The following is a 114,227-nucleotide window of genomic DNA, read 5'->3' on the forward strand; positions in this document are numbered from 1 at the left end:
GCTACTTCGTCAGCGCTTCGACGACGGAGTCGATGTACTGGTTCAGCGACGCGGGGCCGCCGAACATCCAGACACCGTCGGGCAGTCGGTGCACATTGCCCTTCTTCACGAAGGGCAGCGACGTCCAGACCTTGTCCTTCGCCAGTGCGCCGGTGAACGGCGCGCTGCTCTTGTCGCCGTCATTGCCGATGTAGGCGAACTGCACGTCGTCGCGCAGCGCGGTCAGCCCCTCGACGTCGGTGGCGCCGAGGCCGTAGCTCTTGTCGCCCTTGACCTTCCAGGCGTTCTTCAGGCCGAGCTTCTCGTTGACCGCCCCGACGAGCGAGCCGCTGGTGAAGGGCCTGATCGAGACCTGGTTGGAGGTGACGTAGCCGTCGGCGAAGGCGTACTGCGCGCCGGCGAGGCCCGCGCCGGCGAGCTTCTTCCTCCCTTCGGCGAGCTTCGCCTCGAAGCCCTTCTTGAGCTTCGCGGACCGCTGCGTGGTGCCGGTGGCCTCGGCTATGAGGTCGAGGTTCTCGGTCATCCGCCCGATCGGGTCGGCGGCGTCCGCGGGGCGGAGCTCCAGAACCGGGGCGACCCTGCGCAGCTGCTTCACGGCGGCCGGCGGCAGGTCGCTGGTGGCGACGATGAGGTCAGGGGACAGCCCGGCAATGGCGTCCATGCTCGGTTCGCCGCGCGTGCCGATGTCCTTGGGGGCGTTCTTGAGCGGGGCCGCGGTGTCCCAGGTCTTGTACCCCTTGACGTCGGCGACGCCGACCGGGTCGACGCCCAGGGACACCAGGCTCTCGACGACGTTCCACTCGGTTCCGACGACCTTCTTGGCGGGGCCGTCGAGTCGGACCTTCTTGCCGGAGGCGTCGGTGAGGGTGATGGGCTTGCCGGTCGTCTTCTTCGCGTCGTCGGCGGCGGGCTCGGTCGTCCCGCAGGCGGTCAGGGTGAGGGCCGCCACGGCGGCGGCCGTGGCGGTGAGGAGGAGGCGTCTCATGAGGTGGCGCTGAGCCTTTCGGTTCGCGTGTGGTGGCGGCCGATCGCACGGGTGCGCAGCCGTCCGGTAAGGGGGTCGGTGTCGACTTCGATGCGGATGCCGTATGTGTCGGTCAGCCGCTGGGCCGTGAAGACGTCTTCGGGGAGGCCGGCGGCGAGGATCCGCCCCTCGTGGAGCAGGACGATCCGGTCGGCGACGGTCGCCGCCTGGTCGAGGTCGTGCAGGACGGCGCCGACGGCGATGCCGTGCTCCTCCGCCAGGTCACGTATGAGGTCGAGGAGTTCGACCTGATACCGCAGGTCGAGGTAGGTCGTCGGCTCGTCGAGGAGCAGCACGCCGGTCTCCTGGGCGAGACAGCCGGCCAGCCACACACGCTGGAGCTGTCCTCCGGAGAGGTGCTCGACACCCCGCTCGGCGAGCTCCTCGACACCCGTCATGACCAGCGCGCGATCCACCGCGGCCCGCCCGTCCGGGTCGGCCTTGCCCCAGCGCCCCCGGTACGGGTAGCGGCCGAACTCGACGACGTCCCGGACGGTCAGTCCGCTGGGGGTGGGGCGCCCCTGGGTCAGCAGGGCGACATGGCGCGAGAACTCACGGGGGCCCAGCGCGAGGCCGTCGGTGTCGGCGTCGAGGACGAGCGTGGCGGTCCTGGGCCGCTGCAGCCGGGCGATCGTACGCAGGAGCGTCGACTTCCCGCTGCCGTTCGGGCCCACCAGGACCGTCACTTCGCCGGGCCGCAGCGTCATCGAGGCGTCGTGGACGACATCGACGCCTTCGTACGCCACGGTGACACCCATGGCTGACAATTCATGACCACGGGGGAGCACGGCCGCGGAGGTCTCTTCACCTACATGCACGCCCAAAGGTTAGCCTAACCTTAGAAAGTCGTGAAGAGGGCCGGAACAATCGCCCACAAGCGCCAAATTCGGCCAAGATCCCTTCCTGGGGCCTCACGCTCGGCGACCAGCACGGCGCCCGCCCTGCTCCCGGCGGAGCGCTCAGTCGTGCAGGCCACAGGCGAACGGCGTCGTCCGCCATTGCTCGACGGCCGGCTTCACCGCCTCCACGAGCATCGGCAACTGCGGCGCGAGCGCGAGGCACGCCACCATCCGGACCATGCCCACGGCGTTGACGAAGCGCAGCACCCGCTCGTCCAGCTGCCGCATGCCCAGGCGTTGCGCCGCGGACCCGTAGGCGGCTTCGCCATCGGGGCCGAGGGCGGCCATGTCCCATTCGACCGGACCGAGCGTCGCCAGCTCGAAGTCGGCGTACAGCGCGCCGGCCGACGAGGCGACGATATTGACCGCCGGGGCATCCCCATGGATCGGCTGCAAGGCGATTCCCGGAAACGCGGCCTCGAAGGCCGCACGCGAGCCGACGACGGGTTCCAGGACCTGCCACTCCCGGCGCGCACGATCGAGATCTGCCGGCGTGACGAGGTCGGGACGCGCTTCGAGGTCCGCCAGCGCTTCCGTGACGAACCTCGGTTCGGCCGCCGACAGGAACGGCAGATCACCCGGGTAGTCACGCAACGCGGCGTGCAGGCCGGCGACCAGGCCGGAGTTGTGCACGAAATCGGGCTCGACGCTCGCGTCCTGCTCGACGAACTGCCAGAACGTCATCGAGAATCCGTCGCGCCGTACGGGTTCCGGTGGCACGAGCGGACTCGGCGGAATCACCGGGACGCCCTGCCCGGCGAGCCAGCGCACCACATCGAGCTCCACCCGCTGTCGTGCCGCCTGGGTGTCGAGGTCGGCGTACGGCGGCAGCACGGTGGGGACCCGGACCACCATGGGCGAGGGAGCGAGGTGCACGACAACGGAGAAGACGTCATGGAGCACCGTCGCGTCGGTCACCGCCAGCCCGAACTCCCGCCCCGCGGCCACGGCCGCGTCGAGAGCGCGTGACGTGCGGGCGGCGAGCTGATCGGGCGTCAAGAATCGGGCCATGCCGCCGACGGTGCCACACCGGACGGAGCGGCGCGACGGAGTATCCGACCGACCGCCTCCACCGAAGCGCCGCGCGGGCCGTAGGTCGGTGACTCGATGTCCGGCCCCAACGACGTGGCTTCGGGTGCAACCGCACGGCCGGCCCGCCGCCGCCATCGTGGCCGACCTCCTGCCTGCCGAGGACGTCGCCACGGCCCTGGCCCTCCTCGAACAGGCCGAGGTCGACGATGCCGCTGCCGGGGGCGTTCTCCCCGTCCCCGGCGCCCGGGAGCTGTTGGCGTCGTTGCCTGCGGACCGCTGGGCCGTCGTCACCTCCGGCACGCGCAGGGTCGCCGACGCGCGCCTGGCCGCCGCGGGTGTGCATGCCGCTCACGTCATCACCGCGGACGACATCACGCGCCCCAAACCCGACCCGGAGCCGTTCCTCGTCGCTGCCGGCCGGCTGGGCGTCGCCCCGGCCCGCTGTATCGCCTTCGAGGGACGCGCCGGCCGGGCTCGGCGCGGCCCGAGCGGCAGGCATGACCACCGTGGCCGTGACCACGGCACACAAGGCCGGTGACCTAGAGGCCGACATGGTGATACCCGACCTCTCCGCTGTCACGGCCCGGGCCACGCACGCGGGCGTGGAGCTGACGATCGCGGGCTGATGCGCCATCGGCGTCTGATGGCGGGCCGGCGCCACCGAGCGGTCGGTCAGGAGTGGGGACGAGGAATGCTCTTCGTCTGCTGGTTCCGCACTCGCCCTAAGGCTCCCGGCCGCTGACCAGAGATCCTCGCTCCGCTTCGCCCCCGGTCAGGGCGGTGCTCAGGGCGGTGCGCCGTCGGATGCCCAACTTGCGGTAGCTGTGCGTCAGATGGGTTTCCACGGTACGGCGGGCCAGATGCAGCAGATCCGCGATCTCCGCATTGGTGCGTCCCCCCGCGGCCAGTTCGGCGATACGGCGCTCGCTGTCGGTGAGCGAGGCGGCGCCGGTCCGCGTCGCCGTACGGCGCGCGCCGCCCGCCCGCAGCGCCTCCTCCGCCAGGTCCCGCAGCCGTATCGCGCCCAGGCGTTCGGCGAGCCCGGCCGCCTCCCGCAGGATGTCGCGGGCGCGGGACGACTCGCCCGTCGCGGTCAACTGACGGCCCAGGGCCAGCAGCGCCGCCACGAGCTCCGGTCCTGCCGGGCCGCCACGCAGCAGCCGCACCGCTTCCTGCGTCAGGTCCAGGCCCCGGCGCCCGCCGGTCGCGGCGCCGAGGACACGCAGCGCCCGGCCCACCGTGCGGGGCGTGTTCCACACCCGGGCCAGGCGCAGCTCCTCCTCGGCCAGGGCGAGCGCCTCCCGTGGGACGCCCAGGGCCAGATGGCACTCGGCGGCGGCGGTGCGCCACGGCGTGACGACCGGGCTGAACACCTCCCGGGCCGACTGGCGCCGCCCGCACTCCAGGAAGTCGTGCAGGGCTCCCGCCAGGTCACCTTTCGCGGCGCGCAGCCCTCCGCGTGCGTACAGGAACCGGTTCAGCTCCCAGGACTCCGGCGCCGTCCGTAAGTCGAAGGCGTCGGCCAGGCGTTCGGCCTCGTCGGCGCGGCCGGTCTCCACGAGTGCGGTCAGCGCGTGGGCATGGGCGTTGGTCGGGGTCGTTGCGGCGGGTAGCGGGTCGGCCAGGAGGCGCGTGTGGTCGGCCCGTGCCGCGAGGATGTCCATCCGGGTGCTGAGCAGCGCCTCCTGCATGGGGTGCAGGACGTCGGGGCGCTGCCCGGTCAGACCGCGCTCCACCAGCCGTTCGGCCTCGTCGAGTTCGTCGGCCCACTGAGCGACCGCGGCGGCCGTCCCCAGCAGGTACGGCTCGGACAGCGGGTCGGCCGGTTCCGCCATGAGACCGCGCAGGCGCAGCATCGCCTCCCTCGCCGAGGTCAGACCTGCCGTGACCGCGTATTTCACCAGGAACGCGTGACCGGCCGCGCTGATCGACTCCGGCGAGCGCTCGGCCGCCTCGGCCAGCCGTTTGTACGCCTCCTCGCGCACCAGCAGTTCCTTGTCGGACAGTTGCAAGAACGCCTGCCGCAGGATGCGTACCAGGTCGGGACGGTCGGCGAACGCGTCGTAGAGCGAGCGCAGCACCTCGACCCCTGCGCGGGTCCTGCCGCGGCCGGTCAGCGCCGTGCCCAGGGCGACCGCGGCGCGCACCCGTTCCTGCGGCGGTCCCGGCAGCCGCAGCGCCTCGGTGAGCCTCAGGATCGCGGCGGAGGAGCCGGGCACCGCGTACTCCAGTGAGCCCAGTTCGGTCAGCAGGCGTTGTCTGCCCTCGTCGGGGAGGGGTTCGTCCAGAGCGCGGCGCAGGAAAGCCACCGCGTCCTCGATGTGCCCGTCACGCAACGCCAGTGAAGCGGCGTCCTGGAGCACCGGCAGCGCCCAGGGCGCGTCCACCACGTCGGTGAGGAGCAGTTGGCGGGCGACGAGCTCGCTGGGGACACCGCGGTGCAGCATCGCCTCGGCGGTCGTCCGGTGTACGACGCGCCGCCGGTCCGCGGCCACGCCGGTGAGCATCTCGTCCCGCAGCAGCGGATGGGCGTAGCGGGGGCGGCCCGTGCCGTCGGCGCGCAGCAGTCCGAGGCCGGTCATCGCGGTGATCCAGCCCGCGACCCGGGCCGGGTCGGCCCCGCAGAGTTCGGCGACGAGTGAGGGGATGTGGAGGGCGGGGAACCCCGCGGTGGGGGCGGGTCCGTGGTCCCAGCCCTCGTCCAGGATCGCCAGCGTCCGCGCCACCTCCGCGGTACCCGGCCCGGCGCAGTCCAGCCACCACTGCACGGCCGCCGAAAAGGCTCCCCGGTACAGCGCGGCCGAGGTGACCGGCACGACCGGGTGACTGCCGTCGGAGAGGTCGTCCAGCAGGGCCCGCAGCAGCAGGGGATTGCCCGCACCGGCCCGTACGCAGTCCTCGATCCAGGAGTCGTCGGCGTCCGGGAAGGCCGAACGGGCCACCGCCACCGCCGAGTTGTCGGACAGCGGGGTCAGGGTGTGGGTGGTGACCAGGGCGGGGGAGAGGCTGTGGGCGAGACCCTGGGCGGGCGGGTCGACGTCGTACTGGCTGCGCTCGGTGGCCGCCAGGACGATCGGCAGCCCGTCCATGAGCCGGGCGGACTCCACCAGCCAGCGACGGGACGCCGGGTCGGCCAGGTGCACATCGTCCACGGTGATCAGCAGCGGCGACTGCTCGGCGTACCAGCGCAGCACCCGTCGCAGCCCGGCGCCGGTCGCCCGCTCGTCGCCGTCCCAGGCGGGATCGGCGAACTCGGCCGCGAGGCCGAAGAGTTGCAGGACCGCGGCGAAGGGGATCGCGGAGTCGCCGACGGAGCAGCGAGCGCGCAGCACCTGCATGCCGTGGGCGGCGGCGTCCTGGGCGGCGGCCTCCAGGACCGTGGTGCGGCCCGTGCCGGTGGCACCGCGCAGCAGGACCAGACGACCGGCGCCCGCATGAGCGCGCTCGGTCGCGGTGGCCAGCAGCCGTGCCGCTTCCCGTAATGCGCATGCCGGTAGGGACATCCCTGCCTCCTTGTGTGGACCTGAGTGTCCTCACCCACGAGGACGGACTGCGCGGGACATCGGTGGCGTGATCCACACCGTGAGAAGGACCACCTTGATCGCGCACCGGTGCGACGGAACCGGAATGTCGCTTTCGCCATCACGTTCCCACTGTCGTGGTTACGGCCGGCCGATCTCGTGGTCCGTGTTGTGGTGCTCCACGATTGCGCTGTTCACGAGCGTCGCATGATGGTGAACAGCCTCCGCCCGCCTCTGGCCCCACAGAAGTGGCGGGGTCGTGGAGGACAGGAGGCAGGGTGCTCAAATCGATCCGGATGACACACGCCGGTACGGCGGACGGCACCGCCGTGAAGCCGGCTCGGGTTCCCGTGACGGCGCACGATCGCGCGGTGAAACGGCGTCAGCCGATGCGCTGGTTACGTATGCCGTACCTCGTGACGGAGCATCAGCTCATCGGCCTGGCGGAAGCCCAGCGGGAGCCGGAAGTCCGGCCACCCACAGTGCGCGATGATCTCCACCCGGTGGCGATGGTCCGTGTGCGGCGACGTGCTCTCCACGGCAAGCCCCTCCCGCCAGGACCAAGCCGTAGATCATCTCGCTCACCGGCCAACGTGACAGCGTCCTTCGACGTCTTCCCGGCCGAAGCCGGACGGTGGACCACCGCCCGCTCGCTCCCGCCACGTGCCGGCACCTGCTTCCAAGTGCCGCATCCGTCACGCCGCTTGCCGTCGCACTCACCGAGAGTTAAACCTCGCACCAAGACTTTGGCGGAGATCGTCATGTTTGTGTCCTTGCTGCCAAATGGCGCGGCGGGCCATGATGATCCGGTGACCCAACGGCGCGTCGTCTTCCTCGTCTATCCGCAGTTTCAGGTGCTGGACCTGACGGGACCGCATGAGGTGTTCGCGCAGACGGCACGGTGGGTGCCCGAGGCCGAGGGCTATGCCGTGGAGATCGTCGCGGGCCGGGCCGGAGCGGTGCGGGCCTGCCACGGGATAGACGTTGAGGCCGGCAGCGGCGTGGCGCAGTGTCAGGGGCCGCTGGACACTCTGGTGGTCGTCGGTGGACCGGGGGAACGTGAGGCGGTGGACGATGAAGAGCTTGTCGGCTGGCTCAGGGCGGCGGCCGGCCGGGCCCGGCGGGTCGCCGCCGTGTGTACGGGTGCGTTTCTGCTCGCGCGGGCCGGGCTGCTCGACGGACGGCGTGCGGTGACGCACTGGGCGGCCTGCGAGCGGCTGGCCCACGGGTATCCGGACGTCACGGTCACCCCGGACCAGATCTTCGTCCACGACGGGGAGGTGTGGACCTCCGCCGGCATCACGGCGGGGATGGACCTGGCGCTCGCCATGGTCGAGGAGGACCACGGGCCCGAGGTCTCCCGGGCCGTCGCGCGGATGCTGGTGATGTTCGTCCAACGTGCGGGCGGACAGGCTCAGTTCAGTACCCAGCTCGCCGCGCAGCGGCCCACGCGTAAGCCGTTGCAGGACGTTCAGGCATGGGTTGCCGACCACCTCGCTGACGACCTGACCGTCCGGGTGCTCGCCGAACGGGCCGGTATGAGCGAGCGCAACTTCACCCGGGTCTTCCGCGCCGAGACCGGACTCACCCCGGCCGCCTACGTGGAGACCGTCCGCGTCGAGGCTGCCCGGACTCTGCTGGAGACGACGGACACCACCATCGACGCGATCGCCCGAGCCTGCGGCTTCGGCTTCGCCGAGACCCTGCACCGCCGCTTCAAGCGGACCCTGGGCGTCACGCCGGGCCAGTATCGCCACCACTTTTCCAGAGCAGGGTGAAGGAGCGTCCGGCCCGGCCGTCGCGTTGAGAACCCCGAGTGCCACCGGCACGTCTCCCTGGGTGCCTTCGGGTACCGCGCGTTGCGGAGCACCGTCAGCCCTTCGCTGATCCGGAAGCCCACCTGGTCGTGGCACTGCGCGTCAACGGCTGGACCTGGCACGCACCACACATGGAGCGCACGTTCAGGGTGAGTGATGCGGTACACCACCGACCTCGGTCGCATCCAGCGGCGCATACCGCACCTTTCTCCCGTCCCCGTCCCCCGTCCCAGTACAGCGCTGATCGGAGCAGTCCCGATGAACGACACCACGTCGGCGGAGTTCTCCCCGCCCAGGAACGCAACGGCGGGTGGGCATCCGTGGGACCGCACGTCGAAGGCGGCTGAACACGCGCCATGCCCGGCCCCGGCAGAGGCGGCACGGCTCCAACTGCCGTGCAGGCTCATGGGCCTCACCGGGCGACGGTCGGCGACAGCCGAGCCCTTGGAGGTGTACGGCGACGCGGCCAACGGCTACGGCTGAGTGGCCAGGTCGGTTCGAGTTCGTCCCACTTTGCAAGCCGGACCACATCGCCTGGCTGATACCCCACAGAAGCAGGTCATGCAATGGCAGTCTCGTCAGGTAACGACGGCAGCGGCGTAGCGGCAGCTCCCTTCCGGGTGCTCGGGCCGCTTGAGGTGAGCGGCGAGCTGGGGGCCGTATCCGTGGCGCCGGGGCGCCAAGAGATCGTCCTCGGGGCGCTGGTGCTCGAATTGAACCGGGTGGTGGAGACGACCCGTCTGGTGGATGTCATCTGGGCTCACGATCCGCCGAAGACGGCACGCGCCCAGGTGCAGATCTGCATCTCCCGGCTCCGCAAGGCCCTTTCGGACGGGGGAGTTGACGCCACCATCGAGACCCGCGCCGGTGGCTACATCCTGAGGGCGGCGGCGGATGCGACCGACGTGGGCACCTTCCGCCGCCTGGTGGCAGAGGCGCATGCGCTGGCCCGTGACGGTCTGAAGATGCCAGCGGTGGACACGCTCCGCTCGGCGATCGGACTGTGGCGGGGGCGGTGCCTGGCCGGTGTGCCCAGCGAAGTTCTGGCCGGTACGGCAGCGCAGTGGGACGAGAGCCGCCTGGAGGCGGTGGAGACCTGCATGCGGCTGTTGCTTGAGCTGGGCCGTCACGAGCACCTGGTCGGCGAGTTGATGCAGCTCGTCGCCGACCATCCGCTGCGCGAACGGCTGCGGGGCCACCTCATGGTGGCGTTGTACCGTTCGGGCCGGCAGGCGGAGGCGCTGGATGTCTACCACCAGGGCCGCGCGATGCTCACCGAAGAACTGGGCCTGGATCCAGGAAGGGAACTACGCGACCTGGCGCAGGCAATCCTGACCGACGACCCCGACCTGGCGCTGGACGAGCCGGCCGAACCACGTTCGGTCGTGGCGACGCCGCTCCCCGAGGTGGTCCACGAGCGTGCCGCCGATCCCGACCCGGTCGTGATACCGCGACAACTTCCCGCCGACACCGGCGACTTCGTGGCCGAAGGCACGATCGTCTCAGCGGTCTGCGACGCCGTCACCGAGGGACAGGAAAAGGGGCAGCTGAACGTGGCCTTGGTGCTCGGCCGACCTGGTGTCGGCAAGAGCACGCTGGCCAGGCACGTGGCGCACCGGCTCGCAGGCGAGTACTTCCCGGACGGGCAGCTCTACTGCGACCTCCAAGGGCCGGGCGGACAACCGGTCGGCCCCGCACAGGCGTTGGGACGGTTCCTCCGAGCGCTGGGCGTACCGGGCCAGGCCATCCCCGATGCGCTCGACGAGCGCGCGGAGATGTACCGCAGTCTGCTGGCCGGTCGCCGGATCCTGGTGCTGCTGGACGACGCGGTGAGCGAGTCGCAGGTGATGCCGCTGCTGCCCGGAAGCGGCAGCAGCGGCGTGCTGGTCACCAGCCGCGGCCGGCTCACGGCGTTGCCGGGCACACGCAGGTTCGACCTGGAGCCGCTGAGCCCGGAACAGGCCATCCAGCTCCTGGGGCGGATCATCGGAGAGCGCCGTGTGGAGAGCGAGCGGGAGGCGGCGCGGGTCGTCACACGCCTGGTAGGCGGACTGCCCCTCGCACTGCGCATCATCGGCGCGCGCCTGGCCGCCCGCCCGCACTGGTCACTGACGTCCATGTGGCACCGGCTGGAGAACGAGCAGCGCCGGTTGGACGAGCTGGCGCACGGCGAGCTGTCGATCCGGGCGAGTCTGTCGCTCAGCTACGACGGCCTGGCGGCGGCCGACCGTCGCCTGTTGTGCCTGCTCAGCCTGGCCGAGGGGACGGAGACCCCGAGCTGGCTGGGTGCCGCCCTCGTCGACGACCGCACGCCGCACCCCGCTGACCTGCTGGAACCGCTCATCGACAGGCGGCTCCTCGACATCACCGCCATGGACCAGGGCGGGGAGTTCCGGTGCGGACTGTCGCAGATCGTGCGGATGTTCGCGCACGAACGGCTGCCCGCGGAGATTCCCGAGGAGGAACGCGCCGGAGCGGTGCGGCGCATGGTCGGTGGCTGGATGGCGCTCGCCGAGAGGGCGCACAAAGAGATCCACGGCGGTGCGTACACCATCGTGGCGGGCCGGGGCGAGCGGTGGTATCCGCCGGAGGACCATGTCCAGCGGTGCCTCCGCGACCCGCTCGGGTGGCTGGAGAGCGAGCAGGCCAACCTGTTGAACGCGGTCGAGTTGGCCGCCCGGAACGGGCTGGACGAGTTGTGCTGGGAGCTGGCCACGACGCTGGTGACGCTCTTCGAGGCCCGTGGCTATCCCGAGCTCTGGGAGCGCACACACCACATAGCGCTGACCGCGGTGCAGGAGGCCGGCAACGAACGGGGCCGGGCGGCGGTACTCGGCTCTTTGGGGACCCTGCACCTCTACCGCGGCGAGCATGAGGCAGCAGGCCCGTACCTCAGCACCGCTCTGGAAATCTTCGAGCGGGTCGGGGAGCTGAGTGGCCAAGCGCTGTGTCTGCGGGACCTGGCGCGCATTCAGCGCCACCAAGGTGACGACGATCGGGCGCTGGCCCTCTACGAGAGCGCCGAGCGCAACTTCGTGCGGGCGCAGGACGTCATCGGCCGGGCCTACGTGCTCGGCGAGATGGCCCACATCACGATGCGGCGCGCGGACTTCGCGCGCACCCGTTCGTACCTCGACGAAGCTCTCGGGATCTGCCGGTCCGCAGGCTTCGACCGGGGCCAGGCCCTCGCACTGCGGCGGCTGGGCCAGATGCTGATGTACCAGCAGCGGTACGAGGAGGCGGAACGGACCCTGCTGGAGGTCCTCGCCATGGTCGGGGCGAGCGGCGACCTGGTCGGAGAGGGGTATGTGCTGCACGACCTCGGCCGGGTCAATGCCCGCCTGTGTCGCGTGGAACAGGCCGTCCGGTACTACTCGCGATCCGCCAGGATCCGGGAACGGATCCTGGACCACAGCGGGGCCGCGGCCGTACGGGCTGACATCGTTGCCATCCTGGGCCGGTCGATGACGTCGGTCGGCTGACACCAGGAGGCACGCCGGTCCGTCACGTCCACGGCGTGTTGCCGCCGGGTGTTTCGTCGGCCGGCGCCACGGCGACCGGGCCCTGCTCCACGCCGTACCGACTCTCCACGGCGACCGACATCAGGACGACGACGCCTCCCAGGGCGGCCGGCATCTTCTTGATGGTCATTCAGTTCCCTTTCTCCGCAGCCCGTTTCGCAATCCGTCCGGGCTTGCTGAAACCAGCGTGCACCAGGTGCCCATCGTGGCCGCATGCTCGCGCTATCACCGCCCTATCCCCGCCCTGTCCCGCCGTGGATGCGTCGTGATGCCGGGCCGATAGGGCGACACCGGAGATTGGGTCCTGGAAACCTCGCCGCCCCTTCAAGGGACGGCCTCAAGGAGTGGTCCGAATGACCGTAGTGACCCGGGAGGCGGTGACGCCCGCCGCGTTCTGCGTCCCGGAAACCGAATTGCAGCGCAGCCCAACCGTGGCTCAGGGAAAGGTGCACGGCCGATGACGATGGACGCGGAGTTCTACTCCCGGGTGGCCGAGCGGTTCGGCGGCTACTTCAGCGATGCGCGGAGCACCGACGTATTCGCCGACGGCCGCCCGGACGACGTCTTCGACGAACTGGCGATCGCGCTGGGAGCGCCGCACGCCCGACTGCTGGATGTCGGCTGCGCCGACGGCCGCAGTCTGCTGCGCATCTCCCGTCCGTACGGCGCCGTGACCGGGATGGATCTGTCGCCGTCGATGCTGGAATGCGCCGCGGGATATCGAGCGGAGGCAGGTCTGTCGCACGTCACGTTCGAGCTGCGCGATGCCGCCCGTACGGGGCTGCCCGACGGGTGGGCCGATGTGGTCACTTCCCGCCGCGGCCCGCTGATCGCCCGTGAATTCGAGCGGGTGCTGCGCCCCGGTGGAGTCGTGATGTACATGGGGATCGGGGAGCAGGACGCGCGTGAGCTGAAGGAAACGTTCGGTCGCGGCCAGGACTTCGAGAGCTGGAACGGCAGGCCCTTGTCGGAGGAGATTTCCCAAGAGCTGTCCGGCGCGGGCTTCGTGGTGACAAACAGCCAGGAGTTCCGGTTCGAGGAGTTCTACCACTCGGCGGGCGATCTGGATACTTTTCTGCACCAAGTGCCGATCGTCGACAACTACGATTCCGCGGCGGACAAGGAGGCATTCGATCGATATGCCGCCGCGGTGACCGTCGATCAGGGCGTCCGATTGAGTCGGCATTGGTTCATCGTGCAGGCGCAGAAGCCGGCGGCCGTCGAGCCGTCCCATTCATAGGAAACGGTGCGCCATGGAGCAGGATCTCGTAGTCAACGAAGTCTTCGGTCCGACCGTCCAGGGCGAGGGGCGGTCACTGGGTCGCAGATGCGCGTTCCTGCGACTCGGCGGGTGCAACCTGTCGTGCTCGTGGTGCGATACGCCATATACCTGGGACTGGACCGGAGCCGGTGAGAGCGGGGTCGCCCACGATCCGCGCAAGGAGCTGCACCGCCGCCCGGTCGAGGATGTCGTCGCGGAATTGCTCGAATTCGAAACCGAGCTGATCGTGATCTCCGGCGGTGAGCCCCTGGGTCAGCAAGAGCGACTGATTCCTCTGGTGGCAGCACTGACCGGACGCGGTAAAGAGATCGAGATCGAGACCAACGGGACGCACGCCGCGCACCCCGAACTCATCGCTGCCGGCGTCAGGTTCAACGTCTCGCCGAAGCTGTCACACTCAGGCGACGCCCTGCACCGCAGGATCGTCCCTGCGGCACTCACCAGTCTTTCGGCACTGCCGGACAGCACGTTCAAGTTCGTCTGCCGGAACACCCGCGATCTCGACGAGGTGGCCCAGCTGGTCACCACCTTCGATCTGCCCTCGGTATGGATCATGCCGATCGGGCGTACCGCCGACGATGTCACCAAACACATGGGCGAGTTGGCCGACGCGGTGGTACAGCGCGGCTGGAACCTGACGACCAGACTGCACACCTTGTTGTGGGACGAGAAACGCGGCGTGTGAGCAACGGCACGCGCAAAGGAGAGGGAACTCGGATCGATGGCATTTCGAATCACGAAGAAATTTGAATTCTCGGCCAGCCATCGGCTTGCCGGCCTTGCTCCTGACCATCAGTGTGCCCGAATGCACGGGCACAACTATGTGATCGAGCTGGAGCTCGGAGCCGATGATGCGGATCTGCTGCCCGTGGGCTTCGTGCGGGACTACGGAGAGCTTTCCGCATTCAAGGTCTGGCTCGACAAGAACCTTGATCATCGGCATCTGAACGATGTGATGGACGGAAATCCGACTGCTGAGAACATGGCAGCTTGGGTCTACAAGACATGGTCGATGGAGTTTCCCGAGTTGACCTGCGTACGTATATCGGAAACTCCCAAGACCTGGGCCGAGTACCGGCCGTCAGGTCAGTAACTCCCCAAGCCCGGACGAAAGGTGACCGCATGTCGGTGACAAAATTGGACCTCGATGGGGACGCGTCGGCGTCGAGGACGGCCGAGGACCCCCTGGTCGATCTCGCCCGCCAACTGTTGGTGGAGATCGGCGAGGACCCGAATCGCGACGGACTGCGCGACACACCTGCGCGGTTCGCCCGCTGGTGGCGAGAGTTCATCAACTACGAACCGGGTTCGCTGGGCACTCTTTTCGAGTCCATCGGCACGAGCCAGCTCGTGGTGGTCTCGGACATTCAGCTCTGGTCGCTGTGCGAGCACCACCTCTTGCCGTTCAACTGCTCCGTGACGATCGCCTACCGCCCGACGGGACAACTCCTCGGCCTGTCGAAGTTCGCCAGGGTCGCCCAACAGTACGCGCACAAGCTCCAGGTCCAAGAGCGCCTCGTGGACCAGATCGCGCTGGAGATCAGCACCCTGAGCGGCACCCCGGACGTCGCGGTCATCGCGAAGGGCGAGCACCTGTGCATGTCGATGCGCGGCATCAAGGCTGCCGCGCAGATGACATCGACCGCGTATCGCGGGGACTTCAGCACGGACCCCGAGCTGCGGCGCGAGCTGTTCGACCTGATCCGGGCGTGACGAGCCGGCCGACCCCGAAAGTGACCTCCTGCTCGCGCCGCCCGAGTACGCGGCGTCCGGCACGGCCCTGGGGATGGGCGTGACGCTGCTCGCGAGCGCGCTCTCCGGACCGCTGCGGGGCCGCATTCGGCTTGCTCGAAGTACCGGCGATCGTGGCAGCCGTCGGCCGGGTCCGGGTCGGAGCACAGCGAACAGAGGCCGTTCTCCTCGACACATGTGCCCATCCGGTCCGGTCGACATGAAAGGACAACGATGAACGAAAACGACTCCTCGACGCCCGCGGAAGCGGTTCGGCTGCTCCCCGTGCTGGACGCCGACCGGCTGCTGGCCGACCTCATGACCGCCCGCGACCACCTGTGGGACGAGCAGAGCTCGTACGTGAACGGCCGAGTGTCCAGGTGGGCCGAGCAGGACTGGCGCTGCCTGTCGGTGCGCAGCCCCGGTGGTGACAAGACACGTACCGACCCAGGGGGCCCCGGCAGCGCGGAGTTCGCCGACACCGAGTGGCTGGACCACATGCCGTACGTGCGGGAGGTCCTGCGCTCGATTCCCGGACCGCACTACGCGGCCCGATTCATGGATCTGGGACCCGGCGTCGTCGGATACCGCCACTGCGATCCCAGGTTCGCCCCGGACTGGGGTATGGCCCGGCTGCACATCCCGGTCATCACCCACGAGGAAGCCTCGCTGGACCTCGACGGAGGGATCTATCGCTGGCAGCCCGGTGAGTTCTGGTTCGGCGACTTCAGCCGTAAGCACCAGATCCAGAACCTCGGCCCCGAGCATCGGGTGCATCTCGTCGTGGACGTGCTCGTCACACCGGAGCTCGCGCAGCTGTTCCCGGCTGACTGGGCCGACTACTTCAACGGCTCGGATGTGCTCTACAACCGTCCGGCCGTGGCGATGACCGACGGAGAGCGGGAAGCCGCGCGGTGTTCCTTCGACGCGCCGGCGCACCTGCTGGAGGTGGAGGTGTTCGAGTCGCTCACCGGCCCGCAGCCGCAGGCCACCTTCAGCATCGTCGACAACGGCACGGGTCTTGCCATCCGGTCTCCCCAGGACCACCTCTTCCCGCTGACAGCCGTCGGCGGACACGAGTACCGCCTGGTCGGGTGGAGCGACGAGCGAACCGTCACCACGAGGCTGGACGGTCCGCGGCCCGAGGTCGAACTGACCTACCGCAAGGGCCGGCGATCGACCCGGCTGCTCGTCCCGGCCACGCCGGCGTCGTGACGGACGCCCGCACCTCCGCCGCTGTCCCGGTGCGCAGCACACCGCTGCCCTGATCGTTACGCACCGACCCTCCCTCCAAATCCCGTGCCGGAAGGCGACGCATGCCGAAAACTGTCGCAATCGTGTCCGGCGGCCTGGACTCGGTCACCATGGCCTACCACCTCCAGGCGCAAGGACACACACTCCATCTGCTGTCCGTGAACTACGGCCAGCGCCATCTCGTCGAGCACGAGTTCGCCGCGAAGGCGGCTCGATCGCTCGGGGTGCCGCACGACGTCGTCGATCTCAGCCCGGTCGGCAAGCTCCTGAGCGGCTCCTCGCTCACCGACCCGACCGTCGACGTGCCCGATCACCGGAGCGGGTCGTCCGGCGAGAGCCCGAACGTCGTACCCAACCGCAATGCCCTGCTGTTGTCCGTGGCCTTCGCGGTCGCCGTCGCCGAGAAGGCGGAAGCGGTGGCCGTCGGGGTGGTCGACGACCTGCAGGCCGCGCCCGACAGCAACGCCGCGTTCATCGATTCCTTCCTCGCCATGGAGCGGATCGCGACCCGCGGATACGCGCACCCCGACCTGACCCTGACAGCGCCGCTGGTCAGGCTGCGCAAGAGCGACGTGGTGTCGCTCGGTGAGGAACTCGGCGTCCCCTGGACCGACACCTGGAGCTGCTTTCGCGGCGACGCGCTGCAGTGCGGACGGTGCGCCGCCTGCAGGGAGCGGCAGGAAGCGTTCCGTGACGCCGGCGTGACCGACCCGACGGCCTACCAGACCAGCGATGCGAAGGAGCTGCCATGACCGACCCCTTTCCCGTACTCGACCTCCGTGACGCCGCCGGTTCGAAAGAAGCCAGGGCGGAGTTCCTGGACCGGTTGCGCAAGGCCGTGCACGAGATCGGCTTCTTCCAGCTCGTCGGCCACGGCATCGAGGACGCCGACGACATGCTGGAACTCACCCGCCGGTTCTTCGCCCTGCCCGAGGCCGATCGGCTCGCGCTGAACATCCTCGACTCGCCGCTGTTCCGCGGCTACTCCGAACTCGGCCGCGAACACACCCGGGGCGTGCCCGACCAGCGCCGGCAGCTGGACATCGGGCCGGAGCAGCCCGCGACGCCGTCCGCGCCCGGCGAGCCCGCCTACCGGTGCCTGATCGGCCCGAACGAGTGGCCCGAGGCGATGCCCGAGCTGCGTCCGGCCATCGAGTCCTGGATCACCCGGCTGACCGCTCTGTCACATCGACTGCTGCGGCTGATGCTCGAATCGCTCGACGCCCCCGCCGGGTTCCTGGACGATGTGGTCGATCCGGATCCGCAGATCCACCTCAAACTCCTGCACTACCCCGGTCCCGCGCAGGCGGACGACAACGCCGGCTCCGACCAGGGGACCGGCCTCCACAACGACCTCGGGCTGCTCACCCTGCTCGTCCAGGACGACAACGGCGGCCTCCAAGTCGCGGTCGAGGACGACCGGTTCGTCGACGTGCCGGTGATCCCGGGTGCGTTCGTGGTCAACCTGGGAGAGCTGCTGGAGGTGGCGACGAGGGGCTACGTGCGTGCCACCCTCCACCGGGTGGTCCGGCCCGCCCCGGGCGTCAACCGCTACTCGATTCCCTTCTTCTACAACCCTCGGCTGGACGCCACGATGCAGCCACTGCCCAGCCCCTATGTCGAGGGCGCCGGCGGAGTCATCGATGTCGCGGGCAACCCGTTGTTCGCCCTCTACGGCGACAACGTCATGAAGGGGCTGATCCGCTCCTTCCCCGACATCGTTGCCCGACACCACCCGAACCTGGCCGCGGGAGCCGGGTCCAGGAGTTCCTGACACCCGGTGGCCGAGCACATCCTCACCGCCCGGCCCGAGTGGCCGGGCCCGGCGGTGGCGTCGCCGGCCGGTCCGACGGGGACGGAACGAACATGAGGCAAGGCGAATTTCATGAGAATCAACCTTCTCGGGCCGCTCCAGGCCTACGGGGACGATCACCGCGTCGACATGGCGCCGGCCGCCCAGAAAGTACGTCAGACACTGGCAATGCTCGTGCTGAACGCGGGCCGGGTGGTGCCCTTCGAGCAACTCATGGACGAGCTGTGGAACGACGACCCGCCGGCCAGCGCGCACACCGCACTGCAGACGTATGTGTACCAGCTCAGGAAGCGGTTCTCCCTCGGCAATCCGCGGAGCGGCGGCGCGGTACGGGTGGCCGGGCCGCTGCTGGGCACGGTCGACGGCGGCTACCAGCTGTCGCTGCCCGCCGACGACGTGGATGTCTTCCGGTGCGAGCCGCTGCTCGCCCGTGCCCGTGCGGAGTTCCGTGACGCGGACTTCGCCCGGGCCCGTGGCACGGCCGCCGCGGCGCTGCAGCTGTGGCGGGACGATGCCCTGGTGGACGTACGCAAGGGTCCCACGCTGCGGGCCGAGGCGGCGCGCCTGAAGGAGTTGCGTACCGGCGCACACCACCTGCGGATCGAATCCGACCTGCACCTCGGCCGGCACCGCGAGGTGCTCGACGAACTCACCTCGATGGCCGGACGGGAACCGACGGACGAGCGGACCCAGGGCAATCTGATGACGGCTCTCTACCGCATGGACCGGCGGGCCGAAGCGCTCCAGGTCTACCGGCGGGCACGCGAGCGGATCGCCACCGAGCTGGGCCTCGACCCTTCGCCTCAGCTCCAGGCCCTGCACACGGCCGTGCTCACGTCGGACGAGGCGCTGCTGCGTCCCGCCGGGCGGCTCACGGCCGTGACCGCCGCCACCCGGGCGCCGTGCCATCTGCCCGCCCCGCGCGAGCCTCTGACCGGACGCGCCGGCCAACTGGCGCGCCTCACCGAGGTGCTGGCCGGCCGGGCGCGGCAGGACCGGCCGCTCGTGATCGTCGGAGGTGCCCCCGGCACGGGAAAGAGCGAGCTGTGCCTGCACGCCGCGCATCAGGTGAGCGGTCACTACCCGGACGGACGGCTCTACGCGAGTCTCCGCGACGGTGCCGGCCGGCGGGTGCGGCCCGCCGAGGTCCTTCGCTCGTTCCTGCGTGGACTCGGTGCGACGGAGGAGCAGTTGCGGCTGGGCACGACCGACCTGAGCCTGCTGTTCCGTACCTGGACCGCCGACCTTCGCGTCCTGGTCGTGCTCGACGACGTGTGCGACGTACGGGACCTGACGCCGCTGCTGCCCTCGGGCGCCGGCTGTGGCGTGGTGCTCGGCAGCCGTCGGCGGCTGTTCGTGTCCTCGTCGGCGGTCCACGTCGAACTGGCCGGACTGCCCTTCGACGACTGTCTGCACCTGCTGGCATCCTCCGTGCCGAGACACCGGATCACCATGGACCAGGAGGGGCTGCGGCGGACGGCCCGGTTGTGCGGAGGGCTGCCGGGCGCGCTCTTCGCGGTCGCTTCGCAGTTGCGCCGCCGCCCGCACTGGACGGCCCGGCAGGCCACTGCCTGGGTCCTCGCGTCCGGGGGCGCCGACAGCGATCCGCTGGGTGTGCGGGCCGGATTCGACCGGACGCTCGCGACGCTGCCCGCCGAGTCGCGGCCCCTGGCGTCCGCGCTGTTGTCTCCGGACGTCCCCGATCGGCTCACGCCGGCGCTTGCCGCGGCGGCCCTGGGGATCAGCGACCAGCAGGCCGAGGACCTGCTGGAGGAGCTGGCGGAGAGCTACCTGCTGCGCGCGCAGCACCCGTGCGTGAACGGCCGGTTCTCCTACGAATGGGAGCCTGGGATACGCCCGTTCGCGGCGCGGCCGAGCAGCGCGCCGGTCATGTGCTCCGCCTGACGGCCACCGCTTCCGTACAGCCTTGCCCGTCGTATCCGCGGCCTGACCAGGGCGCTGGGCCACCCCCTCCCGGTGCAGTCCGAGGAATTCACCTTTACCGTCCCGGCCGGCGCGCCTTGCCCGGACCCGTTCACGCAGTCGATTCTGGAGAACCGTCATGCCGCAGCGCCCGAAACTTGTCCTCGTCGGTCAGTTGTCCGTGTTCCCCTGGGTGTTCGAGGCCGCCGAGCGTGCGGGTATCGACCTGATCCTCGTCCCCAGGGGGGACGACACGGCGGAGTCCGCGGGCCGGGCCAACGCGGTGGTCGAACTGCTGCCACTGGACGTCGACGAGAACCCGGACGGTGCGTTGTCCGCGCTCGCCGACCGCTACCGGCAAGAGCCCTTCGACGGCATCATGTCGGGCAACGAGAGGGTCATTCCGTTCGTGGCGCGCGCGGCTCGGGAGCTGGGCCTCACCGGGCTGACCGAGGAGGCGGCGGCCGTGGTGCGCGACAAGCGCAGCATGCGCCAACGCCTGCTGGAAGCGGGCCTTGGCGTGCCCGGCTTCGTGGTCGTCAAGGATCCGGACAACTGGACCGACGCGCTGACCCTGCGGTTCCCCGTCGTGGTCAAACCGGCGAACGGACACTCCAGTTTCGGTGTGATCCGCGCGGATGACCGGGACAGCCTCGAACAGGCCGTGGCACGCACCTGGCAGCTCGTCGAAACCCACCTGGGCGCCGCCGACGGACCGGACTCGGACACCGGTGTGCTGGTCGAGGAGTACCTGGACGGGCCGGAGCTCTCCGCCGAATCCCTCGTGTACCGCGGGCAGGTACGAGTCTGTGCCGTCAGCTGGAAGGGAGAACTGACGGGGCCGTACTTCGAGGAGTCCACCTTGCGGGCCCCCGCCCAACTGCCGGCCGAGATACTCGCCGCGATCGAGGCGGAGGTGATCGGCGCCCACCGCGCCTTCGGCGTCACGGAAGGCACCACGCACACCGAACTGCGGCTGGTCGGCGGGGTGCGGCCGGTGCTGCTCGAGATGACCGCGCGCCTCGGCGGCGGGGGCAATATGCACCACCTCGCCCACGTCAGCAGCGGGATCGACCTGGCCGCCGAGGCGCTGCGCATCCACCTCGGCCGGGAGCCGCTCTGCTGGCGTGAGGAGCCGGCACCGGCCGGCCACGCGGCGGCCTATCTGGTGCCGATCGGCAGCGGCGGACGGGTCAAGGGGATACGAGGCTTGGACGCGGTGCGTACCGACCCGCGGGTGGACTACGTCGTGCAGACCGCGGGTCCCGGCGCACTGTTGCGCCCCTACCCGGACTGGACCGGCAACCCTGCGGTCGTGCTCTCCCACCACGAGTCGGATGCGGAGGCCGAGGCGTTCCTCGGCCACCTCGCCCGGACGCTGCACGTCGAGTACGAGGAGCGGGAGTGAGCACTCGGCACGACGCTGCCGGTGGTGAGCGCAGCCGGCAGCTGGACGTGCGACGTCACCCCGATTCGGCTGGACATCCGTTACGGGCCGCCGGCCCGCTTTCGTACCGAAGCATCCGGTCCACCGGTGATCTGTCGGTTGGCCGGGCCCGAAACGCCACACTCGGCGACCGTCGCTCCTGGGCGTGACCGGACCACCGGTCGCACCCGAAAAACCGCCACACCGGACATCAACCCCACCAGACATCAACCGCACCCGGCCCGCCGGAAACGCCGGCCCCGCCGGGGCACCCGCGCAGAGGGGAAACACCATGACCGACAGCACCACCAACACGCTGACCACCGGGCAGCAGCTCCGTGACGGCGTGCCCACGTTCTCGGAGCAGGTCCGCCGCACCGGCTTCGTCGTCATGCGCAGGGAGGAGCTCGCCGGGCTGATCAGCGACGCCGACCTCGACGAACTCCGGGGCGCCTGGGAGAACCTGCCGGTCGACACCCAGGTCGACGGTGTCGGCGTCTACCGCGAACGCCGCTACGGCCGGCTGCGCGTCGAGGTCGACGGCGACGACGTCACCTTCGAGGTCCTGCCCAACGCCGTCTTCCGCCAGGACTCCATCCCGCTCTGGGAGGGCAAGGACCGGGTCTTCGAGCCGATAGCCGAGGACGTCCTGCTCAGCGACACCATGCGCGCCCTGGTCAGCTTCAACGCCCGGATGGCGACCGCGGCCGACGGCAACACGTCGTGGCGGACCGGGGTCCACCTGGTCCGCGTCGTCGCCCGCGCCGACGTCGAGGGCCTGCCCACGCCCGAGGGCCGCCACCGCGACGGCCACTCCTACGTCGGCATGCACCTGATACGCCGCGAGGGCGTCACCGGCGGCCTGTCCACCGTCCACCCCAACGACGGCGGCGACATCGTGCGGACCACCCTGGTCGAGCCGCTCGACACCATGTTCGTCGACGACAACATGATCACCCACGAGGTCTCGCCGATCCTTCCCGTGGGCGCCTCGGGAGTGCGCGACATGCTCATCATCGACATGAACCCGATGTCCTGAGCCCATGGGCCGGGCGAACGCGGCGGAGCTGCTGCATGCCGTGGTGCGCATCCCATCGGTGTCGGGCTCCGAGCAGCGCCCTCGGCGACTTCCTGGCCGAATGCATGCGCGCGCTCGGCTTCCGGGCCTCGAATGACGGGGCCGGCAACGTGGGCGGGGAGGTGGGCGGCGAGGTCGAGCGGTCCCACTCTGCGCGGCCGCGGGGTTCGCCCGGCCCACCTGCCGGCCCGCCCCGTCGGGGTCGGCGCCCAAGACACCCGCGACCCGGAGCTGTGTGGGGCTGGTGCTCGTGGTCGCCCACCGGCCTACGGTGCCGCATCAAGCCCCGTAGGCGCGCTCCACGGCACACCGCTTGACCGGAGGAGCGAACCCGGTCTGCGCCGGTTGCGCTCCCACGCCCTCGACCTCGATGCCCACCTTCTCCCCCTGCGCGACGACGGCGTTCTTGCCGCCCTGGTCGCCCAGGGCCCCAGCCCCAGGACGTCAACGGCCAGGCCGCGCTTGCGGCCTGGCACTTTTTGTTGGTTCGTGGCATTCCTACAAGAGCCGGTCACGTCTGCGGCGTTGGTAAGCGCCTATTCCTGCGGGGTGGCAGTTTCCGTGCCTCAGCAGTACGGCTCCCAGAGCTCGTACTTCAGGGCGTCGGAAACCGCGGGCGAGGAGTCGCGCAGGCGGGCGAACAGGGCGCGGTTGTGCTCGCGGATCTCCTCGTCGTACCCGGCCAGCGGGCTGTCCTCGGACAGGTCAAGCAGCCACAGCGGCCGGAGTGCCGCGCCGCGCAGTGCCTTTGCTTCCGCGGTCTCCGTGCCCGCGTGAATCCAGCGCACTCCCGGTAGCCGCGCTGCCATGTAGTAGGTGAGGTTGAAGTACTCCGCGGCAGAGCAGAGTTGAGCGTGGTCGAGGCCGAGCCCCCGCAGGTACACGGTGTCGCCGCAGCGGTAGTACAGGCAGAAGCCGACGGGCGGTTCGCCGGGGCGCGAGCACAGCACCACTTGGGCGCGCGAACCGGCGAGTTCCCCCTGCTTGCGGAAGGACTCGGCCATCGGGGCCACGTCGACGGTCCTGCCGTAGCGCAGTAGCGAACGGGCCAGCAGTCGGGCGACGTCCTGCCAGGACTCGGCGAGCGTCCGGTGCTCCACCTCGTATCCGGCCTTCTCGAACTTCCTTATCTCGCTGCGGATACGGCGGGCCCGGTGCGCCGACAGTGATTCCAGCCAGGCGTGGTAGCCGCCGGGCGGGATCTCGATCCAGGCGTCGGTCTTCAGCGCGACCGGGGCGGTCCGCACCCCGGCCGCGCGCAGCGTCACCACGTCCTCGGTGGTCAAGTACATCGCCACCCGGGCGATCTTCGACTCCTCGTGCAGGGGGGAGCGCAGTGCGCGGACCGCGTCGAGCACCGCGGCGGCGGCCTCGGCCCGATCGGTTCCCTCGCTGCTCAGCAGGTGCGCCAGGTAGCCGCGGCGCTGGCCGATGAGCAGGCCGCCCGGCTCAGGCGCCGGGAGGCCGCGCGCGGCAAGCATGTCGTGCCACCGCAGGTCGGGGGTGGGCTCCTCGGTCACCGCCGCCACGGGGATCGCGGCCCGGCCGCCGCCCGGGATCGCCACGTGCAGTCCGCCGGAGACCGACCCGGGGTCGAGGGCGCACACCCGCAGCCACAGCGCCGACGAGTAGAACCTGCCGTCGGCGAGCCGGTCCCACTCGGTGTCCCCGAGCCCGCCGATGGCGTCGGCGAAAGTGTCCGTCGTGGCGGTCATGGCGCCTCCCATGGTTTCTGCCTGACCGTGCCGGCGAGTTCGCTGCGCGATCGGACGCTGAGTGTGCGGAAGATTTGCTGAGGAGATAACTGGCCGTGTGGGGCGTGCAGTTGATGCCGGTGCCGGTGCCGGTGCCGGTGCGGCTGTTGGTGAGGCCGTCGCTGACCAGGTGGCGATCACCCGGTCGATCTCCCCCCGGGCCGGGCCCGGGCGATCGCGGCGGGGTGCGTTCCACAGGCGTTCGCCACGCTTGCGGCATTGCCGAAACAGACGTTCCCTCACGACCGCAGAACTATTCTTTTTCGGGTGGTCAAGCATTCTAGTCCTCATGCAGTTGCTCAGTGTCCGCAGGGGCCATTATCCGGGAATTGAGCCACAATTGAGTCGCACGGGAAGTCGAGGTGAAACAGTGACCTCTGCGGGCCGAAGGGCCCAGTCACCATCAAGCGGGAGCGGAGACTTCATGTCGGCGGAGCGGGTAACGGCCCAGTACAACGAGGAGTTCCGCACACCGGGCAGCGACTTGCCCGCGGTCGCCCAGCACGTCAAGGACTTCCCGACGCTCGCACCGTGGCACGGCGAGTATTTGGCCCGACCCCTCTTCGTCGCCGAACGGGAGATTCGCGAGTTCTCCGATGACCTGCAGCACCTCGTCGAAACACTCTTTTCCTTGCCGGACCGGATGTTCGGCGGCGACCTGGACGCATTCCGGTCGGCGCTCGGCATCGGCGACGGGCACTGGGAAGCGATACGACGGTTCGGTGACATGCAGCCGCCCTCCTTCGGCCGGGCCGACATGTACCACGACGGCACCTCGTTCAAGCTCCTGGAGACCAATCTGGGGAGCGAGTCCGGCGGCTGGGGCCTCGCGAGTGAGATGTCCCAGGCGACGATGGAGGTCGACGCCTTCGCCGGCTTCGCGCGCCGCAACCGGCTCTGTTACGTGCATCCCATTCACGCCGTGGTGAAGGCGCTGCGCCGCTTCGGTGCCCCGGTGGCACCCGGGCGCGAGCCGGTGGTGGCCATGCTGGAATGGCGTGGCGGTCTGAAGGACTACGGCGAGCTCTGGCGCAACTTCCAGTCCGCACTGCGCTCGGCGGGCTTCGACATCCTGCTGGCCGAGGTCTCCGACGTGCACGAACGCGGCGGGGCGCTCTACCTCGGGGATACGAAGATCGACGTGGTCTACCGCGCCTTCGTCCCGGACCAGATCGCCGATGAACCCGACGGCTGGGACCTGGTCGCACCCCTGCTGCGTGCGCAAGGGGCGGGCGGGACGCTGATGTGGACCCCGCTTTCCACCAACATGTTCGCCAACAAGGCGTGTATGGCGCTGCTTTCGGACCCGGCGCGGCGACGCGACCTCGGCGAGGACGAGTGCCGGCTCATCGACCGGGTGCTGCCCTGGACCCGGCTGATCAACACTGACACGCTCAAGACCGACGCCGACCTCGTCGACGAATGCCGGGAGCGGCGCGAGCAGTTGATTCTGAAGGTCAACGCGCGCGGGGGAGGGGTCGGTGTCGTGGTGGGCTGGGAAACGGACGATGCCACTTGGCGGCGGGCTCTGGAGAGCTATGCCGCGGAAGGATACGTCGTACAGCAGAGAGTGGTCCCCCGGACCGAACTCGTGGTGGACCCGGTATCCGGGGAAACCGAGGAATGGCATGCGGCCTATGGCATGTTCTACACCCCGGATGGTTGTGCGGGAGCGTATGCCAAGGTGGTGCCGGCCGGTTCGGGCGGAATCATCTCCATCGCGGCGCATGCCAGGGCGCGCAGCGCGGCCGTCTTCCATCAGAGCGAGCTGCCCGCCTGGGGTGAAGTCCCTGCCGTGGGCGAATTGCCTGCCGGTGCGGCGAAGTAAAGAGAAGTCATGATGCCGCAGCATTCCCCCGCTCCTTCGGCGTGGCGGCGGGTTCAAACGGCCTGGGGTCTGCCGGACCTCGCGGGAAAAGGCCGATTCGTCACGGCCAATCTGATCGACAGCCTGGGAAATGGGCTGGTGATGGCGTTCACCGTCGTCTTCTTCGTGAAGACGACGTCACTGTCACTGGCCGCCGTCGGCGCCGCGCTGACCGTCGGCCAGCTGCTCGTCCTGCCCTTTCCGCTCTTTATCGGGCGCCTGTTGGACAAATACGGTCCGCGCATCGTGGTCGCTGCGGGCAACTGGATTTCGGTGGCCGGGTTCATCGGCTTCCTGTTCTCGCACGCGGCCTGGCAGATCGTGCTGTGGCAGTTCGTGGTGCAACTGGGTGCCACCGCCTTCTGGATGGGCAACAGCCCCCTCACCGTGCTGGTCGCCCGGGGCGTCGAGCGGGCCCGCTGGTTCGGCTTCGTCCGTGCCCTGCGCAATGTCGGCGTCGGGATCGGCGGCGCCGCGTCCGCGGTGGCCCTGAGCATCGGAACCGTCGCCGGGCTGCGGGCGGTCATGGTGCTCAACGTGGTCACCTTCGCCATCGCGGGCCGGCTCGTGATCACCTTGCGGGGCGCGGACACGAGCGAGGCGGCCGGCGGGTCCGCGGAGCCGAAGCCGGCCGACCCGGAGCCCGCCGACCCGGAGCCCGCCGAGCCGGAGCGGGCGACGGGCGAAACGACCGGACAAGCCTCGGGCGGCTATCGCACCGTGTTGAAGGACACCCGGTATCTGCGGCTGGTCGCGACGAACATCTCCTTCGTCTTCGCCTCCACGGTGATCTCGGTGCTGCTCGCCGTCTACGCCGTGGACAACCTCGATGTCGGCGCCTGGATCGTCGGCGCGGTCGTCGTACTGAACGCGGCCATGGTCGCGCTGCTCCAGACGCTCGCCAGCCGGTGGATCGAGACCCGCAGGCCGGTGACGGTGCTGGTGCTGGCCCTGCTGTTCAACGCCGCGGCGTTCGTCGTCTTCGGCACGCTGCTCGTGCTGCCAGGCTGGGCGGTGATCGCCGGGCTGCTGATCGCGATGGTGCTCTACACCGTGGCCGAGATCCTCAGTTCGCCGCCGACCAGCGAACTGAGCGTGGTGATGGCGCCCGAGCATCTGCGGGGCCGCTATCTGGGCGTCTACCAGCTGTCCTGGTCGATCGGCGGTGCCGTCGCCCCGGCGCTGCTCACCGCGCTGTTGGCGGGCGGCGCGGCGCTGCCCTGGGTGTTCCTCGCCGCGATCAGCGTGCTTGCCATACCGCTCGTGATCGGGCTCGACCGGCGGCCCGCGGCCACGAACTGGGCCGCACCGGCCGGGGACGTCGCCCCCGTGGAGCAGCTCGACGGCGACACCGTCGGCTGAGCCTGTGCGCACCTGTTGAGCGCCCCCCGCGCTCAACGCCGCCCGCCGCCCGGCAGCACACCGGGCGGCGGGCGGCGTTTCCCGTAGTAGCCAGTAGCCAGTAGCCAGTAGCCAGTAGCCAGTAGCCCCTAGCCAGTAGCCATTCGTCAGCTCGCGGCCCTGCGGCCCCGTGTTGTCCCGGCCGGCACGAGCGCTCCGACCGCGATGCCGAGCGCGCCGATCCGTTCGCCGCCGAGCGCGATGCCGACCGCGGCGGCCAACAGCGGCTCCGTGCCGAGTGGATCTCCCTCAGCAGCGGCCGTGCTCACGCGGAGGACGTGAGGGAAGGCCACGCGGATCCGCACCGGGAGACAGAGGCAACAGCCACCCGGCCGAGTCCTTGAGCCACGCCCGGCCGCAGGTGCCCGTGCGACCGCTGCCGTCTCGGGGGTCTCGCCGGACACTCACCCCGTCGTGCGCCGCGCCGGGCATCGGCGCGACCACGACCCGGCCGCCGGCCTCGCGAGGGAAGGTTCATCGCGAGGGAGGCCCATCAGGGATCCGGCGCGCACGACGAGCGGTTGCCGCGCGCTGTGCAGTCCCGCCGTCTTGCCTACTCCCTGCTCTGTACGTGGACGAAGGCGCAGCCGCGGTTCACGAACACCTACGCCGGCGCGTGACTCGACGGACAGACTCGACGGACAGCACAGGCGTCGACCAGGAGCCGACGCCTGTGCGGTCGCTGCTGCTCACCGCTCGGTGTCCGCCTCCAGGGCCTCGGCGAGGCCCGCCACGGTCGGGTTTCTGAAGACCAGGACCGGCGGGACCCGGCGCCCGAGTCGCTCGCCGAGCCGGCCCGCGACGGTGGTGATGGTCAACGAGGTGCCGCCGACGTCGAAGAAGTCGTCCTGCGGCCCGAAGTCCTCCTCGACACCCAGGCACTCCCGCCACACTTCGGCGACGAGGAGCTGCTGCTTGGTGACGGTCCGGCGGGTGGCCGGGGCCTCGGCGGGCACCGGGCGGGGGTCGGGCAGTGCGTCCCGGTTGACCTTGCCGTTCGGGGTGAGGGGGATCTCGTCGATCACGGTGTAGCTCTGCGGCAGCATGTACGGGGGCAGTTGCTCCGCCAGGTGGGCGCGGAGTTCCGCCGGGTCCGGGGCGGGCCGGTCGGGGTGCTCGGGGATCAGGTAGGCCGCCAGCTGGTCCACGCCGGTGCGGGTGCGGCGCACGGCCGCCACGCAGTCGGCGAGGGTGGGGTGGCTCCTGAGCGCGGACTCGATCTCGCCGAGCTCGATGCGGAAGCCGCGCACCTTGACCTGGTGGTCGTCGCGGCCGAGGAAGACCAGATTTCCGTCGGGCAGCAGCCGGACCACGTCGCCCGTGGCGTACATACGGGCGCCGGGCTCCGCGGCGTACGGGTCGGGCAGGTACGCCGCGGCCGTGCGGGCCGGTCTCCCGAGATAGCCACGGCCGACCGCGCTGCCGCCGACGTACAGCTCGCCGCGACAGCCCGGGACGACCGGGCGCAGCCGCGGGTCCAGTACGTAGAGGTGCGCGTTGTCGGTCGCCCGGCCGAACGGGACGCTCGGGAGATGCCCGTGCCGGTCGAGCAGCTCCTCGGTGATCGGGCAGTACGCCGAGGTGACGGTCGCTTCGGTGGGGCCGTACTCGTTGAAGACCTGGCATCCCGGCGCGGTGGCGGACAGGATGCGGCGGGCCACGTCGTGCGGCACGGCCTCGGCGCCGGTGAACACCAGGCGTACGGAGGCGAGTCGCGCAGCGGGATCCGCACCGGACTCCAGCAGGATCCGCATCTGCGAGGGCGTCGCGTTGAGCGTGGTGATGCCGCGCTCGGCGACCTCGCGCAGGAACTCCTCGGGGTCGTAGGCGGCGGTGGGGCTCGCCAGGTGCAGTTCGGCTCCGGACACCAGGCACTGGAAGATCTCCCAGACCGAGTTGTCGAACGCCACCGAGTGGTTGAGCAGGGCCCGGTCCCGCCCGGTGAGCCGGCACAGCCGCTGGTTCCACTCCAGGAACCCGGTGATGTTGGCGTGCGTGATCGCGACGCCCTTGGGGTTGCCGGTCGAACCGGACGTGTAGATAACGTAGGCGAGGTGGTGCGGTTGCGCCTCTGCGGCCGGGCCGGGGTCCGTCGCCGCGTCCGCCCCGGGGTCCGCCCCGGGTTCCTGGTCCACCGCCACGAGCCGCACACCCTCGCCGAGCAGAGCCGAGGCGGGGTGCGCCGGGTCCGCGACGACGAGGCGTATGCCCGAGTCGGCCAGCAGGTACTGCAGCCGGTCCGTCGGGTAGCCGGGGTCGAGCGGGACGTAGGCGCCGCCCGCCTTCAGCACACCCAGCAGGGCGACCACCAGCTCCACCGAGCGTTCCAGGCAGACGCCGACCAGGCTTTCGGGGCGCACGCCCCCGGCCCGCAGCTCCCGGGCAAGGGCCGAGGCCCGCGCGTCGGTCTCGGCGAACGTCAGCGACCGGCCGTCGCCCACGACGCAGATCGCGTCCGGGGTGGTCCGCACCTGGCGGTCCCACAGGTGGACCAGGGTGGTCGGCTCGGGCAGCGGCTCGGCCAGGTTGCCGAGGGAGTGGGCCCGCAGCTCATCGGCCGGGACGATCTCCAGCTCGGACAGGTGGGCCGTGGCGCCGGACACCATCTGATCGATCACCCGCAGGAAGTGCCGGCCGAGGCCCCGGACGAAGTCCGCGTCGAACAGGTCGGTGGCGTATTCGACGGAGATGCTGAGGTCACCGGCCCCGGCGGCGTGGTCCGTCACGTCGAGAGCGAGGTCGAAGCGGGCGGTGCCGAGCCGTCCCTCCAGCTCCTTGCGGTCGTACAGCTCGGTGAGGTGACCGGCCCTCGGTTCCTCGTGCAGGGCCAACAGCACCTGGAAGAGCGGGTTGCGGCTCAGGTCGCGCTCCGGGCTCAGCTCCGCCACCAGCTTCTCGAAGGGCAGCTCCTGGTGCGCGTACGCCTGCCCCGCGACCTCGCGGACCCGGCCCAGCAGCTCGCGCCAGGTCGGGTCGCCGGACAGGTCGGTGCGCAGCACGACGGTGTTCACGAAGTAGCCGACCACATCGTCCAGTTCGGGGCGCGGCCGGCCGCCTGTCAGGGTGCCGACGGCGACATCGCTCTCGTCGGCGTACCGGCCGAGCAGCACCTGCAACGGGGCGAGCAGGCCCATGAACAGGGTGACGCCTTCGGACCGGCAGATAGTGCGCAGCCGGTCCGCCAAGTCGACGGGGATGCGCAGCAGTTCGCGGCGACCGCGGTGGCTCGCGACGGCCGGCCGGGGGCGGCTGGTCGGCAGCTCCAGGACGGGCACGCCGGAAAGCCGGGTGCGCCAGTGGTCGAGCAGTCGCTCCAGCTCGGCGCCGGTGAGTCGCTCGCGCTGCCAGGCCGCGTAGTCGGCGTACGTCACGGGCAGCGGTGCCGGGGCCGGGCTGCGGCCGGCGGCGAGGTCCGTGTAGAGCTCTCCCAATTCCCGCACCATCAGGTCCACCGACGTCCCGTCGCACGCTATGTGATGGAACGTCAACAACGTGATGTCACGGCTCGGGGTGCGCAGCACGTCCGCGCGCAGCAGCGGTGCGCGGTCGAGGGCGAAGGGGGCGCGGATCCGCTCGGTCACCAGCGCGTCCAGGTCCTCCTCGGCGACCTCGGTGCGGCGCAGCGGCACCGGTCCCGGCTCGCGCAGTTCGGGGCGGCCCCGGCCGGCGACGGCGACGAGGGCCGTGCGTAGCGCCGGGTGCCGGTGCACCAGCGCGGACAGGCAGTCCTGCAGCAGCGTCAGGTCGACGCGCCCGCCGGGCAGGCCCAGGGCGACCGGCAGATGGTAGGCGGGCACCGCGTCGTTGAGCTGCTCGAAGAACCAGATCCGCTCCTGGCCGAAGGAGAGTTCGTCGGTCGCGGCCGCCGGGATCGGCTCGTCGTCCGAGGGCGCCACGCCGTCCAGGGCGGCGGCGAGCGTGGCGGGTGTCGGATGCGCGAAGACCGACCGGGCGTCTACCGGCACGCCGAGCTTCGCACGCAGCCGCGCCACGGCCCGTACCGCGGTGAGCGACTGGCCGCCCAGGCCGAAGAAGTCGTCGTACGGGGACACCTCGTCGAGCCCGAGCACCTCGGCCCACACGCGGCGCACCGCCTCGGTGTGCGGCGGCAGCGGGGCGTCGTCGGGCATCGGCCCGCTCGCCCGGACCGGGCTGTGCGGTATCCGCCGCACGGCGCCACGGTCGGCCTTGCCCGCGGGGGTGCGGGGCAGGGCGTCCAGCACCGCGTAGCCCTGGGCCACCATGTGGGCGGGCAGCCGCTGCGCGAGATGGTCACGGACCAGGCGGGGCAGATCCTCGGATACGCTCCGCGCGTCGGGCGCGGGCACGAGGTACGCCACCAACCGGTCGCCGCCGGACGCCTCGCGGTCGACGACCACCACGGCGTCCGCGACGAGGGGGTGGCTGCGCACACCGGCCTCGATCTCGCCGAGCTCGATGCGGAAGCCGCGCACCTTGACCTGGTGGTCATCGCGTCCCAGCACCTCCAGCATGCCGTCGGCGGACCACCGGGCGAGGTCGCCGGTCCGGTACAGGCGCCCGAAGGCATCCCCGAACGGGTCGGGCACGAACCGGTCGGCGGTCAGCGCGGGCCGGTCGAGGTAGCCGCGCGCCACGCCCGCGCCGCCGATCCACAGCTCGCCGGTGACTCCTGGGCCGGCCTTCCGCCCACTCTCGTCGACGACGTACAGCCGGGTGTTGGACAGCGCCGTGCCGACCGTGACCCGGTCGGCCACGGTGTCGATGCGGGCGGCGGTGGCCCACACCGTCGCCTCGGTCGGCCCGTACAGGTTCCACAGGGTGCCGCCGGTGGCGAGCAGGTCGCGGGCCAGCTGCGGATCGAGCGGCTCACCGCCCGACAGCAGTACCCGGCCGTGCCCGTCCGTCCAGCCGGACGCCAGCACCCATCCGCCAGGTGGTGGGGGTCGCCTGGACGACGCTCACACCCGCCTCGGCGATGGTGGCCGCCAGCAGCTCGGGGTCGGTGTTGGCGGCGCGCGGTGCCATCACCACCGTCGCTCCCCGGGTCAGCGGCAGGAACAGCTCCAGTATCGAGATGTCGAACGACAGCGGGGTCAGCGCGAGAACCCGGTCGTCCGCCCCGAGGCCGGGGCGTTCGGCCACGCTCCGCAGGAACGAGGCCATCGCCGCGTGGTCGACGGCCACACCCTTGGGCAGGCCGGTCGAACCGGAGGTGTAGATGACGTAAGCCAGGTGGTGCGGGCGTACCACCGGGGCCACCGGTGCGGCAGGCTCCGCGGGGAGGTCCTCGACCAGCAGGACGTCGGTCACACCGGACGCCAGGGCCTGCGCGCGGTGGTCCGCGTCGCACAGCCACAGCCGGGCCCCCGAGTCGCTGGTCATGTGCCGCAGCCGTTCGGCCGGGTAGCTCGGGTCGAGGGGCAGGTACGCGGCGCCCGACTTCAGGATGCCGAGCAGGGCCACGACCATCTCGACCGAGCGGCCGAGACAGACGCCGACCAGGTTCTCCGGCCCGATGCCGCGTGCCTGCAGCTCGGCCGCGAGAGCCGCGGCCCGGCGGTCCACGTCGGCGTAGGTGGCGCGGTGTGCTCCCGCGACGACGGCGACCGCGTCGGGTGTCGCGGCCGCCTGCTGCTCCCACAGTGTGACCAGGGTGGTCGTCGCCATGAGCGTTCCTTTCTCAGCCCCGTGCGGGGAAGGCGCGCGTGATCGTCTCCGCCAGCTGTCGTTCCGCGCCGCGCACATACAGGTGGGGGGCACCCGGGAACAGGTGCAGTTCGAAGTCGGCCGAGGTGTGCTTTCGCCAGTCGGCGAGTTCCGTCCCGTCGACGCTGTCGTCCTCCGAGCCGGCCAGAACGGTCAGGGGACAGGGCAGCGGTGCCTCGGCCCGGTGCGTGTAGGTCTCGCAGAGCGTCAGGTCCGCGCGCAGCAACGGCAGCAGCAGCTCCTGCAACTCGGGATGCACGCCGTCGAATTCGGCTGTGGCGAGCAGCTTGTCGTCCGGCAGCGTGTGCCGCGGGTCGCGGTCCGGCAGGCCGGGGGCGCGCATACCCGACAGGAACAGGCGGTCGGGTAGGAGCCTGCCGAGTGCACGGAGCCGCCGCGCCGTCTCGAAGGCGGTCAGGGAGCCCATGCTGTGCCCGAAGAAGGCGTACGGCAGGTCCGTGTGGTCCGCGATGAGCGGCGCGAGCGCGGCCACGGCCTCGTCCAGGGAGGTCAGGGCCGGTTCGGCGAACCGGGTCTCCCGGCCGGGCAACCGGACCGTACAGACTTCGACGGTGTCCGGCAGGTACGCCGCCAGCCGGTAGGCGGAGGTGCCGGCTCCGGCGTGCGGGAAGACGAACAGGCGCTGCTGCGCCGTGAGTTCACGGCTACCGAGCCCGCGCAGCCAGGTCTCCGCGAGGTCAGCGGCAGTCATCGCGACGCTCGCGCGGAGCGCGGGGTCAGGTCGGTCCACACCTGCTCGATGTGGTCCAGGCACTCCTGGCGGGTGCCCTGCGCGCCGGTGGCGGTCCAGCCGGCGGGCAGGGCACGATCGGCGAACCAGACCGAGTACTGCTCCTCGTGGTTCACCACGACGACGTACCGGTCCTCGGCGGGGCGCGGGGCGGATGAGGCGCTCATGCGTCAGATCCCCACCCCGGTGAAGAAGTCGCTCTCACGGCGGCCCCGGCCCGCGGCGACGACCCGGTCGTGCACCCACTTGCCGACGGCGAGGTCGAGTACGCCGAGTCCGAACGGTGAGAAGATCGCCGGGCGTTCGTGGTCCCTGCGCAGCCGCCCTTGCAGCAGGTCGCCGAGGGTGCCGTCGACGAAGTCCCGGTTGCCGGTGCGCTGTTCGGCCAGGTGCAGCGAGGTGCGCTCGCGTACGGCGTGGTCGACGTCGTCGGTGACGTTCTGGGCGGCGAGGATCATCTCGGGGGCGAGGTCGCGCAGGGACAGGTGCAGGACCACCGGGTTGTGGGACAGCAGTTGGGGATCGTGCAGGTGCGGTTCGCCGGCCACCGTGGTCAGCACCACCAGGTCGCAGTCGGTGAACGCGTCCTCCACCCTGTCGGCGACCACGATCTCGGCCTCGGTGTGCTCGGCCATGACGGCGCCGAAGTGGCTCGCCGCCGCCGGGTCGAGGTCGAAGAGCCGGAAGCCGTCGATCTCCCAGTCGAGATCACGCAGGAACCGCCATACGTGCTGGGCGATCAGACCCGTGCCCACGATGCCGACCCGGCGGGCACGTCGCGCGCCGAGCAGCGTCTGCGCGCCGAGCACCGCGGAGGCCGCGGTCCGCGTCGCCGAGACGATCGAGGACTCCATGCAGGCGAACGGGTAGCCGGTGACGCAGTCGTTGAGGATCAGCGTGGCCGAGGCGCGGGGGATTCCGTGCTGCGTGTTGTCCGGGAAACTGGCGATCCACTTGTTGCCGGCGACCTCGAACTCGCCGCCCAGATAGGCGGGCAGGGAGATGATGCGCGACCGGTCCTGGTGCGGGAAGCGCAGGAACGAGCTGTGCGGGTTCGAGCTCAGTCCGGCGTCGTGCGCGAGGTAAGCGGCACGGACGACCTCGATGAGCTCCGGACGGTTGCGGTCCGTCTCGGCGGCGACGTCGCCCGCGCCGATCACGGTCATGGGCGGTGGGGCCAGGGTGGACACGGGGTGCTTCTCCTTCAGTTGACGGCCAGGGCTTCGACGCCGGCGGGCTGTACCGCTTCCGCGCGCAGCTGCTGGACCCACGTGGGGTCGTAGACGGTCCGGGCGTAGGCATGGCCGCGGTCGGCGGCGATGAAGGCGACCCGGGGACGGTGTGCGCCGGGACGGTGACGAGCGAAGTGGTCCTGGACGGCGGCATAGGTGCTGCCGGTGGAACCTCCCGCGTACAAGCCGTACTTGGCGACCAGCGCGTCGCAGGCCTCGACGGCGCGCACTTCGGAGACGATCTCGACCTGGTCGATCAGCGCCTGACCGCACAGCGGCGGCACGATGCTGGAGCCGATGCCGGGTATCCGCCGCTTCTTCGGCGGGCCTCCGAAGATCACCGAGCCTTCGGTGTCGACAGCGACGACCACGCAGCCCGGGTACGTTTCCTTGATCCGGTGGGAGAGCCCGGCGATCGTGCCGCCCGTGCCCACGCCGACGAAGAGGTAGTCGAGCGGGCCGGCCTGCTCGATCAACTCGCCCGCGGTGAAGCGGTAATGCGCGTCACGGGCATCCGGATTGGCGTACTGGTTGGGCCAATATGCCGAGTCGAGTTCGACCAGCAGTTCCTGCACCCGGGACAGCCGGGTCTTCAGGTAGCTGCCCGCGTTGTCACGGAGGGCGACCTTCTCCACCCGCCCGCACAGCAGGCGGAGTTGGGCCTCGGTGGCCTCGTTGCAGTTCGGATCGATGACCGGGACGAACGAGATGCCGAGCATGCGGCAGTAGAAGGCCAGGGCCAGCGCGAAATTGCCGGACGACGACTCGACCACCGTCGTGCCGTGCGCTATCTCCCCCCGACCGATTGCCTGTTCCAGAATCCACAGTGCCGAACGGTCCTTGGTACTTCCGGCGGGATTGCAGAATTCCAGCTTGGCGACGATGTCGCACTTCTCGTCCGCCAGCGGAATCAGCGGGGTTCCCGTGAGGCCCCTGCGGATTTGTTTTGCCCGTTCGATCAGAGATTGATCAGCACGCCTGTGGAGCATGGGCCGAGTGTGGCACGGGCTTTGTCGAGGCGGCTCAATCGCGACTCAAGTGCGGTGCGGGAAAGGCCGGTCGGAGGTAGGGGAGGGACTGGTCTCCCGTCCACGACGAATGCTTGGACTGCCCTTCGGCGCCACTCGGCGGAGCCGGGCAGACAGCCGCGCCCGTACTGCCTGCACGCTGCCCTGAAGCGGCTTCGTCCCGCGAACGTGTGACCGCGGCGCGTGTAGTGAGAACGCCGGGCTCGTGGCGTTGTCAGCGACGCCATCGTGACCGGTTCACCGCATTCTCTGTCCATGCAGGAGAACGTCGGTCGCAACTGTCGGCAGGCGGCGGATATCGGCCGGGGTGGGGTCCACGAGGTCGGGGCGCGGACACCGTGAGCCGGGCTGAATCGCGTCGATTCCTGGAGATCTGCGCGCCCTGTCGACTTTCCGTGGGAAGGCTGGGGCCGGAAAGTCCGCGAAGGCAGTTCTCCCTCCTGCTCACCACCCGATTCGGCAATACCGTGGCCGTGAATGCTCGGCAATGCAGTGGCCTTGAATCCATGAACCACCTACACCTGGAAGCCGGCGTCGGCCAAGGCCCGCATCATCCCTCCGCGCCCAAGGGGGCGAGGTCGTGGCAGTGGGTGGCTCGGGGACTCCCCGCCGTCGGTCGCGCTCGGTTACTGTGCACACTTCACGCCGGAGACCGGGGCGCGGGGCCGCGCCGCCTCAGGCGGAATATCCTGGAGGCGGGGCGATCCGCAAGACGGTCAAAGCCCACCCGATTCCCGCCAAGCCTCAGCGCGGGCGACTCCGTGCAATTGCGCGCTTTGGGGGGAAGTGCGGATTGTAAGGCCGAACGGTCCTATAGCCTGGGGAAATGCTGACAGAAGTCACAGCGACCCGCTATGTCACGCCCCTTCGTGAGGGCGGCTCGCTTCCGGGGATCGTCGAGGGGGACGACCTCGGTACGTACGTCATGAAGTTCACCGGCGCCGGCCAGGGGCGCAAGACCCTTGTCGCCGAGGTGATCTGCGGGCAGTTGGGCCGTCGGCTCGGATTGCGTGTGCCGGAGCTGGTCCGGATGCAGCTGGACCCCGTGATCGGTCTGAGTGAGCCCGATCAGGAGGTCCAGGAACTGCTCAAGGCCAGTGGCGGGCTCAATCTGGGGATGGACTACCTCCCCGGGTCGCTCGGATTCGATCCGCTGGCCTTCGAGGTGAGCTCCCGTGAGGCGGGGCGTGTGGTGTGGTTCGACGCGCTCCTCAACAATGTGGACCGGTCCTGGCGCAACCCCAATCTGCTGGTGTGGCACGGTCAGCTGTGGCTGATCGACCACGGCGCCACGATGATCTGGCACCACAACTGGCCGAGCGCCGAGAAAGCCGCGGTCAAGCCCTACGACGCCGCCGATCATGTGCTCGCCACCTTCGCCCCGGACATCCCCTCCGCCGCGGCCGAATTCGGCCCGCAGATCACCGAGGAACTGCTGACCGAGATCGCCGCCGAGGTCCCGGCGGAATGGCTGGTCGACGAGCCCGGCTTCGACTCGCCGGACGAGCTGCGCCAGGCGTACGTGAAGACGCTGCTGGCCCGTGCGCGGACGATCGGCGACCACATCACCATCGGCGAACGCACCAAGGACACGGCCTCCCGGGCACCCGAGTGGCTGGCGGGAAAACCGCCGCGGAGGGCAGTGAAGTGAGCGGTCTGCACAACGGGCGCGACGTCTTCGAATACGCGCTGGTGAAGGTGGTGCCGCGCGTGGAGCGCGGCGAGATGATCAATGCCGGCGTGGTCGTGTACTGCCACGCCCGGCGCTTCGTCGAGGCCCGGACGCATCTCGACGAGGCTCGGCTGCTCGCCCTCGACCCCGCCGTGGACGTGGCCGGGGTCCGGGCCGCGCTGAGCGCCGTCGAGGGCATCTGCCACGGCGGTGAACAGGCCGGCCAGGCGGCGGGCGACGACCCCGGACGCCGCTTCCGGTGGCTGATCGCGCCGCGCAGCACCATCGTGCAGCCGGGCCCGGTGCACACCGGCCTGACCGTCGATCCCACCGTGGAGGCGGAACGGCTGCTGGAGCTGCTGGTGCGCTGAGCGGCAGGCGGACGGCCGGGCGCCGCCCCCTGTGGTGGGGCGCGCGCCCGGCCGTCCGCCCGGTCGGGTGACGCGATCGCACCCCTGGAGGTTCCTGTCGCAGGTGAGGTGGGTAACGGCGCGGCGGTGGGGCGTTGACAGCGGGTGGCCGGGCTTCTAGCGTCAGCCCTGCTGAAGCTACTAAGCGGTTGCTCACCTTCGGGATCGGTGCGGCGGACCGCTTGTCGAGGTTTCGAGGGTGAGGAGAACCCGCATGTCCACCACCGAGCAGCGCGTCGCCATCGTGACGGGCGCGGCCCGCGGTATCGGCGCGGCCACCGCCGTACGCCTGGCCGCCGAGGGTCGCGCCGTAGCCGTACTCGACCTCGACGAGGCGGCGTGCAAGGACACCGTCGAGAAGATCACCTCGGCCGGTGGCAAGGCCATCGCCGTCGGCTGCGACGTATCGGACTCGGAGCAGGTGGAGGCGGCGGTCGCACGCGTCGCGGCCGAGCTGGGCGCACCGACCGTGCTGGTCAACAACGCCGGCGTGCTCCGCGACAACCTGCTGTTCAAGATGAGCGACAGCGACTGGGACATGGTCATGAACGTCCACCTGCGCGGTGCGTTCCTGATGTCCCGGGCGTGTCAGAAGCACATGGTGGACGCCAAGTTCGGGCGGATCGTCAACCTCTCCTCCAGCTCGGCGCTCGGCAACCGCGGCCAGGTCAACTACTCCGCGGCGAAGGCCGGTCTGCAGGGCTTCACCAAGACCCTCGCCATCGAGCTCGGCAAGTTCGGCGTCACCGCCAACGCCGTCGCCCCGGGCTTCATCGTCACCGACATGACGGCCTCCACCGCCGAGCGCGTGGGCATGGGCTTCGAGGAGTTCCAGGCGGCGGCCGCCACCCAGATCCCGGTGCAGCGCGTCGGCCGCCCCGAGGACATCGCCAACGCCATCGCCTTCTTCACCGGCGAGGCGGCCGGCTTCGTGTCCGGCCAGGTCATGTACGTCGCCGGCGGCCCGCTCAACTGACCGCCCCCACCGACTTCAGGAGTACAAGGACATGACCGAGCAGGACAGCGGGCTCCCCGAGCTCTCGGGCAAGGCGGCACTCGTCACGGGCGGCAGCCGCGGAATCGGCTACGGCATCGCGCAGGCGCTGGTCGCCCGCGGCGACCGGGTCTGCATCACGGGCCGCAACGAGGACGCCCTCAAGGAGGCCGTCGAGAGGCTCGGCGCCGACCGGGCGATCGGCGTGCCCGGCAAGGCGCACGACGAGGACCACCAGGGCGTCGCCGTCGAGCGGGCGATGGAGGCTTTCGGCCGCGTCGACTACCTCGTCAACAACGCCGGTACGAACCCGGTGTTCGGCCCCATCGCCGACCTCGACCTGGGCGTCGCCCGCAAGGTGTTCGAGACCAACGTCGTCTCGGCGCTCGGCTTCGCGCAGCGCACCTGGCACGCGTGGCAGAAGGACAACGGCGGCGCGATCGTCAACATCGCCTCCATCGCGGGCATCAACGCCTCGCCCTTCATCGGCGCGTACGGCATGAGCAAGGCCGCGATGGTGAATCTGTCGCTCCAGCTCGCCCACGAGTTCGCGCCGACGGTGCGGGTCAACTCCATCGCTCCCGCCGTGGTGAAGACGAAGTTCGCGGCGGCGCTGTACGAGAACCGCGAGGAGGAGGCGGCGGCCGGCTACCCGATGGCACGGCTCGGCGTCCCGGAGGACATCGGCGGGGCCGCGGCGTTCCTGCTGTCCGAGGCGTCCGGCTGGATCACCGGCCAGACGCTGGTCGTCGACGGCGGCCTGTTCCTCAACGCCGGAGTCTGACGGCGAGCCCGCGGCCCGGAAGCCGCCTGCCGCACGGCGGGTCGGCCCGGCCGCGGGCCTGCACACGAGGCGCAGGGCCCACGGGGTCTTGCGCCTCGTGCGTGGCATGAGGCAGCTGCCGTGGTGCCGGGGCGGGCGGCCCGCGGGCGGCGATGTCAGTGGTCGCCGGTAGGTTCTGGGTGGGAGAACGGAACATACACCGGAGGTTGTTGACGTGCTGACCGACATGCTGCCCGAGTCCTGGCGTGGCGTCCTCGGCGAGGAGTTGGAGAAGCCCTATTTCAAGGAGCTGACCGATTTCGTCGAGCAGGAGCGGGCTCATGGCCCGGTCTATCCGCCCCGCGAGGAGGTCTTCGCGGCGCTGGCGGCGACACCCTACGAGCAGGTGAAGGTGCTGATCCTCGGCCAGGACCCGTATCACGGCGCCGGCCAGGGCCACGGCCTGTGCTTCTCCGTGCGGCCCGGTGTCAAGACGCCGCCGTCGCTGCGGAACATCTACAAGGAGATGAAGGACGAGCTGGGGCACCCGGTCCCCGACAACGGCTATCTCATGCCGTGGGCCGAGCAGGGCGTCCTGCTGCTGAACGCCGTGCTCACGGTCCGTGAGGGCGAGGCCAATTCGCACAAGGGCAAGGGGTGGGAGAAGGTGACCGACGCGGTGATCCGCGCGGTGGCCGCCCGGCCCGACCCGGCCGTCTTCGTGCTGTGGGGCAACTACGCCAAGAAGAAGCTGCCTCTGATCGACGAGGAGCGGCATGCCGTCGTCCAGGGCGCGCACCCCTCCCCGCTGTCCGCGAAGAAGTTCTTCGGCTCCCGCCCCTTCACCCAGATCGATGCGGCGATCGCCGCCCAGGGCCACACCCCGATCGACTGGCGGATCCCCGACCTGGGCTGAGGCGGCCGCCCGGTAGGCCCGGGCAGCTCCCGCACACCGCGCGGGAGCTGCCGCCGGCGGTTAGCGTCGTGGAAACGGCAATGGCGACGGCGAGCGAACGCGGGGAGTGTGCGGTGGCGGAGAAGCAGCGGCAGGAGGCGCCCGAGGACAGCGTCCTGACCCGGATCGGCCAGGCGATCATGTTGCATCGTGCCGGGGACCGGGAAGAGGCACGCAATCGTCTGGCGGAGCTCTGGCGGGAGATCGGGCCACAGGGAAACGCCTTCCACCGCTGCACCCTCGCCCATTACATGGCCGATACCCAGGACGATCCCAGGGACGAGCTCGCCTGGGATCTCCGTGCGCTGGCGGCGGCCGAGGGCTTCGTCACCGAGCGTTTCCCCGAGGCCGGCGGTATCCCGCGGGCAGCGGTGGCCGACGGCCCCGGGCCCCGGCACCCGCTCGTCGCCCTGCGGGCGTTCTTCCCCAGCCTGCATCTCAACCTCGCGGCCGACTACGCAGGGCTCGACCGGCCGGCCGATGCGCGAGCGCAGCTGCGGCGGGCGAAGGCGTCCGCAAACGCCCTGGCCGACGGCGACTACCGCCAGGGGCTCAGAGAGGCGATCGACCGCCTGGAGTCGCGGATCGACGGCGCCGCGGGCTATTCGGCGTAGGCGCCGCGGCAGATCCGCTGCACGGCGCTGCCCTGCTCCCACTGTCCGTAGGCCCGGCCCAGCGCGCAGACGTCCGTCCCGGACGGCGCGGCGGGCACGCCCGGGCGCGGGGGCCGGGGAGTCGCGGCACGGCCCGCGGGCGCCCCGCCGACGCCGGGGCCCTTCCGCCCGCCCGCGTCAGGAGCGGACGCGGACCGGCTCCCGCCGTGCTTTCGCCCGCCCACGGTCGTCCCCGCGGCGGCGTCCGCGGCCTTCCGCCCGTCGCCGGGTGCCGATGAGGGCCGCGGGCCCCTGCGGTCGTGACGCGGCGAGGGTACCGCCGTTGTCACGCGGTTCTTCGAGGGCGCGGAAACGCCCGGGCCGAGTGGTTCCACGGACGGCGCGGGCGCGGGGCGGGGAGGTGCCTCGGAGGCCGGGGGAGAGATGACGGTCATACATCCGGTGGTGGTCGCCGCGACCACCGTCACCAGAACCGCCGCTGCGGGCAATTGGTACACACCGACAACTCTCCACGGCGGTCGAATGCTTGGGAAGGCCCCGCAGGAGTGATCAGCGCGCCGTGGAGGGGACGCGCCGACCGGATTAACGGAACGGAGGATCGGGGGCGGCCGAGCCGGCTGCACCGCCGCCGTGGCCTAGCGGTTCAGCATGCCGCCCAGCAGCTCCGTACAGGACGTGCGCAGCGCGGCGCGCGTCGGGACGGACGCGTGGTACTGGCCGGCGGTGCAGGAGAACAGCACGCCGTCGCACCAGGCGATCATGTTCTGCGCGTGCCGTTCGGGATCGGCGGAGCCGGCCGCCGTCAGGAGGGCGATCATCGGCTCCCGGAAGGCCCGGCCCGTGCGGTCGTAGACGGCGCGCAACTCGGGCCTGCGGGTGGCCTCCAGGGCCAGCTCGTAGCGGGCGATCGCCAGCCGGTGGTGGCGTGAGAGGTAGCGGTGCATCGCGAGGGACAGTGCGTCGGCGAGCGCCGCCGTGGTGCCCCCGGCGGCCGCCGTCGCGGCCTCGTCGGGCATCTCTCGTGGCGTGAGCACCGCGGCCTCGCGTTCGGCGAGTCGCTGGACCGCGGCCTCCAGCAGTGCCGCGCGCGTGCGGGTGAGGTTCGAGGTGGAGCCCTGCGGCAGCCCGGCGGCCTCGTCGACGGCCCGATGGGTCAGTCCGCGCAGGCCCCGTTCGGCGAGCAGGGCGAGTGCGGTGTCGGCGATCAGTTCGTGCCGGGGCGCGGTGCGGGCGGTCATGGGAGGACAGCCTACGGGCGGACTACAGCTGTAGTAATCTCTAACTACATCTGTAGTGAAGCTGTGGGCCGGGGTGCGCTGCGTGCATCGCGGGTGCGAGGACGGGAGGGAACATGGTGCGGCCCAAGGCCATCGTGATCGGCGGGGGGATCGGTGGGCTCACCGCCGCGGTGGCGCTCGACCGCCGCGGCTGGTCGGTCACCGTCCTGGAACGCGCCGCGTCCCTGCAGCCCGTCGGTGCGGGCATCGCCCTCGCGCCCAACGCCCAGCGTGCCCTCGACACCCTCGACGCCGGTGACGCGGTCCGCGCCATGGCCGGGCAGCTCTCCGGTGAACTCCGCCTCCCCGGAGGCCGCCGGCTGGCCCGTACGGACAACGCCGCGGCGGTCCGGCGCTTCGGCGGCCCGGTCGTCGTCACGCACCGCTCCGAGCTGATCGCCCTGCTCTGCGCCCGGCTGCCCGAAGGCGTCGTACGGACCGGCGCCGCGGCCACCCTCGCCGACGCGGGCGACCCTGCCGTGACCGGCCGCCCGGCCCGTGTGCGGGTGCAGGGCGACGAGGAACTGACCGCCGATCTCGTCGTGGCCGCCGACGGCATCCACTCCGCCGCCCGCCGCGAGCTCTTCCCCGGCCTCCCCGAACCCCGCTACGCCGGCTACACCGCCTGGCGCTTCGTGGTCCCCGCCCCCGACCGCCCGTATCCGGCCGGTGAGACCTGGGGGCCGGGTGGCGCGTGGGGCACCGTCCCGCTGCACGACGGGCGCGTCTACGCCTACGCGACCGCGGCGGTGCCTCCCGGAGGGCGGGCCGCCGACGGCGAACGTGCCGAGCTGTTGCGCCGCTTCGGCGACTGGCACGACCCCATCCCCACGCTCCTGGGCACCGTCGACCCGGCCGCGGTGCTCCGCAACGACGTGTACACCGCCGCCGCTCCGCCGCCCGCCTTCCACCACGGGCGGGTCGCGCTGCTCGGCGACGCCGTGCACCCCATGACCCCGAACCTCGGGCAGGGCGGCTGCCAAGCCATCGAGGACGCCGTCGTGCTGGCCCACGAGCTCGCCTCGCAGGACGGTCTCGGTGCGGCTCTCGCCGCCTACACGCGACGGCGGCTGCCGCGCACCATGGACGTGGTGCGCCGGTCCCAGCGGCTCGGCCGGCTGACCACCTGGCGATCCCGGCCGGCCTGCGCTGTGCGCGCCGTTCTGATGGCCGCCGCGGGCCGTCTCGCACCGGACCTGGCGCTGCGCAGCTTCGACGGCATCGCCGACTGGCGGCCGCCGGAGGGCACGTATGCTTCCGGCACGCGGGGCACCCGGACCGCGGTACTACCCAAGGAGCATGAGTGAAGGTCGGCTGCATCGGACTCGGAGACATCGCCCAGAAGGCGTATCTCCCCGTACTGGGCGCGCAGCCCGGCGTGGAACTGCACCTGCAGACCCGCACCCCCGCCACCCTCGAACGGGTCGGCGGCGTGCACCGGCTGGCGGCCGACCGGCTCCACACCGACCTGGACTCGCTCCTCTCGGTGGGCCTCGACGCCGCGTTCGTGCACGCGCCGACCGCCGTGCACCCCGAGATCGTGACCCGGCTGATCGACGCCGGTGTGCCGACCTACGTCGACAAGCCGATCGCCTACGAACTCGCCGAGACGCAGCGGATCGTGCAGCTGGCGGAGGACCGGGGCGTCGGGCTCGCCGTCGGCTTCAACCGCCGCTTCGCACCCGGCTACGCCCAGTGCCTGGAGCACGCCCGCGATCTGATCCTGATGCAGAAGAACCGCATCGGCCTCCCCGAGGACCCGCGCACGCTGGTGCTGGACGACTTCATCCATGTCGTCGACACGCTGCGCTTCCTGCTGCCCGGCGAGATCGAGCACGTCGACGTGCGCGCCAGGATCCGCGACGGGCTCATGCAGCATGTCGTGCTGCAGCTCTCCGGCGACGGTTTCACCGCCATCGGCACCATGAACCGCCTCAGCGGCTCCGCGGAGGAGCTTCTCGATGTCTCCGGTCAGGACACCAAGCGCCAGGTCGTGAACCTCGCCGAGGTCATCGACCACAAGGGGCAGCCGAGCGTGCGCCGGCGCGGGGACTGGGTGCCGGTCGCCCGCCAGCGCGGCATCGAGCAGATCGTCCTCGCCTTCCTGGACGACGTCCGGGCCGGCCGCCGGCCGTCCGCCCAGGACGCGCTGCGTACCCACGAACTGTGCGAACGCGTCATCACCGAGGCGCTCGCGCAGGCCGCCTGAGCGCCCGAAACCCCGCGAACCCGGCGGCCGACAGCAGCGCGGCCACCGCGCCGTACACCGCCCAGTCGCCGAACCGGGTGTACGGGCTGGTGCCTTCGGCCAGCGGCAGGTCGTACACGGCGGCCGCGGCCCGGTCGGTGCCCAGCCGCCCGCCGACGGGTTCGCCGCGTGGGCCGTACACCGCGCTGACGCCGGTGAGCGTGGCGTGCACCATCGGCCGCCAGCTCTCCGCGGCCCGCAGCGCGGCGAGCGAGGCGTGCTGGTCGGGCGCCCAGCTGTTCTGGAACGTCGAGGTCGAGGACTGGGCGACCAACACGCGCGCACCGTTCTGCGCGAGCCGCCGGCTCATGTCCGGGAAGGCGGTCTCGAAGCACACCAGCGGGCCGATGCGCAGGCCGCCCGCCGTGGCGACGGGCATCAGCTCCTGGCGGGATCCGCGCAGCCGGTCGGTGGCGGCGGCCTTGCCGACCTGCGTCGCCCAGCCCAGGAGGGATCTGGCCGGGATGTACTCACCGAAGGGCACCAGCCGCATCTTGGCGTACCGGTCACCGGTCGGGCCGTTCGGTCCGATCAGCACCGCGCTCTTGTAGATGCCCGGCCCACCGGCGTGCGGCGCGTCGGCGTTGACGAGCAGTTCCGCGCCGGTGCGCCGGGACAGCGCGGCAAGCCGGGCGGCGAGCGCGGGGTGGTCCGCCGGATCCATGTTGAGGCTGCTCTCGCCCCAGACGACGAGACGTACCCCGCGGCCCGCCAGCCCGCGGGTGAGCTCTTCGCTCCGGTCCAGCCGGCCTTGGGGGCCGCCGGTGACACCCGGCTGGACCACCGCGACGCGCACCGTACCGGCGGGCCGGGGAACGGGGGCCGCGTACCAGGCCGCGGTGGTGGCGAGGGCGCAGACCAGGAGGCCGGCGACGGCGGGCGGCCAGGTGGCAGGCCGGGCGATCAGCTCGGCGACGGCGGTGTTCACCGCCACGATCAGCAGGCTCAGCAGCCATACGCCGCCGATCGACGCGAGCCGCAACGCGGGTGGCAGCTGCCACTGGCTTGCGCCCAGCAGCCCCCAGGGACCGCCCAATCCCTCCCAGGACCTGACCAGTTCGACCATCAGCCAGCCCGACGGCACCAGCACCAGGGCGGCGGCGCGTCGCCCCGCGCCGGGCGCGCCCGACAGCAGTTCCCGCACCAGCAGCCCCCACGGTGCCCACAGAGCGCCGAGGAACAGGGCCAGTACGAGGATGAAGACATGCAGGCTCGGCAGCAGCCAGTGATGGACGGCGAGCATGAACCCGGCGCCGCCGAGCCAGCCGTCCAGTGCCGCCCGGCCCCGCGTCGGGGCGCTGCGCACCAGCAGCAGCCAGGGGACGAGCACCACATACGCCAGCCACCACCACGACGGCGCGGGGAAGGTGAGCGCGGGCAGCGCCCCGGCGAGCGCCGCGGCGGCGCCCCGCGACCAGGGGGAGCCGAGCCACCCCGCCGGATGGCCGAGCGGTCTGTGCATGCGTCTCCCTGTTGCCGGGCGTGAGTCGGACGGTCAGTGTGCGCGGACGGGCCGATCATGAACAGGGTGCCCCGGCGAAGGTGGCTGATTCGCGCAGCCACCACGGTGATCCGCGCCCGAACGGCGCGCGGTGCGGGCACGCCGCGGACCGGTCAGGCGGCGGGAGGCACCTGGCGCCACTTCTCCTGGACGACGACCCCGCTCAGCCGCCAGCCGTCCGGGGTGCGGTGGGCGGTGAACGCGTAGCGGCCCCCGCAGGTGAAGTTGGGGGCGGTGGGGCCGCCGTCGCCGTCCGCCGCGGTACCCGCCAGTCGCATCGGGTTGAGATAGTCCGCCTGGACCGTGGCCGTGTCGCCGCTGGCGCCGTCGAGCGACCCCACGCGGATCCGGCGGTTGGTGATGAGGTGCTGGCGTACGGAGAAGAGGCGCAGCGTGTCGGCGAGCCAGGCCGCGATCTCCTCGACGGTGCCCTCGATCCCGCCGGCGGACCGGTAGTCGGCCCGGCCGTCCGGGGTGAACAGGGCCAGGTAGGCGGGCCAGTCGCCGTCGTCCACGGCGATGGCGTAGCCGGTGATCAGATCGTCGATCGCGAGGCGGTCCATGACAGTCGAGTGTTCCGCGCGCTGCGTCATCGCCTCAGTTTTCGGCATGGCGAGGCCCCCGCCAAGAGGCGGGGGCCGACCGGCGCGGCGTCACGGCACCAGCGCGGTCTCCTTGACCTGCTCGGGGCCGGAGTCCGGATCGGGGCCGAGGGCGGCCGGTGCGCTGTCCGCCGCGGGTTCCTGACCGGGCTCCGCATCGGAATCGGTGGCCGAGAACTGGGTCCGGTGGAGCTGCGCGTAGCGCCCGTCGGCCGCCAGCAGCGTCCTGTGCGTCCCGCGCTCGACGATCCGCCCGCCCTCGACGACCAGGATCAGGTCGGCGGCCCGCACGGTCGACAGCCGGTGGGCGATCACCACCGCGGTCCGGCCGGCCAGCGCCTCGGTCAGGGCTTCCTGCACCGCCGCTTCCGAGGTGCTGTCCAGGTGGGCGGTGGCCTCGTCCAGGATGACCACCCTCGGGTGTGCGAGCAGCAGCCGCGCGATCGTCAGCCGTTGGCGCTCGCCGCCGGAGAGGCGGTAGCCGCGTTCGCCGACGACGGTGTCCAGGCCGTCGGGGAGCGAACGGATCAGCTCCTCCAGCCGGGCGCGGCGCAGGGCGTCCCACAGCTCCTCCTCGGCCGACTCCGGCTTGGCCAGCAGCAGGTTCTCGCGCAGGGAGTCATGGAAGAGGTGCCCGTCCTGGGTGACCATGCCCAGAGTGTCGCGCAGCGAGGCGGCGGTGAGGTCGCGGACGTCCTCGCCGGCCAGCCGGATCGCGCCGGAGTCGGTGTCGTAGAGGCGCGGCAGGAGCTGCGCGATGGTCGACTTGCCGGCGCCGGAGGAGCCGACCAGTGCCACCATCTGGCCCGCTTCGGCGCGGAAGGAGATGTCGTGCAGCACGTCCTCGCCGCCCCGGGTGTCGAGGGTGGCGACCTCCTCCAGCGAGGCCAGCGAGACCTTGTCGGCGGAGGGGTAGGCGAAGCGTACGGAGTCGAATTCCACCGAGACCGGCCCGTCGGGCACCGGGCGGGCATCCGGCTTCTCGGTGATCAGCGGTTCGAGGTCGAGCACCTCGAAGACCCGCTCGAAGCTCACCAGGGCGCTCATCACCTCGATGTGCGCCCCGGACAGGGCGGTCAGCGGGGCGTAGAGCCGGGTCAGCAGCAGGGCGAGCGAGACGATCGCGCCGGCTTCCAGCTGCCCGCGCAGGGCGAAGAATCCGCCCAGCCCGTAGACGACGGCCAGCGCCAGGGCGGAGACCAGGGTCAGGGCGGTGACGAAGTACGTCTGCACCATCGCCGAGCGGACGCCGATGTCCCGCACCCGCCGGGCCCGCGAGGCGAATTCCGCGGACTCGCGGGACGGACGGCCCATCAGCTTCACCAGGGTGGCGCCCGGCGCGGAGAAGCGTTCGGTCATCTGGGTGCCCATGGCGGCGTTGTGGTCGGCGCCCTCGCGCCGCAGACCCGCCAGCCTGCGGCCCACCCGGCGTGCGGGCAGCACGAACACCGGCAGCAGGACGAGCGCGATCAGGGTGATCTGCCAGGACAGGCTCAGCATCACCACCAGGGTGAGCAGCAGCGTCACGATGTTGCTCACGACCCCGGACAGCGTGTCGCTGAACGCCCGCTGAGCGCCGATCACATCGTTGTTCAGGCGGCTGACCAGCGCTCCGGTGCGGGTGCGGGTGAAGAACGCCACCGGCATCCGCTGCACGTGGTCGTACACGGTGGTGCGCAGATCGAGGATCAGCCCCTCACCGATGCTCGCCGACAGCCAGCGGGTCAGCAGGCCGAGGCCGGCCTCGGCGACCGCGATGGCGGCGATCAGGCCGGACAGGCCGAGGACGACGGAGGAGGAGTCGCCGTTGACGATGGTGTCGACGACGTGGCCCGCCAGGAGCGGGGTGGCCACCGCGAGCATCGCGGTGACGGTGCTGAGGATCAGGAACCACACCAGTTGACGCCGGTGCGGGCGGGCGAACGTCAGGATGCGGCGCAGCGTCCCCCGGGAGAAGGGGCGTTTGTCCTGCTGCGCGTTGATCGTGCTGTGCAGCGAATGCCAGGCGGTGACTTCCATGTCCATCGCGGCCTCCTCAGGTGTCGTGGTGTCACGGCATCGCCGTGACGGACCGGCGACATGAAGGAAACTAGGACCTAAACCAATGTTGAGGTCAAGGGATTCCCGTCCGGTCACCCTCCCGCGCACCCGCACGGACCAGCCGCCACCCGGCCACGGCCTTCCGGCCTCGCCCGGGGCGACGTCGTCCGGCGGTCCCGCGGCCGATAACGTGCGCTGGTGAGCACCGCCATCGCCGAGACCCTGTCCGTTCTGCTGCTGCTGGGGGTGCTGGTATTCGCCGTGCAGCGGCCGCGCGGCGCCTCCGAGGCGGTCGCCGCCGTGCCGGCCGCGGTGATCGTCGTCCTGTTCGGCGCGGTGCCGCTGTCCGACGCCTGGTCCCAGGTGCACAGCCTGCTTCCGGTGGTGGGTTTTCTCGCCGCGGTGCTGGCGCTGGCGTATCTCTGCGCGCGCGAGGGCCTCTTCGAAGCGGCCGGTGCGGCGCTGGCACGGCTGTGCACGGGCCGGCCGCGTCGCCTGCTTGCCGGGGTGTTCGTGCTGGCCGCGGTGGTGACGGCGGTGCTCAGCCTGGACGCGACGGTGGTGCTGCTGACGCCGGTGGTGCTGGCCACCGCCACCCGCGCCCGCGCGCGCCCGCGACCCCACCTCTACGCCTGTGCCCACCTGGCGAACTCCGCGTCGCTGCTCCTCCCGGTCTCCAACCTCACCAACCTGCTGGCGCTGGGGGCCGCCGGGCTGTCCTTCACGCGGTTCGCGGCCCTGATGGCGCTGCCGTGGGTGGTGGCCGTCGCGGTCGAGTACGTCGTCTTCCGCGGCTACTTCGCCCGGGAACTCGCGACGGACGACGAGGCACGGCCGGATGGTCTGCCGGAAACCCCTGCGGCCGCCCCGGCCCCCGGCCTGCTCACCGCACCGGCCCACCTGTCGCCCTCGGCGGCCCTGCCGGCGCCGCCGCCACTGCCGGTCTTCGCCCTCGTGGTGCTCTCCCTCACCCTCGGCGGCTTCGTGGTCAGCTCCTTCGCCGAGGTGAACCCCGCCTGGGCGGCGCTGGCCGGCGCGCTCGTCCTCGCGGTCCGCGCGCTGCGCCGAAAGGAGACCACCCCGAGGGAGTTGGTCAAGGCCGCCAATCCGTTGTTCTGCCTCTTCGTCCTCGCACTGGGTGTCGTGGTCAAGGCCGTCGTCGACAACGGGCTGGGGGAGGCGGTGGACAGGCTGCTGCCGGACGGCGCTTCGCTGCCCGCGCTGCTCGGGCTCGCCGCGTTCGCGGCCCTGCTGGCGAACCTGATCAACAACCTCCCCGCGGTCCTCGCGCTGCTGCCCTTCGCCGCGCAGTCGGGCCCGGGACCGGTGCTGGCGGTGCTCATCGGAGTGAACATCGGCCCGAACCTCACCTATGTCGGCTCTCTCGCCACCCTCCTGTGGCGGCGCATCCTGCACGGTCACGGCGCGGCCCCGGACCTCGGGTCCTTCACGCGCCTCGGGCTGCTGACCGTCCCGGTGACGCTGGTGGCGTCCACGGTGGCGCTCTGGGCCGGCCTGCGTGTCATCGGCACCTGAGGTCCATCGCCGCCTCGCCGACGGCCGGTTGTGCACCCACCCGCCGAGGCCGGACCGGCAGGGAAGAGGAGTCCGAAGCGTCCGCACGCCCGCCCGTTCGGCGGTTTGCCTTGGAGAGCGCTCCAACTCGTAGCGTCCGGGGCACGACCTGACCGAAGGGGAACATCGTGCGGTACACACTGTTCGGCAAGACCGGCCTGCGGGTCAGCGAGCTGAGCCTCGGTGCCATGACCATCGGCGACGACTGGGGCTGGGGCGCCGCCAAGGAGATCAGCGGACGGATCCTCGACGCCTACGCGGACGCCGGCGGCAACTTCATCGACACCGCCGACATCTACACCGGCGGCAGCTCGGAGAGGATCCTCGGGGAACTGCTCGACGGCCGCCGGGACCGCTTCGTGCTGGCCTCCAAGTACACCTGCGCGACCCGCGAGGGCGACGTGAACTCCGCCGGCAACCACCGCAAGAACCTGGTGCGTTCGGTCGAGGAGAGCCTCGACCGGCTGCGCACCGATCACCTCGACATCCTGTGGGTGCACGCCCGGGACAACTTCACCCCCGTCGAGGAGGTCATGCGGGCCCTCGATGACCTGGTGCGGGCGGGCAAGACGCACTACATCGGTGTCTCCGACTGGCCCGCCTGGGAGATCGCGCAGGCGAACACCCTCGCCGAACTGCGCGGCTGGACCGCCTTCGCGGGCTCGCAGCTGCTCTACAACCTGCTGGAGCGGACCCCGGAGAGCGAACTGCTGCCGCAGGCCAGGGCCTTCGACCTGGCCGTCCTGGCGTGGAGCCCGCTGGCCGGAGGCAAGCTCACCGGCAAGTACCGCCGCGGGGGAACGGGGCGCCTGGACACCGTGGGCGCGGGTGCGGCGGCCCGCAACGAGGACGAGATCATCACCGCCGTGCTGGAGGTCGCCGAGCAGGGTGGCTGGAGCCCGGCGCAGGTGGCGCTCGCCTGGCTGCGGAGCCGCCCGGGCAACATCATCCCGATCATCGCCGCGACCAAGGAGAGCCAGCTGGCCGACAACCTCGCCGCCGTCGATGTCACGCTCGACGCCGATGCCGTCGAGCGGCTGGACGTCGCGAGCGCGGTGCCGCTCGGCTTCCCGCACGACTTCCTGCGGGAGCCCGGCATCACGCGGAACGTCTACGGCGACCGCTGGGCCGACATCGAGGACCGGCGTTCCACCTACCGCCGGACGACGAGCGAGATCCGCTGATACGGAAGCGCACGCGGGCCGGTCGCCGCGGCCTCGGCCGCGTGCGGCGGCCGACCGCGGCCCACTCCGCCAACAGGGCGATTTTGAGACAACTTCTTTACGGGCCCCCGGCCGGGTCTCGATCGCACGGCCGGAGGGTAAGCCGTAGACACGTAAGGGCACAGTCGACGACCCGGGCACGTCCGCACCCCAGCGGACCGGATCGCGCCGGGCGCTCCCCTCACCTTCCGTATGCCTCCGCCGCACCGCGCGTGGCCATACCGCGCGCCCTGGCACGAAAGTGGGTCGGGCCGATGGACGAAGGTCAGGACTGCCGTGGTTTCGCCGGGCGGATCCACGAAACCGGCGCCGTCACCGTACTGGAACTCTGTGGAGAGCTGGACATCTTCGCCGCGGGCAAGCTGTCCGAGCGGCTGGACGAGCTGACCGGTCACCGGCGCCCCGACCTGGTGCTCGATCTGCGGGCGGTGACCTTCATCGACTGCGCCGGCCTGTCCCTGCTGTGCCGCGCCCGCCGCCGGGCGCGCGAGCGCGGGGGCCTGCTGCGCCTGGCCGGCGTCGCCGAGAGCGACAGCGTCATGCGGCTGCTGCGCCTGACGGGAGCCGGCGAGGACTTCGTCATCGTGCCGGATCACGTCGTGGCCGACACTCTTCGCGCGGCCCGACGCGCGGTGCCCGACCTCGCCCCCGGCCGCGCCGGCGTGATCGTCACTGTCACGGACATCGCCGGGACCGCGGTCGGGTGACGCCCGGCCCTCCGGCGGGCCGGGCCGACGCCGGGCCGGCCCGGGACGCGGGCCGGCCCCTGGGCGCGCCGTGGATCAGGCGGGCAGGGCGGCCTCGATGGCGGTGACGACCTCATCGGCCTCCGGCTCGGTGCGTGGCCGGAAACGGCCCACGACCTCGCCCTGGTGGTCGACGAGGAACTTCTCGAAGTTCCACTGCACCTCACCGGCCGCGCCCTCGGCGTCCTCGTGGGTGGTGAGCCGCTCGTAGAGCGGGTGCCGCTCCGCGCCGTTGACGTCGGTCTTCTCGAACAGCGGGAAGCTCACGCCGTACGTCGCCGAGCAGAACGTCGCGATCTCCTCGGCCGTGCCCGGCTCCTGTCCGGCGAACTGGTTGCTGGGGAAGCCGAGCACGCTGAAGCCCCGGTCCGCGTAGCGCTCCTGGAGGCGCTCCAGCCCGGAGTACTGCGGGGTCAGCCCGCACTTGGACGCCACGTTGACCACCAGCAGCGCCTTGCCGCGGTAGTCGGCGAGCGAGGCGGGCTCACCGGTCAGGGTGCGCAGCGGGATGTCGTACAGGCTCACGGTCATGCTCCTCAATGCGGTTCCGCGGATAGGGACGTCCGTCGTCGGTGCCAACAGCGGCACCCGGCTTGATCTTCCCCGGTTCGTCCACCGGCCAGGAGACCACCGGACGCAGCGACCCCGCGCGCCACTCCTTGAGCAGCTGATCGAAGATCGGGGTCGCCTCCTCCGGGGGCCGCCGGGCCTGCGGGGGCGGGGGCGGCGGAGACTGGTGCGGAAGCGTGAGGCGCTGGAAGGGGTGACCGGCGGGCTGCTTGGCGTCCATGCCCGGACTCAACCCAAAGACGGGCTCGCTGGTTGCGGGACGCGGCCGGGACGGGCCGCAGAAGCCCCTGCGGCGGTGAAGGTCAGAAGATACGTTCCAGCGAAGCCGGCGGCAGCCCGCCGTTCCGCCCGACTCCTCCACTCCGTGCGATTCGCCGCCGCACAAGCCTTCTCGGCCTGCTCGGGCACCGGCCGCCGGCGTCGGCCGGTCAGCCGTTGCGCTCGCTCGCGCTGCGCTCCACGCAGAACTCGTTGCCCTCGATGTCGGCGAGCGTGACCCAGCCGGTGCCGTCGGCCCTGCGGTGGTCGGCAACCAGGGACGCGCCCAGTGCCAGCAGGCGTTCGACCTCCTCGTCCCGGCTGCGGTCCTGCGGCTGGAGGTCGACGTGGACGCGGTTCTTCACGGTCTTCCCGTCGGGCACCGTCACGAACAGCAGGGCGCTGCCCGCAGCGGTGACCGTCGCCTCCGGGTCGCCCGGCAGATCGTCCGAGGCCAGCGATCCGTCCAGAACGGACGCCCAGAACGTCCCGAGGCGGTAGGCGTCGCTGCAGTCGATGGTGATGTGGCGTACGAGTGAAGTCATGCGCGCCACTCTGTAGTTGGCGGGCCGGAGTGTCCAATGCATTGTGCCGCCGGACGACGGGCCAGCCGGTGGTGACCCTCCCGGCGGGGAGGCGTGGCCCCGGAGGCATCCGTTCCGCCACTCCCGTACGGAATCCTGGACCGCCGTCGCTTACAGTTGCAGAATTCTGCAATTCAACAGGTGACGCGACGGCCGGTCGGCCTGAATGCGGAGGGCATGCGTGGGCGGTTTCGCCGAGTCGGTACGGGAAAGAGTGCGCGCCGCGCGAGCCGCGGTCGAGGAGGCACGGGCCTCGGGTGACGCATACGCGCTGGCCGTGGCCGAGGACGAGCTGGACGACGCGGTGCGGGTGGCCCGCAGCGTCGACGTCGACCCGGGCCCGGCACCCGGCGACGAACCAAGGGACGGGGCAGGGGCGTGAGCGGCGCACAGATTCCCCTCTACCAGGCGAAAGCCGAATTCTTCCGGATGCTGGGGCACCCCGTCCGGATCCGGGTGCTGGAGCTGCTGCAGGACGGGCCGCTGCCGGTGCGCAGCCTGCTGGCCGCGATCGAGGTGGAGCCCTCCGCGCTGTCCCAGCAACTGGCGGTGCTGCGCCGCTCGGGCATCGTGACGGCCACCCGCACCGGCTCCACCGTGGTCTACGAGCTCGCCGGTGGTGACGTCGCGGAGCTGATGCGCGCCGCGCGGCGGATCCTCAGCGACGTCCTCACCGGGCAGCACGCCCTGCTGGCCGAGCTGCGGCAGGCAGAGGCCGGGGGCGTGCCGGCGCCGCGCGAGGTGGCGCCGGCCGACACGGTGGCGACGGTGCCCGGCGTGGGGGTGGTGTCATGACACACGCTGCCCGCACGACCGCTGTGGTCCGGCGGGGCGCCTCCCTGCCGTCCGACGACGGAGCCGGGTGACGCGTATGGCCGGACCATCGAGGCGTAAGGGGCCGCCGCCCTGGCGGGCGGTCCGCTCCCGCACCTGCATACCCCCGGCGACCGGGCCGGGCGCACGGCCGTGCCGTGGCCGCCCGCACGGCCGGGGCCCGCGCCGCACCACGGGGCGCACCTGCCCGGACCTCGCCCTTCGCCATCGCACGGCGCCCCGCTGCTTCGGGCCGAGGGGCCGTTGGACAGCGGTCCGCCCCGGCGCGCAGCTGGCGAGGCTGTCCGGCGTGACACTGCCGTCCCGGCAGGCGGTGCGGCGCAGCAGGTGGCGCCGGATCCTGCTCACCATCGTCGTCACCCACCTCGTGCTCGTCTTTCTGGCGCTGGTCGTCTACCTCGGCCGGCACGCCGGGACGTAGCACCCGCGCCGGACGTCACGACCGCGTCCCGCATTCCCGGTCGGGCTCCGAAGTGCCCCGCCCGCTGCCCCCGGCCCGCCACAGCCAGGCGACATCGCGGCCGAACGACCACATGAGGAGTCCCAGCGCCACGGCCACCGCGGTGCCCGCCGCCGGCCGTGGCAGCACCCCGGCGCCCGCCACGACCAGCACGATGCCCTGCAGTGCCGCCACCGTCTTGCGGGCGAACCGGGGCGGCAGGGCACCGCGCAGCCAGGGCAGGACCCAGGAGGCCGCGACGAAGGCGTAGCGCATGACGCCGATGCTCAGGGCCCACCCGCCGACCGACCCCGCGACGTGCGCGCTGAGCACCAGGATGAGGACGGCGTCGACCTCCATGTCGAAGCGTGCGCCCAGCGCGCTGGCCGTCCCGGTCCGGCGGGCGACCTGGCCGTCGGCCGCGTCCAGGAGCAGTGCGACGGTGGCCAGACCGGTCAGCACCGCGACCGGCGGCCGCCCGCCGAAGGAGTCGGCGACCAGCGCCGTCACCCCGCCCACGAGCACGGCGCGGGTGAGCGTGACACGGTTGGCCGGGCCGAAGGGCCCCGTCCCGGAGCGGCGCAGCGCGAGCGTGAGCAGCGCCGAGGTGGCCGCCGCGTACAGCCCGCCGGCCACCCACCCCAGGGGGCCCAACCCGGCCGTCCATCCCAGCAGGGCGAGCAACAGCAGCTGCCCGCAGGCGCCGAGTGCGAGGTCGGGCGCGAACGGCCGGGTGCCGTAGCGGATTTGCGTGGTCACCGTGCCTCCTCTGACGTGTGGCGGAGCCGATGAGTGCCGCGTATCGTAACGGCGTCCTTCAAGATCGCCCGCTCTCCGGAACGGGCGCGTCGCTGCGTCCAGGAGGGTCCCGATGCCGCGAGTCGCCCGTGCTTTCTGGCTCAATGCCCCGGGGAAGGGCGAGATCCGGACGGTCGAACTGCCGCGGCCCGGACCCGACGAGGTGCTCGTGCGCACGCTCTGCTCGGGCGTGAGCCGCGGGACGGAGACCCTGGTCTTCCGCGGCGGCGTACCGCGCAGCCAGTACGACACCATGCGGGCGCCGTTCCAGGACGGTGACTTCCCCGGGCCGGTCAAGTACGGCTACCTCAACGTCGGCGTGGTCGAGGAAGGGCCGCGCCGGTTGCTGGGCCGTACGGTCTTCTGCCTCTATCCGCACCAGACGCACTACGTCGTCCCGGCGGACGCCGTCACTCCCGTGCCGGACACCGTGCCCGCGCCCAGGGCGGTGCTGGCCGGCACGGTCGAGACCGCGGTGAACGCCGTCTGGGACGCCGCACCGCTGCTCGGCGACCGGATCGCGGTGGTGGGCGCCGGGATGGTCGGGTGCGGTGTCGCGGCCCTGCTGGCCCGTTTCCCGGCGGTCCGGGTGCAGTTGGTCGACGCGGACCCGGCGCGGGCCGCGGTCGCCGAGGCGCTGGGCGTCGGCTTCGCGCTGCCCGAGGACGCCCTCGGCGAGTGCGACCTCGTCGTGCACGCCAGCGCCACCGAGGAGGGGCTGGCGCGGGCGCTGGAGCTGCTCGCCCCGGAGGGCACGGTCATCGAACTGAGCTGGTACGGCGACCGGCGGGTGAGCCTGCCGCTGGGGGAGTCCTTCCACTCCCGCCGGCTGGTGGTGCGCAGCAGCCAGGTGGGCGCGGTCTCCCCGGCCCGACGGGCGCGCCGGACCTTCGCCGACCGGCTCGCGGTCGCCCTCGACCTGCTCGCCGACCCCGCCTTCGACGCGCTGGTCACCGGCGAATCGGACTTCGAGGACCTGCCGCGGGTGCTGCCCCGGCTCGCCGGCGGCGACCTGCCGGCCCTGTGCCACCGCATCCGGTACAGCGCGGGCGGCAGTACGTAGGAAGCCCAGGCCAACTTTCTTGCCACGGACGTCCACCGGTCCGGAACCGTCCCGGCCGGCACACTCGACTCCCCCTGGAGGAACACCGTGTTCAGCATCACCGTCCGCGATCACCTGATGGTCGCGCACAGCTTCCGTGGCGCCGTCTTCGGTCCCGCCCAGCGACTCCACGGCGCGACCTACGTCGTGGACGCCACCTTCCGCAGGGCCGAACTCGACGCGGACAACATCGTCGTCGACATCGGCCTCGCCACTCAGGAACTCGGCGGCGTGATCGGCGAGCTCAACTACCGCAACCTCGACGACGAACCGGACTTCGCCGGCATCAACACCTCGACGGAGGCGCTGGCCAAGGTCATCGCCGACCGGCTGGCCGACCGTGTGCACGCGGGAAACCTCGGCGAGGGCGCCCGCGAGCTGGCAGGGATATCGGTCAGTCTGCACGAGTCACACATCGCGTGGGCGAGCTACGAGCGGACGCTTTGAGCCGGCGGGGTGCCCCCGCGGTGGCGGAGCGCGTGGTGCACTTCTTCCTGCCCGGTGACGTCGACGATCCGGCGGTGCCCAGCGGCGGCAACGTCTACGACCGCCGGGTGTGCCGGGGTCTGCCGGCGGTCGGATGGCGGGTGCACCGCCACGCCGTGTCCGGCAGCTGGCCGCTGCCGGACGCGACGGACCGTGAGGAACTGGCGCGGCAGCTGGCCGCGTTGCCGGACGGTGCCGTGGTCCTGCTCGACGGGCTGGTGGCCTGCGGCGTCCCCGAAGTCGTCGTCCCGGCCGCCGCACGGCTGCGGACGGCCGTCCTGCTGCATCTGCCCCTCGGGGACGAGACCGGTCTCGCCGCGGACCGGGCGGCCGAGCTGGACGCCAAGGAGCGGCGCACGCTGCGGTCCGTAAAGGCCGTTGTGGCCACCAGCGAGTGGGCCGCCCGTCGGATCGTCGGTCACCACGGGCTGCCCGCCGCCCGCGTCCATGTCGCCCGCCCCGGCGTCGACCCCGCCCCGTGCGCTCCCGGAACCGACGGCGCAGGCCGGCTGCTGTGCGTCGCCGCGGTCACTCCGCGCAAGGGGCAGCACCACCTGGTGCGGGCCCTCGCGGCCGTCGCCGACCTGCCCTGGAGCTGCGTCTGTGTCGGAGGGCTGCGCCGCGATAGAGCGTACGTCGACCAACTGCGCCGGGACATAGTGGACTTCGGCCTCGGCGACCGTGTTCATCTCGCGGGTCCGCAAGCGGGCGCGGAGTTGGAGGCGAGCCGCGCCGCCGCCGACCTCGAAGTGCTCCCGTCGTCCGCCGAGACCTACGGCATGGTCGTCACCGAGGCGCTCGCCCGCGCGACCCCGGTGCTCGCGACCGCGGTCGGCGGCGTCCCGGAAGCGCTGGGACGGGCCCCGGACGGCAGCCTGCCGGGCCTCCTCGTCGCGCCGGACGCACCCGGGGACCTGGCCTCCGCGCTGCGCGCCTGGCTCGGCGATCGCGAACTCCGCGGCAGGCTGAAGGAATCGGCCGAACAGCGGCGTGCCATGCTGGAGGGGTGGGAGATGACGTCGCACGATCTGGCCGAAGTGCTGGAAGGTCTTCGGCTCGCACACCGGAGCGCCGGATGAATGCGGTCGGCGCACCTCGGTTCGCCGCGGAGTGGCTCGCGCTGCGGGAGCGCGCCGACGCCGCCGCACGCGCGCCCGAACTGCTGCACCCGCTGCGCTCCCGGCTGAACGCGCAGCTGCCGCGCAGCTCACCGGCTCCGGCCGGGCGGCCCGCCCCGGAAGCCGCCCCGGCCCCTCACGAGCTGGTGATCCGTGACCTCGGCTGCGGCACGGGCTCCATGGGGCGCTGGCTCGCCGTCCGACTGCCGGGCCCGCAGCGCTGGATCCTGCACGACCACGATCCCGCGCTGCTCGCCCACGCCGGTGACCGGCTGCCGGCAACGGCCGCCAACGGCAGGCCCGTCACGGTGACCACCGAGTGCGGCGACCTCACCGGCCTCACCGCAGGCACCCTCGCCGGTACGTCCCTGCTCACCGCCTCCGCGCTGCTCGACCTGCTGACCCACGACGAGATGGACGCCCTCGCCGAGACCTGCGTCGCGGCCGGGTGTCCCGCCCTGCTGGCGCTTTCGGTCACCGGCCGGGTCGAACTCACCCCGTCGGAACCGCTCGACGCCGCGATCGCCGCGGCGTTCAACGACCACCAGCGCCGTGCCGACCGCGGGCGCCGGCTGCTCGGCCCGGACGCGGTCGCCGCGGCCACCGAGGCGTTCGAGCGACGCGGGGCCACGGTGCTGACGCAGTCCAGCCCGTGGCGCCTCAGCGGCCCGGAAGCGGCGCTGACGGCCAGTTGGCTGCGCGGCTGGGTCGGCGCGGCCGTCGCGCAGCGGCCGGATCTCGCGCTGCGCGGGATCGCCTACCTCCGGCGGCGCCTGGCGGCCTGCGCGGCGGGCGAGTTGAGCGTCACGGTGCACCACACCGATCTGCTGGCGCTACCTCGGCCGGTCACCGGGACCGGCTGATGAACCGGCCCCACTGGGCGTTGCTCAAGATCTTCGGAGGCATGGCGATCCTCGCCGTGCTGCTGTGGCATCTGGGATCCGGCGCCTTCGTGGCCGGCGTGCGCAGGGTCGACGCGGCCACCCTGTCGGCCGCCCTCGCGCTCGGCCTGCTGACGACGGTGGGCAGCGCCTGGCGCTGGTGCCTGGTCGCCCGAGGGCTCGGCCTGCGGCTGCCGCTCGGCCGTGCCGTCGCCGACTACTACCGCGCCCTGTTCCTGAACGCGGCGCTGCCCGGTGGCGTCCTGGGCGACGTCCACCGCGCGGTAGGGCACGGCCGCACGGAAGGCGACATCGGGCGAGGTGTCCGTGCGGTCGTCCTGGAGCGGGTCGCGGGCCAGGTCGCCCTGCTCGCCGTCGGAGGCGCGGTGCTGTTCGTGGCCCCGTCCCCGGCCGGGGCACGGCTCCGTGGACTCTTCACGGCGGCCGGCGCCGCGCCGGTGGCGGCGTCGGTGTGCGCGGCGGCGGGACTGACGGCCGTTCTGCTGCACCGGCGGCGCGGCGGCTCGCGCTCACGCCGCGGGCCGGCCGCCCTGCTGTCCGAAGCGCGCCGGGGACTCCTCGCACCCGGCGTCTGGCCCGGCGTCATGCTCTCGTCCCTGGTGGTCCTCGCCGGCTACCTCGCGATGTTCCTGCTCGCCGCCCGGGTCGCCGGAGCGACCGCGCCCCCGGCCGTACTGCTCCCGCTGGTGGTGCTCTCCCTGCTCGCCATGGCCGTGCCGCTCAACGTCGGTGGCTGGGGTCCGCGGGAAGGCGTCGCCGCCTGGTCCTTCGGGGCGGCCGGGCTAGGCGCGGCGCAGGGCCTCACCGCCGCCGTGGTCTACGGGGTGCTCGCCTTCGCGGCGAGCCTGCCGGGCGCCGTCGTGCTGCTCGTCCGAGGCGTGGCCGGGCTGCGCTCCGTCGTCCCGCAGGTCGAGCGCGAAGAGCGTGTCCGCGCCGAGTGTGGCGCGCCGCAGCGGCGGCCGTAGCGCGTCCCGCATCACCGGGGTGCCGGGAAACCGCAGGCCGGGGACGCCGTCGCCGAGCAGGACCGGGGCGATGGTGAGATACAGCCGGTGCAGTGAGCGCTCCCGCAGAAAGCGGGACACGGTGACGCCGCCGCCCTCGACCAGCACCCGCCCCAGGCCGCGCCGGGCGAGTGTCCCCAACAGGCGCTCCGGGGCGAACCCGTCCGGGTCGGGCAGGACCATGGTCTCCACACCGCGCGCGTCGACCTCCGGGCCGGTGCCCACATCGTCCGCGCCGTTCGCGTGCCGTCCCACCAGCCACAGGGTCGGCGCCGCTCCATCGGTGAACACCTGGTGCCCGCGCGGCACCCGCCCGCGCGGATCGAGTATCACGCGCACCGGGTTGTCCCCGGCGCATGCCCGTACGGTCAGCCGCGGATCGTCCGCGACCGCCGTACCCGCCCCGACGATCACCGCGTCCGCCAGCGCCCGCAGCCGGTGCAGATGGGTGCGGTCCTCCGCGCCGGTGACGTAGTCCGCGTCGCCGGTACGTGTCGCGATGAAGCCGTCCAGGCTCTGCCCGAGCTGCGCGAAGGACACCCGGGGGCCCGCCAGGCACAGTGGCAGATAGCGCTCCGCCAGCTCTGTCGCCTCGGCGGTGGCGGGTGCCGCCCACCGCAGTCCGCCCTGCCCGTCCGCGACCAGGCCGGCGGCCTCGGCCTCCCGCCCGGAGCGGACACGGCGAAGCCGGTCCCACGCCTCCGCCGCGTCGAGTTCCGTCGTCGAGTCGGTCACAGCGCGCCCTTTCTCGCTCTTGGGTTGCCGGCCGGCGGAGTGCCGCCGGTCGTCAGAATCCGCATGGTGCGCGGCCGTCACGGCGTTGCCGCTCGGTGGACCTCTTCCGGGGCCAGCAGCGCGGCGTACTCGCCGAACGCGTCGACCAGGCCGGCCAGCAGTTCCTGCCCCTTCGTGGCCGAGGCCAGCGACGGCCGGCCGATCACCCCGGATGGGGTGTACGGCGTCAGGCCGAGGGTGAGCAGATGCTTGCGGTCGTCGGCGACGTGGTCAGCGGCGGTGTATCCGGGCCGGACCAGTGCGGGGTGGGCGTGCAGCAGGAGGGAGGTCTCCGCCTCTCCCGCGTGCATATCGCTGTGCGAGCTGGTCACCACTCCGGCCCGGCGGCGCGCCGCGTCCCAGTCGGCCGACCCCGGGAAGAGCGCCATGCGGGTGCCGGTGCCCGCGGACTCCTGCACCACATTGCGCAGCACGTAGTTCCCGCCGTGGCCGTTGACGAGGACGAGGGTGCCGATCCCGGAGCGCCGGAGCGAGGCGGCGATGTCCGTCACGACGGTGTGCAGGGTGGCCGCGGAGATGCTGACCGTGCCGGGCCAGGCGGCGTGTTCCTGCGAGCAGGAGATCGTCAGCGGTGGCAGCAGGAGCACCGGATGGGTGGCGGCGATCTCCGCCGCGATGGTGCAGGCGATGACCGTGTCCGTCGTCAACGGCAGGTGCGCGCCGTGCTGTTCGAAGCTTCCGATGGGGAGCACCGCCAGCTTCGGCTGCTGCTGCCGTACCTCCTCCGCGGTGTCCGTCGGCAGGAGGCCGGGGGGCGAGGTCCGTTGTCCCGAAGCGGTCATGGTGGGGCGGGCCTTTCGTCGCTCGGTGCCGGTGTCGGCGCAGCAGTCGCAGCATAGGCCGCGAGCGCCGCGCCGGGCTGGGCGGTGCACTCCGCCCTTGTGCATGCCACACACCCCATCGACCATGCAGGTGGCGGGCCTTGTCATCTTGTGAGTGATTGCCGCCTCCCGTTCTCCCGCGCACGTACGATCGCGGAATGACGGAGCCCGGTGCCGATGTCGCGTTCGACGATGCCGCTCGCCAGTCCGGTGTCGTACGGCAACTCACGGAAAACGAACGGAGAGCAGCGGTCAACCGCCTCGCGGATGCGGTGCGACCCGCGACCGTGCAGCGGGTCGCCGAGGTGCGTATGCCGACGGCGTACGGCGAGTTCCTGGCGGTCGGCTACCTGGACCGCCGGGGCGGCGTGGAGCACGTGGCGCTGGTGCACGGCGACGTGGCCGGCCGGACGGTCCTCGCCCGGCTGCACTCGGAATGCCTGACGGGAGACGCCTTCGCGTCCACGCACTGCGAGTGCGGCGAACAGCTGTCCGAGGCCCTTCGGGCGATCGTGGCCGAAGGGCGGGGCGTCCTGGTCTATCTGCGCGGCCATGAGGGGCGCGGAATCGGGCTGGTCGCCAAGCTGCGGGCGATGGGACTGCAGGAGGACGGTCTGGACACCGTCGAGGCGAATATCGCCCTGGGCCTGCCGGTCGATGCCCGCGACTACGGATCAGGCGCCGCCATGTTGCACGATCTCGGTGTCCGGTCCGTGCGCCTGCTGTCGAACAATCCACGCAAACGCGAGGCGTTGGTGCGGCACGGTGTCACGGTCGAGGCGCAGGTCCCGCTGCTGACGCCGCCCGGCGCCGAGAACCTCCGCTATCTGCGCACCAAACGCGAGCGGCTCGACCACGACCTGCCGCATCTCGACCACCTTCCCGGCCAGTCCTGAGGCTCAGGTGGCCCGCCGGGTTCGTCGCCCGAGTACGTGGAAGGGGCCCGCGACAGCCGTCGCGGGCCCCTTCCACGTGGTGCGGCACTGCCGTCAGGGTGTGACCGGCACACTCCGCGCGGCAGCAGCCTCCTTCGTCGGGACGACGCGCTCCGCGAGGTGGCCGAAGATCAGCCCGAAGGCGGTCCACAGCACCAGTTGGATGGCGATCGCCGACAGCCGGAACTGCCAGAGCAGCGTGCCGGAGAAACCGTGCGGCACCTCGTTCATGGACGGCAGGAAGGCGTACGCGATGCCGATGGCCACGACGAAGGCCGCGCCGCCCGCCACCGTGGCGTACCAGTTGCCCAGCTTGGGAGCGAGCCGCCGCCCGAGAATCGTCGCGGCGACGGCGAGCAGGATGCCCAGCAGCATCATCAGGAAGTACAGAGCCGTGCGCTTGCCGATGGTGTCGGGGTCGCCGACCGCCGGCGGATTGGCCGGGTACTTCAGGAACGGTACGAGGTAGACGGCCACCAGGGCGGCCGCGGACAGCAGGACGGCGGTGGCCCGGGCCCCGAAGCGGCCGATCCGGCCCAGGGCGAAGCAGAAGGCCAGCGCGGCGATCCCGCCCAGGGCCACGCCGTAGACCAGTACGCCGGTCGCCAGCCCCGCCGTGGACTGCACACCGCGGCTGACGACCTCCACCTCGTGCTCGTGGCCGTGGCTGTGTGTCTGCGCTTCCTCGAAGGCGATGGCGGCGTCCACCCTCGGTTCGCCCAGGAAGTAGGCGACGACGAGGGCGACGACACCGGCTGCCAGACCCGCGAGCATGCCGCGCACCAGGAGATTTCTGATGGTGACGGAGTTCATTTCCTCGGGTCCGATCAGTGGCAGGGGAAGCCGAGCAGGTGGCGGCCGTCGTGGACCCACTCGTGGACGTCCGTACCGGACAGCAGTGAGGTGGCGCCCTGCTCCGCGCCGATGAAGTACAGCAGGACGAGCATCAGGACGCCGAAGAACAGCGCCCACGGGGCGATCGCCTTGAGGGGGAGTGTTGCCGGGGTGACGGCGCCGGTCGTCGGCGGTGCGATGGTCTGAGCCATGGCGGAACCTCCTGGTAGGGGAACTCGCGTCCCGTGTAGCGGAGTGCGCAATGACATGGCGGGTCTGGCTCGCCCGGTCCCGGCCCCCGCGGGGGCCGAGTCGAAACCGGACATACAGTGGCGCGACCGCGCCGGGATCCCACCGGCTTCCGTCATGTCATCGTCAATATCCTCGGGAAGGTACCGCGAACCGGCGGGCGGGCCAAGGCCGAGCAGGGGGCGGAGAGGGGCAGTGCGGGGCGCGCGGTGTCGACAACTCGCCTTACCGGACGCTCTGTTGTTGCCGCGGCACATCGAAAGAGGGGTTCATGACAACTCGGGTGACGTTGCTCTCACCGGCTGCCGGGGACGCGCAGCGCGAGGTGCGGTTCGACGACGACGCGCCGCTGAGCGAGGCGGGGCTGCGCCGGGCCCGGGCCGCCGCGGGCGGCTTCCCGGCAGCCGACCGGACCCTGGTCTCCCCGTCCGTACGCTGCCGTCGCACGGCCGCTGAGCTGGGGCTCTCCGCGGCGACCGCGTCCGAGCTGGCCGGCTGTGGGATGGGCGCCTGGCGCGGCCGGACGCTGGCGGAGGTGGCCGAGGCGGATCCCGCGGCGGTGTCCGCCTGGCTGTCCGACCCCGGCTTCGCGGGGCACGGCGGGGAGTCGCTGCGGGAGCTGTGCGACCGGGTCGGAGGCTGGCTGGACGGCGTGGCCGACGTCTCCGGGCGGGTGCTGGCGGTGGTGGAGCCGGACGTGGTGCGGGCCGCGGCGGTGTGTGCCCTGCGGGTGCCGCTGGACGCCTTCTGGCGGATGGATGTGCCGCCGCTGACCGCGACCGAGTTGAGCGGTCGGGGCGGCCGCTGGAATCTGGCGCTGGGGCGGACGCCGGGGCGCCCGTAAGGGGTTTTCGGTGCGCCGGGCCCGTCGCGAGAAAATTGAAGGGCTGCACATCTACCCATAAAGGGGACATAAGTGCAGAATAAAGAGTGCGTGGCAGATGCCTCGCGGTACGGCCAAGGCTTGTGAACCAAGGAGGCGAGTCGCATGGCCGACGTCTCACACAGCAGGGGCGACCTCGCAGGTCACCCCGACGCTACCGAGATGCAAGCCCGATACGACCGGGTTCTCGGCGGGCGTGACGTGGTACTCGTGGACGGACCGGTGTTCCTCGTCGGCCTGTACTGCGCGGCTTCGCCATGGATCGTCCACTACACGGCCTCGCAGTCCGCGCTCGTGACGCACAACCTCATCGTCGGCATCGCGATCGCCCTGCTGGCCATCGGGTTCACCGTGACGCCGGACCGGATGTACGGCCTGAGCGGTGCGATGTGCGCGATCGGCGCGTGGATGATCGTGGCGCCGTGGATCGTCGGCACCAACCCGGATGCCGGCGTCATCTGGAACAACGTCGTCATCGGTGGCCTCACGTTCCTGCTGGGGGCGATGTGCGTCGCCGTGGCGTCGAGAAGCCGCCGCCTGACGTGAAGCCCGCTCCCGATAGGGGCTGGTGACAACCCGTCGACCCGCCTGCCGCCCGACGGACGGCCGGCGGGCCGGTGTGTGTCCGTCCGCCGCCGGATTGCGGTCATCCCGGCGGCGGTAAGTCCTCGCGAGGCCGTTCGCCGGCGCGGCCGGGGTACGGCGCGAAGGGGCGGCCGAAGTATCCGGCCAGCATCAGCCCGCCCGCGATGAGCAGGCCGTCACCGAAGGCGATGCCGACGGCGAGAAGGCCGGCCGCGGCGAGCAGAGCCGGCCGTGCGGCGCCGCGACGGTATGCCTCGCGCCGGTCCACGGGTCGCGGGCCGGCGGCGGGGGCCGGCCCCGTGTGCGGGGTGCGGTCGTGCCGGAACCGTTCGGCGGCGTCGGCGAGTTGGCGGTTCTGCTCGGGGGGCACGCGGCGTCCCTCCTGTTGCGGGTGCGGTCGTTGCGCGGTGGCGGCGTGAAGGAGGAGCGCCGCTGCGGGCGGACGGGAGCAGTGAGCTGAGGCGGGGGGAGTGCGCCCCGGGCCAACGCGCCCGTGGGCGTGCGCGGGTCACCACGTCACAGGCGTTGTTGTGCCCTGTGGCGCCCTGCTCGTAACTCTGTTGGCCCGACCGGTGACGCCGCGTGGACCGGCCCGGGGCCGCTTGGGAAGGGCCCCGTGGACCTGCGCGCCGTCCGGCTCTGTGGTCCATGTCAGGGATGGGGCGGGTGGGGCGTCGGCGTGCGTGCGTACGCGTATGCGCGAACGGGGCACAGTGGGGCACATCATGTTCAAGGGTCATCCGGCGGCGCCCTCCTGGGTGGCGATGGCTGATCCCCGTGGCGGAGGCGCCGGCGACGCGCCGGACCACCGTCCTGCCACCCGGAGAGGTAGTGCCACGTGAGTGCTGTGCCCGTCGATGACCACGCGGACTTCGCCGATGCCGACCGCGGATTCATCGCCGCGCTCGACCCGCCCCATGTCCTCGCGGCGGACGGCCGGGTGGTCTGGGACGCCGGGGCGTACGGGTTCCTGGCGGGCAACTGCCCCGATACGGCGAACGCGAGCCTGTGGCGCCAGGGCCGGCTGGTCGGCCGGCAGGGCCTGTACGAGGTGACGGAGGGCATCTACCAGGTCAGGGGGCTGGACCTGTCCAACATGACGCTGGTCGAGGGCGAGCACGGTGTCATCGTCGTCGACCCGCTCCGCTCGGCCGAGACCGCTGCCGCGGGGCTGGAGCTCTACCGCAGGCACCGCGGTGACCGGCCGGTCACCGCGCTGATCTACTCGCACTCCCACGAGGACCACTTCGGCGGCGGGCGCGGTGTGCTGCCGCACGGCCAGGACCGGGTTCCGGTACTGGCTCCCGCCGGCTTCCTGGAGCACGCGGTCAGCGAGAAGGTCTACGCGGGGACGGCCATGACCAGGCGTGCCGTCTACACGTACGGCACGGAGCTGCCCAAGGGGCCGGCCGGCCAGATCGGCTGCGGTCTCGGCACCACGGCCTCCACCGGTACCCGCACCCTCATCCCGCCGACCGTGGACATCACCGGCACCGGGCAGGAGGAGATCGTCGACGGGGTGCACATCGTCTTCCAGCTGACCGCGGACACCGAAGCGCCCGCGGAGATGAACTTCTACCTCCCGGCCCACCAGGCGCTGTGCCTGGCGGAGAACGTCACCCACACTCTGCACAACATCCTCCCGCTGCACGGTGCGGCCGTCCGCGACAGCCGGAAATGGGCACACCACCTCAACGAGTCCCTCGCGCTGTTCGGCGACGACGCGGAGATCGCCTTCGCGTCCCACCACTGGCCGACCTGGGGCAAGGAGCGGATCGGCAGCCTGCTGACGGGCCAGCGCGACCTCTACGCGTATCTGCACGACCAGACGCTGCGGCTGCTCAACCAGGGGCTGACCGGCACGGAGATCGCGGAGGAGCTGCGGCTGCCGCCGGCGCTGGAGCGGGAGTGGGCAAACCGCGGCTACTACGGTTCGGTGAGCCATAACGTCAAGGCGATCTACCAGCGCTACATGGGCTGGTTCGACGGAAATCCCGCCCATCTCTGGGAGCACCCGCCGGTCGAACAGGCCAAGCGCTATGTGCAGGTCCTGGGCGGCGCCGAGGCCGCATACGAGGCGGGCAAGCGGTACGCCGCCAACGGCGATCTGCGGTTCGCGGCCACCCTCCTCAACCATGTCGTCTTCGCCGACCCCGGCCATACGCGGGCCTGTCTGGAACTGGCGACCGTCTATGAGCGGCTGGGCCACGGCTGTGAGAACGGCACCTGGCGCAACTTCTATCTCACCGGAGCGATGGAACTGCGCGGCACTCCGGCGGAGGTGCCCCCGGACGCGACCGGTCCGGAGATTGCCATGGCGCTGAGTGTCGACCGGCTGCTGGATTCGCTCGCCATCCGCATCGACGGCCCCACGGCCGCGGAGTACCCGCTCTCCTTCGATGTGTACATCACCGACCAGGACCGCAGCTGGCGTCTGACGTTGTCCAACGGTGCGCTGACCCACCTGAGTTCGCCGGGCCCGCCGAGTCCGTCCGGGGAGCGGCGGCCGGATCTGACGCTGCGGCTCACCAAGGTCCAGTTGCTCGGTCTGCTCGCCGGCCGGGAGGCGGAGGGGGTGGAGCAGGAGGGGGACGCGGGGGCGCTGCAGCGGCTCATGAGTCTGCTCGTGGAGCCGGACCCCAATTTCTCCGTCGTCACGCCCTGATCGGACTCCCGCGGACCGCTCCAAGCTGTTAGGTTAGGCTTACCTAACCAATGAGTCGAGGGGTGAGGCATGCGGGAAGGGGAGCTCTCCGGGCGGACGGCGCTGGTCACGGGGGCCGGTGGCACTGCGGGGGAGGCCGTGGCGAGACTGCTGGCCGATCGCGGCGCGCGGGTGATCGCCGTCGACCGCGAGGCGGACGGCATCACCGCTCTGCAATCCGCGTACGGCGCCGCGCGCGTCATCGCCCGCGCCGTCGACATCACCGACCGCGCCGCCGTGGAGAGCCTGGTGGACGAGGCGGAGCGCACCGTCGGGCCCCTGGACATCCTCGTCAACGCCGCCGGTGTACTGCGCGCCGAGGATGTCGCCGCACTCACCGACCAGGACTGGGACGACCTCTTCGCCGTCAACACCACCGGCGTTTTCCACCTCTCCCGGGCGGTGGCCCGCCGGATGACCGATCGGCGGGCGGGCAGCATCATCACGGTGGGTGCCCACCCCGTCGGAGTGCCCCGGGCCGGTCTGGCCGAATACGCGGCCTCCAAGGCCGCCGCCGCACTCTTCACCAAGTGCCTCGGCAGCGAGCTGGCGTCCAGTGGCGTGCGCTGCAACGTCGTCTCGCCCGGCGCCCCTCGGGTCTCCGGAACCCGGCACCGCCCGGCCGCGGCGGGCAGGCGTGGCCGGGCCCGCGGCGCCGCATGGGCCGCCCAGGGTCCGGCCGCGCCGCCCGGACCTGCCGCCGACCCCCACGACCTCGCCGAGGCCGTCGCCTTCCTCGTCTCCGACCGTGCCCGCCACATCACCATGCACGATCTGCACGCCGACGGAGCCCTGGCGCTGCGCGCCTGAACACCGCTGCGCGCCCGCGGCCCGCCCGGCACCTGTGCCGCACCGGCCGAGCCCAGCGCAGGCGCCGCACCCCTCCGTCCCGACACCCGCCCCGCATCAGCGAAAGGCCCTGTCATGGCGCTGCCCGTCACCGCCCCTTCCCCGACGCACCCTCCGGACACGGTGCACGGGAACCGTGCCGCGGCAGCCGGACTGCCGCTCACCACCGCCCAGGCCGGGCTGTGGCGCAGAGCGGCCCTCGACCCCGGCAGCCCCGCGCTGAACAGCGCCGAGTGCATCGAGATCCACGGCCCGCTGGATCCGGTGGTCTTCGCCGAGGCGCTCCACCGGACCGTCGGCGAAACCGACGCCCTGCGCGTACGCATCGAGGAAACCCCGCACGGCCCGCGCCAGTTGCCCCTGGCGATCGAAGCGCCCGGACACGGCTTCCCGCTCCAGATCGCCTCGCTCCTCGACCAGGGAGACCCCGACGCGGTCGCCGGCGCCTGGATGCGCGACGACCTCGGCGACGCCTTCGACCTGCGCACCGGCCCCCTCTTCCGGCACGCCCTCTTCCAGGTCGGCGAGCGCCGCTGGCTCTGGTACCAGCGGGTGCACCGCCTCGCCTTGGACGGCTTCGGCCACGCGCTGGTCACCCGCCGGGCGGCCGAGATCTACAGCGCTCTCGTGGCGGGGGAGGAGGCCGGGGCCAGCCCCTTCGGCCGGCTGGCCGGCCTGGTCGCCGAGGACGCCGCCTACCGCACCTCCGAGGCGTACGCCGCGGACCGCGCCCACTGGAACCGCGTCCTGGCCGGCTGTCGGGAAACCCCCACCCTGGCCGGACGCCGCGCTCTGCCGTCGCGCACCTTCCTGCGCCGCACCGTATGGATCGGCGCCGACGTCACCGGCCGGATCGAGGCACTCGCCGGCGCCGTCCGTGCGACCTGGCCCGAAGTCCTCATCGCCGCCCACGCGTGCTACCACGCCCGCACCACCCGCACCACCGACGTCGTGCTCGGCCTGCCGATGCGCGGCCGGATGAGCCCGGCGGCGCTACGGGTCCCCGGCACGGTCGCCCACGTGCTGCCGCTGCGCCTCACTTCGGGGCCGCGGGCGACCTTCGCCGACCTCACCCGGCAGGTCGTCCTCGGTGTCCGCGCCGCCCGCCGCCACCAGCGCTACCCCTACGAGGACCTCCGCCGCGACCTCGGCATGCCCGGCACGGCCGGGGCGCCGGCCGGCCCCTTGGTCAACGTCCTGCCCTTCGACAACGGACCGGACTTCGCCGGAGCCCACTCCGACGCGCACAACCTCTCCGCGGGCCCGGTCGACGACCTCACCGTCCACGTCCACGACCGGGGCGACGGCGCCGGCCTGCGCATCGACCACGACGCCAACCCCGCCCTCTACGGCGAACGCGAGCTCGCCACCCACCAGGACCGGTTCCTCGACCTCCTCGGCCGGATCGCGGACGCCGACCCGCACGCCCCGCTCCCCACCGGGGGCGCGCTGCTCGATCGGGTACCGCGGCGCGAGGGCCCGCCCGGGCGTCTGGTGGAGTAGAGGGTGAGAAGATCGCCCGCGTCCGTCGCGGGCGCGTCAGATCGGAAGGAACCGACGAACCATGTGTGCCACTGCCGCACCCGCGTCGCCCGGAGCGGGCCGATGAGCGACGACTCCGTACTCCTGCACACCGAAGGCCGGGCCGGATATCTCACCCTCAACCGCCCGCGCGCCCTCAACGCCCTCAACCACGCCATGGTGCGCCGGATCGACGAGGCGCTGACCGCGTGGGAGCGGGACCCCGCCGTGGCGACCGTGGTGATCCGCGGGGCAGGTGAGCGGGGCCTCTGCGCCGGCGGCGACATCCGCAGCGTCCACGACGACGTCCGCTCCGGCGGCGGGGCGGCCTCGAAGGCTTTCTGGCGCGACGAGTACCACCTCAACGCCCGGATCGCCCGCTACCCCAAGCCGTACGTCGCCCTGATGGACGGCATCGTCATGGGCGGCGGGGTCGGCGTCTCGGCCCACGGCTCCGTACGGATCGTCACCGAGCGCTCCCGTGTCGCCATGCCGGAGACGGGCATCGGCTTCGTGCCCGACGTCGGCGGGACCTACCTGCTGGCCCGTGCCCCCGGCGAGCTGGGCACCCATCTCGCGCTCACCGGCGGCGAGATGGGCGCGGGCGACGCCTTGCTGTGCGGGTTCGCCGGCCACTTCCTGCCCGCCGAGCGGCTGCCGGAATTCACCGCCGCGCTGGCCGGCACGGACGTGGCCGAAGCGCTGCGGCTGCACACCGGCGCGGCGCCCGGTGGCGAACTGGCCGGGCACCGTACGTGGATCGACGCCTGCTACGCGGCCGACTCCGTCGAGGAGATCATCGACCGGTTGGAGCGCAGCGGCGACCAGGCCGCCAAGCAGGCCGCGCAGACCCTTCTGAGCAGGTCGCCCACGGCATTGAAGATCACCCTCGCGGCGCTGCGCAGGGCCCGCGCGCTCGACTCGCTGGAGCAGGTGCTCGATCAGGAGTTCCGGGTCTCGTGCACCGCGCTGACCGGACCCGACCTGGTCGAGGGGGTCCGTGCGCAGATCGTCGACAAGGACCGCGATCCGCGCTGGTCACCGCCCCGGCTGAGCGAGGTGCCGACCGCGGAGGTCGAGCGCCACTTCCGGTCGCTGGGCAGCGGGGAACTCGGCCTGGCCGGCGGCCCGGACACCCGGACGGAACCGGCCTGACACCGCCCGCGGCCGCGGGCCGGCAGGGGCGCTGCCGGTCCTCCCCGGGCCGGGCTCAGACCGTGGAGTCGCCGGCGAGCGCGTACAGCAACTCGTAGGCCGTGTGCACCATGCGGCAGGTGCGGCCGCGACGGGTCGCGGTGGCGGCGAGGCCGGTTCCGGAGGCGGGGTGGAAACCGAGGAACGCCTGCTGGCCGAAGGTCGCCCCGACGTGGAAGAGCATCGGCCCGCCGGCGGCCGGGTGCTGATACCAGGCCAGGGTGTGGGTGTGCCGGTGCTGCCAGCCGCGCCGCAGCACCGGCACCTGCACATCGCGCAGCGGCTGACGCAGCGGCGTGTCCTCGGCGAAGAGATGCGCTTCGAGGTACGTGAGCAGATCGCCCGGGACGGCGCGGACGGCGCCCGCCGCGACGAAGCCGGCCATGTCGGCGCCGGCGACGGGCGTCCGGCCGTTCGTCCGGTGCCCGATGGCGTCGGTCCCGGTGGTGCCGGGCCCCAGCGTGGTACCGCTCAGCCCGAGCGGGCGCAGCACCCGGTCGGTGAGCAGCGTCGGGTAGTCGGCGCCCGCGGCCGCGCTCATCACCGGACCGAGCAGCGCCAGCCCGAAGTTGGAGTAGTGCCAGCGGGTGCCGGGGCGGTGGGCGAGCGTGGTGCGGGCGAACGTCCGGACCAGGCGCTCGGTGTCGTAGCCGGCGTAGCCGTTGCGGTAGGGGTGCAGCAGGGCGCCGGCCACCAGATCGCGGGGGATGCGCGGCAGCCCCGAGGTGTGCGTGGCCAGCTGCCGCAGGGTGATCCGGCGCAGGTCGGCGGAGACCGGCGGCAGATCCGGCAGGTGGTCGGTGACCGCGTCGTCGAGGGACAGCACGCCGGACCGGGCGAGCACGGCGAGCAGCAGGACCGTGTACGTCTTGGAGAGCGAGCCGAGTTCGTAGCGCAGCGCCTCGCGGGGCATCGGCGGCGCGAGGGCGGTGCCCCCGCTGACGACGGTCCGCCGGCCGTGCCGGGTGAGGGCCAGTACGACGTCCGGGGCGTCGATCTGTGCCAGTGCGTCCGCGAGGCGGTCGGTGAGGCGGTCCGCGAGGGCGGCGGGTCGCGGTGCGCTCATCGGACGGCGGACAGCGCCCGGGAGGTGGCCATGGCGGAGGCGAACGCGGCGACCAGGGTGGGGTGGTGCACGAGGTCGAAGACCTCGGCCGCGTCGCCCTCCGGCATCTCCCGGTGAATGGGCATCGCCCCGGACTCGGACTGCGCGGCCGCGTACCGCTCCCACAGGTCCGCGTCGAGCGTGGGCCGGGGCAGGCAGGCGTCGACGACGAGGAGTTCGCCCAGCAGGTCCCAGTGTTCGAGGTCCGCCCAGTCCTCCATCCAGGCGGGCAGGTACAGCGCGAGATAGGAGGCGATGTCCGGCGGGATGCGGTCCGGCGCCTCACCCCAGTTGGTGAGGTGGAAGACGGTGTGGGTCACGTCGTAGGCGATGTGCAGCTGGACCGTCCAGGGCTCGGGCATCCGGCCGAGCCAGGTGCGCGCCACGCCCTCGCCGAAGTCGCTGCTGGGCGTCAGGCCGAGCTTGCGTTCGGCGTTGAGCACACCGAGCCTGCGGTTGGGCGCCATCTCCAGCGCCGACCAGGTGGTGGTCCGCCGGGCGACCTCCAGCGCCTCCTCCAGGCCGGGATGGCGGCGGCCCAGCTCGTGAAAGGTCGCATAGACCTCCAACGGCACCGGGGAGAGGGGCTCTTCGTACTGGAGGGCCGCCAGCACGTTGCCGCCGTCCAGCAGCTCCCGCCAGGCGAAGTCCAGCAGCTGTCCGGCCCGGGCGTGCTGCCGGGAGCCGGCCACGCCCTCCCGGAAGAGCACATGCATGTTGAGCGCCAACTCCCCGATCGGCTTGAGTCGTTCGATCACCGCGCTCCCGGAAGCGCGGTCCTCGGGGGTGAGCCGGAAGTGGTCGCGGTGGTCGTCGAGCCAGGCCAGAGCCCGGTCGCCGACGGCGTGCAGCAACGCGGGGGGAGCGGCGGTCACGGTCACGGGGGCTGCCTTCGCTTTCTCAAGGGGTCGCGGCCACCGCCGCAACGGCACCGCCGTCCGCCGTGGCCTCGTCCGAGGCGATGCGGGCGAGGGTGCCGGCGAAGGCGGTCACCAAGGTCGAGTGGTAGCAGGCCGTGAACGCCTCGGCGCCGTCACCCGGGCCGGGCGGCGGGCCACCCGTCTCGGGCACGCTGCCGTCGGCCGCCTGGGCGTCGGCGAGTCGCTGCCAGGCCGCCCGGTCGAACGGAGCCTCGGGCAGGCAAGCCGTCACGGCCAGCAACTCACCCACCAGATCCCACAGTTGCTCCTCCAGCCAGGTGTCGAGCCAGGCGGGCAGCCACAGCCGCAGATACTCCGCGAGCTCCCCGGAGAGCCGGTCCCGGGCGCGCCCCCAGTCGGTGAGGTGGAAGACGTCGTGCGTCACGCCGTACGCCGCCTTGAGATCCAGCGTCCACGGTTCGGGCATCGAGCCGAGCCCGGTCAGCTCCAGCACGGAGTCGAACGCGGCGTGCGGACGCAGGCCGATCCGCCGCTCCGCGTTGAGCACGCCGAGCGTACGGGTGTGGTCCTCGCGCGCGACCTGCCATCCGCGCAGTCGGGTCGTCGCCGGCAGCAGCTCCTCCACGGCGGCGCTGCGCAGCCCGGCCTGCGCGAACACCCCGTACAGCTCCACCGGATAGGTCGCCCGCGGCTCACCGCGGATCAGCTCGGCGAACAGCTCGCCGTCGCGCGTCTCCTCCCAGGCGAAGGCGAACAGCCCGTCCGCCTGCTTCCGGACGTCGGCGCGGGGATGCGACGTGCGGATCAGCTGGGTCAGCTCCGCCAGTTCGCCCAAGGGCTTCAGGGTCAGGTTGGGATCGGCGTCCGTCGTGACGTTCGGGGGCAGGCGAAAGTGGGCGTGTGCCCGCTCCAGCCACCCCAGACTGTCACCGACCATGCGGTCGAGCAGTTCCGGGGCGCCCCGGCCCCCGGTCACCCGCCCCGTCCGTAGAAGCGCCGGGCGGCAGCGACATGCAGCGTCACGCGGGCGTCGCCACCGCTCATCTGACGGATGAACACCAGCCCGGCGTCCAGGCCCAGCGAAGGCGGTGCCTCGGGCAGTCGGGCCAGCCAGCGTCCCAGTCCGGCCGCTTGCAGCCAGTCCCTGCGGCGCACCGCCCGGACGAAGCCGCGGGCCAGGTCGTCGGAGCGCGCCGCCAGGCTTTCGGCGAGCGTGGGCGCGAGTCCGGGGAGCGCGAGCGCGGCCAGTTGTGACACCCGGTGAGAAAGCTTTGGCCAGGGATCGTTGGCCACCCATGCCGCGCCGGCGTGTGGCGCCTGCGGCCAGTGGTCCGCTCCGCTGGGCAGAAAAGCGTGCGAGGCCTCGATCAGACCCCGGTAACTCCACACCGACACCTCGGAGGCATCGGTTCCCGGCGGGTAGGCCGCCAGCGCCTCCCGCACCACGGTGGTGTCGTCCTCGCCGCCGTGTACCGCCCGGTGATCCAGCGCGTACGGCGCGAGCGCGTCGGCGCCGAGCACCCGGATCGCGGCCAGCGCCAAGGCATCGCCCTGGCGCAGGACTCGGGACAGCGCATAGGGGTCGCCCTCACCTCGGAGGGCGAGGGCGACTCCTTGTGCGGCATCAGCGATCACAGCGCTCAGCGGGACTGCTCCCTGCGTCTGTTCAGCCAACGCCTGCTCCTTAGCGGGCGTCGGTCTTGGGACGGGGGGTGGGGGGTGAGATCAGGAGCAGGGCCGCGAGGAGCAGCCCGCCGCCGCACTCCCGCGTGTCGCGGAAGACACCGTGGGGTTCGGCGGAGTCCAGCATGCCTTCGACCTCTGCGGCGAGAGCGGTCGTCTCCACCGTGCGGTCCGTCACCATACGATCATCTCCTTCTGTTGCGGAGTTCCAGCGTTACATCAGCCCAAATCGGGCGCAAACGGAAGAAACCGTCTCAGCGGTCTTGTCCGCGTCATCGGGGTTGAACGATGGATGCCCCTCACCCGGGACCGCTCGTGAGGACCGGATCTGCTCCGCTCAACTCTCACCCGGATTCCGGGTGTTGAGGGCGGCCGAGGTGTACCTCGGGCCGTCGCCTTAGCAGGTTTCCACCGCGGGTGGCCCTTCGGGAAAGTCCCTCGGATGGCCCCGTACTCCTGTGCGGGCGAGTGCCGCCCGTGTCGGCCGATCGGGTGGTCGCGGCTGTTGTCGACCACTCAATTCCCGCCGAACAGCCGGACTCGGGCCATGTCCAGGCGATCCGCCGCAGGGTGCTCGGCGTCACCTGTCACGAATTCGACCGTATGAGTGGTGACTTGCTCAGCTGTGGCGAGCGGTGAGTGTTCCCGGGTGGTGTTGGAGGGGTCGGGGTGACGTTGCGGGCGCCGGGCGAAAGGGGGGCGCGGCGATCCCCGTCGGCCCTCACCTGGCGCCGGCGGGTCCGTGACAGCGCCACTCCCGTCCTCCGTGTGCCCGCACCGGGGTGGAGGTCACCGGGCCGGGCCGGAGTGCCGCCCGAGTCGCGTATCGCAGGACCGGGCAGGAATCGCCGGACCGCTCAGAGCTGCCGCACCCGCCCCGACGTCACCGCGCCGCTCCCGCGAGCACCCCCGCTCCGCTTCGGACGTTCCTCCAACCGGGCTGGCGCATGCTATGGAGACTCGCCTTATACATTGCACATGCGAGCCGACCACGCATATCTTGTCGCACATGCAGTCCTACACGATTGGTCAGGCGGCGCGTCTGCTGGGCGTCAGCCCCGACACGGCCCGCCGCTGGGCGGACGCCGGCAAGGTCGCGACCCACCGCGACGAGGGCGGTCGCCGACTGATCGACGGCCGCGACCTGGCCGCCTTCTCCACCGAGATTGCCCAGGACGGCGGCGACGAAGACGCCTCCTATACCTCCGCGCGTAACGCCTTCCCCGGGATCGTCACCGCCGTCACACTCGGCGACGTGGCCGCGCAGGTCGAGATCCAGGCCGGGCCGCACCGGCTCGTCTCCCTGCTGACCCGGGAAGCGGTCGAGGAGCTGGGACTGGAAGTGGGCGTGCAGGCCACCGCCCGCGTGAAGTCCACCAGCGTGCACATCGACCGCACCTGACCCCCACCGCAGCACCATCCCTCCCCAGCGGCGTCGCCGTCCCCGGCGCGGCTTTCCATCCGCTCGGGCGAGATCCCACGCCCGCGTACCAAGGAGTCACGCCATGTCCCCCGTAGTTCCGCGCGGCCGCGCCGTCGCCGCGATCGTGACCGCCGCCCTGCTCGTCCCGCTCGCCGCCTGCGGCAACGACAGCAAGAAGGACAGCGGCGAGGCGAAGTCCGACTCACCCCGGACCGAACTCACCGTGCTCGCCGCCTCCTCGCTGACCGACGTGTTCAAGACCGCAGGCGCCGCCTACGAGAAGGAGCACCCGGGCACCAAGGTGACGTTCTCCTTCGCCGGATCGCAGGAACTGGCCGCCCAGGTCAAGCAGGGCGCCCCCGCCGACGCCCTGGTCACCGCCGACACCAAGACCATGGACGGACTCAAGGCCGACGCCGGCCGGCCCACCGTCATCGCCAAGAACCGGCTGGTCATCGCGACCGGCGAGGGCAACCCCAAGAAGATCGATGAGCTGCAGGACCTCTCCGGCAGCAAGCTGAAGGTCGTCCTCGCCGCACCGGAGGTCCCGGTCGGCCGCTACAGCAAGCAGGTGCTGGACGCCCAGAAGCTCCGTGTCCGCCCGGTCTCCCAGGAGCCCAACGTCCGCGCGGTCCTCAGCAAGGTGGAACTGGGCGAGGCGGACGCCGGCATCGTCTACAAGACGGACGCCGCCACCGCCACCGACAAGGTCGACGCCGTCGACATCCCCGACGAGCAGAACGCAGTCGCCTCCTACCCGGCCGCGACGCTGAAGACATCCGAGCACGAGGCCGCGGCGGCCGCGTTCGTGAAGTGGCTCAGCACGCCGGAGGCGCAGAAGATCCTTCGGCAGGCGGGCTTCCAGAAGCCGTAGCCGCAGCTCGCGCGCGGGTGCTGTCCGGCTCGGGGGAGCGGACAGCGCCCGCGGCGGCACGCACCACAGGCCGCACCGGCCCCGAACCCAGGAACCCCGATGAGACGCCCCCGCACTCCTTCCCGGCCATCGGCGGGCCGCTTGCGTGCCCCCGGCGCCGGCACGCCGGTCGCCCTCGCCCTGCCCGCGCTCCTGGCGATCGCCTTCCTGCTGCTGCCGCTGATCGGCATCCTTGCCCGCACCACCTGGAGCGACCTCGGCAGCCATCTGAGCGCTCCTGGGGTCGTCGAGGCGCTCCGGCTTTCGCTGCTGGTCTCCTTCTGGGCGCTGGGGCTCTCGTTGCTGCTCGGAGTGCCGCTTGCCTGGCTGCTGGCCCGCGTCAGCTTCCCCGGCAAGGCGCTGGTGCGCTCCCTCGTCCTGCTGCCGATGGTGCTGCCACCGACCGTCGGCGGCGTGGCCCTGCTCCTCGGCTTCGGCCGCCGCGGGCTCCTCGGGCCGTGGCTGGAGGACACGTTCGGGCTCACCCTGCCGTTCCACAGTTCCGGCGCGGTGGTCGCGGCCACCTTCGTCGCGATGCCGTTCCTCGTCATCAGTCTGGAGGGCGCGCTCGCCGGACTGCGGCCGAGCTACGAGGAGACCGCGGCCTCCCTCGGCGCCTCACCGGTGCGTGTCTTCTGCACCGTCACGCTGCCCATGGTCGCCCCGGGCCTGGCCGCCGGCGCCGCGCTGACCTGGGCACGGGCGCTCGGTGAGTTCGGCGCCACCATCACCTTCGCGGGCAATCTGCCGGGCACCACACAGACTCTGCCGCTTCAGGTCTATCTGCTGCTCCAGGACTCCCCGGAAGCCGCCACCTCGGTCTCCCTGCTGCTGCTCGCCATCGCGATGGGCGTCCTGGTGGCGCTGCGCGGCCGATGGACCGCGGGGGCCACTGACCGGGCGAGCAGGCGGCCCGCAACGCCCCCTGCCGAGGACGCCGACCTCTCGGCACCGCACGCCGCCGGCCTCCCGCTTCCCGCCGATGACCCTCCGGGACCACAAGAGCGTTGGCCGCTGCACGCCGACGTCACCGGCTTCACCCACCTCACCCTCGATGCCGAACCGGGCACCACCATCGCCGTGGTCGGCCCCAACGGCGCGGGCAAGACCACCCTGTTGCGGGCCCTTCTCGGTCTGACCCCGCGAGCCCGCGCCACCCTCCGCCTCGGCGACAGCGATGTCTCCGCGGCGGCCCCGCACCGCCGCGGCGTGGCCTGGGTGCCGCAGGACGGCGCGCTCTTCCCGCACCTGTCCGCGCTGAGCAACACGGCGTACGGGCTGCGTGCGCACGGCGTCCCGCGTGCCCGGGCCCGCCGGCAGGCCCAGCGGTGGCTCGACCGGCTCGGCGTCGGAACTCTCGCCCACCGCAGACCCGCCCAGCTCTCCGGAGGCCAGGCCCAACGCGTCGCCCTGGCAAGGGCGCTGGCCGCCCGGCCGCGTCTGCTGCTCCTCGACGAGCCGCTCGCCGCCCTCGACCAGACGACGCGCGCCCATGTCCGCCACACCTTGCGCGGCCACCTCGCGGAGTTCGGCGGCGTCTGCCTGCTCGTCACCCACGACCCGGTCGAAGCGGTCTCCCTGGCGGACCGTGTCCTGGTGCTCGACGACGGCCGCGCGCTCCAGGACGCCACCCCCGCCGAGGTCACCCGGCACCCCCGTTCACCCTGGGTCGCCCGGATGCTCGGCCGTAACGCCTGGCCGGGGGCCGCCGCCGGCGACGGCCTCGCTCTGGCCGGTGGTGGCCACCTCGTTGTCGCCGACCGGTTGCCCGAGGGGACCCCGGCGCTGGCGATCATCGCGCCCGAGGCGGTCTCCGTGCACGTCAGCAGGCCCGCGGGCAGCCCCCGCAACGTCTGGCCCGGCACCGTCCGCGAGATCACCTCCGCCGGCAGCCGGCTGCGTGTTCTGGTGACCTCGCCCGAGGCCCCCGATCTCGTCGCCGAGATCACCCCGCAGGCCGCGCTCGAACTCGGCCTCGCCGACGGGGTTTCCGTATGGACCAGCGTCAAGGCCACGGAGGTCTCGCTGGTCACGCTGTGAGGGAGCGGGAAGCGGACGGGCGCTCCGGCCCGCGTTCGACCCGCCCCCCCCCGCGTCGTGCGGGCGCCGCCCCCGATCAGTGCGGGGTGGGAGCCGGGTCCAGGACGAAGACGGGAATCTCGCGGTCCGTCTTCTTCTGGTAGTCGTCGTAGTCGGGGTACGCCGCGACGGCGCGGTCCCACCACAGGGCCTTCTCCTCGCCGGTGACCTCACGGGCCGTCATGTCCTGCCGCGCCGGCCCGTCCTGAAGCTCCACCCGGGGGTCGGCGACCACGTTGTGGTACCAGACCGGGTGCCGGGGGGCGCCGCCGAGGGAGGCGATCACGGCGTAGGTGCCGTCGTGCTCCACCCGCATCAGCGGACTCTTACGGATCTTGCCGCTCTTGGCTCCCCGAGTCGTCAGAATGACGACGGGCATTCCCCGCATCGTCGTCCCCTCCGTGCCGCCGGAGCTCTCGTACGCCGTGACCTGGTCACGTACCCATTGGGTCGGGCTCGGCTCGTACTCACCCTGAAGAGGCATGCTGCGCGTCCCATCTGCGAAGTCTTGCGTCGGTCCCTCGCGGCCCCGGCCGATCCGCCGTTCTGGCCGCCACGACCTTCGCTCAACGACCGTGGCCGTCGCAATCATTCCGCTTCCGCCGTCGTGTCGGCCTCGGCCCGCCCCGTCCCGGGCGGCGGGGCGGGCAGACGGTCACCGTTCGAGGTCGCGGGTGTTCTGCCTGGCGATGTTGTCGGTCATCCTGCGCAGGACCTTGAGGGCGGTGACGTAGTCCTCGTCGGGGATGCCGTCGTGGATCTCCGCCCGCAGGCCGGTCACGAGCTGCTTGATACGGGCCTTGGCGTCGCGACCCGACTCCGTGAGGACCAAGCGGTGAGCGGCGCCGAGCGTGAGCCAGCCGCGGTGCAGCAGCTGGTCGACGGCGCGGGAGATCTCCTGCGGGCCGTCCCCGACGTGCGCCAGCCGCTCGATCACCTCTTCGCGGACCCGCCCGTCGCCGACGTCCACGGTGTTCAGGGTCCACCACTGGGGCTGGGTGACATCGATCCGTGCCATCTCGTCGCGAATACGCCCGATGACCGCCCGGTGGGCCAGGCCGCTCCAGTAGCCGATGGGCTGAGCGGCGAGGGCGTCGTCCGGGGCGGCCGGGTCGGCGGGCATGAGCACGGTCTCGCGGTCCATGTGTCGTCGATCCTCACGGTGAAGCGGTTGGTATGCGGAAACGCTAGAACCTCGATCGAACGTGAGGTCAACAGGCGGCAGAACGGCACCTGCCCGCCTGCCGGGTGAGCCGGCAGGCGGGCAGGTGGTCTGGCATTCGGCGCACTCGTCACCGAGGGGGGAAGGGGCAGGCCCCCGCGCCCCGCTCCGTCACGCGACGAGCTCCTGGGTCTGCAGATTGCGCTTGTGCTGTTCCGCCCAGTTGGTCAGGGCCGCACCACACGCGTGGTCGAGATGGCGCAGGCCGCTGAGGTCGAGATCCACCTCCCGGTCGGCGGGCAGCGATTCGAGCTGGTCGAGGAGCTTGGGCAGCCGCAGGAACGTGGCGTTGCCGATCGCCCGTACGCGCACCGGGCCCTCGTCCTTCGGGTCGTCGATCTCCAGGTGGACGTGGGAGGTCTCCCACGCCGTCTTGGCGACGGCCAGCAGCAGTCCGATGAGGACGCCTTCGAACATGTTGATCAACACGATGGAGAGCGCGGTGACGAACAGCACGACCGCCTCGCCGCGGTGTTCGCGCCACAGCGGACGGAGTTCGCGCAGCGGTATGAGCTTCCATCCCGCGTGCACCAGAACGCCGGCCAGAGCGGCGAGCGGAACCACGCCCAGTGCTGCCGGGAACGCCGCGGCGAACACCAGCAGCCAGACGCCGTGCAGCACGCGCGATGCCTTGGTCTTTGCCCCCGCCTGCACGTTGGCGGCACTGCGCACGATGACGGCGGTCATCGGCAGCGCGCCGAGGATGCCGCAGACGGCGTTACCGGCGCCCTGAGCCATCAATTCCTTGTCGTAGTTCGTGCGCGGCCCGTCGTGCAGCCGGTCGACCGCGGCGGCGCTGAAGAGGGACTCGGCGGAGGCGATCAGCGCGAAGGCGAGAACCGTGCCGATCACCCCGATCTCGGTCAGCCGGCCGATGTCGGACAGGCCGGGCGGCTGGATCGCGTCCAGCAGACCACTGACCTGCACGCGCCGAACGGGCAGATCCAGCACCCACACCGCGATGGTCGCGAGCGCGACGGCGGCCAGCGGAGCGGGCAGGACGCGTGCGGCACGACGCCAACGGGGCCACAGCACCAGGACGGCGATGGTGCTGACACCGATGGCCAGCGCGGCCAACGCGGACCCGGAACGGACGGTGGCGGTGACCAACTGCGGCAGGGAGCCGATGTTCGCCAGACCGCTGCCGGGGGCCTTGGCGTCCGCGAGGGCGTAGAGCTGACCTGCGATCAGCACCAGACCGATGCCGGCGAGCATGCCCTGGACTACGGCGACCGAGATGGCCCGGAACCAGCGCCCGAGCTTGAGGGCGCCCATGGCCAGTTGCAGTGCACCGGCTGCCAGCACCAGCGCGCCGAGCGCGCCGATCCCGTACTCCTTGACCGCCTCGAAGACGAGGACGGTCAGGCCGGCGGCGGGACCGCTGACCTGAAGGCTGCTGCCGGGCAGCAGGCCGGTGAGCAGGCCGCCGACGATGCCGGTGACGAGACCCAGCTCGGCGGGGACGCCGGAGGCGACGGCCACGCCGACGCACAGCGGGACGGCGACCAGGAAGACGACGAGGGACGCGGTGAAGTCCGCCCGGAGGGGGGCGAGACGCTTGGTGAGCTGCATGCCGGCCCTCACAGGGGGAGGAAGGAGTCGGTGGCCGGCGAATGCGCCGACACCATGCCGGTGTGCACTTCGTAGAACCAGCCGTGCAGCTTCACCTCGCCGGATTCCAGGCGTTCGCGCACGCACGGGTATCCGCGCAGCCGCTCCAGCTGTTCGCTGACGTGCTGCTGGACCGCGGCCTCGACCGTCGGCCCCTCGTCCTTGGGCAGCCCGTCGGAGAGCTGTTGCGCGAGCCAGTCGCGGACCGCGGGCACGCCGTCGAGGTCGGCGCCGCGGGTCTTCGCGCTGACAGCGCCGCAGTGCGAGTGGCCGCACACCACGATGTCGGCGACTTCGAGTACCCGCATGGCGTACTCGATGGTGGCGGTCTCGCCGCTGGCCGGCATGCCCTCCTGGTAGGCGGGCACGGCGTTGCCGGCGGTCCGCAGCTCGAAGAGTTCGCCGGGTCGCGCCCCGGTGATCAGGGACGGCACGACTCGTGAGTCGGAGCAGGTGATGAACAGGGCGAGGGGCGACTGGCCTTCGGCGAGCCGGCCGAAGCGCTCTCGTTCCTCGCGCCGGTCGGCGATGCGGGCCGTCAGGCCCCGGGCATGCGTGATGAAGGTCTCCATGAGGAGGTCTCCTGCTGATGAGTAATGCCACTGGGAGGGTGGCTTGAACGTGCTGTGGTGCGGGCGGGTGGCGTGGCCACCGAGGCCCTCCTCAGCAGCGGAAGACGCAGTGCAGGACCGGGAGTTCGAGTGGTCTGAGGGCGCTGGTGTCCCATCCGTCGACCGGTGGACGTCCCGCCGCCGGAGCGGGGACGGACGTCGGGTCCGTACGGCAGGGAGGCAGCAGCCGGCCGGTGTGCTGGGGTATCCCGACGGAGTTCCGCGCGACGCGGCGGGGCTGTCCACGCTCCGCCTCGCGGTCGACGCTGTCCTCGCTGCTGTCGGACGACTCGTCGGGGGCCTGCGCGGCCCCTGACGGCTTGAGCGCGGCGCCCGCAGGGACCGCGGGCGCCGCCGCGGCGGGGGCGGTTGCCGCGCTGCCCAGGAGAAACGTGAGAATGACCAGGAGTGCGGTCAGCGGAATGCGGCACAGGCGGATGACCGGTATGCCCGGTGCGCCGTTGTCCTTCCGCATCATCGCCCTCCGCGTCGGCCTGCCGACGGGGTGGCAGGCTGAATGATCACTGGGATCCGGCCCGTCATGGGGGATCGTCCACATGGTTAAAGCTGCCCCAATAGTGCAGCATCCAGGTTTCCGGCGTGATAACGAGAAATGAAGCCATCTTCAGGTTCTTGCGGCATCTGGCAAGAACGTGGCCGACTGCCGGGCACCGGACGTCCACCCGGCGCCGGGGCGCGGACCACCGGGCGGAAAACCGTGGCGGCACGGCGTTCCGCGCGCGGGCGGCGCCTCTCGCTGCCCCCGGTCGGGGCGTTCACGGCTGCCCCGCGGGCTCGGGCGTACGGCTGACGGGGCCCGCCGCACGGGCCGCGAGGGCGAGCACCGGCACGGTCGCCAGCGCGAGGATCCCGCCGGTCCACGCGAGGGTCGGATAGCCGCCCAGGGCGATGACCGGCCCGGAGGAGATGCCCCCGGCGGCGCCGGCGATCGCGAGGCCCACGTCCACCAGCCCCTGCGCCGAGGCGCGGCGGTCGGGCGGCAGTGCGTCGGTGACGATGGCGGTACCGCTGATCAGGCCGAAGTTCCAGCCGAGGCCCAGCAGTACGAGCGCGGTGGCGAGCGCGGGGAGGGAGTGCGCCGGTGCCAGGGCGGCGACCACGCCGGCGATGAGGAGCGTCAGACCGGAGGCGGCGGCCATCCACAGCCGGCCGATCCGGTCGACGAGCAGACCGGTGAGCGGGGACGGCAGGAACATCGCCCCCACGTGCAGGGCGATGACGAGGCCGGCCGCCTGGGTGCCGTGGCCGTGCGCGCGCATGTGCACGGGCGTCATCGTCATGATCGCGATCATCACCAGCTGGCCGATCACCATGACGGTGGTGCCCGTGACCACCCCGCGTCGTTGCGCGCGGGTCGCGGCAAGGTCCCCTGAGACCTTCGGGGCGCCGGTGACGGCTGTGCCTGCGTCAGGATCCGTGCCCGGCACGGTGGTGGTGGGCGACGGCGCCGCATCCCTCGACGGGCGTACCGGCGGCAGCGGATCGGGGCGCAGGAAACAGGCCAGGACCACAGCGGCCGCACCGAAAGCGACGACGGCCAGCAAAAACGGCCCGGCGAGCCGGGGGAGGCCCCAGACGTGCGCGAACTCCCCGGTCACCGTCACCAGGTTGGGGCCGACGACCGCGCCGAGCGTGGTGGCGAAAAGTACCGTGCTGACCGCGCGGCCACGGCGCTCGGGCGAGGCCCGGTCCGCTCCCGCGTATCGCGCCATCAGGTTCGTGGCCGTTCCGGCTCCGTAGACGAGCAGCGCCAGGAACAGCAGGAGCACGCTGCCGACGGTCGCGGCCACGACGACGCCGAGGCTGCCGAGCGAGCCGACGGCGTAACCGAGGGCGAGTCCGGGCCGCCGGCCGTGGCGCCGGCAGACCTGGCCGATGCCGACCGCGCCGAGAGCCGCGCCCGCGGTGAACAGGGCGCTGGGCACACCGGCCATACCCGTGGAGCCGAGCATCTCCTCGGCGAGCAGTGCACCGACGGTGATCCCGGCCGCGAGTCCCGCGCCGCTGAGGATCTGGGACAGCACCAGGACCGTCAGGATGCGGCGTTGTTCCGGAGCCTCCCCGGCCCCGGACGGCTGCGGGGCACGGGGGCCCTCCGCGTCTGCGGGCACGGCCGCGGCAGCGGGGTGCGGTGACGGGGCGCCGTTCCGAGCCCTCATGGTTCCTTCCCGGCGGTGACGGATGGGGTGGTGCGGCGGGTGTGACGGCGGCAGGCCGCGGGCGGCAGCGCCGGGGCGGCTGCCGGCGGGGTCACTGTGCTGCCGCCATGGGTTCCAGCGCCGCGATCTGCGCGAGCGACAGGTCCATCTGCCGGTGAAGGAAGCGGACGATCGTCCAGTGCGGCAGTGCGCCCTCGTCGAACGGACCGAACTCCCGGCAGTACAACGGGATCCAGCGCAGTGCCTCTTCGATGGCCTGCTCCCGGCCCGGCTCCTGCTGGTAGTCCTCGTAGGCGATGCTGCGGTGTTCGATGAAGAAGCGGCCCGGCAGCCGCTCCTCGCACAGCTGCCGGTATTCGCGGGTCTGCAGGATGAGGTAGTGCCAGATCTCGTCGATGTCCTGCTCCACGGGCAGGAAGAGCCCGCCGAGCTGCTCGCGGTGGCGCGAGACGAGATACAGATAGCGCAGGCACTCGGTGACCTGGCGCTGCACGAACTCCCGTGGCTGCTCGCTCGTGGCGGCGAAGTGCGCGACCACCTCGGCGTGCAGCGCGTCACCGAGCAGGGCCGTGAGGTCGTCGGCGGATATCTGCGGCTGGCTGGTCATGGTGCTCCTGTCCGGGAATCGGTCGTCGGGTCAGGCGTCGGGTCGGTCGTCGTGCGCGAGCCAGGCGTACTTCCCCGAGGGGCCGATGGGGAGATGCGCGCGGTGATCGAGCCGGCAGCGGCGGCCGGTCAGCTCCCCGATGCCGTTCTCCAGCGATTCGGCCTCGGCCGGTGGGACGGGCGCTCCGGTGAAGGTCGTGTACGCGAGCCGGGCCTCGCGCTCACCGGTGACCCGCAGTTGGTGGAGGAAGACGTGTGGGGAGGCGGCGCCGACGCACCGGTCGAGGTCCCCTTGCGCGACCGGGCCGTGCGGTGAGTCGAGCAATTCCTTTTCCCGGCCGCAGAATTGGGAGATCTTGTCGGGATCGGGAGTGCCGTCCGAGGTGCGTACGCAGTCTCCGGAGCGGTACCGGATCAGCGGCATATGGGGGTTGCGCACGCTGGTGACGATGAGCTGGTAGATCGTGCTCCCCGGTGTGACCGGCAGGAGTTCGACGCTCATCTTGTCCAGATGCGGCCAATAGCGGCCCCGCTGGTCGCTGAAGAAGAGATAGCCGAGTTCGGTGCTGCCGAACAGGTCGATGATCGGGCACGCGAAATGCTGTTGGAGGAAGCGCCGGACATTCACCGGGGTGTACTCGTAGGCGTGGACGATGCTGGCGGGCGGCGGAAAAGCGTCCCACAGCCCCCATTCGCCGATTTTCCGCACGAGATGCGCGAGGTGGTAGCCGGAGCAGTCGAGGTGGTACCAGCCGCGGGGGTGCGCTGCCGCGGCGGTGCGTATCTCCCGCAGCATCCGCTCCACCTCCTCGCGCTCCCACAGCGCCGGGTCGAGCCGCAGGTTGAGATAGCAGGTGCGCTCGTCGAGCCACCGGTCGTCGAGGACGGGCACGGGCTGCGGTTCCACGCCGCGCTTCCTGGCGTTCACCCGGGCCACGTGTTCCGTCGCGAGGACGGTGGTCAGCGATACCCGTCGGCAGCCCGTCTCCCAGGTCTCGGCGATGTCGGGGTGCTCGCTCCACAGCTGGTAGTAGGAGCGCAGCAGGAAGTACGGGGGCCGGATGATCTGCATACGGGCGTGGTTGGTGCCCGTGGAGAGCACGAATTCCGCCTCGCCGGCCTCCAGCGCCGCGGCCAGCCGGGGTGTCATCCAGTTGTCGGGAAAGCCGCGCGCGATCTCCGGCTTGTCGAGCAGGGGAAAGTGTCCTTGCTCAAGCGACTTGCGGTAGATCGGAATGTCGCGGATCTGCTCGATCATCTCGGCAGTCGGCTGACCGTCCATGGAATTCCTCTGGAGCTCGGGAAGTCGGTGCTTCGCGGGGCGATCGGGGCGTCCCACCCGGGGCGGGCCGGCGGTCGGTGAACCGCCCGGCCCGCCCCGGGCCGGTCAACGGCCGGTCAGGAGATACAACCGGTCTTGGGCGTGGCGCTGATGCAGCCGGTCTTCGGCGCGGCGCTGATGCAGCCGTCCTTCGCCGCCTGCGCCGAGTTGGCGGCCACCCAGCCCCGCCAGACGTCGTCCTGGGCCATCTTCTTGATGAGCTGCTCCATGGGATACCTCCGAGAAGAGTCGGGACATGCGGCGCTGACCTGCACTGATGCCGCAGTACCGAACGTAAAAGGATTGCCAATCGAATGTCAATAAAAGGCAATGTCGGTGCCGCGCGAACCGGGTCCCGTGCGCCAACTTTGGCGGATTCCGACCAAGACGATCACCGCGGGGAACCAGCTGACGACTGGTCAGAAAGTGGCGGTGAAGGGAGCGCCGTTGCGCCGCACGGCGGCCATCGATCGGGTGACCCGTCGCGCCGGTCCGACGGCCCCGGTCCCCTGTGGGAAACGATCGGGACCGGTTCACCGGTACCAGCTCCACGGGGGTCTGCCGTGCGCATTCTGCTCATCGCCGGCGCGTTCAACAGCCTGACGCAACGCGTCCATGCCGAACTCGGCGACCGTGGCCACCACATGAGCGTGGAGCTGGTCGGCCGGGACACACCCCTCGCGGCCGTCGTGCGGCGCCACGCCCCGGACCTGATCGTGGCGCCGATGCTCAAGACCGCCGTTCCCCGCGAGGTCTGGAGCGCCTGCACCTGCCTGATCGTGCACCCGGGCCCGGTCGGCGACCGCGGACCCTCCTCGGTGGACTGGGCGGTCCACCTGGGGGAGAGGCGTTGGGGCGTGACGGTGCTGCAGGCGAACGACGAGATGGACGCCGGAGACATCTGGGCCTTCGCAGAGTGCCCCGTCCCCGAGGTGGGCAAGAGCGACCTCTACCGCAACGAGATCGCGGACGCGGCGATCGAGGCGGTCCTGTCGGCCGTCGCACGCTTCGCGTCCGGCACCTACCGGCCGCAGCCGCAGGACACCCTCCCGGCCGCGCGGAAGGCCGGGCGTACCCGGCCGCCGATGCGCCAGGACGTACGCCGCATCGACTGGAGCGACCCGACGGAAACCGTCGTCCGCAGGCTGCGCGCCGCCGATTCGCAGCCCGGGGTGCGCGACGAACTGCTCGGCGCCCCGTGGTTCCTGCACGGCGGCCACCCCGAGGACACCCTGACGGGCCCGCCGGGCACGCTGCTCGCCACCCGGTGCGGCGCCATCTGCCGCGCGACCGGCGACGGCGCGGTCTGGATCCCGGAACTGCGGCCGCCCCGAGGCCCGGGGGAGCCGGGCACGTTCAAACTGCCCGCGACGCTCGCGCTCGGTGACCGGCTGCCACCGCTGCCCGAACTCCCGGCCCCCTTGGACCCGGGCCAGGGTCCCCGCACCTGGAGCGACATCCGCTACCGGGAGGACGGCCCGGTCGGATTCCTCGGCTTCTCCTTCCCCGGCGGCGCGATGAGCACCGACCACTGCCGGCGCCTGCTCGACGCCTATCGCCACGCCTGTTCACGCCCGACCTCCGTGCTGGTCCTCGGCGGCGGCCGCGACTTCTTCTCCAACGGCATCCACCTGAACGTCATCGAGGCCGCGGCCGACCCCGCCGAGGAGTCCTGGGCCAACATCAACGCGATGGACGACCTCGTGCAGGCCGTCCTGACCACGACGGACCGGTGGGTGGTCGCGGCCCTCGGCGGCAACGCCGCTGCCGGCGGCGTCATGCTGGCCCTCGCCGCCGATGAGGTCTGGTGCCGCTCGGCCGTGGTGCTCAACCCCCACTACCGGCTGATGGGGTTGTACGGCTCGGAGTACTGGACCTACTCCCTCCCGGGGCGGGTCGGCCCCGAAACCGCCGCGCGACTCACCGAGCGGGCCCTGCCGGTCACCGCGGCGGCCGCGCAGCGGATCGGTCTGGTGGACCGGACCGTCGACTGCGCCCCACGGGACTTCACCGCCCGGACCGCCGCGCTCGCCGCCCGCCTGGCGTCGGCCCCCGCCCTCCAGTCGCGGATCGCCGCCAAGAAGGCACGGCGGGAACGCGACGAGGCGGACAGGCCACTCGCCGCCTACCGCGACCACGAGCTCGCCCGGATGCACGCCATCTTCTTCGACCCGGAGCGGCCCTACCACGCCCTGCGCCGCGCCTTCGTCCGCAAGGAAGCTCCGGCCGGCACGCCGCCCCACCTCAGCGCCCACGCCCTTGGCGCCTCGAAGAGCCGGCTGCCGTAACGCGTCGGGCAGCCCCGGGGCCCGTACACACCGGCCCGTCATCAGGCCGAGGTTCAGCCGATGCCCGCGCCACGCCCCAGCAACAGTGCGACATCGATCGTGGCGACGACGACAGCACCGATGAACGGCACCTTCGGCAGCTTTCGGGCCGTCAGCGCCCCGCCGGCCGCCACGGTCATGGACGCCGCGATGGCGAAGGCCCCGGCGACACCGGCCGGTTCCGGCCCGCCGAGAACGAGCACCACGGTGGCCGCCACCAGCGGAAGCGGCAGCAGCACCGCCGTCCGGCGCGGGCCCAGCCGCTGCGGCCAGCCGCGTACGCCCGTCGCCAGGTCGGCGGCGATGTCCGGAAGCACATTGGCCAGATGCGCCCCGACGCCGAGCAGCGCCGCCGCCGTCACCACCCACCAGGCAGGCCACGGCCGACCGGGCAGCCCCAAGGTCACGAAGGCGGGCAGCGAGGCGAACCCCACGGCGTACGGCAGCCAGGACAGGGGTGTGGCCTTCAGCCGCAGGTTGTACGCCCAGCCCGCGGCGACCCCGACGAGGTGGACAGCGCCGGCGAGCGGGCCGTAGGCGAGGGAGAGCGGCAGACAGAGCATCAGGGCCGCCACGGCCGCGGCGCGTACCGTCCGGGCGCTCACCGCGCCGGCGACGACCACCTTGGACCGCCGCCCCACGGCGCCGTCGCGCACCGCGTCGACGGCGTCATTGCTCCAGCCGATGGACAACTGCCCCGCCAGCACGGCGGCGGTCGCCGACAGCACTCGCGCACCCTCCTGCCCGGTGGCCGCCGTCAGCCCGCCCACGAGGAGGCTCACCACGGCGGTCGGCCCGGGGTGGCAGGCCCGCAGCAAGGCGCCCGCCGTACGCAGAGTCCGAAGGAGGCGTCGTGCGGGCCGCGGGGGAGCGCCGCACGTCTTGGGCGGTGGCCCCGCGGTCGCGACCGGTGCCCCGGCGGCCGCGTCCGGGCGGTCCATGGCGTCCACCCGCTGATGCTAGAGCCGCCCCGCCCCGGCCCCGGTCCACGCCATGCCGCGGGGTGCCGGCTCCACCTCGGAAGCACGCGGACACTACCGCCGGACGGGCGACTTGAGCGGCGTCGCGGTGTCGTGCCATGGCACCCAGGGGCATCCCTTGTGAGGTCACCGCGTCACCCGGCACCCGCCCCGGCATCCCGGCACGGCCACACGGCCGCCGTCAATCCGGCCCCCTCACCCGCTTCCGACCTCGGACCGCAGATGACCCGCATCGCAGCTGTCCATGGAGCCCTCCCTCCCCACCGGCACACCCAGCGCGAGATCACGGATCTGGTCGCCCGGATCTGCCTGCCCGACGGCACCGACCGCAGGGTCCTCGACCGGCTGCACCGCAGCGCACGGGTGAACACCCGGCACATGAGCCTGCCCCTCGAAAGCTACGCCGCACTGGACGGCTTCGGCGCGGTCAACGACGCGTTCATCGCCGGCGCCGTGAGCCTGGGAGCGGATGCCGTCAGCGGCGCGCTGGAGTCGGCGGGGCTGTCCCCGCGCGATGTCGACCTGCTGATGTTCACCTCGGTGACGGGCATCGCCGCGCCCTCCGTCGACGCCCGGCTCGTCGGCCGACTCGGTCTGCGACCGGACGTCAAACGACTGCCCGTCTTCGGGCTCGGCTGCGTCGCGGGAGCGGCCGGCATCGCCCGCCTGCACGACTACCTGCTGGGCCGGCCGGACGACGTGGCGGTCCTGCTCGCGGTGGAGCTGTGCACACTCACCTTCCAGCGCGACGACGCCTCCACGGCCAACCTCATCGCCGGCGCCCTGTTCGGGGACGGCGCCGCCGCGGTCGTCGCCTGCGGCGCGCGCCGAAGTGCTCCCCAGGACGCCACGGCGACGGCCGGTCCGACGGTGGTGGCCACCCGAAGCCATCTCTACCCGGACACCGAGCACGTGATGGGGTGGGACATCACCTCCGCCGGCTTCCGTGTGGTGCTCGACGCCGGCGTGCCCGACGTCGTACGCAAGAACCTCGCCGGCGACGTCGACGCCTTCCTCGCCGACCACGGACTGCGGCGCGCCGACATCACCGCCTGGGTCTCCCACCCCGGAGGGCCGAAGGTGCTGGAAGCGGTGGCGGAGTCCCTCGACCTGCCCGACGGCGCCCTCGATCTGACCTGGCGCTCGCTGGCCGAGGTGGGCAACCTCTCCTCGGCCTCGGTCCTGCACGTCCTGCGCGACACCCTCGCCGAGCGCAGGCCACCGCCCGGCACTCCGGGGCTGCTGCTCGCGATGGGGCCCGGGTTCTGCTCCGAACTGGTTCTGCTGCGCTGGTAGGGACAACTCATGCTCTGGTACGCCCTGTTGGTACTGGCCGTCGGCGTGGAGCGGCTCTCCGAACTCCGCGTCGCCCGCCGCAACGCCCGCTGGAGCGCCGCCCGCGGCGCCGTCGAATCGGGACGCCGGCACTACCCCGCGATGGTCGTCCTGCACACCGGGCTGCTCGCCGGCTGCCTCGCGGAATCCTGGCTGACCGGGCGCCCCTTCGACGCCGCGCTCGGCTGGACGATGACCGCGGTCGTGGCGGCCTCCCAAGCACTGCGCTGGTGGTGCATCCGCACCCTGGGGCCGCGCTGGAACACCCGCGTGCTGGTCGTTCCCGGCCTGCCTCCGGTGAGCGCGGGACCGTACCGCCTGCTGAGACACCCCAACTACGTGGCCGTGGTCGCGGAAGGGCTCGCGCTGCCCCTCGTCCGCGGTGCGTGGGTGACGGCGCTGCTCTTCGGGGTCCTCAACGCGGTGCTGCTCACCGTCCGGATCCGCTGCGAGGACCGGGCGCTGCTCCGCGAGGGCGCCGCCACCGGTGGCGGGTCCGGCCCGTCCGCCCGGCCCGCGGGCGCGGGCCGGTGATCGACCTGCTCGTCGTGGGCGGCGGGCCCGCGGGGCTGGCCGCGGCCATCCACGGGGCGCTCGCCGGGATGGAAGCGGTCGTGATCGAGCCGCGTGGCACACCCGTGGACAAGGCGTGCGGCGAGGGCATCATGCCCAGCGGGGTGCGTGCGCTGCGCGCCATCGGGGTGGACCTCGGCGGCGGGCACCCACTGCGCGGCATCCGCTACGCCGACGGCCGCCACCGTGTCGAGGCCGCCTTCCGCGACGGCACCGGCCTGGGGATGCGCCGCACCGATCTGCACACCGCCCTCTCCTGGCGGGCCGCCGCACTCGGGGTAAAGGTGCTGACCGGCCGGGTCGGTGAGGTGCGGCAGAGCGCGGACTCGGTGACCGCGGCCGGGCTGCGGGCGCGCTGGCTGATCGCGGCCGACGGTCTGCACTCGCCGGTCCGGCACGCCCTCGGCCTGCACCTGCCCGGCTCCCGTCCCCGGCGCTACGGCCTGCGCAGGCACTACCGCGTACCGCCGTGGACGGATTTCGTCGAGGTGCACTGGCCCGAGGCGGGTGCGGGGCCCGGCGAGGTCTATGTGACGCCGGTGGGGCCGCAGTTGGTGGGAGTGGCGGTGCTCAGCACGGCGCGGTGTGGTTTCGACGCCCATCTGGCCGGATTCCCCCGGCTCGCCCCGCTGCTCGACGGTCCCGCGGCGGACGCGGTACGCGGCGCCGGCCCTCTCCAGCAGCGCTCCCGTCGCCGCACCGCGGGCAGGGTGCTGCTCGTCGGCGATGCGGCGGGCTATGTCGACGCGCTCACCGGTGAAGGCATCGCGCTCGCCCTGGCCTCGGCCGGGGCGGCGGTCCGCTGTCTGCGTGCCGGCAGGCCGCGGGCGTACGAGGGGGAGTGGCGACGGCTCTCCAGGCGGCACCGGCTGCTGACGGAGGGGCTGGTGCGGTGGGGCGGTCGTCCGACCGCCGGCCGGCTGCTCGTCCCGGCGGCGGCGAGGGTGCCGTCCCTCTTCGGCGCGGCGGTCCGTGCGCTGCAATGAGGTGACGGGCTCTTGACGGGTAACGGGTCCGCTCACGGCCCGAGTTGATGAGGTGGTGCCCCGCAGTCGGTCGCCGGGTGTCGGTCAGCGGTTGCGGGGCACCGGAGCAGGCACGGTCGCCCGGGTCGCGGGCGGGAGGTGCCGTGCTGGTCAACCACCCCTGTGCGCGGGGTTCATGGCGAGGGCGGCAGGTACTTGTAGCCGATTCCGAAGACGGTGCGGATCGAGGAGCGCAGGCCCGGCCCCAGGCGACGGCGCAACCGGGCGATGTGCACATCCACGGTGCGGTCGCTGGACTCGCAGGAGGGCCATACGGCGGCCATGAGCTGCTGCCGGGTGAAGGCGCGCTGGGGGTGCAGGACGAGATGCGCGAGCAGGTCGAACTCCAGCCGGGGCAGGGACAGCTGGTGCCCCCCTACGGATACGGTCCTGGCGGCGGTGTCGAGGCGGATCGGGTCGGCAGCGGCGGCGGTCCTGGCGGCGATACGGGCGTTCGACGGGCGGGTGAGCGCGTCACGTGCCGGCGCCAGGATGATGTGGACCTCGTCCGATGGCAGCCGGTGGACCGATACGGGTTCGAGGTCGTGCAGGGTGAGTTGCCACTTGCCGTCGGGGAGCCGGTCGACCGCCACGGGTGGCCCTTCGTCGGACCCGGCGTCCGCCGGCCGGCGGAAGTCGGCCTCCGGGCGCAGGGCGAGGGTCGTCGAGGGATTCATGAACATGATCTGGGCCCATTCCTCTTGCAAAGCAGGCGTGTACGGACAGACATGGCGGTGCTCGACGTTCGATGTGCGGATGTCGTGCGGGGCGTTCGCGACGCGGTCCGGTGCTGGGGCGGGGTCGGCGAGCCGGCACGGGGGATACGGGTGTGCCCGGGGGCCAACTCGCTCCGTCAGTGCCGGAGAACGCTCGCGTGCATGCCCGTGCTCAGCCATGACGGGGGTCTGAAGCCACGGCTCCGGTCGGAACGAACGCTACATGTGATCACGCGGTTCCGGAAAGTAGCTACTGCTAATCACACGTGCTCTTCGGTCGTTCGAGGATCCGGCTCCCGGCGCGCCCGGAGGCGGCGGGCCGCAATCGCCGGAGGCGCCGCGGCGTTGTAGGGCAAGCGCATGAGGAGCCCGAGAGGTGGCGGGCGCGGCCGAGCGTTCCGGTGCCCCCGCGGGCCAGGGCGGGCGTCCAGCAGGCGGGACCGGCGTGGCGGGAAAACGCCGATGAACTGGCCGATACGCGGCGGTGCATGGCGGCGGGTGCTCATTCAATGCTTCTCGTCGCCGAACTGGGAGAGCGTTCAACAACTCGACGTCGAAACGACGTTGTGCCCGAGTATGGAGGGAATGTGAAGGGGTGAATATGCCAAACGAACGCGCAGGGCGTTAAGAAATGGCAAAGTCGCCCGCCGGGAGGGATCAGCGGGGGGCTGATTCCGCATCAATCCCCGTGGGTCGGAATCGTGTGGCGGCAGGTGATCCCGGCGACTGTTTTCGCATTGTGATGATGATGAGTAGGGTGTGGCCCGCTGCCGTGCGGGTCCGGGGAAGGGTCCAGTTGAATTCGGCACCAACAGAATGCATGCGCGGGGATGGCACCTTCAGGACCAGGAGGGGATCGTGACGGCCGGCTCTTTCGAGGGGCAGTACGTGTGGAGCCCGGCGGCCGATGACCGACAGCTCGCCCGCGCCTGTATGGATGTCAGAACCGGTCGCTACTTCCGCGCGCACGAGGTTCTGAAGGAGACCCGCGGGGATTTCGAGGTGCGGGCGCACCGTTCGCTCGTGCTGGCCTCCGAGGCCGCCGACTCCGATCTCGCCGAACGCTGGTGGGCGGAAGAGCCGGGCCCCGAGGCGGCCTTGCTGTGGGCGCGGGTGGCGATGCTCCGGGCGCTGCGCGCGGCCGACGCCGGCGACCCGCGCCGAGTGGCCCTGGCGCGGATAGCGCGGACGGCCGGCGAGCGGGCCGCGCACCTGCTTCCCGGTGACCCCACACCGTGGGTCGCCCAGCTGTCCTTGGCGCGTCTGGACCGGCCGCAGGATCCCGCTCCGCGGGGGCTGCTGACGGCGCCGAGCGGGCCGTGGTACCTCTTCGCCCACATTCTCCGGCTCGACCCCTGGCACCGCGAGGCGCACCACCGGTTCCTGTCGTTCTTCTTCACCCGCTACGGCGGTTCGTCCAGCGAGAGCTGGGACGTCGCCGCGTTCCTGAGCCAGCGGGCACCGGCCGGTTCGCCACTCCGGCTGCTGCCGCTGGTGGCCTTGGTCGAGGACTACGACCCGTCCGCCCTGCTCGCGGACCACACCTGGGAGCAGCCCCAGTGGGTCTCCACGGCGACGAGCATCCACCGCAACTGGTATCCGAGTGTTGCCGAATACCGTTTCACTCCGGTGCTGGATCTCGCGTATCTGGCGCATGCGCTGTTCATGGCGAAGCGCGAATTCGAGGCGCGGGAAGTCTTCACCGCGATGGGCCCTTATGCCTCGCGTATGCCCTGGAGCGCGTTCGGTGATCCCGAGGAGCAATTAACCAGAGCCCGGCGCTCGTGCGGACTTCCCGTACCCGGCGCCACCTGAACCGCGCCCGCGCCGTCAAAGAAGTCGGCGCGTGGCGTCTCCGGGTAGCGGTATCGCGGGATTCCTGACCGAAATCCTGTAATGCCCGACCAGCCCGGCTCGCTTCACCAGCCCAATGAGTCGGGGCCTTTGATTCTCGGCTCTGTCAGAAAGGTAGCGGTTGTGTCCGAGCGCACGTCTGTCACACGCTCGAAAACCCCCCATGACGCAAACCCCGTCACCCTCGATGATGACGCGACGCTCCATGCCATGGGCTATCCGCGCAAACTCACCCGTCGATTCCGCGCGTTCGACAATTTCGCGATCTCCTTCACCATCATCAACATCATCTCCGGGATCTTCTCCTCCTTCGGTTTCGGGATGGGCGCGGGCGGCCCGCGCATCCTGGTCTTCGGCTGGATCGGCGTATCGATCATGGTGCTGTTCGTCGGCGCCGCGATGGGCGAGATCGCCTCCGCCTATCCGACCAGCGGCGCGCTCTACTTCTCCGCGGGCAAGCTCGCCAAGCGCCACCGCGGCGCCTGGTCCTGGTACACGGGGTGGCTGAACTTCGTCGGGCAGGTGGGCGGCACGGCCGCCACCAACTTCGCCGCCGCCACGTTCATCCAGGCGTTCCTCGCCATGCAGTGGCCCTCCTACGAGGCCACGCCGCAGCAGACCGTCGGGATCACCGCGGCCATCCTCCTGCTCCAGGCGCTGGCGAATACCTACACGGTGCGGTTGGTTGCGGTGGTGAACCGGATATCCGTGTGGTGGCTGCTGATCGGCATGGTGGTGATCGTCGCCGCGCTCACCCTGATTCCGACACACCATCAGGACCCCTCGTTCGTCACGCACTTCGCCAACAACACCGGCTTCACCTACGCCGTTTACGGCGGAATGCTGGGCCTGCTGGTCACCAGTTGGACGTTCACCGGCTTCGACGGCAGCTTCCACATGTCCGAAGAAACCGTGAAGGCCACCGTCAACGCCCCGAAGGGCATCATGCGGGCGATCGGATACTCCGCGGTCGCCGGACTGATCCTCATGCTCGCGCTGGTCTATGCGATCCGTGACTACGATCATGCCGCGAGCGCGTCGGCCCCGCCGGTGCAGATTCTCATCGACGCACTCGGCGCCGGCACCGCCAAGTTGCTGTTGTTGATCGTGATCGGCGCCATGCTGTTCTGCGGCCTCGCCAACATGACCAGCAATACCCGCCAGATCTTCGCCTTCTCCCGCGACGGTGCGATGCCCGGCTCCCGTTGGTGGCATTCGGTATCGCCGCGTACCCGCACCCCCGTCAAGGCCGTATGGCTGGCCGCGGCCTGCCCGTTGGTACTCGTTCTGCCGGGCTGGTGGTCCCACACCGCATTCACGGCCGTGGTGAGCGTGAATGTCGTCGGACTGTTTCTCGCCTACGGAGTGCCGATCTTTCTGCGGCTCCGGCTGGACGACTTCCAGGCCGGGCCGTGGAATCTGGGGCGCTACGGCCGCCCCGTGGCGGCGGTCGCGGTGGCGTGGATCGTGCTCAGCAATGTGCTCTTCATGCTCCCGCAGGCCTCGCCGATCACCCCCAGCACGTTCAACTACGCCCCGATCGCTCTCGCGGTGGTGCTCCTGATCGCCACGGTCTGGTGGTTCGCCACCGCCCGCCATCGCTTCCAGGGGCCGGTCAGCTACGGGCGGCCCGACGAGGTGGCCGCGATGGACCTGATCTGACCCACGCCCGGATGACGGCGGGTCCGCCGGTGCGTTGCCACCGGCGGACCCGCCCATCGGTGGCGCGGCTGTTGCCGACCCCGGGATGCGATGACGTCAACACCCCGGCGAAAGAGCGGGCTTCAGGCTCCGACGGTGCCGTCGATGCCCTCGCGCAGAAAGTCCGCATGACCGTTGTGCCGGGCGTACTCGTGGATCAGGTGCAGCATCACCAGCCGGAGCGATACGTCCGCCTCCCACTTCGGCATGTAGCCGGTCACGTCGAGCGACTCCGCCGCCCGCTCGATCCTGCGCGCGTGCGCGACCTCCGCCTGCCAGACGCCGAACGCCTCCGTCCGGGTGGTGCCGGTCGTGTCGTACGCCTCCTGGAAGTCGCCCTTCGCCGACCAGACGAGCGGGATGTCCTCGCCGTTGATCACCCGGCGGAACCAGGTGCGTTCGACCTCCGCCATGTGCCGTACCAGGCCGAGCAATGACAGCGTGGACGGCGGCATCGACTGAAGGCGCAACTCCTCGTCGCCGAGTCCGTCGGTTTTCATGGCGAGGGTCGCCCGGTGGTAGTCGAGGTAGGCGCGCAGGGATTCCCGCTCTCCCGCACGCAGGGGCGGGTCGACGCGTTCCGTGGTCACAGCTGTTGTTCTCCTGGGCGGTGGGTGCCCCGTCACTCCCGCAGCCCGGGTTCCGGGATGCGGCCGAACAGGGGTGGTGGAGGGTCACATTAGGCGGTGACGGCGGGCCGGGCAGGGGGTTTCCCGTGCGGCCGATCCGGTGCTCGTGCGCGGTCTCCGTCGCCGGTCCTCACGGCCGTGGCTCACGGCATCGCCCCCGGGCCGGGAGGGCCGCCGCCGACCGGATGGCCGAGCAGGGCGCTACCCCGGCGGTACAGCCGCCAGCCCTTGGTCTGCAGGGATTCCGGCAGGGGGGAGGCCGGCGCGCCGGTCAGATGGGTCCACCGTGAGAAGTGCTCCGGCGGGGTGTCGGCGCGGACCGTCAGGCGGGCGATGCGCAGCGGATCGTCGGTGGCCGAGCTGAACGCGTTGCGGATGGCGCATGCGGAGGTCCAGCCGGCTTCCCGAGTGGTGCGGCGTACCGCGCGGCTGGAGTACCCGTGCGGATAGGCGAAGGCGAGGACGGGATGGTTGAGCGCGTCCTCCAGACGCCGTTTGCTGTCGACGATCTCGTGCCAGGCCCGCTGGGCGGGCAGCGTGTCCAGCTGCGGGTGGGTGACCGAGTGCCCGCCGATCTCGAAGCCGAGCGCGTCCAGTGCGGCGATCTGACGCCATGTCAGCATGTTGGCGGGAGGCAGCAGGCTGCCTCCCGGCTCGCCGCCGGGGGCATGGATGGCGCCGGTGGTGACGTAGAGCGTCGCGGGCAGCGCGCGCTCGGTCAGGAGCGGGGTGACCGCCTGGTAGAAGTCGGCGAATCCGTCGTCGAAGGTCAGCACGGCGCAGCCGGCCGGCAGCGGCGGGCCGCCCCGCATCGCCGCGATCAGCCGGCGCAGCGGCACCACGGTGAGCCCGCCGTCGGCGATCCGGTCGAGGTGCTCGGCGAAGACCCGCGGCGTGACCGTGTACGGGGCGATCCACGCGGGCGGGTCGTCGCTCACGGAGTGATAGAGGAAGACGGGTACGGCGCTCATGGCCGGTCCCTCCCGGGTTCGCGTCCACTCCCGCCCGGTGGCCCGAAGGGGCCGCACCGAAACGCCGCCACGCCCGGGTCCGGCGCCACGGTGCTGCCACCGTCAGGAGTGCCACTCATGGGCGCCCTCCAAGTCGGCTGCGACGGGGACGGGTGGGGAGACCGGCAGTGGCGGCGAGCTGCGTGGCCGGGACACCCCGAGGGCCCCCGGCCGGCGCCGGTCTCACCTGCGCACCCCAGGGTGCCGGGAGACGTTGCCCGCGGGCCCCGCAGCACGGGGTGTGCCTCCGCTCCCGCGGGCCGCGCCCTCAGCACGTCATGGCAGATACCGCTCGATGGCGGCGGGTCCTTCTTCATCGATGAGCCGCTTTGCCCAGGCGAGGCTCGCGGGGGTGGGCTCGCGGCCGGACGCCTTCACCAGGTCTTCCGGGTCGAAGGGCCGCTCGCCGCCGGTGTACAGCTCCGTCGGCCTTCGTTCGGCCGAGCTTTCCCTGCCATTGGTCGTCACAGGTCCTCCTCTGTCCGCGCCCCCGGGACCACTGGGCGGGGCGCTTGGTTCCATCATGCGACCGGCCCCGAACACCCGCACGACGTGCCGCGTGGCGAGCCCGGCCGGGCCCGCGCGGGTGCCGATCAGCCGACCGGCCGCGGGGTCCCGGGATAGTCCGGCGGAAACGCCTGCTCGGTCCAAATGGTCTTGCCGAACGGTGTGTAGCGCGTCCCCCAGCGCTGCACCAGCTGCGCGACGATGAACAGGCCGCGCCCGCCCTCGTCGTCGCTCGCGCTGTGGCGCAGGTGCGGCGAGGTGTGGCCGGTGTCGGAGACCTCCGTCAGCAGCGTCAGATCGCGCAGCAGGCGCAGGTGCAGCGGCCCGGACGCGTGCCGCACGGCGTTGGTGACGAGCTCGCTGACCACCAGCTCGATCGCGTACGACAGCTCCTCCAGGTCCCAGTCCCGCAGCTGCCCTGTGGCCAGTTCCCGGGCTCGGCCCACCGCGGCCGGCTCGGCGGGCAGTTCCCATTCGGCGACCTGCTGGGTGCCCAGTTCGCGGGTCCGCGCCAGCAGCAGCGCCGTGTCGTCGGGTGCGGTGGCGCTCGGCAGCAGCTCGGTCAGAACCCGGTCGCACAGTTCCTCCAAGGGCCGCCGGTTGTCGCTGAGGACCCGGCCCAGAGCGCCGAGCCCCACGTCGATGTCGCGGTCCCTGGCCTCGACCAGTCCGTCGGTGAACAGCGCCAGGAGGCTGCCCGCCGGAAGTTCGAGTTCCAGGGACTCGAACGGCAGGCCGCCGAGCCCCAGCGGCGGCCCGGCCGGCAGGTCCGGAAACGTCAGAGCGCCCTCGGTGTCGACGATCGCCGGTGGCAGGTGTCCGGCGCGGGCCATGGTGCAGAGCCGGGAGACGGGGTCGTAGATGGCGTAGAGACAGGTCACCCCGATGGCCATGTCATCCGGCAGGGCGACGTCCGGGCCCAGGGCCGTCGCCTGGTCCTCCGCCGTCTGCCCCACCAGGTCGTCCAGCCGGCTCAGCAGTTCGTCCGGGGGCAGATCCAGCTGGGCCAGCGCGCGCACCGTCGTGCGCAGCCGCCCCATGGTCGCGGCCGCCTGCAGGCCGTGTCCGACGACGTCCCCGACGACCAGACCGACCCGGGCGCCGGACAGCCCGATGACGTCGAACCAGTCGCCGCCGACGCCGGACCGGTCGTCGCTCGGCATGTAGCGGTAGGCCAGGTCGACCGCGGACTGGGCGGGCAGGTGCTGCGGCAGCAGGTCGCGCTGGAGGGCCAGGGAGGCGGACCGTTCGCGCGCGAAGCGCCGGGCGTTGTCGATGCAGACGGCCGTTCGGGTGACCAGCTCGTCCGCGAGGTCGATCTCGCCGCTGTCGAAGACCGCGGAATGCCGGCTCCGCACGAAGGTGACCAGGCCCAACGGGCTGCCACCGACCCGCAACGGCACCACCATCGTGTTCTCGTCGTGCGCCATGCCGCCCGAGGACAGGCTGCGGTACTGGGACGACCCGGGCGGATAGTCGATGCGGTAGGGGGTCTCCGGCTCACCGAGGCCGGGCTGCGAGGCGGAGCGGGAGGCGACGCGCAGCAGCGGGGGCACCGTGCCGCTCGCGTGGTCCGGCTCCGCGCCGTCCAGGACCGCCCGCGACAGGTCGACGGTGACCGCGGTGGCGAAAGCGGGGACGGCCACTTCGGTGATCTCCCGGGCGGTGACCGTCACGTCGAGTGTGGTGCCGATCCGGAGGCCCGCCTCCACCAGGAGATTCAGCCGGCGCTGGGCCTGGTAGCGGTCCGTGATGTCGAAGGCGTCCTCACAGACCCCCAGGATCTTTCCCTGCGCGTCCTGCAGCCGGTAGTAGGAGCACGACCAGACGTGCTCGGTTTCGGGGTCGGTGGGCGGCTGGCCCACGAAGTGCAGGTCGAGGATCGATTCGCCGCTCTCCAGCACATGCCCCATGACCTCTTCGAGGCTGCGCGGATAGCCCTCGGTCACGAACACGCCCTTGGGATAGAGATCGTCGGCCCGACTGCCCAGCAGCTCCCGCAGGGGAACCCCGATCTCCAGGCCGTACGCGGCGTTGAACCAGGTCAGGCGCAGATCGGTGTCATAGGTGGCCAGGCCGACCGGGGACTGGGTCGCCAGGCCGTGCAGCATGGCCTGGCGGGACTGCCAGCTCCGTACGCCGTCCAGCTCCGCCACCACCAAGACCCGCGCGGACTCCGTCCCCTTGCCGGCCACCGGGCAGGTCGTCATCGCCACGTGCAGCAGTCGGCCGTCCCGGTGGACCGCCGTACGGGCCTCGCTGCCGCTCAGCGGGGTCACCGGCCGGCCGGTGAGGCCGGGGTCGGCGACGGGCGGCAGGAACGTCTCCAGGGGGAGACCGATGATGTCGTCCGGGGTGTAGCCGAGGAGTTCCTCCGCCGCCGCGCTCCAGCCGATGACCAGGTTCTGGGCGTCCAGGACCGCGGTGGCCGCCCTGGTGACGTCGAGGGGACCACGGAAGTCGGCGCTCTGCGCCGTGTTCCATGCGTTCATGGCATCAACCCAGCCCGGTTCCGTAACTACCAGCATCGAGCCGGATCACCACCGGCACAACCTGCGTCCGCCCTCCGTGCGGCTCCCCGGCCTCGCTGGCAGAGTGGGAGAAGCGCCCAGCACAGGAGGCAGATGTGAAGTCGGCCGAACGCCGCACGGCTCCCGTACGCGGTGCGCCGTGCTGGGTGAGCCTGCTGGCCCGCGATCTGGAGGCCGCGCAGGAGTTCTACGCCGCGGCGCTCGGCTGGACCTTCCGGCCGGCCGGCCTGGGCGAGGAATTCGTCGTCGCGCTGGCCGACGGCGAGCCGGTCGCCGGTATCGGCGCACTCGCGCCGAGCTTCCAGGTCGCCGTGGCGTGGACGTCCTACTTCACGGTGGACGACGCCGACGACACGGCCGCCCGGATCCGGGAGCGGGGCGCGACCGTCGCGGTCGGCCCGATCAAGATCGGTACCGGCCGGGCCGCCCTGGCGGCCGACCGCGACGGCGCGACCTTCGGCTTCTGGGAAGGCCAGACTCTGGCCTGGGCGATCGGGCACGGCAGGGCGCCGGTCTGCCTGGAGCTGCGCACGCGGGACGCCTTCGCCGCCGCCATCTTCTACGCGGAGGTCTTGGGCTGGGCCTCCGAGGAGCCGGGCGGCTGCGATGTGACGTACGAACACGACCGGGTGATCGTGCGGGACGGCTCCCGTGCGGTGGCCACGCTGCGCGGCGGCGGCGTCGAAGCCGCTCCGGACCCCAGGGTCCGCCCCCGGTGGCATGTGCACTTCCCGGTCGGTGATGTGGCCGCGGTGTCCGCGGCGGCCGAGGCCGCCGGCGGCACCGTGACACCGGAGGAACCGCCCCCGGGGGCCGGCGGACGCCAGGCCGTCATCTGCGACCCCGACGGTGGCCTCTTCACCGTTTCGGGCCCCTGAGCACCCCTAACCCAGCCCGATTTCAGGCGAGTTGACGGTGCTTTCCCTCACCGGCCTTTCTCCGGCTCCAGCGGGGGACACCAGGCCGTCTGCCGCTGACCGCCGACCCGGCCGCAGAAGCCCGCCTGTGACGGCCTGCCCATACCGTCGATGTGCTGGACGGACAGCAGCTTGTCCAGCGGCACCTGACGGTCCACGTCCCCTCCGAAGCCGATGATGCCGCTCTCCCCGTCGAGCGCCCCCTCCCCGTGCACCCCGCTGATCGCGTGCCACACCGCCGGAGGCGTCAACGGCATGTCCGAGGCGTCCTCCCGCAGCTGCTTCACGGCGTTGATGAACAGCTTGACGGCGTCGAACGCGAGCGCGGCATGGCCGTCCAGCGAGGAGTTCGCCACCTTGGCGCACTCCTCGGGGAAGAGCTTGTTCATCTCCGAGTACAGCTCGCTGGTGCCGTCGCAGCTCGCCGAGCCGAGCGTGAAGTCCAGGAAGTCGTAAGGGATTCCGGGATAGTGCGTCCTGCGGTCCGCGTCCGCGGCCAGCCGCGCCACATCGTCGCCGCCGATGAGGGTGGGCGGATCCGAATTGCAGGACTCGTTGATCCCGCCCAGCATCGACTCGAAGTCCTCGGCGCGGCCCGCGAAGAAGACGACACCGGGGTAGGAGCAGCTCCGCTGGCCGACGGTGCCGGGGCCCGGCGCGTCCGAGAGGGGCTCCCCGCCGGCGGCCGGCGGCGGGGCGAAGGCGGTCTTCTCCACCTCGAATCCGCGCGCCCGGAAGCTCGCCGCGACATCGTCCCGGAGATTCTTGCTGTAGATGTCCGTGGGGTCCGCGGAGCTGACGACCCGGACCTGCCGCGCCGTCTTCCGCCCGCCCTTGCCGACGAGGTGATCGGCGTACGCGGCGGCGATCTGCGCCTCCCGCTTGTTCTGGGGCGACACCTGGAAGTACATGGGGGACTGCCGCACCAGCGAGTCCGCCGACGGTGTGGTGGCGACCATCGGCAGCCCCACCGCGGTCAGTTTGCGGATGGTCCGGTTGGTCGCCTCGCGGCTCTGGTCGAGCCCGGTGACCCCGACGATGGACGGGTCCTGCCGCCGCAGACCCGCCAGTATCTCCACCGTCTCGGTGCCGAAGCGCATACCCGAACCCGCGTTGGCGGGGAAGATCCGCACGATCGGCTCCGCGCTGCCGGTGCTCCGCAGCTGCCGTGACTGGGCAGCGGCGACGCCCTGCAACGCCTCGCGCACGTACGCCAGTTGTCCGGTCGACCGGCCGGTGCTGCTGAGGAGCGCGGACAGATGGACGAGGGTCACCAGCGGACGCTCCGGGGCCGCCTTGTGCGCCTTGTCGGCAGTGGTGTTCTGCTCGGAGATCTTCTTGAGGGTGTTGTTGAGCGCGGCGTCGGGGGAGTGGAAGGTGAATCCGTGCCGCGACACACCGATGCACTCGCCCGTCGACGCGGTGCGCAGAGTGGCGGCGTCGTCCTCGAAACGGTTCAGGCCGCAGTGGGCCCGCCGATAGCCGCGCTCCCCCTCAAGGAACACCCAGCCCGTCCCGAGCAGCACCGCGGCGGCAGCGCAGGCCGCCACCAGCGACACCACGCGGCGCGCCCACAGCGGCGGTTCGGGAATCCTCAGCCGGGCGTCCTGGCCGACCTCCAGCCGCCGCGTCAGCTCGTACTGCTCCTTGACGGCCGGGTCGTCGGACGGCGGCATCAGCGGCGGGACGGAGACCGGCAGGTACCAGGGCGCCCGGTTGCGGGCCCTGCCGGTGTGCAGAAAGGCGTCCCGCCAGCCGCCGTAGAGCCGGTCGGTGAGTTCCCACAGCGAGCTGTGGCCCCAGTCGGCACGGGCCTGCGTACCTGCCGCGGGCGCCTCGGCACCGCAACTGATGATCAGCAGCGGGTCGAAGGCACCCGTCTCGTTGCGTACGTCGATGACGGTCCGCAGCAGCGGGTAGCCGCAGTTCCCGGCGCCCGTGCCGTCGAGCACCGCCACGCAGTACGCGGTGCGCCGGGCGGTCCCGGGCCGCCAGATGCGGCGGCGGAACGCCACGCGCAGATCCTCCAGAAACGCGTTGACCATCAACTTGCGTAACTGCTCGGGGTCTTCGACCTGGTTGTGCGGTGCGGTCAGCCGCTCGGCGAAGCCGATGAAGGTGCCCGGGTCGCGCGGTGCGAGGTAGGGCTGGTTCAGCAGCCACCGGTACTCCCGGCCCAGCCCCCGCCGCACCTGGAACCAGGCCAGCGGGAAGACGTGCACGGCGAACAGCCACACCCACCACGGCACCTTCCCGTCGACCGCCAGTTCGGTCTCCGGTGACCGCAGCAGCCCGAACAGCCGCCTGCGCCGGAACTCCCGCTCCCGCAGCCCCTGCAGGAGGGTGTGGTCGTTCCCCTCCAGTCCCCCTGCGTGGCCCGGCCCGCCGGCGCTCGACTGAATCAGCCAGTTGACCAGCCCGAACCGGCGGAAGCGCACCCGCCCGTCGCTGCCGTTGACGCTGAGGGCGAGCCCCTGCGCGAGCCGCTCCAGCGTCCGGCGGACCGCCTCGACGGATTCCGGGTCCGCCCCGGCCGCGCCCTCGCGGAGGTCGTACAGGCAGTGCGGCACCCGCCGGGGGTCGGCGTGGCTGAGGAAGTAGCTGATGCCTTTGGCGAGTTGGGTGTGATCGGTGCCGCCCACCAGGCACACCACGGGCAGGCCCTCGCGCCCCTGGGCCACCCCCCGGTGCCGCACCGGCTCGGGACACTCCCGGCGCCGTGGCCTGCGCACCAGGTCGGCTATCAGACGGAGCAGATGTCCTGCTCCACGGAACACGGGTATCTGCGAATCTGGTTCGTTCGACGCCATGGGATCCCTGAGGACGGGTCGGAGCAGGGCGCGTATTGTGCCACCGCTGCATGCCCCGCCGGAAGCCCTCCGCGCCCCACGGGTCGCGTGCCGAGCACCGGATCTGACGGTCTATCGTGTGCGCATGTCCGCCCCTGAGCTGATCCGCATCGTCTCCCGTGACTCGCCCATGGCCCTGGCCCAGGTCGAGCGCGTCCGCGCCGAACTGAGCGCGCTGCACCCCGGGACCGCCACCGAAGTCGTCCCGGTCAAGACCACCGGCGACCGGTGGATGGGGGCCCTTTCCCAGGTCGACGGGAAGGGCGCGTTCACCAAGGAGGTGGACGCCGCGCTGCTCGCGGGCGAGGCGGATCTCGCGGTGCACTGCGTCAAGGACATCCCGGGTGACCGCCCGCTGCCGGTCGGTACGACCTTCGCCGCGTTCCTCAAGCGCGACGACGTCCGGGACGCGCTGATCCATCCGGGTGGTCTCACGCTCGACGAGCTGCCCGAGGGGACCCGCATCGGTACGTCCTCGGTCCGCCGGATCGCGCAGCTCGCCGGCTCCCACCCGCATCTGCGGTGCGTTCCGATGCGCGGCAACGCCAACCGCCGCATGGAGAAGCTGGCCGCGGGCGAGGCGGACGCGCTGCTGCTCGCGGTGTCCGGGCTGGAGCGCATCGGCCGGACCGACGTGATCAGCCAGACCCTGTCGGTGGACCTGATGTGCCCGCCCGTCGGTGCCGGAGTCCTGGCACTGCAGTGCCGCGAGGACGACACGGCCACCATCGACGCGGTGAGCGGTCTCGGCGATCCGGAGACGTTCCGCGAGACGACCGCCGAGCGCATGCTGCTGCACGTCCTGCAGGGCCACTGCAACAGCCCGATCGCCGGTTACGCCAGGACCGACCGGAACGGCGAACTCTCGCTGCGCGCCTGCGTCTTCACACCGGACGGCAAGACGGTCCTCAACGCGCACGAATGGGCCGGACCGCTCACTCCCGAGACGCTCGGCACGTCCGTCGCGGTCACCCTGCTGCGGCAGGGCGCGCGCGAGCTGATCGACAGCATCACGCACTGACACGCCGCGGGGCGCGGCCGGGTTCCGTGTGTGTTCGTACCGGCTCGTGCCCGCTCGTGCCTGCTTCGTCCGGACCCACCGCCGGCCCCGCCCCCGGGTGCCGTCCGTTCCTCGGACGGTAACCGGCGGGCGGGGCCGGCGGAACATGGCCGGTGGCGGGGCCGGCCGGGCGGGCCGGGTCCTCCGCGCGCAGGCCGGGGTCAGTTCATGGCCTCGCCGCTGTCGATGCCGGCACCGCTGTCACTGCCGCTGCCGATCGCGCCGGGATCCTCCGCCCCGGCGCCCGGGTCCTCGGCGCCCGTACCCGGGTCCTCGGCGCCCGTACCCGGGTCCTCGGCACCCGCACCGGGGTCCTCCGCTCCCGGGTCCTCGGCCCCCGCGTCGCCGCCGGCACCCGGGTCCTCTGCCCCTGCGTCGCCGCCCGCTCCCGGGTCCTCGGCGCCCGCGTCGCCGCCGCCCGCGGCGGCGCCTCCGCCTCCGCCGGCGCCGATCTCGGCCCCCGTGGCTTCGAGAGCGTCGGTGACCGGCTGGAAGAAGGTCTCGCCGCCCTGTGTGCAGTCACCACTGCCGCCGGAGGTCAGTCCCACGGCCGAATCGCCGGAGAACATCGCGCCTCCGCTGTCGCCGGGCTCCGCGCACACATCCGTCTGTATCAGGCCGTTGACGATGTCGCCGTTGCCGTAGTTGACCGTGGCGTCCAGGCCGGTGACGGTGCCGTCGGAGAGCCCGGTGGTGCTGCCCGAGCGCTGCACCTTCATGCCCACGGCCGCCTCCGCGGCCTTGGTGATCTCCTGGGTGGTGCCGTCCTGCAGGTCGACCGCGCTCTGCGGCTGAGCGGCCGCGTCGTCGTAGGCGACCAGGGCGAAGTCGGTTTCGGGGAACTTCGAGTCCTGGACGGTGCCCAGCGGTTGGCTGCCCGCCTGATCGGCGGTCCACGTCTCGGACTCGTTGCCGCAATGGCCCGCGGTGAGGAAGGCCGGCGCGCCCTGCACCGTGACATTGAACCCCAGCGAGCAGCGGGAGCCGCCACCGAAGATGGCAGTGCCGCCCACGGGACCCGCGGCCGCGCCGCCGCCCCCTTGCCCGCCGTCTCCCGCGGACCCGCCGGCCGCGCCACCGGCCCCCTGTCCGCCGTCTCCGGCCGCCCCGCCGTCAGCGGCACCCGCGCCGCCGGCCCCTTGCGACCCGCCGGCCCCGCCCGCGCCCTGCCCGGCGCTCCCGGCCGCACCCTGGCCGGCGTTCTCGCCGTCGTAGCGACGGAACTCCCCCTGGGAGCGCTTGACGCTCACCAGGCCGTCCATCCCGTCGGTGGCCTTGGAGAGGGCGGCCATCTTCCGGCCGGTGACCGTCCGGTCGGCGAGCACCACGATCTTGTTGGTCCTGGGGTCGATCGACCAGGCGGTGCCCGGCACCGAGGCGGTGTCGGTCAGCGTCCGCGTCCCGGCCTTCAGGGCGGTCATGCTGTTGCGGACGACCTTGGCGACCGCACCCTTGGACGTGACGCTCCCGACGTCGTCCGCCGTCAGGACGTTCATCACCAGATGGCCGCTCTCGCCGTCCAGATACCAGCCGGCCGTCCGGTCCGGGAGGTCCGCCTTCAGCGACTGCGCGAGCCGCGCCGCGGACGGGGCGGACGCCGCGGTGAAGGTCCGCGGGGTCAGCGGCTTGTCCTGGCTCGCGTTGGCATTGGGCAGGATGACCGCCGCTGCCGCGATGGCGGCCGCCGCGGCGCCCACCATCGCACCGGTCCGCTTGTTCACATGTCGGTGGCTCAATTCACTGACCTCCAGCTGGGACCACAAGGAAGCACACGGGAGGCGCGCTGCGTCGCCCGGCACCCGTGCACCGTTGCCACCCAGTCCTACGTAGCCGGACGTGGGCCCCGCTCATGGCCACTCAAGGTGTGATGAATTCCGTCGCCGAATTCGCGGGCGCTCTACACTCCGCGACCCAACTCGCCCTGTGAACACGGTCGGTGAGGTGACGGCAGCGCGCCGGAGTCGCGCCCGAACGGACAAAGGACCGTGAACTCCCCTTCATGGGCGTCTCGTTGGCCTCCGACGGCGCACCCTTGAGGCGTCGGCCCGGATCGCCCGATCGGTCCGGCCGGCCCGGCAGCGCCGCTTCACGGCCGGCCCGCCGGCCGTCGCGTCGCCAGTGGTGCGCAGGGGGCGTAAAGGGTAGCTGTGGCCGCGCTTAAGAAAACCTCGATGGACCGGACGGCCCGCGTAGGGAAGATTCGCTGTCGGTGATCGGGCGGCCGGGACTCGTCCGGCACGTCACAGCACTCTTACGTACGGGAGCCGTCGCGGTGAAGGCACTGGTCAAACAGAAGGCGGAGCCGGGCCTGCGGCTCATGGAGGTGCCGGAGCCGGTCATCGGCCCGGGCGACGTCCTGATCAAGGTGCTGCGCACCGGCATCTGCGGCACCGACCTGCACATCCGGGCATGGGACGGCTGGGCGCAGCAGGCGATCCGTACGCCGCTGATCCTCGGCCACGAGTTCGTCGGCGAGGTCGTCGAGACCGGGCGCGACGTCGCCGAGATCGCGGTCGGCGACCGGGTCAGCGGCGAGGGCCACCTGGTCTGCGGCAAGTGCCGCAACTGCCTGGCGGGCCGGCGGCACCTGTGCCGGGCCACCGTCGGCCTCGGTGTCGGCCGCGACGGGGCGTTCGCGGAGTATGTCGCGCTGCCCGCGGCCAATGTGTGGGTGCACCGGGTGCCCGTGGATCTCGACGTGGCGGCGATCTTCGACCCGTTCGGCAACGCCGTGCACACCGCGCTGTCCTTCCCGCTGGTCGGCGAGGATGTGCTGATCACCGGCGCCGGCCCGATCGGGCTGATGGCCGCGGCCGTGGCCCGCCACGCGGGCGCCCGCAACGTCGTCATCACCGACGTCAGCCAGGAGCGCCTGGAGCTGGCCCGCAAGATCGGCGCCACCCTGGCCCTCGACGTCGCGGAGCACTCCATCGCCGACGGCCAGCGCACGCTCGGCCTGCGCGAGGGCTTCGACGTCGGCCTGGAGATGTCCGGACGGCCCGAGGCGATGCGCGACATGCTCGCCAACATGACCCACGGCGGCAAGATCGCCATGCTCGGCCTGCCGGCCGAGGAGTTCTCCGTCGACTGGTCGCGGATCGTCACCTCCATGATCACGATCAAGGGCATCTACGGCCGCGAGATGTTCGAGACCTGGTACGCCATGTCGGTGCTCCTCGAAGGCGGCCTCGACCTCGCCCCCGTGATCACCGGCCGCTACGGCCACCGCGACTTCGAAGCCGCATTCGACGACGCCGCCGCCGGCCGCGGCGGCAAGGTCATCCTCGACTGGACCGTCTGACCAGCCCTTTTCCTGGAGATTGATGTCTGATGTTCGACTCCGTACGCGACGAACTGCGCACCGCCCTCGATGAGATCCGCGCCGCAGGACTGCACAAGCCCGAGCGTGTCATCGGCACCCCGCAGTCCGCCACGGTCGCCGTCACCGCCGGTGGCGCGCCCGGCGAGGTGCTCAACTTCTGCGCCAACAACTACCTCGGCCTCGCCGACCACCCCGAGGTGGTCGCCGCCGCCCACGAGGCCCTCGACCGCTGGGGCTACGGCCTGGCATCGGTCCGCTTCATCTGCGGCACCCAGGAGGTCCACAAGGAGTTGGAGCGGCGCATCTCCGGCTTCCTCGGCCAGGAGGACACCATCCTCTACTCCTCCTGCTTCGACGCCAACGGCGGTGTCTTCGAGACGCTGCTCGGCCCGGACGACGCGGTCATCTCCGACGCCCTCAACCACGCCTCCATCATCGACGGCATCCGGCTCTCCAAGGCCCGCCGCTACCGCTACGCCAACCGCGACATGGCGGACCTGGAACGCCAGTTGAAGGAGGCGTCCGGCGCCGGGCGCACGCTGATCGTCACCGACGGCGTCTTCTCCATGGACGGCTACCTGGCACCGCTGCGCGAGATCTGCGACCTGGCCGACCGCTACGGCGCCATGGTGATGGTCGACGACTCGCACGCCGTCGGCTTCGTCGGCCCCGGCGGACGCGGCACCCCGGAGCTGCACGGCGTGATGGACCGCGTCGACATCATCACCGGCACCCTCGGCAAGGCCCTCGGCGGCGCCTCCGGCGGCTATGTCGCGGCCCGTGCGGAGATCGTCGCCCTGCTGCGCCAGCGCTCGCGCCCGTACCTCTTCTCCAACTCGCTCGCCCCGGTGATCGCGGCCGCCTCCCTCAAGGTGCTCGACCTGCTGGAATCCGCCGGTGACCTGCGTGAACGGCTGAACGCCAACACCGCCCTGTTCCGCGCCCGGATGAGCGAGGAGGGCTTCGACGTCCTGCCCGGCGAGCACGCCATCGCCCCCGTGATGATCGGCGACGCGGCCCGCGCGGCCCGCATGGCCGAGCTGCTGCTGGAGCGCGGCGTCTACGTCATCGGCTTCTCCTACCCGGTGGTCCCGCAGGGCCAGGCGCGTATCCGCGTGCAGCTGTCGGCGGCGCACTCCACCGAGGACGTGCACCGCGCGGTGGACGCGTTCGTGGGGGCGCGCTCCGCCCTGGGAGACTAGAGGCATGATCGAAGCACGGCGGCTGCACATCCTCCGCGCGGTGGCGGACCACGGAACGGTCACCGCCGCAGCCGCCGCGCTGTATCTCACGCCCTCCGCGGTCTCGCAGCAGCTGGCCGCCCTGGAGCAGGAGACCGGCCACCGCGTGGTGGAGCGCAGTGCCCGCGGGGTACGGCTGACGAGCGCGGGCGAGATCCTGCTCACCCACGCCAATGCCGTCCTGGCCCAGCTGGAGCGCGCCGAGTCGGAGCTGGCCGCCTACGGCTCGGGGGAGGCCGGCACGGTCACCGTCGCGGCCTTCGCGACCGGCATCGGGCTGGTCGTCGCGCCCGCCATCACCGAGCTGGCGGCTTCCTCGCCCGGGATCCGGGTCCGCGTCCGGGACGCCGAGGGCGACGCCAGCCTGCGCATGGTCCTCGACCGGCAGGTGGAGGTGGCGGTCGCGGTGGAGTACCGGGGCGCGCCGGGGGAGGACGATCCGCGGCTGACCCGTGTCCCGCTGTACGCCGAGCCGTTCGACGCGGTGCTGCCGGTCGGCCACCGTCTCGCGGACGGTGACCGGGTGGCGCTGGCCGACCTCGCCAAGGACCCGTGGATCGGACCGTACTCCGGTAACCCCTGTCACGACGTGGTCGTCCTGGCCTGCGAGTACGCCGGCTTCCAGCCCCGCCTGGAGCACTCCTCCGACGACTTCCGCGCCGTGGTCTCCCTCGCCTCGGCCGCGGCCGGTGTGGCACTCGTGCCGCGTTCGGCGCTGACCGGGATGGACCTCACGGGGGTGGTCGTGCGCCCGGTCGACGGCGTCGCCCCCACCCGTCGCGTCTTCGCCGCGGTACGCCGCGGCGCCGAGGCACACCCGTTGCTCCGCCCGATGCTGGCCGCCCTGGAGGCGGCGGCGGTGGTACGGGGCTGAGCCCCCTGGGACGAGCGAACGGGAGGCCGACCGAGGGCGTCCTTCCGCGGCCTGCCGCCTGACAGGCGAGGCCGGGCCTCCTCCCGGCGAGTCCCCGCCGCGGGCCCGCGGCCCGCGTGGCAGGCTCAGCACGCCGGTGGCCGGGTGGCGCCGGGGCGCGTCCGGTCCCGAGGAGGCGATGCGCATGTCCGTCGGCCCGCACGACGGAGCACCGGCGGCCCCGCCGCAGGACCCCTACGCGATGGTGCGGACCCGCGCGTACGCGAAGCTCCTGGCGATGGCCGCGCTGATCGGCGTTCCGGTCTGCGCCGTGGCGTTCGGCTTTCTCGCGCTGGTCGGTGAGCTGGAACCGCTGATCTACACGGACCTGCCCAAGTCGCTGGGTTTCTCGGGTACGCCGCTGTGGTGGCCGCTGCCGATGCTCGCGGTGGCCGGTGTGCTGGTGGGGCTGTCCATCCGTCACCTCCCGGGCGGCTGCGGCCACGAGCCCGCCGACGGTCTGGCGGTCGGCGGCGCGCCCGCGCTCTCCGCGCTCCCCGGCATCGCCTTCGCGGCCCTGGCGACCCTCAGCTTCGGTGTGGTGCTCGGCCCGGAGGCGCCGCTGATCGCACTCGGCGGCGGCCTGGCGGTGGGCGCGCTGCGGCTCGTGCAGCGCGACGCACCGGAGCAGGCAGTCGCGGTGGTGGGCGCCGCGGGCAGTTTCGCGGCGGTCAGCGCGCTGCTCGGCTCGCCGCTGCTGGGGGCCTTCCTCCTCATGGAGGCGTCGGGCCTGGGCGGGGCGATGCTCGGGGTGGTCCTGGTGCCCGGCCTGCTCGCGGCCGGCATCGGCGCCCTCATCTTCGTCGGACTGGGTGACTGGACGGGCCTCGGCACCTATTCGCTGGAGCTCCATCACGTTCCGCACGCGGCGCAGCCGACGGTGCCGGAATTCGGCTGGGCCCTCGTCATCGGGCTGCTCGCCGCCTTCGCCGCGACCGGTGTCCGGCGGCTCGCCCTGCTGCTCAAGGGACGGGT

At 71.9% G+C, this 114,227-nt stretch carries 102 protein-coding genes, 2 pseudogenes and 1 riboswitch (1 of these 105 cut by a window edge); of the genes and pseudogenes, 56 read left to right on the forward strand and 48 right to left on the reverse strand.

What is annotated here, in order from left to right; all coding sequences use genetic code 11:
• Position 1 precedes the first annotated feature (1 nt).
• The 3 genes from QOM21_RS31875 to QOM21_RS31885 all read right to left on the reverse strand — a co-directional run bounded on the left by QOM21_RS31875 (position 2) and on the right by QOM21_RS31885 (position 2,934).
• Positions 2-985 (reverse strand): ABC transporter substrate-binding protein, encoded by a 984-nt coding sequence (locus QOM21_RS31875; RefSeq protein WP_407554466.1) that lies wholly within the window; start codon positions 983-985, stop codon positions 2-4.
• Positions 982-1,842: an ABC transporter ATP-binding protein gene (locus QOM21_RS31880; RefSeq protein WP_407554467.1), complete on the reverse strand. Its 861-nt coding sequence runs from the start codon at positions 1,840-1,842 to the stop codon at positions 982-984. Before QOM21_RS31880 ends, QOM21_RS31875 begins: the two co-directional genes overlap by 4 nt.
• A 141-nt stretch (positions 1,843-1,983) precedes the next feature.
• On the reverse strand, positions 1,984-2,934 hold the full coding sequence (locus tag QOM21_RS31885) for an aminoglycoside phosphotransferase family protein (protein ID WP_407554468.1): 951 nt from the start codon (positions 2,932-2,934) through the stop codon (positions 1,984-1,986).
• A gap of 121 nt (positions 2,935-3,055) precedes the next feature.
• Between QOM21_RS31885 and QOM21_RS31890 the strand changes: the two are divergent.
• Positions 3,056-3,581, forward strand: a pseudogene (locus QOM21_RS31890) (HAD-IA family hydrolase); the annotation flags it as partial.
• A gap of 96 nt (positions 3,582-3,677) precedes the next feature.
• On the opposite strand, the gene QOM21_RS31895 reads toward QOM21_RS31890, so the two are convergent.
• Entirely contained in the window at positions 3,678-6,458 is a 2,781-nt protein-coding gene (locus QOM21_RS31895) for an AAA family ATPase (RefSeq protein ID WP_407554469.1), read from the reverse strand.
• A 416-nt stretch (positions 6,459-6,874) separates the two neighbouring features.
• Positions 6,875-7,015 carry a hypothetical protein gene (locus QOM21_RS31900; RefSeq protein ID WP_407554470.1) on the reverse strand — a complete coding sequence of 47 codons (141 nt, stop codon included), beginning with the start codon at positions 7,013-7,015 and terminating at the stop codon, positions 6,875-6,877.
• Positions 7,016-7,285: 270 nt separating this feature from the next.
• Between QOM21_RS31900 and QOM21_RS31905 the strand changes: the two genes are divergently transcribed.
• On the forward strand, positions 7,286-8,254 hold the full coding sequence (locus QOM21_RS31905) for a GlxA family transcriptional regulator (RefSeq protein ID WP_407554471.1): 969 nt from the start codon (positions 7,286-7,288) through the stop codon (positions 8,252-8,254).
• Positions 8,255-8,859: 605 nt separating this feature from the next.
• Positions 8,860-11,775 carry a BTAD domain-containing putative transcriptional regulator gene (locus QOM21_RS31910; protein WP_407554472.1) on the forward strand — a complete coding sequence of 972 codons (2,916 nt, stop codon included), beginning with the start codon at positions 8,860-8,862 and terminating at the stop codon, positions 11,773-11,775.
• A 22-nt stretch (positions 11,776-11,797) separates the two neighbouring features.
• On the opposite strand, the gene QOM21_RS31915 is transcribed toward QOM21_RS31910, so the two are convergent.
• The gene (locus QOM21_RS31915; RefSeq protein WP_407554473.1) at positions 11,798-11,944 is read right to left on the reverse strand and encodes a hypothetical protein; all 147 of its coding nucleotides are present in this window, start codon (positions 11,942-11,944) and stop codon (positions 11,798-11,800) included.
• Between the two features lie 333 nt (positions 11,945-12,277).
• Between QOM21_RS31915 and QOM21_RS31920 the strand changes: the two genes are divergently transcribed.
• The 10 genes from QOM21_RS31920 (at position 12,278) to QOM21_RS31965 (ending at position 22,282) form a co-directional block, all read left to right on the forward strand.
• Positions 12,278-13,054, forward strand: coding sequence for a class I SAM-dependent methyltransferase (locus tag QOM21_RS31920; RefSeq protein WP_407554474.1), 777 nt, complete (start codon positions 12,278-12,280; stop codon positions 13,052-13,054).
• A gap of 13 nt (positions 13,055-13,067) precedes the next feature.
• The gene (locus tag QOM21_RS31925) at positions 13,068-13,781 is read left to right on the forward strand and encodes a 7-carboxy-7-deazaguanine synthase QueE (RefSeq protein ID WP_407554475.1); all 714 of its coding nucleotides are present in this window, start codon (positions 13,068-13,070) and stop codon (positions 13,779-13,781) included.
• Positions 13,782-13,817: 36 nt separating this feature from the next.
• Positions 13,818-14,189 carry a 6-pyruvoyl trahydropterin synthase family protein gene (locus QOM21_RS31930; RefSeq protein ID WP_407554476.1) on the forward strand — a complete coding sequence of 124 codons (372 nt, stop codon included), beginning with the start codon at positions 13,818-13,820 and terminating at the stop codon, positions 14,187-14,189.
• A 29-nt stretch (positions 14,190-14,218) separates the two neighbouring features.
• A complete protein-coding gene (folE, locus tag QOM21_RS31935) occupies positions 14,219-14,809 on the forward strand; it encodes a GTP cyclohydrolase I (RefSeq protein WP_407554477.1) in 591 nt (196 codons plus the stop codon).
• 252 nt (positions 14,810-15,061) lie between these two features.
• Positions 15,062-16,042 (forward strand): aspartyl/asparaginyl beta-hydroxylase domain-containing protein, encoded by a 981-nt coding sequence (locus QOM21_RS31940; protein WP_407554478.1) that lies wholly within the window; start codon positions 15,062-15,064, stop codon positions 16,040-16,042.
• A gap of 101 nt (positions 16,043-16,143) precedes the next feature.
• A complete protein-coding gene (locus tag QOM21_RS31945) occupies positions 16,144-16,833 on the forward strand; it encodes a 7-cyano-7-deazaguanine synthase (RefSeq protein WP_407554479.1) in 690 nt (229 codons plus the stop codon).
• On the forward strand, positions 16,830-17,855 hold the full coding sequence (locus QOM21_RS31950) for an isopenicillin N synthase family dioxygenase (protein WP_407554480.1): 1,026 nt from the start codon (positions 16,830-16,832) through the stop codon (positions 17,853-17,855). Before QOM21_RS31945 ends, QOM21_RS31950 begins: the two co-directional genes overlap by 4 nt.
• Before the next feature lie 111 nt (positions 17,856-17,966).
• Positions 17,967-19,799 carry a BTAD domain-containing putative transcriptional regulator gene (locus QOM21_RS31955; RefSeq protein WP_407554481.1) on the forward strand — a complete coding sequence of 611 codons (1,833 nt, stop codon included), beginning with the start codon at positions 17,967-17,969 and terminating at the stop codon, positions 19,797-19,799.
• 157 nt (positions 19,800-19,956) lie between these two features.
• Positions 19,957-21,225: an ATP-grasp domain-containing protein gene (locus tag QOM21_RS31960; protein WP_407554482.1), complete on the forward strand. Its 1,269-nt coding sequence runs from the start codon at positions 19,957-19,959 to the stop codon at positions 21,223-21,225.
• A 310-nt stretch (positions 21,226-21,535) separates the two neighbouring features.
• The gene (locus QOM21_RS31965; protein ID WP_407554483.1) at positions 21,536-22,282 is read left to right on the forward strand and encodes a 2OG-Fe dioxygenase family protein; all 747 of its coding nucleotides are present in this window, start codon (positions 21,536-21,538) and stop codon (positions 22,280-22,282) included.
• Positions 22,283-22,887: 605 nt separating this feature from the next.
• Here QOM21_RS31965 and QOM21_RS31970 read toward each other — a convergent pair.
• Entirely contained in the window at positions 22,888-24,036 is a 1,149-nt protein-coding gene (locus tag QOM21_RS31970; protein WP_407554484.1) for a GNAT family N-acetyltransferase, read from the reverse strand.
• A gap of 463 nt (positions 24,037-24,499) precedes the next feature.
• Between QOM21_RS31970 and QOM21_RS31975 the strand changes: the two genes are divergently transcribed.
• Complete coding sequence (locus QOM21_RS31975) at positions 24,500-25,903, forward strand: hypothetical protein (protein WP_407554485.1); 1,404 nt, start codon at positions 24,500-24,502, stop codon at positions 25,901-25,903.
• A 9-nt stretch (positions 25,904-25,912) separates the two neighbouring features.
• A complete protein-coding gene (locus tag QOM21_RS31980; RefSeq protein ID WP_407554486.1) occupies positions 25,913-27,304 on the forward strand; it encodes an MFS transporter in 1,392 nt (463 codons plus the stop codon).
• 146 nt (positions 27,305-27,450) lie between these two features.
• Here the strand turns inward: QOM21_RS31980 and QOM21_RS31985 are convergent, their stop codons facing one another.
• From QOM21_RS31985 to sbnA, 7 genes are all read right to left on the reverse strand, one after another.
• The gene (locus QOM21_RS31985; protein ID WP_407554487.1) at positions 27,451-27,612 is read right to left on the reverse strand and encodes a hypothetical protein; all 162 of its coding nucleotides are present in this window, start codon (positions 27,610-27,612) and stop codon (positions 27,451-27,453) included.
• A gap of 420 nt (positions 27,613-28,032) precedes the next feature.
• Positions 28,033-32,247 carry an amino acid adenylation domain-containing protein gene (locus QOM21_RS31990; RefSeq protein ID WP_407554488.1) on the reverse strand — a complete coding sequence of 1,405 codons (4,215 nt, stop codon included), beginning with the start codon at positions 32,245-32,247 and terminating at the stop codon, positions 28,033-28,035.
• Positions 32,192-32,992 (reverse strand): AMP-binding protein, encoded by an 801-nt coding sequence (locus QOM21_RS31995; protein WP_407554489.1) that lies wholly within the window; start codon positions 32,990-32,992, stop codon positions 32,192-32,194. The genes QOM21_RS31990 and QOM21_RS31995 overlap by 56 nt, the downstream gene beginning before the upstream one ends.
• Positions 32,993-33,005: 13 nt before the next feature.
• Positions 33,006-33,743 (reverse strand): thioesterase II family protein, encoded by a 738-nt coding sequence (locus QOM21_RS32000; RefSeq protein WP_407554490.1) that lies wholly within the window; start codon positions 33,741-33,743, stop codon positions 33,006-33,008.
• On the reverse strand, positions 33,740-33,949 hold the full coding sequence (locus QOM21_RS32005; protein ID WP_407554491.1) for an MbtH family protein: 210 nt from the start codon (positions 33,947-33,949) through the stop codon (positions 33,740-33,742). Before QOM21_RS32005 ends, QOM21_RS32000 begins: the two co-directional genes overlap by 4 nt.
• Before the next feature lie 3 nt (positions 33,950-33,952).
• On the reverse strand, positions 33,953-34,948 hold the full coding sequence (gene sbnB / locus QOM21_RS32010; RefSeq protein WP_407555945.1) for a 2,3-diaminopropionate biosynthesis protein SbnB: 996 nt from the start codon (positions 34,946-34,948) through the stop codon (positions 33,953-33,955).
• Positions 34,949-34,986: 38 nt separating this feature from the next.
• The gene (gene sbnA / locus QOM21_RS32015) at positions 34,987-36,003 is read right to left on the reverse strand and encodes a 2,3-diaminopropionate biosynthesis protein SbnA (RefSeq protein WP_407554492.1); all 1,017 of its coding nucleotides are present in this window, start codon (positions 36,001-36,003) and stop codon (positions 34,987-34,989) included.
• Positions 36,004-36,868: 865 nt separating this feature from the next.
• On the opposite strand from sbnA, the gene QOM21_RS32020 reads away from it, so the two are divergent.
• The 6 genes from QOM21_RS32020 (at position 36,869) to QOM21_RS32045 (ending at position 41,450) form a co-directional block, all read left to right on the forward strand.
• Positions 36,869-37,693, forward strand: a complete 825-nt coding sequence (locus QOM21_RS32020; protein ID WP_407554493.1) for a HipA family kinase — start codon at positions 36,869-36,871, stop codon at positions 37,691-37,693.
• Positions 37,690-38,085, forward strand: coding sequence for a DUF3037 domain-containing protein (locus tag QOM21_RS32025; protein ID WP_407554494.1), 396 nt, complete (start codon positions 37,690-37,692; stop codon positions 38,083-38,085). Before QOM21_RS32020 ends, QOM21_RS32025 begins: the two co-directional genes overlap by 4 nt.
• Positions 38,086-38,338: 253 nt before the next feature.
• Positions 38,339-39,100, forward strand: coding sequence for a 3-oxoacyl-ACP reductase FabG (gene fabG, locus QOM21_RS32030; RefSeq protein WP_407554495.1), 762 nt, complete (start codon positions 38,339-38,341; stop codon positions 39,098-39,100).
• A 31-nt stretch (positions 39,101-39,131) separates the two neighbouring features.
• Positions 39,132-39,902, forward strand: coding sequence for an SDR family oxidoreductase (locus QOM21_RS32035; protein WP_407554496.1), 771 nt, complete (start codon positions 39,132-39,134; stop codon positions 39,900-39,902).
• A gap of 226 nt (positions 39,903-40,128) precedes the next feature.
• Positions 40,129-40,797: a uracil-DNA glycosylase gene (locus QOM21_RS32040; RefSeq protein WP_407555947.1), complete on the forward strand. Its 669-nt coding sequence runs from the start codon at positions 40,129-40,131 to the stop codon at positions 40,795-40,797.
• An 80-nt stretch (positions 40,798-40,877) separates the two neighbouring features.
• Positions 40,878-41,450 (forward strand): hypothetical protein, encoded by a 573-nt coding sequence (locus QOM21_RS32045; RefSeq protein WP_407554497.1) that lies wholly within the window; start codon positions 40,878-40,880, stop codon positions 41,448-41,450.
• 635 nt (positions 41,451-42,085) lie between these two features.
• Here the strand turns inward: QOM21_RS32045 and QOM21_RS32050 are convergent.
• Positions 42,086-42,688 (reverse strand): TetR/AcrR family transcriptional regulator, encoded by a 603-nt coding sequence (locus QOM21_RS32050; RefSeq protein WP_407554498.1) that lies wholly within the window; start codon positions 42,686-42,688, stop codon positions 42,086-42,088.
• Positions 42,689-42,801: 113 nt separating this feature from the next.
• Here QOM21_RS32050 and QOM21_RS32055 point away from each other — a divergent pair, with 113 nt between their 5' ends.
• Both QOM21_RS32055 and QOM21_RS32060 read left to right on the forward strand, forming a co-directional pair.
• On the forward strand, positions 42,802-44,034 hold the full coding sequence (locus QOM21_RS32055) for an FAD-dependent monooxygenase (RefSeq protein ID WP_407554499.1): 1,233 nt from the start codon (positions 42,802-42,804) through the stop codon (positions 44,032-44,034).
• Positions 44,031-44,936, forward strand: coding sequence for a Gfo/Idh/MocA family protein (locus QOM21_RS32060; RefSeq protein WP_407554500.1), 906 nt, complete (start codon positions 44,031-44,033; stop codon positions 44,934-44,936). The genes QOM21_RS32055 and QOM21_RS32060 overlap by 4 nt, the downstream gene beginning before the upstream one ends.
• On the opposite strand, the gene lnt is transcribed toward QOM21_RS32060, so the two are convergent.
• The 3 genes from lnt to QOM21_RS32075 all read right to left on the reverse strand — a co-directional run bounded on the left by lnt (position 44,908) and on the right by QOM21_RS32075 (position 49,103).
• Entirely contained in the window at positions 44,908-46,437 is a 1,530-nt protein-coding gene (gene lnt, locus QOM21_RS32065) for an apolipoprotein N-acyltransferase (protein WP_407554501.1), read from the reverse strand. The two genes, QOM21_RS32060 and lnt, sit on opposite strands and share 29 nt — an antisense overlap.
• 152 nt (positions 46,438-46,589) lie before the next feature.
• On the reverse strand, positions 46,590-47,069 hold the full coding sequence (locus QOM21_RS32070; RefSeq protein ID WP_407554502.1) for a nuclear transport factor 2 family protein: 480 nt from the start codon (positions 47,067-47,069) through the stop codon (positions 46,590-46,592).
• Between the two features lie 60 nt (positions 47,070-47,129).
• Entirely contained in the window at positions 47,130-49,103 is a 1,974-nt protein-coding gene (locus tag QOM21_RS32075) for an ABC transporter ATP-binding protein (protein WP_407554503.1), read from the reverse strand.
• 213 nt (positions 49,104-49,316) lie between these two features.
• On the opposite strand from QOM21_RS32075, the gene QOM21_RS32080 reads away from it, so the two are divergent.
• From QOM21_RS32080 to QOM21_RS32090, 3 genes are all read left to right on the forward strand, one after another.
• Entirely contained in the window at positions 49,317-50,654 is a 1,338-nt protein-coding gene (locus QOM21_RS32080; RefSeq protein WP_407554504.1) for an SLC13 family permease, read from the forward strand.
• Positions 50,655-50,821: 167 nt separating this feature from the next.
• Entirely contained in the window at positions 50,822-51,877 is a 1,056-nt protein-coding gene (locus QOM21_RS32085; protein ID WP_407554505.1) for an aldo/keto reductase, read from the forward strand.
• A 293-nt stretch (positions 51,878-52,170) separates the two neighbouring features.
• Positions 52,171-52,623, forward strand: a complete 453-nt coding sequence (locus QOM21_RS32090) for an STAS domain-containing protein (RefSeq protein ID WP_407554506.1) — start codon at positions 52,171-52,173, stop codon at positions 52,621-52,623.
• A gap of 75 nt (positions 52,624-52,698) precedes the next feature.
• Here QOM21_RS32090 and QOM21_RS32095 read toward each other — a convergent pair whose 3' ends face one another.
• Both QOM21_RS32095 and QOM21_RS32100 read right to left on the reverse strand, forming a co-directional pair.
• A complete protein-coding gene (locus tag QOM21_RS32095) occupies positions 52,699-53,187 on the reverse strand; it encodes a glutathione peroxidase (RefSeq protein ID WP_407555948.1) in 489 nt (162 codons plus the stop codon).
• A gap of 473 nt (positions 53,188-53,660) precedes the next feature.
• Positions 53,661-54,035, reverse strand: a complete 375-nt coding sequence (locus tag QOM21_RS32100; protein WP_407554507.1) for a VOC family protein — start codon at positions 54,033-54,035, stop codon at positions 53,661-53,663.
• A 220-nt stretch (positions 54,036-54,255) separates the two neighbouring features.
• Here QOM21_RS32100 and QOM21_RS32105 point away from each other — a divergent pair, with 220 nt between their 5' ends.
• The 3 genes from QOM21_RS32105 to QOM21_RS32115 all read left to right on the forward strand — a co-directional run bounded on the left by QOM21_RS32105 (position 54,256) and on the right by QOM21_RS32115 (position 55,329).
• Complete coding sequence (locus QOM21_RS32105; protein WP_407554508.1) at positions 54,256-54,456, forward strand: hypothetical protein; 201 nt, start codon at positions 54,256-54,258, stop codon at positions 54,454-54,456.
• Entirely contained in the window at positions 54,453-54,869 is a 417-nt protein-coding gene (locus QOM21_RS32110) for an ArsR/SmtB family transcription factor (RefSeq protein WP_407554509.1), read from the forward strand. Before QOM21_RS32105 ends, QOM21_RS32110 begins: the two co-directional genes overlap by 4 nt.
• A 328-nt stretch (positions 54,870-55,197) precedes the next feature.
• Positions 55,198-55,329, forward strand: a complete 132-nt coding sequence (locus QOM21_RS32115) for a DUF6126 family protein (RefSeq protein ID WP_393895053.1) — start codon at positions 55,198-55,200, stop codon at positions 55,327-55,329.
• A gap of 15 nt (positions 55,330-55,344) precedes the next feature.
• Here the strand turns inward: QOM21_RS32115 and QOM21_RS32120 are convergent, their stop codons facing one another.
• Positions 55,345-56,106 carry a CDP-alcohol phosphatidyltransferase family protein gene (locus tag QOM21_RS32120; protein WP_407554510.1) on the reverse strand — a complete coding sequence of 254 codons (762 nt, stop codon included), beginning with the start codon at positions 56,104-56,106 and terminating at the stop codon, positions 55,345-55,347.
• Positions 56,107-56,218: 112 nt separating this feature from the next.
• On the opposite strand from QOM21_RS32120, the gene QOM21_RS32125 reads away from it, so the two are divergent.
• From QOM21_RS32125 to QOM21_RS32145, 5 genes are all read left to right on the forward strand, one after another.
• Complete coding sequence (locus tag QOM21_RS32125; protein ID WP_407554511.1) at positions 56,219-57,208, forward strand: zinc-binding alcohol dehydrogenase; 990 nt, start codon at positions 56,219-56,221, stop codon at positions 57,206-57,208.
• An 87-nt stretch (positions 57,209-57,295) separates the two neighbouring features.
• Entirely contained in the window at positions 57,296-57,694 is a 399-nt protein-coding gene (locus tag QOM21_RS32130) for a 6-pyruvoyl trahydropterin synthase family protein (RefSeq protein ID WP_407554512.1), read from the forward strand.
• The gene (locus QOM21_RS32135; protein ID WP_407554513.1) at positions 57,691-58,812 is read left to right on the forward strand and encodes a glycosyltransferase family 4 protein; all 1,122 of its coding nucleotides are present in this window, start codon (positions 57,691-57,693) and stop codon (positions 58,810-58,812) included. Before QOM21_RS32130 ends, QOM21_RS32135 begins: the two co-directional genes overlap by 4 nt.
• A complete protein-coding gene (locus QOM21_RS32140) occupies positions 58,809-59,714 on the forward strand; it encodes an SAM-dependent methyltransferase (protein ID WP_407554514.1) in 906 nt (301 codons plus the stop codon). The genes QOM21_RS32135 and QOM21_RS32140 overlap by 4 nt, the downstream gene beginning before the upstream one ends.
• Positions 59,714-60,718 carry a lysylphosphatidylglycerol synthase transmembrane domain-containing protein gene (locus QOM21_RS32145; RefSeq protein ID WP_407554515.1) on the forward strand — a complete coding sequence of 335 codons (1,005 nt, stop codon included), beginning with the start codon at positions 59,714-59,716 and terminating at the stop codon, positions 60,716-60,718. The genes QOM21_RS32140 and QOM21_RS32145 overlap by 1 nt, the downstream gene beginning before the upstream one ends.
• Positions 60,719-60,820: 102 nt before the next feature.
• On the opposite strand, the pseudogene QOM21_RS32150 reads toward QOM21_RS32145, so the two are convergent.
• Together QOM21_RS32150 and QOM21_RS32155 are read right to left on the reverse strand one after the other, a co-directional pair.
• A pseudogene (locus tag QOM21_RS32150) lies at positions 60,821-61,573 on the reverse strand (dihydrofolate reductase family protein); the annotation flags it as partial.
• Complete coding sequence (locus tag QOM21_RS32155; protein ID WP_407554516.1) at positions 61,570-62,334, reverse strand: creatininase family protein; 765 nt, start codon at positions 62,332-62,334, stop codon at positions 61,570-61,572. The pseudogene QOM21_RS32150 and the gene QOM21_RS32155, both read right to left, overlap by 4 nt.
• 197 nt (positions 62,335-62,531) lie before the next feature.
• Here QOM21_RS32155 and ribA point away from each other — a divergent pair, with 197 nt between their 5' ends.
• On the forward strand, positions 62,532-63,269 hold the full coding sequence (gene ribA / locus QOM21_RS32160) for a GTP cyclohydrolase II (RefSeq protein WP_407554517.1): 738 nt from the start codon (positions 62,532-62,534) through the stop codon (positions 63,267-63,269).
• A 93-nt stretch (positions 63,270-63,362) separates the two neighbouring features.
• Here the strand turns inward: ribA and QOM21_RS32165 are convergent, their stop codons facing one another.
• Both QOM21_RS32165 and QOM21_RS32170 read right to left on the reverse strand, forming a co-directional pair.
• A complete protein-coding gene (locus tag QOM21_RS32165; protein WP_407554518.1) occupies positions 63,363-64,121 on the reverse strand; it encodes a CbtA family protein in 759 nt (252 codons plus the stop codon).
• Positions 64,122-64,135: 14 nt separating this feature from the next.
• Complete coding sequence (locus QOM21_RS32170; protein WP_407554519.1) at positions 64,136-64,354, reverse strand: CbtB-domain containing protein; 219 nt, start codon at positions 64,352-64,354, stop codon at positions 64,136-64,138.
• Between the two features lie 39 nt (positions 64,355-64,393).
• Positions 64,394-64,544: riboswitch (cobalamin riboswitch) on the reverse strand.
• A 118-nt stretch (positions 64,545-64,662) separates the two neighbouring features.
• On the opposite strand from QOM21_RS32170, the gene QOM21_RS32175 reads away from it, so the two are divergent.
• Positions 64,663-65,235, forward strand: coding sequence for a histidine phosphatase family protein (locus QOM21_RS32175; RefSeq protein ID WP_407554520.1), 573 nt, complete (start codon positions 64,663-64,665; stop codon positions 65,233-65,235).
• Between the two features lie 144 nt (positions 65,236-65,379).
• Positions 65,380-65,820: an SPW repeat protein gene (locus tag QOM21_RS32180; RefSeq protein WP_407554521.1), complete on the forward strand. Its 441-nt coding sequence runs from the start codon at positions 65,380-65,382 to the stop codon at positions 65,818-65,820.
• Between the two features lie 100 nt (positions 65,821-65,920).
• Here QOM21_RS32180 and QOM21_RS32185 read toward each other — a convergent pair whose 3' ends face one another.
• On the reverse strand, positions 65,921-66,229 hold the full coding sequence (locus QOM21_RS32185; protein WP_407554522.1) for a hypothetical protein: 309 nt from the start codon (positions 66,227-66,229) through the stop codon (positions 65,921-65,923).
• A 468-nt stretch (positions 66,230-66,697) separates the two neighbouring features.
• On the opposite strand from QOM21_RS32185, the gene QOM21_RS32190 reads away from it, so the two are divergent.
• The 4 genes from QOM21_RS32190 (at position 66,698) to QOM21_RS32205 (ending at position 72,088) form a co-directional block, all read left to right on the forward strand.
• Positions 66,698-68,524: an alkyl/aryl-sulfatase gene (locus QOM21_RS32190; protein WP_407554523.1), complete on the forward strand. Its 1,827-nt coding sequence runs from the start codon at positions 66,698-66,700 to the stop codon at positions 68,522-68,524.
• Positions 68,525-68,593: 69 nt separating this feature from the next.
• Complete coding sequence (locus QOM21_RS32195) at positions 68,594-69,373, forward strand: SDR family NAD(P)-dependent oxidoreductase (RefSeq protein ID WP_407554524.1); 780 nt, start codon at positions 68,594-68,596, stop codon at positions 69,371-69,373.
• Positions 69,374-69,487: 114 nt separating this feature from the next.
• Positions 69,488-70,915, forward strand: a complete 1,428-nt coding sequence (locus tag QOM21_RS32200) for a condensation domain-containing protein (protein ID WP_407554525.1) — start codon at positions 69,488-69,490, stop codon at positions 70,913-70,915.
• A gap of 102 nt (positions 70,916-71,017) precedes the next feature.
• Positions 71,018-72,088 (forward strand): enoyl-CoA hydratase/isomerase family protein, encoded by a 1,071-nt coding sequence (locus QOM21_RS32205; protein WP_407554526.1) that lies wholly within the window; start codon positions 71,018-71,020, stop codon positions 72,086-72,088.
• A 55-nt stretch (positions 72,089-72,143) separates the two neighbouring features.
• Here the strand turns inward: QOM21_RS32205 and QOM21_RS32210 are convergent, their stop codons facing one another.
• Genes QOM21_RS32210 through QOM21_RS32230 form a run of 5 tightly spaced genes read right to left on the reverse strand, consistent with a single transcriptional unit; the run spans position 72,144 to position 75,977 of the window.
• On the reverse strand, positions 72,144-73,193 hold the full coding sequence (locus QOM21_RS32210) for a serine hydrolase domain-containing protein (protein WP_407554527.1): 1,050 nt from the start codon (positions 73,191-73,193) through the stop codon (positions 72,144-72,146).
• Positions 73,190-74,113, reverse strand: a complete 924-nt coding sequence (locus tag QOM21_RS32215; RefSeq protein WP_407554528.1) for a DUF6895 family protein — start codon at positions 74,111-74,113, stop codon at positions 73,190-73,192. Before QOM21_RS32215 ends, QOM21_RS32210 begins: the two co-directional genes overlap by 4 nt.
• 19 nt (positions 74,114-74,132) lie before the next feature.
• The gene (locus QOM21_RS32220) at positions 74,133-75,089 is read right to left on the reverse strand and encodes a DUF6895 family protein (protein WP_407554529.1); all 957 of its coding nucleotides are present in this window, start codon (positions 75,087-75,089) and stop codon (positions 74,133-74,135) included.
• Complete coding sequence (locus QOM21_RS32225) at positions 75,086-75,787, reverse strand: hypothetical protein (protein ID WP_407554530.1); 702 nt, start codon at positions 75,785-75,787, stop codon at positions 75,086-75,088. The genes QOM21_RS32220 and QOM21_RS32225 overlap by 4 nt, the downstream gene beginning before the upstream one ends.
• A 10-nt stretch (positions 75,788-75,797) precedes the next feature.
• Complete coding sequence (locus QOM21_RS32230) at positions 75,798-75,977, reverse strand: hypothetical protein (protein WP_393895075.1); 180 nt, start codon at positions 75,975-75,977, stop codon at positions 75,798-75,800.
• Positions 75,978-76,805: 828 nt separating this feature from the next.
• Here QOM21_RS32230 and QOM21_RS32235 point away from each other — a divergent pair.
• The 3 genes from QOM21_RS32235 to QOM21_RS32245 all read left to right on the forward strand — a co-directional run bounded on the left by QOM21_RS32235 (position 76,806) and on the right by QOM21_RS32245 (position 80,172).
• Positions 76,806-77,198, forward strand: coding sequence for a molybdopterin-binding protein (locus QOM21_RS32235; protein ID WP_407554531.1), 393 nt, complete (start codon positions 76,806-76,808; stop codon positions 77,196-77,198).
• Between the two features lie 103 nt (positions 77,199-77,301).
• Positions 77,302-78,093, forward strand: a complete 792-nt coding sequence (modA, locus tag QOM21_RS32240) for a molybdate ABC transporter substrate-binding protein (RefSeq protein ID WP_407554532.1) — start codon at positions 77,302-77,304, stop codon at positions 78,091-78,093.
• 99 nt (positions 78,094-78,192) lie between these two features.
• Positions 78,193-80,172 carry an ABC transporter permease gene (locus QOM21_RS32245; RefSeq protein ID WP_407554533.1) on the forward strand — a complete coding sequence of 660 codons (1,980 nt, stop codon included), beginning with the start codon at positions 78,193-78,195 and terminating at the stop codon, positions 80,170-80,172.
• Between the two features lie 76 nt (positions 80,173-80,248).
• On the opposite strand, the gene QOM21_RS32250 is transcribed toward QOM21_RS32245, so the two are convergent.
• From QOM21_RS32250 to QOM21_RS32290, 9 genes are all read right to left on the reverse strand, one after another.
• Positions 80,249-80,695 (reverse strand): nitroreductase family deazaflavin-dependent oxidoreductase, encoded by a 447-nt coding sequence (locus QOM21_RS32250; RefSeq protein WP_407554534.1) that lies wholly within the window; start codon positions 80,693-80,695, stop codon positions 80,249-80,251.
• A 171-nt stretch (positions 80,696-80,866) separates the two neighbouring features.
• A complete protein-coding gene (locus tag QOM21_RS32255; protein WP_407554535.1) occupies positions 80,867-81,355 on the reverse strand; it encodes a MarR family winged helix-turn-helix transcriptional regulator in 489 nt (162 codons plus the stop codon).
• A gap of 189 nt (positions 81,356-81,544) precedes the next feature.
• A complete protein-coding gene (locus tag QOM21_RS32260) occupies positions 81,545-83,005 on the reverse strand; it encodes a SulP family inorganic anion transporter (protein ID WP_407554536.1) in 1,461 nt (486 codons plus the stop codon).
• Between the two features lie 8 nt (positions 83,006-83,013).
• Positions 83,014-83,616, reverse strand: coding sequence for a carbonic anhydrase (locus QOM21_RS32265; RefSeq protein ID WP_407554537.1), 603 nt, complete (start codon positions 83,614-83,616; stop codon positions 83,014-83,016).
• A gap of 91 nt (positions 83,617-83,707) precedes the next feature.
• On the reverse strand, positions 83,708-84,133 hold the full coding sequence (locus tag QOM21_RS32270) for a hypothetical protein (protein ID WP_407554538.1): 426 nt from the start codon (positions 84,131-84,133) through the stop codon (positions 83,708-83,710).
• A 298-nt stretch (positions 84,134-84,431) separates the two neighbouring features.
• Positions 84,432-85,835 (reverse strand): MFS transporter, encoded by a 1,404-nt coding sequence (locus QOM21_RS32275; protein WP_407554539.1) that lies wholly within the window; start codon positions 85,833-85,835, stop codon positions 84,432-84,434.
• 91 nt (positions 85,836-85,926) lie between these two features.
• Entirely contained in the window at positions 85,927-86,442 is a 516-nt protein-coding gene (locus QOM21_RS32280; RefSeq protein ID WP_407554540.1) for a hypothetical protein, read from the reverse strand.
• Positions 86,443-86,472: 30 nt separating this feature from the next.
• Positions 86,473-87,723 carry a hypothetical protein gene (locus QOM21_RS32285; protein ID WP_407554541.1) on the reverse strand — a complete coding sequence of 417 codons (1,251 nt, stop codon included), beginning with the start codon at positions 87,721-87,723 and terminating at the stop codon, positions 86,473-86,475.
• Between the two features lie 116 nt (positions 87,724-87,839).
• Entirely contained in the window at positions 87,840-87,992 is a 153-nt protein-coding gene (locus tag QOM21_RS32290) for a hypothetical protein (RefSeq protein ID WP_407554542.1), read from the reverse strand.
• 333 nt (positions 87,993-88,325) lie between these two features.
• On the opposite strand from QOM21_RS32290, the gene QOM21_RS32295 reads away from it, so the two are divergent.
• Positions 88,326-90,050 carry a hydrogenase maturation protein gene (locus QOM21_RS32295; RefSeq protein WP_407554543.1) on the forward strand — a complete coding sequence of 575 codons (1,725 nt, stop codon included), beginning with the start codon at positions 88,326-88,328 and terminating at the stop codon, positions 90,048-90,050.
• A 53-nt stretch (positions 90,051-90,103) separates the two neighbouring features.
• Here QOM21_RS32295 and QOM21_RS32300 read toward each other — a convergent pair whose 3' ends face one another.
• Positions 90,104-91,030, reverse strand: a complete 927-nt coding sequence (locus QOM21_RS32300; RefSeq protein ID WP_407555950.1) for a UbiA family prenyltransferase — start codon at positions 91,028-91,030, stop codon at positions 90,104-90,106.
• Positions 91,031-91,291: 261 nt separating this feature from the next.
• Between QOM21_RS32300 and QOM21_RS32305 the strand changes: the two genes are divergently transcribed.
• From QOM21_RS32305 to QOM21_RS32315, 3 genes are read left to right on the forward strand one after another with little or no spacing between them, the layout of a single operon-like run.
• Positions 91,292-92,365 (forward strand): type III polyketide synthase, encoded by a 1,074-nt coding sequence (locus QOM21_RS32305; protein ID WP_407554544.1) that lies wholly within the window; start codon positions 91,292-91,294, stop codon positions 92,363-92,365.
• Positions 92,366-92,374: 9 nt separating this feature from the next.
• Entirely contained in the window at positions 92,375-92,938 is a 564-nt protein-coding gene (locus QOM21_RS32310; protein ID WP_407554545.1) for an isoprenylcysteine carboxyl methyltransferase family protein, read from the forward strand.
• The gene (locus QOM21_RS32315) at positions 92,935-93,963 is read left to right on the forward strand and encodes an NAD(P)/FAD-dependent oxidoreductase (RefSeq protein ID WP_407554546.1); all 1,029 of its coding nucleotides are present in this window, start codon (positions 92,935-92,937) and stop codon (positions 93,961-93,963) included. The genes QOM21_RS32310 and QOM21_RS32315 overlap by 4 nt, the downstream gene beginning before the upstream one ends.
• A 173-nt stretch (positions 93,964-94,136) precedes the next feature.
• Here QOM21_RS32315 and QOM21_RS32320 read toward each other — a convergent pair whose 3' ends face one another.
• Positions 94,137-94,685 carry a winged helix-turn-helix domain-containing protein gene (locus QOM21_RS32320; RefSeq protein WP_407554547.1) on the reverse strand — a complete coding sequence of 183 codons (549 nt, stop codon included), beginning with the start codon at positions 94,683-94,685 and terminating at the stop codon, positions 94,137-94,139.
• Positions 94,686-95,576: 891 nt separating this feature from the next.
• On the opposite strand from QOM21_RS32320, the gene QOM21_RS32325 reads away from it, so the two are divergent.
• Together QOM21_RS32325 and QOM21_RS32330 are read left to right on the forward strand one after the other, a co-directional pair.
• Positions 95,577-96,533: a hypothetical protein gene (locus tag QOM21_RS32325; RefSeq protein ID WP_407554548.1), complete on the forward strand. Its 957-nt coding sequence runs from the start codon at positions 95,577-95,579 to the stop codon at positions 96,531-96,533.
• Positions 96,534-96,782: 249 nt separating this feature from the next.
• Positions 96,783-98,234, forward strand: a complete 1,452-nt coding sequence (locus tag QOM21_RS32330; protein ID WP_407555952.1) for an amino acid permease — start codon at positions 96,783-96,785, stop codon at positions 98,232-98,234.
• A gap of 122 nt (positions 98,235-98,356) precedes the next feature.
• Here the strand turns inward: QOM21_RS32330 and QOM21_RS32335 are convergent, their stop codons facing one another.
• The 4 genes from QOM21_RS32335 to QOM21_RS32350 all read right to left on the reverse strand — a co-directional run bounded on the left by QOM21_RS32335 (position 98,357) and on the right by QOM21_RS32350 (position 102,911).
• The gene (locus tag QOM21_RS32335; protein ID WP_407554549.1) at positions 98,357-98,863 is read right to left on the reverse strand and encodes a DinB family protein; all 507 of its coding nucleotides are present in this window, start codon (positions 98,861-98,863) and stop codon (positions 98,357-98,359) included.
• Between the two features lie 182 nt (positions 98,864-99,045).
• On the reverse strand, positions 99,046-99,873 hold the full coding sequence (locus QOM21_RS32340) for a polysaccharide deacetylase family protein (RefSeq protein ID WP_407554550.1): 828 nt from the start codon (positions 99,871-99,873) through the stop codon (positions 99,046-99,048).
• Between the two features lie 315 nt (positions 99,874-100,188).
• Positions 100,189-100,380: a hypothetical protein gene (locus tag QOM21_RS32345; protein ID WP_393895095.1), complete on the reverse strand. Its 192-nt coding sequence runs from the start codon at positions 100,378-100,380 to the stop codon at positions 100,189-100,191.
• 125 nt (positions 100,381-100,505) lie between these two features.
• Entirely contained in the window at positions 100,506-102,911 is a 2,406-nt protein-coding gene (locus QOM21_RS32350; RefSeq protein WP_407554551.1) for a SpoIIE family protein phosphatase, read from the reverse strand.
• Positions 102,912-103,045: 134 nt separating this feature from the next.
• On the opposite strand from QOM21_RS32350, the gene QOM21_RS32355 reads away from it, so the two are divergent.
• The gene (locus QOM21_RS32355) at positions 103,046-103,828 is read left to right on the forward strand and encodes a VOC family protein (RefSeq protein WP_407554552.1); all 783 of its coding nucleotides are present in this window, start codon (positions 103,046-103,048) and stop codon (positions 103,826-103,828) included.
• 47 nt (positions 103,829-103,875) lie between these two features.
• Here the strand turns inward: QOM21_RS32355 and QOM21_RS32360 are convergent, their stop codons facing one another.
• Positions 103,876-106,644 carry an ABC transporter substrate-binding protein gene (locus QOM21_RS32360; protein WP_407554553.1) on the reverse strand — a complete coding sequence of 923 codons (2,769 nt, stop codon included), beginning with the start codon at positions 106,642-106,644 and terminating at the stop codon, positions 103,876-103,878.
• Positions 106,645-106,795: 151 nt separating this feature from the next.
• Here QOM21_RS32360 and hemC point away from each other — a divergent pair, with 151 nt between their 5' ends.
• Positions 106,796-107,737, forward strand: a complete 942-nt coding sequence (hemC, locus tag QOM21_RS32365; protein ID WP_407554554.1) for a hydroxymethylbilane synthase — start codon at positions 106,796-106,798, stop codon at positions 107,735-107,737.
• A 200-nt stretch (positions 107,738-107,937) separates the two neighbouring features.
• On the opposite strand, the gene QOM21_RS32370 is transcribed toward hemC, so the two are convergent.
• Complete coding sequence (locus QOM21_RS32370) at positions 107,938-109,476, reverse strand: S1 family peptidase (protein WP_407555954.1); 1,539 nt, start codon at positions 109,474-109,476, stop codon at positions 107,938-107,940.
• A gap of 572 nt (positions 109,477-110,048) precedes the next feature.
• Here QOM21_RS32370 and tdh point away from each other — a divergent pair.
• The 4 genes from tdh to QOM21_RS32390 all read left to right on the forward strand — a co-directional run.
• Positions 110,049-111,077, forward strand: a complete 1,029-nt coding sequence (tdh, locus tag QOM21_RS32375) for an L-threonine 3-dehydrogenase (RefSeq protein WP_407554555.1) — start codon at positions 110,049-110,051, stop codon at positions 111,075-111,077.
• Between the two features lie 29 nt (positions 111,078-111,106).
• Positions 111,107-112,300: a glycine C-acetyltransferase gene (locus QOM21_RS32380; RefSeq protein ID WP_407554556.1), complete on the forward strand. Its 1,194-nt coding sequence runs from the start codon at positions 111,107-111,109 to the stop codon at positions 112,298-112,300.
• A 4-nt stretch (positions 112,301-112,304) separates the two neighbouring features.
• A complete protein-coding gene (locus QOM21_RS32385; RefSeq protein ID WP_407554557.1) occupies positions 112,305-113,213 on the forward strand; it encodes a LysR family transcriptional regulator in 909 nt (302 codons plus the stop codon).
• A gap of 184 nt (positions 113,214-113,397) precedes the next feature.
• A protein-coding gene (locus QOM21_RS32390; protein WP_407554558.1) for a chloride channel protein crosses the window boundary here: on the forward strand, positions 113,398-114,227 show its 5' portion. The gene runs 526 nt beyond the window's last position; only the first 830 of its 1,356 coding nucleotides appear in the window; its start codon is at positions 113,398-113,400; the stop codon falls past the right edge of the window.

The organism is Streptomyces sp. Pv4-95 (assembly GCF_045782725.1).
In the GTDB taxonomy this organism is placed as follows: domain Bacteria; phylum Actinomycetota; class Actinomycetes; order Streptomycetales; family Streptomycetaceae; genus Streptomyces.

Coding starts and splice junctions, on each gene's coding strand:
- QOM21_RS32075 (WP_407554503.1), bottom strand. CDS start 49,103: ATGGACATGGAAGTCACCGCCTGGCATTCGCTGCACAGCACGATCAAC.
- fabG (WP_407554495.1), top strand. CDS start 38,339: ATGTCCACCACCGAGCAGCGCGTCGCCATCGTGACGGGCGCGGCCCGC.
- QOM21_RS32280 (WP_407554540.1), bottom strand. CDS start 86,442: ATGACCAGCCAGCCGCAGATATCCGCCGACGACCTCACGGCCCTGCTC.
- QOM21_RS32155 (WP_407554516.1), bottom strand. CDS start 62,334: ATGACCGCTTCGGGACAACGGACCTCGCCCCCCGGCCTCCTGCCGACG.
- QOM21_RS32170 (WP_407554519.1), bottom strand. CDS start 64,354: ATGGCTCAGACCATCGCACCGCCGACGACCGGCGCCGTCACCCCGGCA.
- QOM21_RS31930 (WP_407554476.1), top strand. CDS start 13,818: ATGGCATTTCGAATCACGAAGAAATTTGAATTCTCGGCCAGCCATCGG.
- QOM21_RS31955 (WP_407554481.1), top strand. CDS start 17,967: ATGAGAATCAACCTTCTCGGGCCGCTCCAGGCCTACGGGGACGATCAC.
- QOM21_RS32385 (WP_407554557.1), top strand. CDS start 112,305: ATGATCGAAGCACGGCGGCTGCACATCCTCCGCGCGGTGGCGGACCAC.
- QOM21_RS31950 (WP_407554480.1), top strand. CDS start 16,830: ATGACCGACCCCTTTCCCGTACTCGACCTCCGTGACGCCGCCGGTTCG.
- QOM21_RS32125 (WP_407554511.1), top strand. CDS start 56,219: ATGCCGCGAGTCGCCCGTGCTTTCTGGCTCAATGCCCCGGGGAAGGGC.
- QOM21_RS32265 (WP_407554537.1), bottom strand. CDS start 83,616: ATGGAGACCTTCATCACGCATGCCCGGGGCCTGACGGCCCGCATCGCC.
- QOM21_RS31920 (WP_407554474.1), top strand. CDS start 12,278: ATGGACGCGGAGTTCTACTCCCGGGTGGCCGAGCGGTTCGGCGGCTAC.
- QOM21_RS32320 (WP_407554547.1), bottom strand. CDS start 94,685: ATGTTCATGAATCCCTCGACGACCCTCGCCCTGCGCCCGGAGGCCGAC.
- QOM21_RS32090 (WP_407554506.1), top strand. CDS start 52,171: ATGGACGAAGGTCAGGACTGCCGTGGTTTCGCCGGGCGGATCCACGAA.
- QOM21_RS31875 (WP_407554466.1), bottom strand. CDS start 985: ATGAGACGCCTCCTCCTCACCGCCACGGCCGCCGCCGTGGCGGCCCTC.
- QOM21_RS32100 (WP_407554507.1), bottom strand. CDS start 54,035: ATGACTTCACTCGTACGCCACATCACCATCGACTGCAGCGACGCCTAC.
- QOM21_RS32145 (WP_407554515.1), top strand. CDS start 59,714: ATGAACCGGCCCCACTGGGCGTTGCTCAAGATCTTCGGAGGCATGGCG.
- QOM21_RS32165 (WP_407554518.1), bottom strand. CDS start 64,121: ATGAACTCCGTCACCATCAGAAATCTCCTGGTGCGCGGCATGCTCGCG.
- QOM21_RS32205 (WP_407554526.1), top strand. CDS start 71,018: ATGAGCGACGACTCCGTACTCCTGCACACCGAAGGCCGGGCCGGATAT.
- QOM21_RS32200 (WP_407554525.1), top strand. CDS start 69,488: ATGGCGCTGCCCGTCACCGCCCCTTCCCCGACGCACCCTCCGGACACG.
- QOM21_RS31915 (WP_407554473.1), bottom strand. CDS start 11,944: ATGACCATCAAGAAGATGCCGGCCGCCCTGGGAGGCGTCGTCGTCCTG.
- QOM21_RS31965 (WP_407554483.1), top strand. CDS start 21,536: ATGACCGACAGCACCACCAACACGCTGACCACCGGGCAGCAGCTCCGT.
- modA (WP_407554532.1), top strand. CDS start 77,302: ATGTCCCCCGTAGTTCCGCGCGGCCGCGCCGTCGCCGCGATCGTGACC.
- QOM21_RS32260 (WP_407554536.1), bottom strand. CDS start 83,005: ATGCAGCTCACCAAGCGTCTCGCCCCCCTCCGGGCGGACTTCACCGCG.
- QOM21_RS32035 (WP_407554496.1), top strand. CDS start 39,132: ATGACCGAGCAGGACAGCGGGCTCCCCGAGCTCTCGGGCAAGGCGGCA.
- QOM21_RS32140 (WP_407554514.1), top strand. CDS start 58,809: ATGAATGCGGTCGGCGCACCTCGGTTCGCCGCGGAGTGGCTCGCGCTG.
- QOM21_RS32175 (WP_407554520.1), top strand. CDS start 64,663: ATGACAACTCGGGTGACGTTGCTCTCACCGGCTGCCGGGGACGCGCAG.
- QOM21_RS32270 (WP_407554538.1), bottom strand. CDS start 84,133: ATGATGCGGAAGGACAACGGCGCACCGGGCATACCGGTCATCCGCCTG.
- QOM21_RS32245 (WP_407554533.1), top strand. CDS start 78,193: ATGAGACGCCCCCGCACTCCTTCCCGGCCATCGGCGGGCCGCTTGCGT.
- sbnB (WP_407555945.1), bottom strand. CDS start 34,948: ATGACCGTGATCGGCGCGGGCGACGTCGCCGCCGAGACGGACCGCAAC.
- QOM21_RS32180 (WP_407554521.1), top strand. CDS start 65,380: ATGGCCGACGTCTCACACAGCAGGGGCGACCTCGCAGGTCACCCCGAC.
- QOM21_RS32380 (WP_407554556.1), top strand. CDS start 111,107: ATGTTCGACTCCGTACGCGACGAACTGCGCACCGCCCTCGATGAGATC.
- QOM21_RS32055 (WP_407554499.1), top strand. CDS start 42,802: ATGGTGCGGCCCAAGGCCATCGTGATCGGCGGGGGGATCGGTGGGCTC.
- QOM21_RS31975 (WP_407554485.1), top strand. CDS start 24,500: ATGTCGGCGGAGCGGGTAACGGCCCAGTACAACGAGGAGTTCCGCACA.
- QOM21_RS31995 (WP_407554489.1), bottom strand. CDS start 32,992: ATGGCGACGACCACCCTGGTCACACTGTGGGAGCAGCAGGCGGCCGCG.
- QOM21_RS32330 (WP_407555952.1), top strand. CDS start 96,783: ATGGGCTATCCGCGCAAACTCACCCGTCGATTCCGCGCGTTCGACAAT.
- QOM21_RS32255 (WP_407554535.1), bottom strand. CDS start 81,355: ATGGACCGCGAGACCGTGCTCATGCCCGCCGACCCGGCCGCCCCGGAC.
- QOM21_RS32235 (WP_407554531.1), top strand. CDS start 76,806: ATGCAGTCCTACACGATTGGTCAGGCGGCGCGTCTGCTGGGCGTCAGC.
- QOM21_RS32040 (WP_407555947.1), top strand. CDS start 40,129: ATGCTGCCCGAGTCCTGGCGTGGCGTCCTCGGCGAGGAGTTGGAGAAG.
- QOM21_RS31945 (WP_407554479.1), top strand. CDS start 16,144: ATGCCGAAAACTGTCGCAATCGTGTCCGGCGGCCTGGACTCGGTCACC.
- QOM21_RS32305 (WP_407554544.1), top strand. CDS start 91,292: ATGACCCGCATCGCAGCTGTCCATGGAGCCCTCCCTCCCCACCGGCAC.
- QOM21_RS31970 (WP_407554484.1), bottom strand. CDS start 24,036: ATGACCGCCACGACGGACACTTTCGCCGACGCCATCGGCGGGCTCGGG.
- QOM21_RS32310 (WP_407554545.1), top strand. CDS start 92,375: ATGCTCTGGTACGCCCTGTTGGTACTGGCCGTCGGCGTGGAGCGGCTC.
- QOM21_RS32290 (WP_407554542.1), bottom strand. CDS start 87,992: ATGGAGCAGCTCATCAAGAAGATGGCCCAGGACGACGTCTGGCGGGGC.
- QOM21_RS31940 (WP_407554478.1), top strand. CDS start 15,062: ATGAACGAAAACGACTCCTCGACGCCCGCGGAAGCGGTTCGGCTGCTC.
- QOM21_RS32350 (WP_407554551.1), bottom strand. CDS start 102,911: ATGAACGCATGGAACACGGCGCAGAGCGCCGACTTCCGTGGTCCCCTC.
- QOM21_RS32210 (WP_407554527.1), bottom strand. CDS start 73,193: ATGAGCGCACCGCGACCCGCCGCCCTCGCGGACCGCCTCACCGACCGC.
- QOM21_RS32275 (WP_407554539.1), bottom strand. CDS start 85,835: ATGAGGGCTCGGAACGGCGCCCCGTCACCGCACCCCGCTGCCGCGGCC.
- ribA (WP_407554517.1), top strand. CDS start 62,532: ATGACGGAGCCCGGTGCCGATGTCGCGTTCGACGATGCCGCTCGCCAG.
- QOM21_RS31910 (WP_407554472.1), top strand. CDS start 8,860: ATGGCAGTCTCGTCAGGTAACGACGGCAGCGGCGTAGCGGCAGCTCCC.
- QOM21_RS32300 (WP_407555950.1), bottom strand. CDS start 91,030: ATGGACCGCCCGGACGCGGCCGCCGGGGCACCGGTCGCGACCGCGGGG.
- QOM21_RS32340 (WP_407554550.1), bottom strand. CDS start 99,873: ATGAGCGCCGTACCCGTCTTCCTCTATCACTCCGTGAGCGACGACCCG.
- QOM21_RS32285 (WP_407554541.1), bottom strand. CDS start 87,723: ATGGACGGTCAGCCGACTGCCGAGATGATCGAGCAGATCCGCGACATT.
- QOM21_RS32020 (WP_407554493.1), top strand. CDS start 36,869: ATGCTGACAGAAGTCACAGCGACCCGCTATGTCACGCCCCTTCGTGAG.
- QOM21_RS31885 (WP_407554468.1), bottom strand. CDS start 2,934: ATGGCCCGATTCTTGACGCCCGATCAGCTCGCCGCCCGCACGTCACGC.
- QOM21_RS31960 (WP_407554482.1), top strand. CDS start 19,957: ATGCCGCAGCGCCCGAAACTTGTCCTCGTCGGTCAGTTGTCCGTGTTC.
- QOM21_RS32005 (WP_407554491.1), bottom strand. CDS start 33,949: ATGAGCGCCTCATCCGCCCCGCGCCCCGCCGAGGACCGGTACGTCGTC.
- QOM21_RS32050 (WP_407554498.1), bottom strand. CDS start 42,688: ATGACCGCCCGCACCGCGCCCCGGCACGAACTGATCGCCGACACCGCA.
- QOM21_RS32370 (WP_407555954.1), bottom strand. CDS start 109,476: ATGGTGGGCGCCGCGGCGGCCGCCATCGCGGCAGCGGCGGTCATCCTG.
- QOM21_RS31980 (WP_407554486.1), top strand. CDS start 25,913: ATGATGCCGCAGCATTCCCCCGCTCCTTCGGCGTGGCGGCGGGTTCAA.
- QOM21_RS31895 (WP_407554469.1), bottom strand. CDS start 6,458: ATGTCCCTACCGGCATGCGCATTACGGGAAGCGGCACGGCTGCTGGCC.
- QOM21_RS32070 (WP_407554502.1), bottom strand. CDS start 47,069: ATGACGCAGCGCGCGGAACACTCGACTGTCATGGACCGCCTCGCGATC.
- lnt (WP_407554501.1), bottom strand. CDS start 46,437: ATGCACAGACCGCTCGGCCATCCGGCGGGGTGGCTCGGCTCCCCCTGG.
- sbnA (WP_407554492.1), bottom strand. CDS start 36,003: ATGCTCCACAGGCGTGCTGATCAATCTCTGATCGAACGGGCAAAACAA.
- QOM21_RS32250 (WP_407554534.1), bottom strand. CDS start 80,695: ATGCCTCTTCAGGGTGAGTACGAGCCGAGCCCGACCCAATGGGTACGT.
- folE (WP_407554477.1), top strand. CDS start 14,219: ATGTCGGTGACAAAATTGGACCTCGATGGGGACGCGTCGGCGTCGAGG.
- QOM21_RS32230 (WP_393895075.1), bottom strand. CDS start 75,977: ATGGTGACGGACCGCACGGTGGAGACGACCGCTCTCGCCGCAGAGGTC.
- QOM21_RS32045 (WP_407554497.1), top strand. CDS start 40,878: ATGGCGACGGCGAGCGAACGCGGGGAGTGTGCGGTGGCGGAGAAGCAG.
- QOM21_RS31925 (WP_407554475.1), top strand. CDS start 13,068: ATGGAGCAGGATCTCGTAGTCAACGAAGTCTTCGGTCCGACCGTCCAG.
- QOM21_RS32195 (WP_407554524.1), top strand. CDS start 68,594: ATGCGGGAAGGGGAGCTCTCCGGGCGGACGGCGCTGGTCACGGGGGCC.
- QOM21_RS32000 (WP_407554490.1), bottom strand. CDS start 33,743: ATGACTGCCGCTGACCTCGCGGAGACCTGGCTGCGCGGGCTCGGTAGC.